This window comes from Planctopirus sp. SH287, from assembly GCF_056500625.1.
The window spans coordinates 2,692,501-2,807,843 of the sequence record NZ_CM151403.1 but is presented as its reverse complement, the minus strand read 5'-3'; the positions used below and the strand labels follow the sequence as shown (position 1 = coordinate 2,807,843).

At 53.2% G+C, this 115,343-nt stretch carries 75 protein-coding genes (1 of these 75 running past the window's edge); 32 read left to right on the top strand and 43 right to left on the bottom strand.

What is annotated here, in order from left to right; genetic code table 11:
* Positions 1–176: 176 nt before the first annotated feature.
* Entirely contained in the window at positions 177–416 is a 240-nt protein-coding gene (locus SH287x_RS10365; protein ID WP_479514235.1) for a hypothetical protein, read from the bottom strand.
* On the opposite strand from SH287x_RS10365, the gene SH287x_RS10360 reads away from it, so the two are divergent.
* The 3 genes from SH287x_RS10360 to SH287x_RS10350 all read left to right on the top strand — a co-directional run bounded on the left by SH287x_RS10360 (position 410) and on the right by SH287x_RS10350 (position 4,999).
* The gene (locus SH287x_RS10360; protein WP_479514234.1) at positions 410–880 is read left to right on the top strand and encodes a tRNA (cytidine(34)-2'-O)-methyltransferase; all 471 of its coding nucleotides are present in this window, start codon (positions 410–412) and stop codon (positions 878–880) included. The two genes, SH287x_RS10365 and SH287x_RS10360, sit on opposite strands and share 7 nt — an antisense overlap.
* A gap of 386 nt (positions 881–1,266) precedes the next feature.
* Positions 1,267–3,462 carry a protein kinase domain-containing protein gene (locus SH287x_RS10355; protein WP_479514233.1) on the top strand — a complete coding sequence of 732 codons (2,196 nt, stop codon included), beginning with the start codon at positions 1,267–1,269 and terminating at the stop codon, positions 3,460–3,462.
* 151 nt (positions 3,463–3,613) lie between these two features.
* Positions 3,614–4,999: a glycerate kinase type-2 family protein gene (locus SH287x_RS10350; RefSeq protein WP_479514232.1), complete on the top strand. Its 1,386-nt coding sequence runs from the start codon at positions 3,614–3,616 to the stop codon at positions 4,997–4,999.
* Between the two features lie 229 nt (positions 5,000–5,228).
* Here SH287x_RS10350 and SH287x_RS10345 read toward each other — a convergent pair whose 3' ends face one another.
* The 5 genes from SH287x_RS10345 to SH287x_RS10325 all read right to left on the bottom strand — a co-directional run bounded on the left by SH287x_RS10345 (position 5,229) and on the right by SH287x_RS10325 (position 10,557).
* Positions 5,229–5,720 (bottom strand): hypothetical protein, encoded by a 492-nt coding sequence (locus tag SH287x_RS10345; RefSeq protein WP_479514231.1) that lies wholly within the window; start codon positions 5,718–5,720, stop codon positions 5,229–5,231.
* Positions 5,714–6,712, bottom strand: a complete 999-nt coding sequence (locus tag SH287x_RS10340) for a DUF1559 domain-containing protein (RefSeq protein ID WP_479514230.1) — start codon at positions 6,710–6,712, stop codon at positions 5,714–5,716. Before SH287x_RS10340 ends, SH287x_RS10345 begins: the two co-directional genes overlap by 7 nt.
* A gap of 511 nt (positions 6,713–7,223) precedes the next feature.
* Positions 7,224–8,474 carry a hypothetical protein gene (locus SH287x_RS10335; protein WP_479514229.1) on the bottom strand — a complete coding sequence of 417 codons (1,251 nt, stop codon included), beginning with the start codon at positions 8,472–8,474 and terminating at the stop codon, positions 7,224–7,226.
* A 214-nt stretch (positions 8,475–8,688) separates the two neighbouring features.
* Positions 8,689–10,254 carry a tRNA (N6-isopentenyl adenosine(37)-C2)-methylthiotransferase MiaB gene (gene miaB, locus SH287x_RS10330; protein ID WP_479514228.1) on the bottom strand — a complete coding sequence of 522 codons (1,566 nt, stop codon included), beginning with the start codon at positions 10,252–10,254 and terminating at the stop codon, positions 8,689–8,691.
* 81 nt (positions 10,255–10,335) lie between these two features.
* Positions 10,336–10,557 carry a hypothetical protein gene (locus SH287x_RS10325; RefSeq protein WP_479514227.1) on the bottom strand — a complete coding sequence of 74 codons (222 nt, stop codon included), beginning with the start codon at positions 10,555–10,557 and terminating at the stop codon, positions 10,336–10,338.
* 345 nt (positions 10,558–10,902) lie between these two features.
* Between SH287x_RS10325 and SH287x_RS10320 the strand changes: the two genes are divergently transcribed.
* Entirely contained in the window at positions 10,903–11,694 is a 792-nt protein-coding gene (locus SH287x_RS10320; RefSeq protein ID WP_479514226.1) for an SDR family oxidoreductase, read from the top strand.
* Positions 11,695–11,837: 143 nt separating this feature from the next.
* Entirely contained in the window at positions 11,838–13,178 is a 1,341-nt protein-coding gene (locus SH287x_RS10315) for a hypothetical protein (RefSeq protein WP_479518648.1), read from the top strand.
* Positions 13,179–13,619: 441 nt separating this feature from the next.
* Here the strand turns inward: SH287x_RS10315 and smc are convergent, their stop codons facing one another.
* Entirely contained in the window at positions 13,620–17,387 is a 3,768-nt protein-coding gene (gene smc, locus SH287x_RS10310; RefSeq protein WP_479518647.1) for a chromosome segregation protein SMC, read from the bottom strand.
* A gap of 182 nt (positions 17,388–17,569) precedes the next feature.
* Complete coding sequence (locus SH287x_RS10305) at positions 17,570–19,690, bottom strand: flagellar basal body P-ring protein FlgI (RefSeq protein ID WP_479518646.1); 2,121 nt, start codon at positions 19,688–19,690, stop codon at positions 17,570–17,572.
* Between the two features lie 414 nt (positions 19,691–20,104).
* Between SH287x_RS10305 and SH287x_RS10300 the strand changes: the two genes are divergently transcribed.
* The 3 genes from SH287x_RS10300 to SH287x_RS10290 all read left to right on the top strand — a co-directional run bounded on the left by SH287x_RS10300 (position 20,105) and on the right by SH287x_RS10290 (position 24,346).
* A complete protein-coding gene (locus SH287x_RS10300; RefSeq protein WP_479518645.1) occupies positions 20,105–22,081 on the top strand; it encodes a hypothetical protein in 1,977 nt (658 codons plus the stop codon).
* 196 nt (positions 22,082–22,277) lie between these two features.
* Positions 22,278–23,999: a hypothetical protein gene (locus SH287x_RS10295; protein ID WP_479518644.1), complete on the top strand. Its 1,722-nt coding sequence runs from the start codon at positions 22,278–22,280 to the stop codon at positions 23,997–23,999.
* Between the two features lie 20 nt (positions 24,000–24,019).
* Positions 24,020–24,346: a (2Fe-2S)-binding protein gene (locus SH287x_RS10290; protein WP_479518643.1), complete on the top strand. Its 327-nt coding sequence runs from the start codon at positions 24,020–24,022 to the stop codon at positions 24,344–24,346.
* Between the two features lie 71 nt (positions 24,347–24,417).
* Here the strand turns inward: SH287x_RS10290 and SH287x_RS10285 are convergent, their stop codons facing one another.
* Both SH287x_RS10285 and SH287x_RS10280 read right to left on the bottom strand, forming a co-directional pair.
* Positions 24,418–24,834 (bottom strand): Hsp20/alpha crystallin family protein, encoded by a 417-nt coding sequence (locus SH287x_RS10285; RefSeq protein ID WP_479518641.1) that lies wholly within the window; start codon positions 24,832–24,834, stop codon positions 24,418–24,420.
* Positions 24,824–25,450 carry an Hsp20/alpha crystallin family protein gene (locus SH287x_RS10280; protein WP_479518640.1) on the bottom strand — a complete coding sequence of 209 codons (627 nt, stop codon included), beginning with the start codon at positions 25,448–25,450 and terminating at the stop codon, positions 24,824–24,826. The genes SH287x_RS10285 and SH287x_RS10280 overlap by 11 nt, the downstream gene beginning before the upstream one ends.
* Positions 25,451–25,777: 327 nt before the next feature.
* Here SH287x_RS10280 and coaD point away from each other — a divergent pair, with 327 nt between their 5' ends.
* Both coaD and SH287x_RS10270 read left to right on the top strand, forming a co-directional pair.
* The gene (coaD, locus tag SH287x_RS10275; RefSeq protein ID WP_479518639.1) at positions 25,778–26,305 is read left to right on the top strand and encodes a pantetheine-phosphate adenylyltransferase; all 528 of its coding nucleotides are present in this window, start codon (positions 25,778–25,780) and stop codon (positions 26,303–26,305) included.
* A 108-nt stretch (positions 26,306–26,413) separates the two neighbouring features.
* Positions 26,414–26,995 carry a thioredoxin family protein gene (locus tag SH287x_RS10270; RefSeq protein WP_479518638.1) on the top strand — a complete coding sequence of 194 codons (582 nt, stop codon included), beginning with the start codon at positions 26,414–26,416 and terminating at the stop codon, positions 26,993–26,995.
* 173 nt (positions 26,996–27,168) lie between these two features.
* Here SH287x_RS10270 and SH287x_RS10265 read toward each other — a convergent pair whose 3' ends face one another.
* Both SH287x_RS10265 and SH287x_RS10260 read right to left on the bottom strand, forming a co-directional pair.
* The gene (locus tag SH287x_RS10265; RefSeq protein ID WP_479518637.1) at positions 27,169–27,939 is read right to left on the bottom strand and encodes a hypothetical protein; all 771 of its coding nucleotides are present in this window, start codon (positions 27,937–27,939) and stop codon (positions 27,169–27,171) included.
* 684 nt (positions 27,940–28,623) lie between these two features.
* A complete protein-coding gene (locus SH287x_RS10260; protein ID WP_479518636.1) occupies positions 28,624–31,137 on the bottom strand; it encodes an ATP-dependent helicase in 2,514 nt (837 codons plus the stop codon).
* A gap of 593 nt (positions 31,138–31,730) precedes the next feature.
* On the opposite strand from SH287x_RS10260, the gene SH287x_RS10255 reads away from it, so the two are divergent.
* From SH287x_RS10255 to SH287x_RS10245, 3 genes are all read left to right on the top strand, one after another.
* Positions 31,731–33,923: a hypothetical protein gene (locus tag SH287x_RS10255; RefSeq protein WP_479518635.1), complete on the top strand. Its 2,193-nt coding sequence runs from the start codon at positions 31,731–31,733 to the stop codon at positions 33,921–33,923.
* A 327-nt stretch (positions 33,924–34,250) separates the two neighbouring features.
* Positions 34,251–35,279 carry a metal-dependent hydrolase gene (locus SH287x_RS10250; protein ID WP_479518634.1) on the top strand — a complete coding sequence of 343 codons (1,029 nt, stop codon included), beginning with the start codon at positions 34,251–34,253 and terminating at the stop codon, positions 35,277–35,279.
* 92 nt (positions 35,280–35,371) lie between these two features.
* Complete coding sequence (locus SH287x_RS10245) at positions 35,372–36,478, top strand: CvpA family protein (protein WP_479518633.1); 1,107 nt, start codon at positions 35,372–35,374, stop codon at positions 36,476–36,478.
* A gap of 13 nt (positions 36,479–36,491) precedes the next feature.
* Here the strand turns inward: SH287x_RS10245 and SH287x_RS10240 are convergent, their stop codons facing one another.
* The 6 genes from SH287x_RS10240 to SH287x_RS10215 form a co-directional block, all read right to left on the bottom strand.
* Entirely contained in the window at positions 36,492–38,393 is a 1,902-nt protein-coding gene (locus tag SH287x_RS10240; protein WP_479518632.1) for a hypothetical protein, read from the bottom strand.
* 369 nt (positions 38,394–38,762) lie between these two features.
* The gene (locus SH287x_RS10235) at positions 38,763–40,235 is read right to left on the bottom strand and encodes a hypothetical protein (RefSeq protein ID WP_479518631.1); all 1,473 of its coding nucleotides are present in this window, start codon (positions 40,233–40,235) and stop codon (positions 38,763–38,765) included.
* Entirely contained in the window at positions 40,232–41,320 is a 1,089-nt protein-coding gene (locus SH287x_RS10230) for a prenyltransferase/squalene oxidase repeat-containing protein (protein WP_479518630.1), read from the bottom strand. Before SH287x_RS10230 ends, SH287x_RS10235 begins: the two co-directional genes overlap by 4 nt.
* A gap of 220 nt (positions 41,321–41,540) precedes the next feature.
* A complete protein-coding gene (locus SH287x_RS10225) occupies positions 41,541–42,014 on the bottom strand; it encodes a hypothetical protein (RefSeq protein WP_479518628.1) in 474 nt (157 codons plus the stop codon).
* Between the two features lie 479 nt (positions 42,015–42,493).
* On the bottom strand, positions 42,494–42,715 hold the full coding sequence (locus SH287x_RS10220) for a hypothetical protein (RefSeq protein WP_479518627.1): 222 nt from the start codon (positions 42,713–42,715) through the stop codon (positions 42,494–42,496).
* Positions 42,716–43,378: 663 nt separating this feature from the next.
* The gene (locus tag SH287x_RS10215; RefSeq protein WP_479518695.1) at positions 43,379–43,906 is read right to left on the bottom strand and encodes an HU family DNA-binding protein; all 528 of its coding nucleotides are present in this window, start codon (positions 43,904–43,906) and stop codon (positions 43,379–43,381) included.
* Positions 43,907–44,334: 428 nt separating this feature from the next.
* On the opposite strand from SH287x_RS10215, the gene nadB reads away from it, so the two are divergent.
* A complete protein-coding gene (gene nadB / locus SH287x_RS10210) occupies positions 44,335–45,972 on the top strand; it encodes an L-aspartate oxidase (RefSeq protein ID WP_479518626.1) in 1,638 nt (545 codons plus the stop codon).
* Between the two features lie 106 nt (positions 45,973–46,078).
* Here the strand turns inward: nadB and SH287x_RS10205 are convergent, their stop codons facing one another.
* Positions 46,079–47,812, bottom strand: coding sequence for a sigma-70 family RNA polymerase sigma factor (locus tag SH287x_RS10205; RefSeq protein ID WP_479518624.1), 1,734 nt, complete (start codon positions 47,810–47,812; stop codon positions 46,079–46,081).
* Positions 47,813–48,467: 655 nt separating this feature from the next.
* Between SH287x_RS10205 and SH287x_RS10200 the strand changes: the two genes are divergently transcribed.
* From SH287x_RS10200 to plsY, 5 genes are all read left to right on the top strand, one after another.
* The gene (locus SH287x_RS10200) at positions 48,468–49,616 is read left to right on the top strand and encodes a citrate synthase (RefSeq protein WP_479518622.1); all 1,149 of its coding nucleotides are present in this window, start codon (positions 48,468–48,470) and stop codon (positions 49,614–49,616) included.
* A 192-nt stretch (positions 49,617–49,808) separates the two neighbouring features.
* Positions 49,809–50,906 (top strand): phosphotransferase enzyme family protein, encoded by a 1,098-nt coding sequence (locus SH287x_RS10195; protein WP_479518621.1) that lies wholly within the window; start codon positions 49,809–49,811, stop codon positions 50,904–50,906.
* Between the two features lie 228 nt (positions 50,907–51,134).
* Positions 51,135–52,709 (top strand): D-glycero-beta-D-manno-heptose 1-phosphate adenylyltransferase, encoded by a 1,575-nt coding sequence (gene rfaE2, locus SH287x_RS10190; RefSeq protein WP_479518620.1) that lies wholly within the window; start codon positions 51,135–51,137, stop codon positions 52,707–52,709.
* Entirely contained in the window at positions 52,706–53,773 is a 1,068-nt protein-coding gene (gene waaF / locus SH287x_RS10185; RefSeq protein ID WP_479518619.1) for a lipopolysaccharide heptosyltransferase II, read from the top strand. The genes rfaE2 and waaF overlap by 4 nt, the downstream gene beginning before the upstream one ends.
* 200 nt (positions 53,774–53,973) lie before the next feature.
* Positions 53,974–54,621: a glycerol-3-phosphate 1-O-acyltransferase PlsY gene (plsY, locus tag SH287x_RS10180; RefSeq protein WP_479518617.1), complete on the top strand. Its 648-nt coding sequence runs from the start codon at positions 53,974–53,976 to the stop codon at positions 54,619–54,621.
* A gap of 280 nt (positions 54,622–54,901) precedes the next feature.
* On the opposite strand, the gene SH287x_RS10175 is transcribed toward plsY, so the two are convergent.
* The 5 genes from SH287x_RS10175 to SH287x_RS10155 all read right to left on the bottom strand — a co-directional run bounded on the left by SH287x_RS10175 (position 54,902) and on the right by SH287x_RS10155 (position 62,023).
* Positions 54,902–55,399: a transthyretin-like family protein gene (locus SH287x_RS10175; RefSeq protein ID WP_479518615.1), complete on the bottom strand. Its 498-nt coding sequence runs from the start codon at positions 55,397–55,399 to the stop codon at positions 54,902–54,904.
* 539 nt (positions 55,400–55,938) lie between these two features.
* Entirely contained in the window at positions 55,939–57,030 is a 1,092-nt protein-coding gene (locus SH287x_RS10170; protein ID WP_479518614.1) for a DUF1559 domain-containing protein, read from the bottom strand.
* Positions 57,031–57,958: 928 nt separating this feature from the next.
* On the bottom strand, positions 57,959–59,800 hold the full coding sequence (locus SH287x_RS10165) for a COG1361 family protein (protein WP_479518613.1): 1,842 nt from the start codon (positions 59,798–59,800) through the stop codon (positions 57,959–57,961).
* A 348-nt stretch (positions 59,801–60,148) separates the two neighbouring features.
* The gene (locus SH287x_RS10160; protein ID WP_479518612.1) at positions 60,149–60,871 is read right to left on the bottom strand and encodes an OmpH/Skp family outer membrane protein; all 723 of its coding nucleotides are present in this window, start codon (positions 60,869–60,871) and stop codon (positions 60,149–60,151) included.
* 222 nt (positions 60,872–61,093) lie between these two features.
* Positions 61,094–62,023, bottom strand: coding sequence for a sugar phosphate isomerase/epimerase family protein (locus SH287x_RS10155; protein ID WP_479518611.1), 930 nt, complete (start codon positions 62,021–62,023; stop codon positions 61,094–61,096).
* Positions 62,024–62,186: 163 nt separating this feature from the next.
* Here SH287x_RS10155 and SH287x_RS10150 point away from each other — a divergent pair, with 163 nt between their 5' ends.
* The 4 genes from SH287x_RS10150 (at position 62,187) to SH287x_RS10135 (ending at position 73,241) form a co-directional block, all read left to right on the top strand.
* On the top strand, positions 62,187–63,560 hold the full coding sequence (locus tag SH287x_RS10150; RefSeq protein WP_479518610.1) for a Gfo/Idh/MocA family oxidoreductase: 1,374 nt from the start codon (positions 62,187–62,189) through the stop codon (positions 63,558–63,560).
* 587 nt (positions 63,561–64,147) lie between these two features.
* Entirely contained in the window at positions 64,148–65,620 is a 1,473-nt protein-coding gene (lysS, locus tag SH287x_RS10145) for a lysine--tRNA ligase (protein ID WP_479518608.1), read from the top strand.
* A gap of 174 nt (positions 65,621–65,794) precedes the next feature.
* Positions 65,795–68,227 carry a hypothetical protein gene (locus tag SH287x_RS10140; protein WP_479518607.1) on the top strand — a complete coding sequence of 811 codons (2,433 nt, stop codon included), beginning with the start codon at positions 65,795–65,797 and terminating at the stop codon, positions 68,225–68,227.
* Between the two features lie 169 nt (positions 68,228–68,396).
* Positions 68,397–73,241, top strand: a complete 4,845-nt coding sequence (locus SH287x_RS10135) for a hypothetical protein (protein WP_479518605.1) — start codon at positions 68,397–68,399, stop codon at positions 73,239–73,241.
* On the opposite strand, the gene truA is transcribed toward SH287x_RS10135, so the two are convergent.
* The 3 genes from truA to SH287x_RS10120 all read right to left on the bottom strand — a co-directional run bounded on the left by truA (position 73,142) and on the right by SH287x_RS10120 (position 76,808).
* The gene (gene truA, locus SH287x_RS10130; RefSeq protein ID WP_479518694.1) at positions 73,142–74,062 is read right to left on the bottom strand and encodes a tRNA pseudouridine(38-40) synthase TruA; all 921 of its coding nucleotides are present in this window, start codon (positions 74,060–74,062) and stop codon (positions 73,142–73,144) included. The two genes, SH287x_RS10135 and truA, sit on opposite strands and share 100 nt — an antisense overlap.
* Positions 74,055–75,353 carry a serine--tRNA ligase gene (serS, locus tag SH287x_RS10125; protein WP_479518604.1) on the bottom strand — a complete coding sequence of 433 codons (1,299 nt, stop codon included), beginning with the start codon at positions 75,351–75,353 and terminating at the stop codon, positions 74,055–74,057. Before serS ends, truA begins: the two co-directional genes overlap by 8 nt.
* 78 nt (positions 75,354–75,431) lie before the next feature.
* The gene (locus SH287x_RS10120) at positions 75,432–76,808 is read right to left on the bottom strand and encodes a dipeptidase (protein ID WP_479518602.1); all 1,377 of its coding nucleotides are present in this window, start codon (positions 76,806–76,808) and stop codon (positions 75,432–75,434) included.
* 388 nt (positions 76,809–77,196) lie between these two features.
* Here SH287x_RS10120 and SH287x_RS10115 point away from each other — a divergent pair, with 388 nt between their 5' ends.
* On the top strand, positions 77,197–78,219 hold the full coding sequence (locus SH287x_RS10115; protein WP_479518600.1) for a DUF1559 domain-containing protein: 1,023 nt from the start codon (positions 77,197–77,199) through the stop codon (positions 78,217–78,219).
* 1,492 nt (positions 78,220–79,711) lie between these two features.
* Here the strand turns inward: SH287x_RS10115 and SH287x_RS10110 are convergent.
* The 3 genes from SH287x_RS10110 to SH287x_RS10100 all read right to left on the bottom strand — a co-directional run bounded on the left by SH287x_RS10110 (position 79,712) and on the right by SH287x_RS10100 (position 83,216).
* Entirely contained in the window at positions 79,712–81,784 is a 2,073-nt protein-coding gene (locus tag SH287x_RS10110; RefSeq protein ID WP_479518599.1) for a redoxin domain-containing protein, read from the bottom strand.
* Between the two features lie 514 nt (positions 81,785–82,298).
* Positions 82,299–82,679, bottom strand: coding sequence for a DoxX family protein (locus SH287x_RS10105; RefSeq protein ID WP_479518598.1), 381 nt, complete (start codon positions 82,677–82,679; stop codon positions 82,299–82,301).
* A 105-nt stretch (positions 82,680–82,784) separates the two neighbouring features.
* On the bottom strand, positions 82,785–83,216 hold the full coding sequence (locus tag SH287x_RS10100; RefSeq protein WP_479518597.1) for a VOC family protein: 432 nt from the start codon (positions 83,214–83,216) through the stop codon (positions 82,785–82,787).
* Positions 83,217–83,622: 406 nt separating this feature from the next.
* Between SH287x_RS10100 and SH287x_RS10095 the strand changes: the two genes are divergently transcribed.
* The gene (locus tag SH287x_RS10095; RefSeq protein ID WP_479518595.1) at positions 83,623–84,597 is read left to right on the top strand and encodes an alpha/beta hydrolase; all 975 of its coding nucleotides are present in this window, start codon (positions 83,623–83,625) and stop codon (positions 84,595–84,597) included.
* On the top strand, positions 84,598–85,704 hold the full coding sequence (locus SH287x_RS10090; RefSeq protein ID WP_479518594.1) for a S1 family peptidase: 1,107 nt from the start codon (positions 84,598–84,600) through the stop codon (positions 85,702–85,704).
* A gap of 201 nt (positions 85,705–85,905) precedes the next feature.
* On the opposite strand, the gene SH287x_RS10085 is transcribed toward SH287x_RS10090, so the two are convergent.
* Both SH287x_RS10085 and SH287x_RS10080 read right to left on the bottom strand, forming a co-directional pair.
* Positions 85,906–89,148: a M56 family metallopeptidase gene (locus tag SH287x_RS10085; RefSeq protein WP_479518592.1), complete on the bottom strand. Its 3,243-nt coding sequence runs from the start codon at positions 89,146–89,148 to the stop codon at positions 85,906–85,908.
* Positions 89,141–89,527, bottom strand: coding sequence for a BlaI/MecI/CopY family transcriptional regulator (locus tag SH287x_RS10080; protein ID WP_479518591.1), 387 nt, complete (start codon positions 89,525–89,527; stop codon positions 89,141–89,143). The genes SH287x_RS10085 and SH287x_RS10080 overlap by 8 nt, the downstream gene beginning before the upstream one ends.
* A 427-nt stretch (positions 89,528–89,954) precedes the next feature.
* Here SH287x_RS10080 and SH287x_RS10075 point away from each other — a divergent pair, with 427 nt between their 5' ends.
* Together SH287x_RS10075 and SH287x_RS10070 are read left to right on the top strand one after the other, a co-directional pair.
* On the top strand, positions 89,955–90,899 hold the full coding sequence (locus SH287x_RS10075) for a DUF1559 domain-containing protein (protein ID WP_479518590.1): 945 nt from the start codon (positions 89,955–89,957) through the stop codon (positions 90,897–90,899).
* Complete coding sequence (locus SH287x_RS10070; RefSeq protein WP_479518589.1) at positions 90,899–91,294, top strand: hypothetical protein; 396 nt, start codon at positions 90,899–90,901, stop codon at positions 91,292–91,294. Before SH287x_RS10075 ends, SH287x_RS10070 begins: the two co-directional genes overlap by 1 nt.
* A gap of 215 nt (positions 91,295–91,509) precedes the next feature.
* Here the strand turns inward: SH287x_RS10070 and ftsH are convergent, their stop codons facing one another.
* On the bottom strand, positions 91,510–93,459 hold the full coding sequence (ftsH, locus tag SH287x_RS10065) for an ATP-dependent zinc metalloprotease FtsH (RefSeq protein WP_479518588.1): 1,950 nt from the start codon (positions 93,457–93,459) through the stop codon (positions 91,510–91,512).
* 354 nt (positions 93,460–93,813) lie between these two features.
* Positions 93,814–94,656, bottom strand: coding sequence for a glycosyltransferase family 2 protein (locus tag SH287x_RS10060; protein ID WP_479518586.1), 843 nt, complete (start codon positions 94,654–94,656; stop codon positions 93,814–93,816).
* 302 nt (positions 94,657–94,958) lie between these two features.
* Here SH287x_RS10060 and SH287x_RS10055 point away from each other — a divergent pair, with 302 nt between their 5' ends.
* Positions 94,959–96,149 carry an aldose 1-epimerase family protein gene (locus tag SH287x_RS10055; RefSeq protein WP_479518585.1) on the top strand — a complete coding sequence of 397 codons (1,191 nt, stop codon included), beginning with the start codon at positions 94,959–94,961 and terminating at the stop codon, positions 96,147–96,149.
* A 57-nt stretch (positions 96,150–96,206) separates the two neighbouring features.
* On the opposite strand, the gene SH287x_RS10050 is transcribed toward SH287x_RS10055, so the two are convergent.
* The 9 genes from SH287x_RS10050 to SH287x_RS10010 form a co-directional block, all read right to left on the bottom strand.
* On the bottom strand, positions 96,207–99,338 hold the full coding sequence (locus tag SH287x_RS10050) for an efflux RND transporter permease subunit (RefSeq protein ID WP_479518584.1): 3,132 nt from the start codon (positions 99,336–99,338) through the stop codon (positions 96,207–96,209).
* Between the two features lie 112 nt (positions 99,339–99,450).
* A complete protein-coding gene (locus SH287x_RS10045) occupies positions 99,451–100,980 on the bottom strand; it encodes an efflux RND transporter periplasmic adaptor subunit (protein ID WP_479518583.1) in 1,530 nt (509 codons plus the stop codon).
* Between the two features lie 463 nt (positions 100,981–101,443).
* A complete protein-coding gene (locus tag SH287x_RS10040; protein ID WP_479518581.1) occupies positions 101,444–101,836 on the bottom strand; it encodes a hypothetical protein in 393 nt (130 codons plus the stop codon).
* Positions 101,837–101,989: 153 nt separating this feature from the next.
* The gene (locus SH287x_RS10035) at positions 101,990–103,861 is read right to left on the bottom strand and encodes a glycosyltransferase family 39 protein (protein ID WP_479518580.1); all 1,872 of its coding nucleotides are present in this window, start codon (positions 103,859–103,861) and stop codon (positions 101,990–101,992) included.
* Between the two features lie 228 nt (positions 103,862–104,089).
* Positions 104,090–105,346, bottom strand: a complete 1,257-nt coding sequence (locus SH287x_RS10030; RefSeq protein ID WP_479518579.1) for an alpha/beta hydrolase family protein — start codon at positions 105,344–105,346, stop codon at positions 104,090–104,092.
* 328 nt (positions 105,347–105,674) lie between these two features.
* Positions 105,675–106,631: a DUF1559 domain-containing protein gene (locus tag SH287x_RS10025; protein ID WP_479518578.1), complete on the bottom strand. Its 957-nt coding sequence runs from the start codon at positions 106,629–106,631 to the stop codon at positions 105,675–105,677.
* A 106-nt stretch (positions 106,632–106,737) separates the two neighbouring features.
* A complete protein-coding gene (locus SH287x_RS10020) occupies positions 106,738–107,160 on the bottom strand; it encodes a hypothetical protein (RefSeq protein ID WP_479518577.1) in 423 nt (140 codons plus the stop codon).
* 334 nt (positions 107,161–107,494) lie between these two features.
* Positions 107,495–108,769, bottom strand: coding sequence for a diaminopimelate decarboxylase (lysA, locus tag SH287x_RS10015; protein ID WP_479518576.1), 1,275 nt, complete (start codon positions 108,767–108,769; stop codon positions 107,495–107,497).
* Between the two features lie 151 nt (positions 108,770–108,920).
* Positions 108,921–109,931 carry an aspartate-semialdehyde dehydrogenase gene (locus tag SH287x_RS10010; RefSeq protein WP_479518574.1) on the bottom strand — a complete coding sequence of 337 codons (1,011 nt, stop codon included), beginning with the start codon at positions 109,929–109,931 and terminating at the stop codon, positions 108,921–108,923.
* A 372-nt stretch (positions 109,932–110,303) separates the two neighbouring features.
* Here SH287x_RS10010 and purD point away from each other — a divergent pair, with 372 nt between their 5' ends.
* From purD to SH287x_RS09995, 3 genes are all read left to right on the top strand, one after another.
* The gene (gene purD / locus SH287x_RS10005) at positions 110,304–111,590 is read left to right on the top strand and encodes a phosphoribosylamine--glycine ligase (RefSeq protein ID WP_479518693.1); all 1,287 of its coding nucleotides are present in this window, start codon (positions 110,304–110,306) and stop codon (positions 111,588–111,590) included.
* Positions 111,591–112,672: 1,082 nt separating this feature from the next.
* The gene (locus SH287x_RS10000) at positions 112,673–114,220 is read left to right on the top strand and encodes a porin (RefSeq protein ID WP_479518573.1); all 1,548 of its coding nucleotides are present in this window, start codon (positions 112,673–112,675) and stop codon (positions 114,218–114,220) included.
* Positions 114,221–114,877: 657 nt separating this feature from the next.
* Positions 114,878–115,343, top strand: partial view of a hypothetical protein gene (locus SH287x_RS09995; protein ID WP_479518572.1) — the 5' portion only. 206 nt of this gene lie beyond the right edge of the window; 466 of the gene's 672 nt are visible here — the first part of the coding sequence; the start codon lies at positions 114,878–114,880; its stop codon lies beyond the right edge, outside the window.

The window sequence follows — 115,343 nt, the reverse complement described above, 5'->3', positions numbered from 1 at the left end:
CGACACTGCCCACACAGCGCCGGAGCCATGAATCTCATGGGAACACCCGGCGCCAGTCCACCCGTTGTCGCTGTCATTGGCAGGAGTGACCGCAACCAAAAAACAACTCAACGAGGGTAGCCCAAAGCGCAACGCCCCAGGCAGGCTTTCAATACAACCATGACCCTAACGTCAATTCAACGAAAATTCAAGAGGTTGTTGATGTGATAATTGTCTTCAAATGACCAACCGGACGTCCGTTTATTATGGATCTTCCGCACGGATATGACAGATTCGAGCCATTGGCAGCGAGGAAGCCCACGAGCCTGCGGATGAGTTTGATAACCCGCCAGGACAATCGGCTTCGGGCCTGCTACAAAGATCTGCCACGTTTCGGCTTTAATTTTTCCTTGGTGGGCGAGATTCACGCGTGTCATCGGCATTACTTCATGTTGTGCTCTATCAACCCGATATTCCCCAGAATACTGGCAATATCGGGCGAACTTGCGTCGCGGTCGGGGCCAAACTCTGGCTGATTCGTCCGCTGGGTTTCGTGCTGGATGCCAGGCATTTGCGCCGGGCGGGGATGGATTACTGGCAGCATCTGGATTACGCCGTCGTCGATTCTCTGGAAGAGATTCACCGGGAATTGCCCGACAGCACTTTCTGGTGCATCGAAAACCCGGCTCCACGGAATCTTTGGCAGGCGACATTTGAACCGGGATGTGTGCTGGTCTTTGGAAGTGAGTCTCGAGGGCTGCCCCCCGCTGTTGTTGAAGAATATCGCGGAACGACTGTCGATCTTCCCATGCGTCAGGAGGTTCGCAGCCTGAACCTGGCCAGCACTGTCAACACCGTTGTCTATGAAGCCGTTCGACAGTTCGGCGGCTTAATGACCTGAACATTGCCATTTGTCCTGCAATTTGACGCTCGTCATCACGATTCCAATTCATTGGAAAACCGTCAGGTAGTCGCCCACTACAATCCGTTTAATCCATAGGGTTAATATTCTCATAATAGCTGGTCGCCCCAGAGACCAGTTAATCAGGGAAACCGGAAGGAAATAAGACCTGAACATGAGGTGGCATCATCGGGCTTGCTGCCGCGATTTGGCCAGAATTCAAAGCGGCACGCCACCTCTCATGATTCCTCGCTTCTCACGCTCTGATCCCGCCACGCTTTCTCGGAATCTGGGCTAAGCTTGACGAAGATAGCGGACAGAGAACCTCAGTTTTTCGCCAGGGAAGAAGTCTTGTGAAACGGCTGATCTCATTTCATCATCACGTGATGAGTATGTTTCGGGGTGGAAAGCGGGGTTCGGGTGTCACCATGGCATCCAGCCATACATTCCAGCGAACAGGCTTATTTCTCAGCCAGCAACTCTGGATCTGGCCCGTCATGGCAATCATCCTGCTCATGGCGATGGGCTACACGGTACGGACTGCCGTCGAGTCGACCATGATGAGCAGTTTGAGGTCACAACTCGAAACGCTGCGCGATGTCGAAGCGGAGATGCTCTCTAACTGGCTGACAGCCCAGCACTCCATCTCCGTCACACTGGCCAACGATCCGCAGGTCAGGCAGATTATTTATGGGGTCATTAACGAGCAGAAAAAACAGGCCCAGGTCGAAAAAGAAGCCAATGAATCGCACTCGCTGGTTCATTCCCAGTTTCGTGATGAGCTCAAGCAAGAACTCCACCCCGCCATGTCGGCACAGCGATATACGATGTTCGCGGTGCTCAATGAATCTGGCAAGATCCTGCTTTCGACTCAGTCAGAACTGGAAGGGGCGGATGATCTGCTACCTGATCGAGAGACATTGCAGAAACTCTTCGACGGGAAAACGGTCGTTACGCCGCCGTTCCTCAGTCGTCTGTCGCTACGGGATGCCTCAGGCCAGCGGATTGCCAAACAGCCGACCATTCTGGTCTGTGCACCAATTCGGGATCAGAACTTTCTCGTCGTTGCGGCACTCGTCTTTCGAGTTGACCCCCGGGGAGAATTCACCCGCATTCTGCAATTAGGTCAGATGGGAAAAACGGGCGAGACCTACGCCTTTACTAAGGATGGCACGCTCGCATCAAACAGTCGCTTCGACGACAAGCTGATTCTGCTGGGACTGCTCCCTGACGAAAAAGATTCCCATTCGTTGCTCTATTTGCAAATGCGCAATCCGGGAGGTGACATGACCCGGGGATTCCGGCCTGCGGTACGACGTGCCGAGCTACCACTCACCTGGGCTGCACAGCAGGGAGTTGACGGTCATACCGTCTCGAATGTTGATGGTGTGCAAGACTACCGGGGTGTAAATACTGTCTGTGCGGTAAAATGGCTAGGCAATCATCAACTAGGTATCATGACAAAGATTGATACCGAAGAGGCTTATCGTCCATTACTCATATTAAGATGGACGGCCTGGACTCTCTACAGCCTGTTTGGCCTGTCTTCGATAGCGATCTTTATTTTCACTGTGATCGTCGCCAGATTGAACCGCAAGGCACGAGAAGCCGCCATGGATGCCAAACAGTTGGGGCAATATACATTACAGGAAAAACTCGGCTCTGGTGGCATGGGGACAGTCTATAAAGGACAGCACGCCCTGCTGCGCCGCCCTACAGCAATCAAGATGCTCAGTGTTGATAAAACCAATGACAATTCCATCGCCCGATTTGAACGTGAGGTTCAGATCACCTGTCAGTTGAACCACCCGAATACCGTTGCGATCTATGACTATGGCCGGACCCCTGAGGGGATCTTTTACTACGCCATGGAATATCTCGACGGTATTGATTTACAACATCTTGTTGAACGCTATGGGCCGCAACCGGAAGGCCGCGTGGTCTCTCTACTTAAACAGGCTTGTGGATCTCTCAGTGAAGCCCATTCTCAAGGACTGGTGCATCGAGATATTAAGCCGGCCAACCTGATGCTGAATCGGCGTGGCGGAGTGCCTGATCTATTGAAAGTGTTGGATTTCGGCCTCGTTAAAGCCATTGACGAACAACGTAAAGCCGGGCTGACGGCTTCTTCGGCTCTGACCGGAACACCACTCTATCTTTCGCCCGAAGCAATTCAAACGCCCAATATGGTCGATCACCGGACAGATATCTATGCGCTGGGGGCAGTCGGCTATTTCCTGCTAACGGGAAAGCCTGTGTTCACTGGCGAAAGCCTGGTTGATTTATGCCGGATGCACATCAGCGAACCACCGATTCCGCCCTCTGAACGATTAGGACAGCCTGTCGATCCTGCGCTGGAAGACTTGATCATGTCCTGTCTGGAAAAGTCGGCAGCCAAAAGACCTCAATCGGCCCGTGAAGTGAGCGATCGTCTCGAACAGGTCACCTCACCGGTCTGGACAATGGTGGAAGCCGAAACATGGTGGTCGCGCCACGTTCGTTTGACCTCGCGTGATAACGAAAAGCATACGACTCCCAGCGATGCACTGACATCTCCCTACGAACGAACCATCCTTTCGTGAGCCGGCAGCTACTGTTTATGAGAGAGTAACACGAGGGATCAAATCCCGTTAGACTGATGTGAACTCCCCTCACTTGTGGAATGCTGTGGAGTTGCGCTGCTCACGAATTATTTTGCCAACACGCAGATCTCTTTGTTTCACAGGGCGCCTCATGGATGCAGTCGCGATCGACAAATTGACTCAAGATGCCAAAGCCATCTGGTGGGCGGGAGTCAAAGCGGCTATTCCCGATGAGCTGATTCCACAATTTGTTCGCATTGAGGGCGAATCGATCCATCTCGGGACAGAATCGCGGTCGCTCTCGGACATTCGCCGGATTGTTGTTCTGGGCGCAGGGAAAGCCGGTGCTTCCATGAGCCTGGCACTGGAAGCGGCGCTGGGGCCGGAAGTCACTGATCGTCTGGTGGTTGGGCAGGTCAATGTTCCTGAAGATTGCCTGGTGGAAACACGCCAGATTCACCTCGTTGGTGCACGTCCTGCCGGACTCAATGAACCCACCTCAACCGGGGTGGCCTCAACCCGTGAGATCCTGAAGATCGCGGCAACAACCACCGAAGAAGATCTGGTACTCATTTTGATTTCTGGTGGCGGCAGCGCGCTCCTCCCCTTGCCTCGTCCGCCCATCACTCTGGAACAGAAGCAGCAGGTCATCCGGTTGCTGGCCAGTCGTGGTGCTTCGATTGAGCAGCTTAATCTTGTCAGACGCAACATCTCTGATGTTAAAGGGGGTGGGCTTGCACGGGCGCTGGGCGCTTGCCGTGCCCATGTCCTTGTGATCTCTGACGTGATTGGCAACCCTCTGGATCTGATTGCATCCGGCCCGCTTATGCCAACGCCCGATGAATGGGTCATGCCTCAAAGGCAAGCCGCCTTCGACACACTGGCCATGTTCGCGACTCATGAAGAAGTGGCTAAAGAAGTCTGGGATGTCCTTTCGGGAACGATTGAACATTCCGTATCTCCCGTGCGAGCGACGATCTCTCATCATCTGCTGGCAAGTAACCATCAGGCGGTCGAAGCAGCAGCTCGAGAGGCAAGACAACGTGGCTACACCATTCGAGTTGCGGCTAGCGATATTGGCCGCACCGCTGATGACGTGGGGAATGATCTGGCACACGCGGTCGCCGATGAAACTTGCCGCGAGCCGCTTTGCTGGATCTCGGGAGGGGAGCCAACCGTGGCACTCGTTCCTTACGACGGCCCGCGCAAAGGGGGCCGCAATCAGCAGGTGGCTTTATCGGCTCTTGGCGAATGGCAGCATTGGGATGAGGATCAGACCGACCGCATGATTCTTTTGAGCGGCGGAACCGATGGTGAAGACGGCCCCACCACGTGTGCCGGAGCGTTCGTCAATGGTGCCGTACTGAGAAGAAGCCGGGAGCTTGGCCTGGATCCACACGCCTTTCTGGAAATCCAAAACGCCTGGCATTTCTTTGAGCAGACCGGCGGCCTCCTGGCCACCGGCCCCACTCATACCAACGTCATGGATCTAAGAATCGCCCTCCGCCTCCCGGCAACCACCGCCCATCTTATGTAGAGGGCATGGAGATTGCAGAATTTATCAATCAAGTCATGGCAATTATGAGAGATTGAAGAAAGTGTATTGCGCTATCACTTTATGCCAATTCTCACAGACAAGAAAAGTAGGGTGCATGCCAATGCGCCAGTCAAATCGTGGCTTTCAGAGAACACGAAGATGGGGCATTTCGCTACCGCTTCATGCACCCTACTTATACGTTGTATATTATCAATACGCTATACATTGACTATCGTTTGGGGTCGGAGAACAGGCTGAAGTTTGCGACGTCAGTGCCGCCTTGTGGTACTTCAAAGGTTAGTGTTTCTCCGGCATGGTAACGGGCTGGCAGGTACTCGGGTTTGATGATCTTTTCGGGATTGGCTTCATCTCGAATTTCGCCAAGTATTGCTACCGCATGGGTTCCCACAATAGCTCCTTTCACGCCTGAAGGCGATGCAAGAGTGAATTTCCCTTGGTGATCGGTAACGCAGTAAGACAATTCACCACTGATGGCATTCTTCCCATCCCCTTTGGGGACAAAGATGACTTTAGCTTCATGGAGTGGCTCTCCATCCAGAGTCACGATGCCGGATACCGGGACAAATTCAAAACCCGTTCCGGAGCATCCTTCTAAGGGAATTAGAAACGGGAACAATAGCAACACCATTAACAATCGAGAAGTCGAATGGATGAAGCGATCAGCGGATTGAGGGCGGTGGGGGATTTCTGGATTTACCATTCGCCCACCACCATCGAGTCACCTCGTTTGGCGAGAAAGGACAGGGTTTGCCAATTGATGTTCTGACTCAAAAAACGAACTGACCCGTCGCACAGAGCGACATGAACACCGCCTGCATGTTGGCTACTCGCAACCAAACTTGAGTTTCCGGTGAGGATGGGTGTGCTTGCTATTGGTGGATTGATTCCATACGTCGTGCTTTCGGCAAGAGTATTTGGGAACCGAACATGCGTTTGCTGAATTGTATTGGCCGAATTCACAGCAGGCACACCAATCCAGATACCGCCACCAGCCGGATTAGTGGTTGTTGTCGAGCCATGTCGACGAACTGTATCACGTTCAGCGAAATAGATTGTATTCGTGGTGCCATCAATGATGTCACGAATACGAAGATTGCTATGGAAATGAGAAGTTCCCGAAACTGTCGAGGAGGCCGACGGGACGCCATTGTTAACAACTGTTGCTCCAACATTCGCCAGGTAATTGGACTTGGCCAGACGCTGGCTTTCTGTTGCTGCACCGTGAGCCAGGTTATTGGCGTCGCTGTAGAATGGGTTGATGCCGATCGAGTTATCTGAGGGACATACATAAGCGGAAAGGGGTGTGCGGCCTATATCAGCGGTCCACGGTACTTTGAAATCAATCATGTTGTAGAGTGCCCCCTGATCGATGTATGGCAAGAGGAAAGTACCCCAACCATAGCAATTGGTTGCAGGCCCATAGTACATTGTGGCGTACTGCGGATGAATGGCACCCGGAGGAAAGCGATCGTGGGTGTCGTGATAGTTATGCAGAGCCAAGCCCAGTTGTTTCAGATTATTGCGACACTGGGTTCTTCGGGCGGCTTCGCGGGCCTGCTGGACGGCGGGGAGCAGGAGTGCGATCAGGATGGCGATGATCGCGATCACGACAAGTAGTTCAATCAGCGTGAAGCCAGAGCGGTAAGCCCGGTTGGGGGTGATATTTCCCCGGTGAATTTTTCCCTGCAACATTTCGTACCTTCTACTCACAACAACAACGACAGGTCTTCCCGCCGGCGGCGTGCAGCGGTTAACCGAACTAAAATGACGGGGAATTGATGGTTGAAGGCGCTGGCGATCTGTCTCGGCAGCGTTTCTTCCATTGCTCGTAAAAACTGTTTTCAAAAGCGCATTGAGGCATAATCGCCCGTTTATTCAAGCAAAACGTGGTGAACTAAATTGGGGTACTTACATCCTGTGGCCAGGAAAAGACCCCTTGAACGAATGGCCCATGCCCCGAGACCGAGCAATCACGGTAGGGAAAATCTGTCGTATTGTCGGCGGAAGGGATCACTCATCGACGAAGGAGTAGAGACCTTCCGCAAAATCATTCCGCTGAGAGTCATCCCTCATGACTGTCGAAGCAGATGGTTGGCTGAATGCTAAAGCTCCATGCAATTGTTGATTCCAATGCCGGTGCATTTCGCTACCGCTTCATGCACCCTACTGTTTGATTAAAAACACTTGATTTCCTTGACTGAGGCTATTCCCAGCCGCCGGTTTCAACGAGTTCCCCAATGATCTCGCAGCCATAGAGCGGATAATCGACCTTCAACCGCCAGCAATCGTATTGATCCACATCACACTTCGCCTGAGTAGCCACTCCCCGTATCATCTGAGGGTAGCCCGGGCACTCGCGGATCAAACTTGGCCCCTTGCCGAGGTACTCCATCTGTATCTGTGTTGGCAGCGATCGTTCAATTCCCGGCGGGGCCGGTTGGTCACTGGAGGAACCGCCGACCAGCACTTGAACATTCGGCTGCCAATCAACCGCAAATCCAGGCTCAACAAAGAGATCCGCCACATAAGTTTTCACCGGCAGATCCATAATGCTGCGAGAGCCGACTTCGCCTTCCCGGCCTGTCGGGTCGGGAATATTTCGGTAGTGAACTCCAAAGAACAAAGAGGACTCGCCGGTCGCCCCGACTCTCCCGTTCAAGAGATTGCCGTAAATCCAGCCGGCATCACCCAAAACCATTTCAACTTCTGGATCTTCACTAGAACAGTAATCCCGCATCAGAAATCCATCGAGATCTTCTGTCCCTGACAGGTTTGTCCTACGGATTCCTTTGCGATAATTAGCCTCCTGGCGGTTCCCAACAGTTCTCGAGCGGAAGACGTTGACTCGCTCAATTTCCCAGAGAAGCCGGAGGTCAACCAACCCACCAATAAGAATCAGATTGACTGCTTCAGAGTTCTCAGTCGACCGCTGAACGATACCGCAACGAATGAGGGCCTGAGCCTGGACGCCCATCATATGGCTCATCCCACGGAAGACATTCCTGCGATGTTGCAATTCTGCGGTATGCCAGCCATCCCCGGCTCCCGCCGCTGAAACCATGGAGTTGAAGCAGACACGGTCGCCCGCATGCCGCTCAACCAGCGATTCAAACTCCGTATAGGCTGCCAGCAATCCTTCCAGCGTCTCATGAGCGACCCCCTGGGCCTTTGATCGTTCAATCAGTCGGCTGATCGAGACGCGAGACGGGACACTGGCTGCACATTCCAAAGGAACTTCAGTTTCGGCGATCTTCACCAACTGCCACGAAAGCGTTCGGTCAAGATTCATCAGGCGTTCAAGGTCACCAGCTTTCCGCACCCCTCCCAGTGAACGCAAAAGCGTCGCAACCTGCTCTTTGAGCCGCTCCATCACCACAGTGGCTTCTTCTGAAAAAGAAGCTCCCGCGACAGCTTTACCCGAGCCGCGAGATTTTCTTGATCGAAGTTCCACCATATTTGACACGATTCCTTACTCAAACATCGGTCAGCTGTTGCTTCACGACATCCATTTCAGGAAGTCGCCACAAGCATCGCAGCAGGATGATTTCCTCATTGCAGCCAGAATGTATCGTGGTTCGCGGTGATTTCAAAAACAATTTTCAAAATTTTCAAAAATCATTTCGCGACATTCTCTGCCTGTCGAAAACATGACACCTCTACCAAAAGAGTTATGCCAGAATGGGGAGCAGGGAGTGGCTGCCGTGTTGGATTTCCCGCGTGAGAATCGCCCCCATTAACGTGGTGGGAGTGACATCGTGGATCTCTACATGAGCGAGCGAACCTGCCAGTCGGGGATTGCCGTCGAAGACCACGATCCGGTCACAGCGCGTGCGGCCTGTCAGTTGTTCTTTGAGGGCTGGATCGTCCTTCTTGACCGCGTTTTTACTTGGCCCCTCGACAAGCACTTCCACCTGCCGCCCAATGAACCCGGCGTTGTCCTCTTCGCTGATCGCATTTTGCAGCTCCAGCAGCTCTTGATTGCGCCGCCGCTTGACATCATCGGGAATATCATCGGCAAAGAGCGTTTTCGCTTTCGTTCCCGGTCGTTCGCTGTACTTAAAAATGAAGCTGTTCTTGAATCGGTATTCGCGAATCGCTTCCAGACTCTTCTGGTGACTTTCTTCGGATTCACCGCAAAAGCCGACGATAAAGTCACTAGAGACTGCCGAATCAGGCAGATACGCTTTGATCCTCTGGTGCATGTCCCGGTATTGAGCGGTTGTATATCCCCGCTTCATTCGTGTCAGTACATCGTCACAGCCGTGCTGAAGTGGTACGTGGATATATTGACTACATTTTGGCAGATCGCGGAGAGCCACGAGCAAGTCGTCGGTCATATCGCGGGGATAGCTGGTCACAAACTTGAACCGGAGCATGCCGGGGATATCGTGCATGGCCGCCAGGAGATCAGCCAGTCGCCAGGTCTTGCCGTTCTCGACACATTTATAGCTATTGACGGTTTGCCCGAGGAGCGTCACTTCTTTAACGCCTTGCCCCGACAGATGATTGATTTCCGCAAGGATTTCAGAAGGGAGCCGGCTTTGTTCCGGGCCACGAGTCATGGGCACCACGCAATAGGTACAAAACTTATCGCAGCCGAACATGATCCGGACAAAGGCCTGATAGGGCGAGGGCCTCATTTCCGGTTCGCGGAGAGGATCATAGCTCTGGAAGCTCGCGCTGACTTCGCTGCGGGTGCCTCCTTTACGATCCAGACTCACTGCCAATGCCTGCTGGCGATCCTGTCGGGCATTCCGAATCAGACCGGGGATTTCGGCCATCTGGCCCGTTCCCACCACGATATCGACATGCGGCGCCTTCTGAAAAATCAGCCCCTGATCCTTCTGAGCCATACATCCCATCACGCCAATGACCTGATGGGGTCTTGACCGGCGCGCATGCTTCAACCTTCCCAGAGCGCTATAAATTTTGTGCTCGGCATGCTCGCGCACGCTGCAGGTATTGAAAAGAATGGTGTCGGCGTCGGCTGGCTCGCTGGTGAGTTGATACCCTTCCCGGCGCAAAGCGGCCACAACCAATTCGCTGTCGAGCATGTTCATCTGGCAGCCAACGGTTTCGATATATAGCTTGCCGTTATGCCCCAGTGCGCTTTCAGTCGTCCCATTCTCCTTGGTCTGACTTTCAAGACTGGTTGGCAGCGCGGGAATGGGCGATTCGCAGCATCCCGTCGGATGGTCTGAGGTGGGAAGCGAAACAATAGGAAGCGTCGACATGCAAACCACCGAAAAAATCTAAGGAACAAAGCAATTGTGAAATCAGTGGGCCATCTGGAGATGCCAAACCACAGGAGTTATTCAAGCTGCCCGACGTGAAAGTGGCGTCTTGGTTGCCTCCGCCGAAGATTTATCATTTCCAGCGTCTGTCGCAGCCTTGCTATTCTGTGCGGCCTGTATGGCTTTCTGTTCTTGTTTCAGTTTCTGGAGCGTCACCTGACGGTGCTGTTCAATCGCTGCTAACCAATACTTGATAGCGACCAATGAACATCCTGCGAGGATCATGATCGGAACGTATCCCATACGAACCTCCCACTATGACATTATTATATGACATTATTACTGAGATATACTTAACTGGATTCAGTTCTCAGTTCAGGGCACTCCCCCCGAATCCAACAATAATTCCAATGGAACGTTTGGCGAAGATGATCTGAAACGATACAAGCAACAAGCCCATTGAACATGAGGTTCAATGGCCCCGATATGATGCGGAATCTCTCCGAACGCTCCTTTGCAATGCCAATTCCCGAGAAGATTACCAGATTCAGGCAATTCTGGGAATCGTGACTGGTTTGCAAGAAGCGACGGCAACCTCCTTTCAAAAAACTGGCTTTCGATCGACAACAAATTCATCGGGAGGCTCTTTTGAGAATCGTACTGTTTGGCGGAACAGGTCATTTGGGGCAGGATTTTGTGCGGGTGGCTTTGGAGGCTGGCCATTCTTTACGAATTGTCAGCCGGAAAGATCGCTCGCACCAGGCGACTGGCCTTGCCGAGTGGTGCCAGGCTGATCTGGTCAGTGGCAGGGGACTTGATGAGTGTGTGCAAGGGGCGGAGGTGGTGATCTTTGCGGCTGGCGATGCCAAAAATCATGTGGCCGTCGAACAAGAAGGAATGCAGCGATTGATCGCGGCCTCACGAAAGGCAAGTATCAAGCATCTGCTCTATGTTTCCATCGTTGGCATTGAACAATTGCCCATCGCCTATTATCAGACCAAGTTGGCGACAGAGCAGATCTTGTTAGCCAGTGGGCTTCCCTGCTCCATTCTCCGTGCTACCCAGTTTCATTATTTCGTGGCGATTCTGCTTTCCGGCTTGAACCGGATCCCATTTGTCTTACCGGTTCCTCGTGGTTTTCAAGTACAACCAGTCTCAACCGGTGATGTTGCTTTACGACTCGAGAAAGCGTTGCAAGATGGGCCGCAAGGCTTGCTTCCTGATTTCTGCGGGCCTGAAATCTTCTCTTTGAACCACGCGGCTCAAACCTGGCAAGCGGCTTGCGGTCGAAAAAAAACCGTAATCTCCCTGCCTTTGTGGGGAAAAACCGCAGCGGCATTTCAAAAAGGATACAACACCAATCCTCAGGGAGAACTGGGGAGTTTTCGATGGATCGACTGGCTTCAACAGGAATATGGCCAAAGCGAACCGCTTTCCTGAGGCCGTTACACGGTCTTGCATGCACTTATGTGGATGTTCAGTTATGATCGCCAGGCGGCCGGGTGTTGAGAGAGACGTCAATGGATGATCTTTTTCCCTGCTGCCGAAAATTGCTGTCCGTTTTTTTGCTTGAGAACATCTTGATGCGAACCATTCAAACCTCTCTGTTTTTTGCTGTCATGCTCTTTGCGGTGATGATTTTTCCCGTGATGGACTGCTGCCAATATTCGAACAGCCTCATGGCAAAGGCGGATGATCAGAAGCCAGCGATTTCGCCGACAACGACGGAAAAAGTTGAAGCGGCTCATCAGGAGATCTGGCGACGGTTTGTCGATGACTATGGAATCCTGCTCGACTTCACTGATTTAGAGGGAAAAGTCAGCCTCCCCACGCCTGAAGAGTGTCGGGAAGGGAAACCTAATGCCCTGGGATGGTGGGCACCTGTTGAAAATGGAGCCATGTTTAATGGCCTCTATATGGATGCCGCGATTCTTCGCTGGAAGCATTCGCAATCGAATGAGGATGCCGCTAAAGCCCGTCGCCTGATGGAGGGGCTGCTGAAGCTCAATTCGATCAGCCCCGTCAAAGGTTTTGTAGGCCGGGGTGTCAGCACGGATGGAAAATCTCATTACCCGATGGGTTCAAACGACCAGACGCTCCCGTGGCTCGTGGGACTGTGGCGGTATTGGGAATCGGATTTAGCGACTCCAGAAGAAAAATCTCGCATTCAGAAACACTTGGTCGAGACCACGGAAGAAATCATCCGTCTGGGCTGGAAAATGCCTGCTGAAGCTCCCTTCGGCACACGAGGTTCATTTCAAGGATATCACTTCGATGATGCGGCTCGCATTTTGTTCACTTTGAAACTGATGAAGGCGCTGACGGGAGACGAAAAATGGGAAACCGCCTACCAGCAGGAACTCTTAGTTCGCGGCGGCGACAAACAGTTGACCAAGCGGGAAATCTGTGAAAAAGGGATGGTTTACTTCTATGCCCCCACTCACACCTGGACATCCTGCACCGCAGTCAGTGCCCTGCGTGGTCTTTGGGAAATGGAAACCGATTCTTCACTTAAGGCAGCCTATCAGCGAGGTCTGATTTCCAGCGCGCATCTGGCTGCTGAAAGTCTGCCGCTCGCTTTGAAATATGTTCCCAACAATAACAGTGCCTTTGATGTCGATTGGCGAAAAAGCATGCTTCCCCTCTGGAAGCCCCAGACGAATGAGCATGAATCCGTGGCTCTGGCTCAGGAACAATTGAAGGCTTTTATGAAGACGTCACCCCGTCGCCATCAAGAGACTGCGTTTGTCCGCGAACCCACCTCAGCCGCCTGGATTGTGACGCTCTGTCCTGATGCGAAAGTGCGACATCAGCACCAAGCCGCCATTGAGCAGGTTCTCTCTCGCTATGAATACAACAACCTCTATTACAGCACCTTCTTCTGGGTGGAAGGTGCCTGTTATCGACTGGCAGGGCAAGACTGATTAAATAAACCCTAACACCTACCCTGGAACGGTGAACTTCTGGTCGAGATCTATTTCAGACGCTATTTAATAAAAGCCAATGCCGTCATGTTTGGCGTTAATTAATGCAGATGCCAGGATTTATTACCAAGCTCTTGTGCTTGCCGAATCCGCCAGTTCGGTGCCTCAATCACTTAAAGAAGCGTTTCGTAGCCGTGTTACGGCTTTGTCTTGGGGTTGGTGTCGCTGCAACGTCTTCCTTTGTCGGACTTAACAACAAAAGAAACCTGGATTTTATACTTTGATCATGCACCGGAATTACGAAGTGCCTTACGAGCGATGAGGATGCAATCGGCCAATAATACGAATGCAACCTGAAATGGCGCGTTCATGACCTCAAAAAATTATCGCCCAAAGCTGCTGGCATGGCACGCAGAGCGCTCTTCCAAATTGAATTGCGTATCAGGCAGCGCCGGAGGTTGAGGTCGGGCGGAAATTGCCATCGTCTGAGACGTCCTCAAAGCGAACTGACATTCGCTTAGAAACTCCTGACTCTTCCATCGTCACGCCATACAGCACATCTGCCACGACCATCGATCGTTTATGATGGGTGATCATGATGAATTGAGTGCTCTCGCGGAATTCTGTGATGACGGTGGTGAATCGCTCGACGTTGGCTTCATCCAGAGCTGCATCGACTTCGTCAAGAATGCAGAAGGGGCTGGGCTTTGTCTTGAAAATCGCCATGATCAAGGCGATAGCTGTCATGGTGCGTTCGCCCCCGGAAAGGAGCGAAATACTACGAAGCTCCTTGCCTGGTGGCCGAGCCTTGATATCGATCCCGCATTCCAGAATCTGGTTGGGATCCTCCAGAATGATATCTCCTTCACCACCTCCAAAGACCTTACGGAACAGTTCCTGGAAGTGCGTCCGAACTGTGGCAAAAGTCTCAGAGAAGAGTTTGCGACTCTCCTGCTTAATACGACGAATGATGTCTTCTAATGACGCTTTCGATTCGACGAGATCCTGCAATTGGGCCGCTAACTGCTGATACCGTTGCTCAAGCTGCTCCAGATCGTTCAGGCTTTCCGTATTGACGCTTCCGAGCATTTTGAGCTTGCGGCGCAAACGCTGCACATGGGCGTCAACTTCCGGGCGAATGGCTTCAAATGTGAGGTCTTCCAGAGCCAGGTCATGGCTTGTGAAATGAGGCGATTCTTCTTCTGTTGTGGTCGTTTTTTCATGAGCAGACAGCCGCTGCCTTCGATAGATCCCTAAGGCACTATGGGACGATTCGACCAACTCATCGGGAGAAGGGAGACCTTCTTCCAGCAGCTTTTCCGCCAAAGATGCCAGAGAGTGTTCGAGGTCTCTTTGTCGCATGGCAATTGTCTGTCGATCGTCGCTCAGTTTGCGCCGCTGCTGCCGCAGTTTTAACTCTGACTGCATCGACGCACTGCGTCCTGAACGAAGCTCCCGTTTACGAAACGCCAGACGACCGGCATCCAAAGCCGCCGCTTCAATTTCAATCATGTGCTCATCAATAATCGCTGAGGCGTTGAGAATTTGCAGCGTCAATTCTGAACGAGTGGCCAAGGCCTCTTTCACGCGGCGTTCTGCTTCGTCTCGCTGAGCTTTTCGGCTTTGAATGTCATCCAGTAAACGTTGTTGTTGTTGCTGCCAGCCAGCCAGACGTTCGGTTTGTGTGGCCAGATTTAACTGCTCTCGCGAAAGTTCATCTGTCAGTAATTTCAGTGCGTATTGAGATTCTGCAAGCCGTGCTGATAATTTTGCCTGCTCACTGACACATGTTTCCAGAGCCACGCCCAGTTGGGTTTGTTCGTTGTTCAGATCTTTCTGCGATTGTTCTAACTGGTCGATTTGAAGCTGAATTTCTGCACGTAAGGCAAATGCGGCTTCGTGATCACGTTGCAGACGTTCTCTCGCCTGTTCGATCATGCTGGCCTGTGAACGGGCTTCCGCCAGGCGTTCGGCGGCATCATCGGCCACAGAAGCGGCTGCTTCCAATGTTTCATCTGCGACGGTGAGTTCGGTGAACATTTGGGAGACCGCAGACTCCTGCCGTTCGATTTCCCGCTCCAGGCGGACAATATCGAGCCTAAGCTGACGCAATTCGCTTTTGCGAGAGATGACAGCGGTGTCGCTACGCAAGGTTCCCAGGGCAACAACACCATTGGCTTCGAGCACTTCTCCCTGAAGGGTCACGAATCGGCAGCCTCTCCCTTCGGCAGCGGCAAGACGAACGGCCACAGACAAATCATGCACGATCCAGGTATCGCCCAGTACGGCAGAAGCCAACCCATGAATTCCATGCTCGCTACGGACAAGGCGGTCGGCCCGTGTGACGACCCCCGGTTGCCCGTCCAGTGAAACAAGTTGACGATGATCCAGCGGGAAGTGGATGAGCCGCGTTCCTTGCCAGGCTGGCTGCCGAAAATCAGAGCCTTCGGTTTCCGGGATCGCCAGGAATTGAACCCGTGTTGAAAGCTGAGCGAGGCCCCGGTTCAAATAATCCAGAAGTGGTTGGTATTCCCGGAGAACAATCACATGCGCGCGCGATCCCAGCGCCACTTCCACAAGAGCGGCGTCTGAGAGATCAACATCCAGAAGATCAGACAGGCTTCCTACCACTGAATCCCAAGGTGGCTGCCTGGTGGTTCGTGCGCGATGAAGAATGTCACGAATACCGATTCCGAGGCCTTCTTCTCGTGATTCCAGATCTTCCAGAACCGATTTGCGTGCCATGGCGGCACTGCGTTGTTCACGAAGTCCCCCCAGCTGCTGGCGCACAGCATCCTGTGTTCCCAGCAGCGTTTGCCGCTGGGACTGAATGGCCTTCAAATTTTCCAACGCCTGGGTTTGACCTGCTGTGGCATTGGCAAGCAGCGTATGGGCGTCGGCGACCTTTTGCTGAGCCACCATCAGTTTTTGAGAGAGTTCTTCAACCTGTTGATCGGTTGCCAGCAAGCTGCTGCGCTGGCTGTCGGCTTGAATGGTCAGTTGTGCAAACTGACTATCCAATTGCTGGCCCGTGCGTTCCATCTCTCGGACGCGCTGCTGCAATAGCTGCAATTGAGTGAGTTCGGCTTCCCGCTCTGTGCGCGATTGATCCAACAACAACTGACGCTGCTCTAACTCTTGAACACGTCGAGCATGCTCCGCTTGAATCTCAATGAATTTCGATTGTGACGATTTGGATTCTTGCCGTGAATCTTCATAGCGCCGTGCGAGCATCCACCTCTGTCGCAAGAGCCGCACTAATTCTTCATCCAGTTCCCGCATTCGCGATGACTGAAATTGAACAGTGGCCTGTTCTCCCGCGACTTCCTGCTTCAGCCGATGCAGATGATCTCCGTTGGTACGAATCTCTTCGTCGAGCGAGGAAATCTGATTTTCGGCTTCCTTTTCAATCGCTTCCAACCGGGATTGCTCTTCGGAAGTGGAGTTCAGCAGCAAATCCAACTCTGCCAGTTGCCGGGCACACTCTTTCATTTGCCCTTGAAGAACACGAGTGTCATCAGCGGCTAACCCTAGCCACCATTCATGAAGTTCTGCGTGGATTTCTCGATATTTGACCGCTTTGGCCGCCTGGCTTCGAGTGGAATTGAGCCGGCCTTCGACTTCATCGACGATATCGGTCAATCGCAGCAAATTCTGATCAACGCGTTCCAGCTTTCTTAAAGCCTCTTGTTCGCGCGAACGGAAGCGACTGATCCCGGCGGCTTCTTCAAAAACGGCTCGGCGTGTGGTGGGGTTTCCTTGAAGAATCTGATCGACACGGCCTTGTTCAATGATCGAATAGGCCGATGCTCCGGCCCCCGTACCCATGAACAGATCGCGCACATCTTTCAGGCGGGCGTTTTGCCGATTGATCAGATATTCAGCGTCGCCGTTTCTCCAGATACGACGACCGACCGTGACTTCCGGTGTTTCAATCGGAAGCAATCCCGTGGAATTGTCGAATGTGAGCGTGGCTTCAGCGAAGGCGCTCGGTTTTCGTCCTGCGGCACCATTGAAAATGACATCCGTCATTTCTTTGCCGCGGAGGCTCTTGGCACTTTGATCGCCAAGAATCCACTTCAACGCATCGACAACATTGCTTTTTCCACTGCCATTGGGGCCAACGACAGACGTGATCCCAGAGGCAAAGTCGAACCGTGTTCGATCCGCAAAGCTCTTGAAGCCGAATAATTCCAGCGCTTTGAGCATGGGAGGAACACTTGAATCAATGGGTAGTGCCGTGTCACGGCTTTGTCTTCGGGTTGATGTCGCCGCAACGTCCTCCGTTGTCGGACGTAACAACTGAAGAGACCCGAATTTTATACTTTGACAATGCAGTAGGCGATTCCAGAACCACACGTTCTGAAAGCAGATCATTTACTGTAAAGGGGCTACTTGACCGGAGAACGATGGAAAAGGGGGAACCAGCGCGATTCGATTTTGTCCGAGGAGGGTTCATCATTTTTGGATTGAGAATCAACCGAACCAACACCACCTGCCTTAGAACTTCCGGGTTCACTTTGCCGTGGAATCGAGCTGTCGCTCTCTGCTGATTTTGTGTTTCGTCCGTCATTGCGAGAAGCGGAACGATCGGTCGATAAGTCTTCTTTGCTGGCGGCTGTTTCTTTTTTGTCGTTGATAGTCTCGCTCTTGACGCTGGCAAGCGACTTGGAGTCTCCCTTGTTGTCCGAAGTGGATTTCAGAGCCAGTGGATCCAACGATTCCTGCAATTCTTTTTCTGGAGCTGCGGGGAAGAGGTTTGGTGACAGATTTTCGCGGCCAACGCGAGATTTCTTGCTGCCGGGTGGCCCGCCATCAGATGTTGGACGGGTGTAGAACCGGCCTGCCCGAGGAAGGGCATCCATCCCGAGTTCTCCCGGAAGATTCTTCTGTTTGTTGGCTTCAACCAGCATCTGGACGATGTCGGGATAGGTGGCTCCCATATCGGCTGCTGCCATAATGACGTCAGCGACTTGCAACGATGTTTCTTTACGTTCGTCCTTCCCGGAGATCGAGAATTTCGCGATGGAAACCGTCCGGCTTCCCGGAGCGATGGTGACCATGATATTGCGACCAGCGGTCACGTACATGGGCGCGGCGAATTCCTGCTTTGCTCCAAAGAGCACGACTTCTGGCCGGGTGTGCATGGTGATATGCGCCAAGGGGGTTCCCCCCGACTCCAGAACATGCAGGTTGTACTGCTTTTCCCGTAATGGAATTCCGCGAATAAATGGCTCGTCTTTTGAAGCTGTCCACATGGCGCGAAACGCTCCATAGCGAGTTTCAGCCGAGTCTTCGTTCATCAACTCACGGAGGCGAACATAGGACTCTGAGTCTTCAATGGTGGAAAGTGCCGAGAGAGCATAGACACGAAAAGCGGGTTCATTTCGGACACATTCTTCGAGGACATCCAACCCTGAAGCATCGTCAAGATAGGCCAGCGCCACGGCTGCATAGAATCGACATTCCAGCAGAGGCGCCGTCAATGCTCCCTTGAGAGGGGGAATTCCATCCCGCCCGATGGCTTCCAGTTGTAACGACGCACTTTCGACCAGTTCCGGCTCAAACATTTCTTTGGCCAGACGCTGGAGACGAACCCGTCTGGAGACGGCTGTCTCCCGGAAGGCAATGCTACGGACAACCTGTAAATACCTGGGGTAGTTGTCGCGGTAGCCGGGATGGACTTTCAACATAATTTTCTGGTCAGATTTGGCACTGGCCATTGATTCCTTGATGCCCGATTTGTCGTAATCATGAAAGCGGTTGCCAATCGCATCAGCCACGCGAGAGGAGTTACGAACGCTGCGGAAATCATTACGTAAAAAGATGGCCAGATCCCGCTCGCGTGAGACCGTCGCGCCACCCAGGATGCGTCCTCGCATTTGCAGACTGCGTACTTCTCCTTTGGCACCACCGAGAATGGAAGACGCCAGAATCGGGCCACGGGCACGGGCATAAGTATGACCTTCGAGCACTCCACGACCCGGAACGAAAGCATGCTCGCCAAGATCGCAATCCATCAGCCAGCCTCCTTCGAGACTGGTCGCCTGAGCGCTTTCCGGAATACGAACTTCCACGTCAATGGTGGAGCCTTTGGCTAACAATGGGGGTAAATAGGCTTTCACAACAACGAGAGTTGTATTTGGCGAAGCGAGAATCGTGTTGGGGTTGGGGATGTTGCGTCGCTTCATGTCTTCTAAAAGAAGCGTGCGAAACTGCGAGGGTGCCGGGTCTCCTCCCGTGCCATTGAGGCCGACGACTAATCCCACACCTTCCAGCACGACAGGTTCAAGCCCTGCAAAGCTGGTGTAAGTCCCGATCAGTGGCGTTTCGGCTTTGGTTGCAAAGGGGTCGGACGGATCGACTTCTTCATCGGCCTCTGCTTTCTTTTTCTCGGATTTCTTCTCGGATTTGCCGAAGCCAAAGGGGTTCATCGCCATGTTGGTGGCGCAAAAGCCCGCGACAAGCAGCAGCATCAGTCCGGTGAATAATCGAGTACGGAAGACAGGCATACGACCTCCAGGCAAGACCCGCACAGATCTGAAACACCATCTGGCGCCTTCACGCATTGAATGTGTGAAGACCTTCAGGAATTCAGAACGTGTGAAGAAAGAAGCAACTGGTGAATGGAGAGGGGCGAAGCAGGCAGGGAAATGACAGGTTGAGCAAGGCGCAGAACGGCCTCATCAAAATCAGCAGTAACCTTGAGACGTTAACTGAAGTTGGCAAACAGGGTCAAGATAAGTTCGGGAAGCGCCACTGGAGCTTGCTGTCTGGCACAAAATGAGAGTGAAAATAGGCCAACTGGCTTTAAAAGGCTCTGCCGGTGGTTTTGCAAATCGTGAAGAAAGTTGTTGGCAATCATCTCGGAGTCTGCTCACAAACCTGATAGAATCGGTGTGAGATTTTCTTTGAGAATTGTGAAATTGACTTTGACTGGTCAAGTCTCTGGATCGTTACCGGAAGTGTCCCTGATCACTCGTGCTGGTGGAGAGTCGGAAATGTCGGCAAGCCTGATGATCACCTGCCCTGCCTGTCAGCGCGAGCTTAAAATCAGTGATCGCCGTCTTCTGGGGCGAAAGGGGAAGTGCCCTAAGTGCCAGCATGTCTTTGTGATGGAAGAACCCCCAGAAGTTGAGCTGGAAGAGGTGACGCCTGACCCTGTGGTGAATCGTGATGTCCCTCTGAATGCGGCTTTCCCTGCATTGGATCTGGAGGCAACACCATTACTGGCAGCGCCCACAGCGTCGATGTTTCCTTCAGAGACTCTTCCCGGCGGTGAAACGACACCTTTGTCATCGCCCAAGAAACGGCGACGTCAAAAGAAATTATTCCAACAGTTGATTGTGCCTTTGCTGGTTCTTGTTGTGGCTGGTGGCGGTGGCATTGTGGCTTATGTCGCCATGGGTGAAGGAAGTGCAGGACGCTCTTCAGGGAAATCTGTCGTTCAAAAAAGGACAGATGCTCTTCAAACGGAAGTGGCTGGCGCGATGGACGGAGCTTCGACGGCCACGGCTTCGTCATCCAACGTCTCCATTGATTCGATTGAGTTCCAACCTCCCACGAAGCGTACTCCTCTGGTACTGAGATATGTTCCGTCAGGCACCCGAGTGGTGATTCATCTCCGGCCTGCGGAGCTTTGGAGTGGAGAGGTGCTGGCAGAAGAAGTGCGATACAGTCTGGGGCCACTGGCTGAATTTGCTGCCTCCCAGATCAAAGAAATGTCGGGAATGGAGCCAGCCAAGGTTCAAGAGGCGACGTTCTGTCTGATTCCCACGCAGCGAGGCATGGCTCCGCGTGTGGCAGCCGTGATGACCTTTGTTGAACCCATGAAGAAAAGCGACTTCCTGGAAAAGTATGGTGGTCAGCGCGATGAGACTAACGGTTATCCGATTTATCTCACAGATAAAGCCGGCTATCTGTTGACCAGCGACAGCCGCACGTTGGCGATCTCTCCTCTGGATATGGCCAGTGAGATGGCGCAGGCAGCAACTCACCCGAATCCCACGAGCAACGGGATTGAAGAGTTGCTTCCTCAACTTGATGCCAGCCGTCATTTAACGATTTTGTTTGAGCCAATGGCAGTGCGTCTGGATGCGGAATTTCTTGTTCCTGCCAATGCCCGGCCGCTTCTGGATCGGGTGCTTGATTGGCTGGGTGATGATGTGGAAGCGGCGGCCTGGAGCGTGCATCTGAGAAGTGAGGGGTTGTTTTCTCAGATGTGGCTGAGAAATTCTAACGTGATTCAGCCTTATCGTCTGGCTCGGTTGGTTGAGCAGAAACTGACGGAATTGCCTCAGGTGCTTTTAAGTTCGGTGCAATCCATGTCGCCTCGGGAAATGGGGAAGCGGCAGGTCATTGGACGATTTCCTGCGATGATTAAAGCCTTTGAACTCGCCAGTCGGACAAAAACGGCGGGACATCATGTCGAGGTGGTCACGCCTCTTCCGGAGCGGGCAGCTCCCAACCTGGCCTTGGCCTCGCTGCTGGCATGGGATGAATCGACCCGCACCGATTTTTCTCGCAAACCCGCTGCCGGCGCCATGGCCCAGAATGGGAATGCTCAAGCGGCCGGGCCAAAACTTCCAGAAGCTTTGGCAAAGCGAATCGATGTTGATTTCCGCCGCACTCCCTTGCAGGAAGCGTTTGCCTATGTGGCTGACGAACTGAAAATCACCATCGATATTGATGGGGATGCTCTGAAGCTCTCGGGTTATACAAAAAACATGCCTCAGGAGTTTCAGCTGAATCAGGCCAGCGCCAATCAAGCACTGGCAGAAATTCTGAAAAAGTACGACAAGATGTGTCTGGTGATCGACCAGAAGAACAATCGCGTCCTGGTCACAACTTATCCCGTTGCTGAAGTGCAAAAGCTGACACCTTATGTCTTCCCCAAGGAGTAAGGTTGTCTGTCTCGTCAATGACTGGTGGAACTCAGAGATTCTCGATTGATAAGGGGACTCTTTGTCGTCGTTTCCCGTTTGCCCACAATGCCAGATCTCGATCCGGGTTCGTGATCGTCGTTATCTTGGACAAGAGATTTCCTGTCCTGGCTGTGGCTGCGCGCTCGTTCCGGTTATTGATTCCAATGATACTTGGGTGGTCATCCCATTGAAGGAATATGCCCACCGGATGGGAGCCACAGACGCTTCAGGTTATGGTCAGGATCAACGTGAGCACGCCGACCAGTTGGCCGATCAACGGCTGGAAGCGGCCACCATCCCCGCCGTCGTCAGTGGTCTGGCTTCATCGGTCACTCGCCAGATGGGCCGCTCCCCTCTCATGCTGTGGTGGATTGGGGCCAGTCTGCTCACGCTGATCATTGTGGTCTCTATTATTCAGGCTTTTGAAAGAAATCGGTCGACAGGATCAGTAAACGGCCTGATTGGCGATCCCCAAGCCACTGATCCCCAAGCCACTGATCCTCAAGCCATTGGGCCTCAGGACAATCATCAAGAGACTTTACCGCCAGCGGCTAACGGCCTTGCGGGAAATTCTGAAGAACAGAACTCGCCCTCAAAGACGGACGCTTCAGCACGACCTGCGGCTCATGAAAAGCTGGCCACCTTGGGGCAATGGCTCGATGCGGAGTCTGTGCGGGCAGGAGCATTTCCCCAGGGACTTCAAGGTTCAAAAGAGGGGACGACGGAGACCCGCTGGAGTTGGCTGAGTGGGTATGTCGCACAGACACAGCCGCTTGTCGTTCAACCATCGGCTGAGACATCCTGGCGGGAGATCACGAATGATCGATTTGTTCGCCGGAAGATGAACCCTCTGTTGATGAATGAAGACGCGGGGCTAGTCGGTGAAGATGGTTATCCTGCGACTCAATTGGTGGGGGTTGCGGGTGTGGGACAAGATGGGCCGACACTTCCCGTGACGGCTCCGATGGCGGGGATCTTTGCCTATGATCGCACCACAAGGCGATCCGATATTCTGGACGGTCTCAGTCAGACGGCCATGGTGGCCAGTGTTAATCAACAGTTGGGTTCCTGGGCCGGTGGAGGAAGTCACACGCTTCGCCCTTTAACAGCCAGTCCCGTCATTAATGGCCCGGATGGTTTTGGAGTTGTTGGTTTTGATTCTCTGATGCTGTTAATGGCAGATGGCAGCGTTCGAGAAATGTCGCCTCAAACTGATGAACTGGTGATCCGCCGCATGTTTACGATGGCTGAAGGAGTCGACATCACGGCTCCCGACTCGCCTTTGTTCCTGGTATCAACGCCTTCGCCATCGAATCAAATGGCTTCTGATCAGAAAAAAAAGGCTCAAGGCGATCATGGCGATCAACCACCTTTAGCCACTCTATCAGCTGAAAAACTCGAAAGTCAGGGGGGGCGATCCGGTCATTCTCTTGACGATTCTTCAGATCGTCCGCTATCTCCAACTGAGCCGCTTGCGCCGAATCTTTCAAATTCCCCAAACACGGCGCCTCCAAAAACAGTATCTCCCTCCACGATGGCCCCTGTTTCAGGGGGGGAAATTCCAGGGACAGCAGGAAGTGGTCAGGTTTCCATGGGTCAGCCGAACCTTGGGCAGACATTATTGCGATTTCGCACCGGTGGCCCTCTTTCACGCAAGCAGGTGGCCAGAGCCGCAGCCAGCTTCCTGGGAGCTCAGCTTCGCCTTGTTGAAGACGAGCATTCTGAAGAACTGACGGCAGCAATCAACACCACGATTGAATTGGATTTAGCCAATCTGACGGTTCGTGAATTGTTAGAAGCGGCTTTCAAAGATTCTGGTTGTCGCTGGAAGCTCCACGGCACGACGCTCGTGATCCATTCCTTAAAAAGCCCTGAGACGACTGGTTTTGATAACTGAGTTTCAGTGAAGGAGCCAGTATGGAACTGGATGATACGGTCTGCTTCTGCTTTCATATTACGAAGCGAAAAGTGATGAACTTTATCCGGGTTCATCGTCCACGTGTTGCCAGCCAGATCAGCGAGTGCGGAGGGGCCGGTACGGGATGCGGGTGGTGCCGGAAGTATTTGAAACGCTACTTCCATGAATCTGCGGAAGCCCGTGGCAGTGTGCAGGCGGTTGCGTTGAAAGAATCGCAAGCCGAGGCGCCAGAGATTTCACTGGATGAATATGCGAAGTCGCGTGCGGACTACATTCGCTCAGGACAAGGGAAACCCGCTCCCGGTGCAATCCCGTTGACTGACTGAGAGCAGTTGTCGGTTGTCGGTTGTCAGGCTTTGCGACCTGTTCCAATCGGCTTTTGAAATGTGACGTACCCTCAGTCTGATTTGACATTGATTTTGCGAGGGGCTGCTTTGGCCGCGCGGGGAAGGAAAACTTCCAGCACCCCATGAGCCAGTTTCGCAGTAATGTGTTCGTGATCGACTTCATCATTCAGGATGAACGACCTGAGGAAATGTCCCACGGGATATTCCTGATGGAGCACTGCCACGCGATCCAGCCAATGGGGCTGAACATGCCCATAAATGGTGAGCCGATTATCCTGAACCTGAAGTTCCAATGTTTCGAGAGTCACTCCCGGGAGATCGGCAAGCAGTACCAAACCATCCGGCCGCTCAAAGATGTCGATGGGCGGAGTAAAGACAACTTGCTGTTCCTCGGGGCGAGTGATGGTTCCTTCAGGCACGGTCTGAGACGAGGAGTCTCGCGTGGCATCTTCGCGATCAGTTCGCATGTGAGGCTCCTTCTTCTGGCTGGGAATCCTGGCGGGTTAAAGGAGCCGGCGAGGGAGGAATCTCGGCGAGGGAGGACGCTTCCCCCTGAGAATGATCCGTTCTGGAAGCAGCAGAGTCAGCGACCAATCGCCGGGCGGGCGTGGCAATCATCTCGGTGTGAGGAACCCGGGGAGTCTCCCCCTCAGTCACAGTGGTTACTGTGATCTGCCGAACCGGTTTGGGCGGGTCTTTGGGAAGGCGTACCAGCAGCACTCCACTGATAAATTCCGCAGAGACTTCATCTTCCCGGATCCCTTCGGGAAGCTTGAGGATCCGTTGCCATTTTCCGCGAGGGCGTTCCTGGCGTCGGAACGCTTCATCAGGAAAGTCTTCCGGGCCAAGGTGCCGCCCTTTCAGGGTCAGCGTTCCTTCACTGACGGAGATATCCAGTTCCTCAAGACGGATTCCGGGAAGCTCGGCCGTTAAGAGTAAATGATCGGGAAGTTCATATAAATTGAGAGCAGGGTACTGCCGGGCTACCCGCAGCCCTTGCAGGACGCTGGCGAGAAGATGGTCGACTTCTCGTTCGAAATCGCCCACGGCTTGCCAGGCATTTCCCCATCGAAAAATCGCCATGCGGCCGCTCCTGAAAAGAAAATTTGCAGGAATTAAGACGCAACCGACATGCCACAAGTGGATAATTCGATAGCCAGATCGAAATAAATGCTGCAAAGTACTTCTAGATAATAACTTAAAAAAAGCCGCCAATTACATTTCCCGTTCCACTTTTGAAGCGAGAAGTCATTACCAGGAGAAAACTTCCCAAGAACTGCCACTCTGGCAGACTGCACCTGGGGACGTTGTCTGGTGATTGCTCGACAGTCGTGAAACGATGCTTCAGATCGTATGATCCAGTTGTGACGACGTATGGGCGTGTCTGTCAGTTGAGTTGGGAGAAGTGCCATGACTGGCAACGGATTACGGGTGATTTATGTTGGGAGCTTTGACCCACTCACGTTGGGGCATCTGGACATCATTCGTCGAGGTGCCGCGCTGTTTTCTCACCTGACGATCGGCATTGGCGTCAATCCGGACAAGCACCCGTTGTTTGGCACGGTTGAGCGTTTGGAATTGACCAAAACGGTGGTAGCCGACTTACCCAATGTCTCGGTGGAGTCATTTACCGGACTCACCATTGACTTCGCCAAAACCTGCGGCGCGCGTGCGATCCTTCGTGGCATCCGGTCACTTTCCGATATGGACGGCGAGTTCACGATGGGACTGGCCAACAAAGTTCTGGCTCCAGAACTGGAGACCGTTTTTTTTATGGCCGGGGAGAAATACGCTCATATCTCCAGTTCATTGATCAAACAGATTGCCTTGCTGGGCAATGCCGCTTCCTCCGATCGACTGCGAGAGTTTGTTCCCGATCAGGTTGTGCAGCCTCTGCTGGAAAAAGTGCGATTGGCAGCAGCCAGGCGACAATCGTGAACTCCTCGTCAGTCATTTGTTTTTATGATGCACGCTTCGTTGAAAGTCGGTGTTTAGAACAACATCGTCACCAGATAAATGACCTCGATCAATTAAGGATTACCCACGATGGCTCGCGTCCCCTCCACCATGCTGGCTTTGGGCACACCCGCTCCCGATTTTTCTCTGCCCAATGTTGATGGGAAGGTGATCAGCAAAGACGATTTCGCCAGTGGCTCGCCACTGTTGGTGATGTTTATCTGTAATCATTGTCCTTTTGTGAAGCACCTGAGAACCCCGCTGGCACAACTTGGCAAAGACTATCAGGGGACAGCCTTAAAGATTGTGGGAATCAGCTCGAATGACGTCGTGGCGTACCCACAGGACAACTTCGATGCCATGGTGACTGAAGCGGCAGACGCGGGTTACGTGTTCCCTTACCTGCTTGACGAATCTCAACAGGTGGCTCTGGCTTATCAGGCGGCCTGCACCCCTGATTTCTTTTTGTTTGATGCTTCGCACCAGCTGGTCTATCGGGGCCAGTTTGATGCGTCACGTCCGGGGAACGACATTCCGCCAACAGGCGTTGATTTGCGCTCCGCTATTGATGCTGTGCTGGCTGGCCAGCTTCCCGGCGAAGCGCAGACCCCTTCGATTGGCTGTAACATCAAGTGGAAGCCCGGCCATGCCCCGGCTTACTTTTCAGTTTAAGTGCCTGTCTGAGAACATGCCCTCTCCTGTTGGCGGGAGAGGGCCGAGGTGAGCGGTGTTAAAGATTCGTCCAAGGAACCGCAATCCGCAGCATCAGACCGGTGGTGTTCACCGTAAGTTGCCGCTGGCGATGGTTTGTTTCAGGACGCGATAATAGGGTCATTGTCAGGAGTTCAAGCCTGTCGTGTTTTGAACACGACAAAACCCACGACCCCCAATGCCAGGCCAATGAGGAGATAGCCGCCGAATCCTATGGATGAGGATGACGTCGTGATTGTCGAGGGCTGTGCTGCCTGATACCAGGTGCTGGCAGAAGGTGACGTTGTGTGAGATGGAGCGAATGCCGGAGCCATGGTCTGGCTTCCTTGAGTTGCTCCCTGAGATGAACTGGCGTTTGAAGCCGGTGATGAGGAGGCCATCTCCCCGTTGGTTGGCGTTGCCGGTGGCGCTGGCTGCCCTTGCTGGGGTGATGTGGAGTTCAGTCCAGATGCCAGGGGTGAGGGATTTTGTGGCCCCACTCCTGAATCGGCGAGAGCCGTGCCACTCAGATCGTTGCGAGAGGGGGAGGCGTTGGTCATCACCTCTGTCACAATGGGAGCCGTCGGAGTCGTCGCCGATGGTGAGGTTGGCAGCGGCATGGTTGCAAGTGGGAGAGAAGTTTGCGGAGGAAGGGGCGGTGTTGTGGGAGCATCAGCCATCTTGGCCACCACAGTGCCACCCGGGAGTTTGGCTGACCAATCCTGCAAAGTTTCGAGGAGATCATCGTCCTTGGGGGTAAAGATTAACCCATGTTCCGGCAGGCGTACCATGCGAACAGAGGAGATGGGGACATCAATTGGACGCCCGGTCAGAGGTTGAAATTGCAGCTTTTCGGTATCGAAAAAGATGAGCCGTCCCTGAAGGCTGCCACCGTTTTTCCGGTTGATCACGACATTTGTCGGCACGGAAAAATCCAGTCGGGTGATCGGCGCCGGGGACGCTGACGGGTTGGTTAACAAATCAGCGAGGGGAGGAATGGCTGGTGTTTCTTGTAAGAGCGGGGCAGCGAAGGCATTCTGGCCTAGCACTATTCCGATCATTAACATTAGCCAAGGCAATGAACAGGGCGTTTGCCACTGTCCTATGAGATTATGGAAAGATCGCAACATTTTGGCCCTAGCTGAAAAAAAAGAACAGATCACCTTAAAAGGAAATACTGTGAATTAGAACACAATCATGGTTGCCTGAGTTCCGACAGAATCTTCGATGCGGGCACATTGCTTTAAAATTTGATGACGCCATTGATCACAGAAAAAATAGAGTGAATCGTGATGATTTGCGACAGCAGCAGGATTGCAGTGAGACTGATTTCTCGCCCCGTGAATGTCATAGCCCCCAGCACGAAAGTTCATGGCGGCGCTACCGGTAATTTCGACCAGTAGTTGGCATTCAGGGTATCAGAAGTTACGGAAAATCAAATTCAGAGTTTCCAGAATTCACACAATATTTTTCGAGGTGAGATGGCGGCACATGCCGGCACTCGTATTTGAGTTTGCTGATGCATTGTCGCCGGGATTCTCTGAATAACGCTCAACGGTGACTTTCACGCTGACAGGTGTTTTGGCAGCAAAAGCAGACTGCGTGAGGGGTTACCGTAATGGCTGCAGAGGCGCCATGGAGGCGATGAAGTCTTTGGATTCGCCACTGGCTTCAAATTCCACAGAAACTGTTGGGCGATTGTTCGCGATGGAAAGCCCAATGACTCTTCCACGGCCATATTCGGGATGGCGAACCTGCATTCCCAGTTGAAACCGGTTGGCCATGTCATCCCGGGCCATGAGATCGGCACCCGTCATTAAACGAGATTTGAGTTGATGGATTCGTTCCGCTTCAGGGATTTGTTTCGATTTTTGATGACGGGAGAAACGTGAGCGAGTTGCCTTGGTCTTATTAACCTCTCCACGGTCAGCTTGAGAATCATCCACTGCGGAGGTCTTAGTGTGTGTGACTGGTGGCACCAACTGATCGATTAACGACGACGTCGTTTTCGGCTGGGCTTCCGGTGTCTTGCTGACTTCTTCTGCTTCTCCTTCTTCTTCAGATGACGGTATCTCCTGGGCACTCTTTCTGGCTGTTAACACCGCCAGTTGGGACAGGACAGAATCTCCTGAAGAACCACCCCGCAACTGGCCTGGTGACCAGTCACCAAAGCTCGTCTCGTCATCGTCTTCGGAATAATCTCGATGTTCGACCGTCAGTTCACTCAAAAACTGGCTGGCAATCGAACTTAACGAGCGGCCATGCGTGGTGCGCATCCGTGTCCAGGTCAGGCAGAGTTCTTCGCGAGCGCGAGTGATACCAACGAAAAGCAGGCGACGTTCTTCTTCAAGTTGTAAAGGGTCGCCATCGCGAAGTGCCCGGTCGTGGGGGAGCAATCCGTGCTCTACACCGATCAGATAGACGCAGGGAAATTCCAGGCCCTTGGCTGCATGCAAGGTCATCAGGTGAACTTCACCGGCACTGGAGTCGATGGCATCAGCTTCTTGCACCAGACTGCATGTTTCCAGAAAGTCACCCAGTGAGCCAGAAGAGTCGGCACCCGCATCGTGTTGTCTGGCCGAAGCGACTAATTCACCAATGTTACCAAGCCGACTGGCAGATTCTTCAGGCTCCAGGCCACGGAGGTTCAGCGCGTATCCTGTCCTCTCGACAATTACTTCGATCAACTCGGCCACAGAACCATGTGCCCGGTTGGCGAGTTCATCGAGCAGCGTGGCAAACTGTTTGAGGGCATATTCCGCTTTCTTGGGAAGGCCGGCTGAGCTATCCACCTGATGAACGGCCTCCCAAAGATTGATCCCTCGCCTCTGTGCCCAACGATCCAGCTTTTCCTGCGAGTTCTTTCCAATCCCGCGAATGGGGGTGTTGATGATCCGTCGAAATGCCGGGCGATCATCGGGGTTCTCGATGACCCGTAAATAAGAGATCAGATCTTTGACTTCCGTTCGCTCATAAAAAGCGACGCCACCTGTGATGGAAAACGGGACACGGGCGCGACTCAATGCCGTTTCGATGGAACGGGAGAGTGAATTGACGCGATAGAAAATGGCAAAGTCGGAAAAATTTCGTTCACCGCTGGCGACTCGCTCACGAATCTCGGCGGCAATCGCGTCGGCTTCATGCACACCATCCGCATAGCGGCGGATTTCCACCGGTGTGCCCGACGGGTTTGTTGTGATTAACTTTTTGGCTTTCCGCTGGGTGTTGTGCTGAATCAGTTCGTCGGCAGCCGCGAGAATTTCTGGCGTGCTGCGAAAATTGTCCTGCAATCGCACCAGCTTCATCTGGGGGTAATCTCGTTCAAACCGCAGGATGTTTTCGATTTGAGCACCACGCCAGCCATAGATCGACTGGTCGGGATCACCTGTGGCGCAGAGATTGGGTTCGTTTTGAGAGAGGGCGGCAATGATCTGATACTGGGCGCGGTTGGTATCCTGATACTCGTCGACCAGGATAAAACGAAACCGCTCATCCAGTGACTGCCGCAATTGAGGGTTTTCGTTCAGCAGAGTGACCACGTGCATCAGCAGGTCGTCGAAGTCGACGGCATTCGATGCGAGGAGGATCTGCTGATACCGTGCATAGGCTTTGGCCACGACGGCATCCAGATGAGTCCCGATCCTCTCAGCCGCTGTGGCTGCGAACATCAATGGCGTGATGCAATCATTTTTGAGCTGTCCGATCCGCCAGCCAATGCGACTGGGACTGTAATGGGTGGGATCGAAGCCTTCTTCTTTGACCGCTTCTTTGCAGGCGGCATCCTGATCTTTGACATCCAGGATGGAAAAGTTGGGCTTGAGACCAACAGCCTCCCCATATTGCCGGAGGAGTCTGGCACAGAACTTATGGAATGTGCTGACAGAAACCCTCACGCCGGGCATGAGGTGTTCCACACGCTCTGCCATCTCTTTGGAGGCTTTATTGGTGAACGTGATGGCCAGAATTTCCGAGGGATGAACTCTGCGTTCCACCAGACGGGCAATGCGCCGTGTGACGACCCGTGTCTTCCCGGAACCCGGCCCTGCGAGAACGAGCAAAGGCCCCTCGAAGTGTTCGACAGCGGCGGCTTGTGAAGCTGTGAGATCATCCAGAAGATGTGACACTTTGGGCGAGCACTCCTTTGCCGACAAGTTTAACAGTCTCTCTGATACAGCAGGAATTGACGAAATATGAGGCGTTTTCCGACAGGCACTAACGGTGCAGGTCAGGGATCGAGGCGAGCAGGCCAATGAGCCTGCGAAGGAGTTTAACAACCTGTCAGGAGAGAGTGGGCGTAACGCGAGTCAGTTTCTCTGTAAATCCTGAGCGTTTTTGTGGGGATAAAACTTCTCAAGGTGACTGATTTTCAGTGCAAACCCCTATGGAATGGCAAGTAATGGCTCTCTGAACGTGTGAGAAAACCGTTCAGAAACCCCAGGCGGTCATTGCTGGAGTGGTTTTAGCTGAGTAGCATGCGAAGGGTTGGCAAAGTTTGCCGACTAGTGAAGAAATACGGAACGTATCGTTCATGCCGGTCAAGTGTGTTGTTCGTGTCGTGAGGGCTTAGAAAGCAGCAGGGTCGACTACGGACGTCAATTTCTGCCGGACGATGATTCTGTGGCGGGTTGGCGGTCGATCGTAGAACCACCATCCCTCACGCCCTCTTCACACCTTGCCGGACATTCTGATGACTCGTCACACGGAGGCCTTGCATACAATGTCCCAAATTATGATTCGCCTGTCACGGCGAGAAAACCGAGTCTGGAGAGGTGTTCTTTCCGTCGGTGCCATGACCGGTCTTGCCATGGGAAGCTGGGCTTTCGGAAATCAGGAGGCCTCTCCCGAAGGTCTTCGGGGCATTCTTCCTCCCGACGTTCCTTCCCGATTGGGAAGTGATGTTCTGGCTGAACTCGGCCCTAACTGGGCAAGTTGGGGAGAAGGGACTTCGGCGATTGTCGAAAAGTTTTTCCAACTTAATGGAGATACCGCTGCCCAGAAGGAGGCTCTGGACACACTGAGAGCCCGTCTGGCGATTGTGGATAAATCACTCGCCGATCCCCGTTACCGGTCGATTTTTTGTCCGCTGGGAACGATCAAGGGGGCGTTGACCCGCACCATTGACTTGTCTGATGCGATTCTCAAGACGCTGGCTCTTGATCCTGTGAAGGTTCGTGAAGAAACCGTTGCTGCCAGGAAAGCCGAGTCGGTTAAGGCTCTGCAGGCACTGAAGGCTGCACTGGCCAAGGTGCCTGGTGGCGATGCCTGGCTTCCTTTCATTCAGGGAGAAGAACTGGGGAAAGCTCTCTCTGGTGATAATCAGGGCGCTGCCGTTTCCGCAGCCAAAGTGACGGTTGAACGACTGGCACGTGTGGCTTCTTTGGAAAATGCCGCCCAGAAGGCGTTCCTCAGCCGCCCCGAATTCACGGCTGTGCAAACAGCTCTTGAAGGGTATGTGGCAGCCGTCGGTGCTCCCGTCGATGACAATGCCAAAGAGAAGATTCGTGCCGCTATTGCCCAACTGGCAAGTGCATTGCAACTGGCTGAAGAAACACCCAGTACCGAATCAGCCACGGCATTGCGTGATGCGATCAAGACTGTGAAAGCAACGGTTCCTGGTGGCGGGGTTGATCTGCTCAACGTCGTCCAGCGGAATGCACTGAACTATAACCTGCGAATTGTGGCCAGCGAGACATTCCTTTCCAAGCTGATGTCTGACGCTCGCACCGAAGCGGGCGGCGTGCGAGATTTTATTCTGGGAGCCAACGTGGGTGGCTATCAGACCACCTCCACTGTGGTGGGTGTGAACCTCAAGCCATCGCCCAATTCCGCACGCTTCGACATCACTCTTAACGGGGTTGTGCAGTCGAACACCACTGGTGTGACCAGCGAAGCCACTGTGAATACCTCGGGGTACCACACCTTCTACGCGACGAAGGATGTGAACTTTGACGGTGAAAAGTTTACGACGGCGCCGGCTCTGATCGGTGTTCGTCCGAACAACACGACCACGGGAATTTCGACCCGCTACAGCGGTTCATTCCTCTTTGGAAGATATGCCGACCGCGTCGCTGCAGGTGAAGTGGCGGAACGCCGTCCCCAGGCCGAAGCGATTGCTGCCCAGCGCGTGCGTGAACGTGTGCTGCCTCGCTTCAATCAGGAAGTTGATTCAGCGATGTCTAACGCTGGTGTGAAGCTGGAAAACGAACTTTTCAGCGGTCTTAAGAAGGTGGGTCTCTTCCCGGATGCCAAGGTCTATCAGACCACCGAGAACGAGTTGCGATTGTCCACCCGGCTCATGGAAGCTGGCGAAATTGGTGGTAATACACCACCTGCCAATTTTCTGACCGCCACCACCGGAGCCACGATTCTTCTGCACGAATCTTTGCTGAATAACTCCATTGATCGGATGGGTTTTGCAGGGAAAACTTTAACTGAAGAAGAATTCCGCAAGGAAGTCGAGAAGTTCCTCAGTACGGCTCTTGGTCGCGCTGTGGCTCTTCAGCCAAAGGCCAAGGTTGAAGGGGAAGAAACAAAGAACAACTCGTTTGTCTTTGCCAAGGAAGATCCTGTTCGTTTCCGTGCTGCGTCCGGGGCACTGACGCTCATCCTGCGAACCGGTTTTAAGTCGAGTGATCGTGAAGATATTCCTGTTTCGGAAATCACAGTGCCACTCACCTTTGCGGTGGCTGGCCCTGAAATCACGGTTTCCCGCGGGACAATCTCTGTCGCTGATGTGGAAGGCGATCTGGGAATTGCGACCAAGGGTGTCATTCGTAAGAAGATCCAGGACGCGATGCCTGATCGAACCGTCGACAGCAAATTCAAAATCGACGGCCCCAAGAAGACCGTCTTTGCCAACGTCACCAAGGTGGCGGTGGTTGATGGCTGGGTGATTGTGGACGTCCAGTAATCAGTGTGGCTCATCGAGCCGCAGGGGATGGGTCGTTATAGGCTCGCCCCCTGGCTGATTCTGCTGTAATCATTACAAGAGCAGGGAGAGCGACCGCGGGTTGCCTCCCTGCTTTCGTTTTTTATGGGGGAGTAGCGGCAGAAATTGCCGTTGAACGACATAACCCCCTTCTGCGCATGAGACTTGCATTGACCCGTCTTGCCGTCGAGGAATATACCTTCTCTGTGGTTTCTTCCAAAATCGCGCACGTCGTGTGTTGAAAAATGCTCGTTGATCGTCTGTCACATTTCTCAAGGTGACAGGCTTGTTTACTCATGGGACGGCTCTATGGCCGGCTTTCAAACTCATATTGGTGTGGCAGCAGCCGTCGGGGCAGGATATGCCTACTGGGGGTACTACACGCTGCATTTTCCCGGCCCCACGGTTTTGCTGGCGGGGGGATTTGTCACAATTGCCGGGACAATGCCTGATCTTGATAGCGACAGCGGGATTCCGTCGCGCGAGACGATTAGTTTTGCGGCGGCTATTGTCCCGATGATTCTAATGAATCGCCTGCTCTCCTCGGGACTTTCCGCAGAACAACTGGTTCTGGTCGGAGTGCCGCTCTATCTGTTTATTCGATTTGCGATCGGGACACTGCTCAAGCGATTTACGATTCACCGGGGGATGTTTCATAGCATTCCCGCGATTCTTATTGCTGGCATGATCGCGTTTCTCCTGTGCGATTCCAGTTTTCACTCAGGACGAATTTACAAAACCATTGCGGTCATGATTGGCTACACCACACATCTGGTTCTGGATGAAATCTGGAGCGTGAACCTGAACGGTGCTGTTCCCCGGTTAAAAAAGTCGTTTGGAACGGCGTTAAAACTTTTCAGCAACGATCCCACGGCGACATCTGCCACTTACGGGCTATTGCTACTTCTCGGGTTGTTTGTGCTGCGTGAGTCGTCGCCGGCTGTTGAGCAACGGATGGCGGGGTTTATGCCGGATATCTCCCGGTTTGCGGTGAATCCGCCGTCTCGCACGCGCGATTCGTCGGGAAAAGTCGACTCATTTTCTCGCTCTTATCAGAAGACTGGCTCTACGGTATCTTCTGAGCCGGAAGAAAATTGGGGACGCACCAACAGAGATCAATCGCCATTCTCGCGAGCTGTTCCTGAACCAATTGCTATTCCAGAACAAACGCCCTACGGGTCGTCGGTTAATACCCAAACTCCCCGATCCTCCGTACCATCCTCGCAAGAATGGGTTCGTCCCCGCAGTACCGGAAATGAGCAAAGATCCGGTTCCTGGTCAGAAGCCAATCGTCCGGATGCGTTCGCTCCGGATCATTTCAGTAATGGTTGGCGCTAAAACTGCTCTGTCTCTGATTCCTGCCGTTGTCGACCTCTGCTGAAGTTGGCAGCGTGAACAAGGATGATTGGTTTTGTAAGAAGGCGAAAGTAATGACCACTTATGACATCGTAATGCTGCTGATTGTGGTCGGGATGGCCATTCAAGGGGCGTGGCGAGGTCTCGCCTGGCAGGTGGCTCCTGTGATCTCATTGATCCTTGGCTATATGGTTGCCGGGCCGGTTTCACCATCGCTGGCCCCACTCTTTGGCCAGCCACCCTTAGCCGATGTGCTGGCTTTGGTTGCCGTTTATGTGGCGGTTTCGCTGGCGGTCTATTTGATGATTCGTTCGGTGAAAGAATCGCTGGAAAAGTTGAAGTTAGCTGAATTTGACAAGCATCTGGGGTTTCTGCTGGGTGCCGTGAAGGGGATCATTCTGACGGTCGTGGTGACGATTGTTTTGATCACGGTTTCGCCAGCGGCGCGAGAAATGATTCTGCAAACGGAATCTCATTCGGTGGCCCGCCTGATCGTCGGTGAAGCTCTGCCTCTGATGCCTGAGACATTTCGCAAAACGTTGCTGCCTTATCTGAAAGAGTTTCAGATCGAGAACATTGCTTATCAGAATGATGGCAGTTATCCGGGAGATCGTGGCAATTCCCGGCCAGCAACCCGGCCTTCTCCCGCCCGTCCTCAGCAAGGGGGTTATCCCAACCGTGGGACGGAATATGGCTATGGCAGCCCTCCGACTGAGGCACAGCCTGTCTCTCAGCAAAGAACGAACAGTACGTTGAGCAATGTCTGGAACCGGATTTGGGGTGACTCTACACCGACAACCAACCAACAACCGGCCAATTATGTGCCTTCCGGTTATCGTCCTTCTGAACCGACCCCATCACAGCCTGTTAACGCGCCTCCTGATCGCTTCCGGAATTATGATCCTTATGCGACGTCGCGAGCTTCCTATGAGTCTCGTGATGCCTATCAACAAACGCCACTTTATGGAGACAATCAGAACGGAGGTGATGCTCCCTTGTTCGATGCCTCCAGCGTGACTCGCGATTTTATTCGTGACCACGTGGTCGCTCCTGCGGTCAATCAAGTGCGCAATGACTTTGACAGAAGCATCCGTGAAAGCTGGCCAGATTCTTTTGGTGGTTCGTCGGCGCCAACAACTCCCCCACAAACGACACCTTACCGTTCCACAGGCGGCTATTGAGTTTTGGCGTTAATCAGGGTGACAAGCCGGTTGCTACAGGCATGGGACGCTTCAAGGGTTTCAAGCGATAGATCGCGATCCCTGCCTGTGTGTCATTGAGACAGAGTTCAGTCTGTGCGGCAAACCCGGGATGCTGGCGAAGTTGATCAAGAGGCTTCTCGCCTGTACTGATCACAAGATATTGAGTTCCTGATCGTAAGAGTTGAGCTAACGACTCCTCTTCGGGGAATGTCTTCATCGCTTGCCATAAGTCGATGTAAGCATCAGGAAAGAAGCCCGAATAACCATTCACCATGGGACGATGATGCTGTGTTTGCCAATACATGGCCAGAGCCGTCGGTTCATAGGCATTCGCTGATCCCTGAACCGGAAAGGGGATCATGGCGATGGCAGCCTCTTTCTCAGTGTGCTGTCGCAGGTATTCTACCCAGGCTGGCTGCGGAGACATGGACGGAAGAGGAAATGTGATTTGAGGATTCGGCCAGACTTCATAACTCGCCAGAGCGGCCAGACTGATGGCAGGAATCCAAAGCATAAAGCGGCTCACTTTACCACGAAAGTCGGTGGTCTGAGAAAACTCCGGCAGCCATGCCCCCCAGCGTGAACACGGCCAATGTCCTGGTCGCCATTCTCTATGAGGCCAGCGTAAATGAGGCCAGCGTAAATGAGGCCAGCGTAAATGAGGCCAGCGTAAATGAGGCCAGCGTGTCGGCGAACAGAGTTCGAGTCCTTGAACAGCCAGCAGTGTCCATCCCAGTTGAGCATAGACCGCAAACCGAAACGGGCTGCGAAGGTGAGCAAATCCCGGGCAATAATCCCGCAACCAGAGTGAAGGTGACCACCCTCCGATTTGATAGTCCGGCCCCAGCGAGAGAATCATCGAGACCACGCAAAAGGTCATTGTGGCACAGGTCAGCAGACGCCGGTCATTCCACTTTAACCCCGCCACCAAGCCCATGATTCCCAGTAAAGACATTACGGCACCGCAGCCTAATGTCCAGGTTCTTTGCCGGGTGGGTTCAATCGCGGTGGGATAGCTTCCCAAGCGTGTTGTGACTGACCATGTATAGTCACCCACCCGTGCCGAAAGGTCATTGGTTAAGCTTAAGGGACGTTCATTCTGCCATTTCTGTTCTGATGAAGAGGCTTGTTGTACCAGGGCGATTGGTGCGATCATCCCTGCTGCAACCAGAGACCCTGCCATCAGCACGGCCCAGACCTGCCATCGATGCCAGGAAGGGAGCAGAGGCCAGCCAGCGATGGTGAGCAGTAACAGACTTCCGCTTAAGGAAATGAACAGCAATAGCCCATAGTAATTGCAGGCCCAATAGGTGAGTCCAAAGCTCACGCCTAACCCGAGTGCCGATGGCCAGCGAGGTTCCTGGCAACAGCGGAGCAGCCAGTATAAAGTCCAGATCGGCCATGCCAGTGTCTGGAGTTGTAGCGCTCCCATTTGCCAAAAGAGAAACGGCAACTTTTGAATGAGCAAGCCACCTGCGAGCGAGATGGCGTCTGGTGAGTTCAATCGCCGCAGCAGAAGCCAAGCGGTATATCCATTGAGAGTCATCATTCCCAGTAGATATAGATTATAGCACAGAGGTAATGAGCCTGTGATCCAATACACCGGTGCCAGTAAAAGCAGCGTGGGTTGAGGTTCAGACTGAGCGAACGACATGTCTGCCGGATAAAAAATCGGAGCCTGCCAATAGTTCTGAAAACCATGCTCCAGTCGATCTTTGTTCCACCAGATTGTCCATAAATTGAACAGGGGGACTGTGGCTTCGCTTTCCAAACCCAGAGGAACGGCCGACGTGATCACCATCACCAGTGGCCAGGTCAAAGCGACTGCTGTCAAAAGATAGAACAGTGCGACCCATGCTTCCCGTCCGGCCCGACGACAACTTACGGCAAACATTGGATTGTGGAACAGAAGGGATCTCACCGGAGGGTTACCTATTGGTCTATCAAGCATAGATAATGCGGTTGAACATGTTGTTTAGTCCGGCAACACTCCCTCGCCCGCTTGCGGGAGAGGGCCGGGGTGAGGGCCGATGAATGACAAGTGTTACCTCTGGCAACGTGCTTCCCTTTCATTGCTTGCAACGCGTTCCCCCCTCATCCGGCCTTCGGCCACCTTCTCCCTCAGGGAGAAGGATTTAATCGTTTTATTGACACTCGCTATGAACAACCAATGCGAAAGCATTCTCCATGCTGCGCCATCCAGTTCCTCCAAAGAAAGCGAGAATTCTCAGGTGTGGGGAATTCTCCAGAAGTGGGTATGAGGTCAGGGGGAGATCAACCGCACGTTACTCCAGACGAACTCGGCCCCCTGGTTTCCCGTGGGGCCGGCGGTGGCTTCAAGTGTCAATTGACTCGCGCTCTTCGCTGAGAGTTCCAGTCGAAACGTCTCTGATGGCTGATCTCGGGACAGGGAGCGACTCTTCCAAAGAGGCTCATTTCCCAGTGAGATCGTTCCGGTTAAATGCGTCGCATTGGTTGCCGCCTGAATCATCACAACCTGTCCAGCAAGCAGATAGTTTCCGGGAGGAAGCTCCCAGGTCGTGCGACTCCAGGGGCGTTGGAGATAAGCCCAGGGAAAAAACTGTTCCTGCGTTTCAATGAGTCTCAGTGTTTGTAATGGCCGGGGCGCGACGCTTTTTCCCGACGCTGTCGTATCACCGGAAATCCTGACGCTGAGCCACGGAAGATGTTCTTCCTGCTTCAGAACCAGTCCGGCCAATGTCTGGACTTCAGGGTTTTCATATTGCAGCGAAACAATGTCTCTCAAGGGAACTGTCAGGCGATTTCCCGTCACAAGTTGAAACTTTAATCGCTTGATCGAAGCTTGCTTTCCTTGAGAGGGAAGGTCGGCGGGGCGCAGTGATGTGGCCGAAAAAAATGACCCATCGGTGGTTGTGACACGCCACTTTGTGGTGGCCAGGGTCGGGACGATCAGTAATTCGCGATTGAAGATGACCGCGGCAATGCGAAACCTCGGGGCCGAGATCTTCTGGCCAGCACGGAGCATGTGGAGTTGTTCTGCATCCAGAGCTTGAAATTCGCCGGTTAATTCATCCCCATTATTGAGTAGCGCGGTATCCATTTTCAGGCTGCTGGATGTTTCGATTCGTTCGAGTCGCTGCCTCAATTGCTTCCGGGCAAATTGTCCTGACGGGGCATCCAGAACCGCCATGGAAACGGATTCCAGCGGAATTGGTGTGGCTTCCCAGTCCGTTTGTTCTCCCCAGCCGACGAGCAGTCGATCGTCGACAATCTCTTTGGCGTAGACTGCTAATCGGTCACCACTGGTCAGCCAGACTTCATGCCGTGGTCTGGCAGGGGGGAGAGGCTCGTGAGTTTCTTGTCGTGATTCAACGCGCAGGATTTCCTTCCACGGCCAATGATTTGGTGAAGAACCCGAAGTGGGAACTGTTTCCAGAGAAGGGATCGAAATTCCCTCCGTACTGATCTGTAAATCGGTAACAGTCTTCTCTTCGAGATTTCTCCATTGAACGCGGCTGAGACCATTTTTCCCGGAAGCCATGGGCAATATGGGGGCTGCGATATTTTCAGCTGTGATATTTTCAGCCGAGAGATCTTGCGCAGAGGCTGGGATTGCTGCGATGATGGCCACGAACAGAATGGCCATGACCCGTCTGGTTGTCACCATAATCGTCGCGATCAGCACTGGCACGATGGGTCGTGTCGTGGGGGGAAGGAAGCCGCGTGGATCAATCGGGCATGTGAGTTGGTTCATCGCTGGAAAATCGGGAGGTAGTTATTTGGCATCTGCAAGATCAGGCACGACATAGCCGTTCCATACTCTGTGCAGATCAGAGAATCAGGCCAGCTGCCATCGGGAGATTGTCGTTCAATCAGTTCATCACGAATGCCGGTATACCAGTCTTCCCAGCGCTGCCCCCCTGACTGCCACATCACCTGTACCGCGTAATATTGTCCATAGTAGAAATGGTTTTCATAGCGAAAGAGATCGGCACTGGGTGGGAATCTCCAGAGATAGCTTACGCCTCGCTCAATTTCCGGGCTGTTGTAGATACCGGCACTATAGAGAGCGACAATTGCCGCTGCCGAACGGGGAAACTGGCTTTGAGGGCGAGGTTCGAGCCGATATCGAAAGCCGCCATCAGTGTTCTGGCATTTTTTGACATATTCTGTGCAGCGATCAATCGTCTCACGGGGGACGGCAATACCCGCGTTTCGTGCGGCTCTTAAAGCCATGATCTGGCAGACGGTGACCGAAATATCCGCTTCTTTGCCATCAGGATCGTAGCGCCAGCCACCTTCGGGATTCTGTGATCCGACAATCAGGTTGACGGCATTACGCAAAGCGGTTCGTACGTTCTCACGTGGTGTCATGCCATAGACTTCTGCCAGATAGAGCGTGGCAAACCCATGCCCATACATGGGGCCATGAGATGGGCTTTCCTCGCAGAGAATGTAGCCAGAGGGTTTCGAGTTCTTAAGGATAAACTCGATCGATTGGTCGACGCTTTGCCCATGCTGGCTGCGGCCCGGTGTATGTCCTGCTGCCAGCATCGACATGCCGCAAAGCGCCGTGACGGCCACATTGCGACGGTAAATCGAGCCAGAGCCAAACGATCCATCCCCATGCTGACGTTTTGCCAGAAAAGCCAACCCTTTGGCAATACTGGCATCAGTCGTAGGTGTCATGAGCTTTTTGGCATCAACTTCAATCAGATCGCGGCGAGGGGCCATCTTCAAAACCGGCTCATTGGTCGCCGATTCTGCTCGCAGCCTGGGGGGAGTTTCCTGAGCCAACGCGGAGTGGATTGGAAAGATCATCCCGGCAATGACCATCATCACCCATCTCTGTGCCTGTCCGGGAAGACACGTTCTCCCGCTTGCGCGAGAGGGTTGGGGTTTGGGAATTGATGAATCACAAGTGTTGCCACTGGCAACCCGCGTCCCCCTCATCCGGCCTGTGGCCACCTTCTCCCTCAGGGAGAAGGATTGGAGAGTTTCCGGACAGGTTCTCAGGCTCAGCGTGTGATATCGCTGACCAGTTGCGATTGGCAATTGCTCAGAAGGGATCGAGTGTGGCTGTTGTGGCCGGTTGCGGAGTCGCCAGGAAGGCTGCCCGTGAACTTGGGAAACCGCCATCGGGTCGAGCGACCATGGCCGACATCCCCGCAGCAGGCGTCTGGCGCTGCTCATAAACAAGTTGAGCAGTGGCAGGAGGACGGTCATAGGGGACGGGTTGTTCGGCAAACGGTGAACCTGGGCGGGCCTGACCCACAGTGGCCTGGATCGATCGCAGATCGAACGACTGCCGTTCTTCGGTACGAGGGACGATAAACGCACGAGGGCGGTTGAAGGTGTCCGGAGCAATTCCGCTTTCAGGAAAAGGGTCATGGATTTCAGACGCCTTCCGTTCGGTTGCCACAGGTCGCGGCATGAGTGTCAGGTAACGCCCTTCACCCGCGCAGCCTGCAACCAGCAGCAACGCCCCGGCTTTGAGCAGCACAGCTGAGACGAAAAGTGGTTGGCTTGTCATTGTGGCAGCTCCTTCTGCACATCGCACTGCGCGATCGTAAAGCGTGCCTCCGCACGAACTCACAATGCCGACTATAGGCGAATTCTGCCGGTTTGCCTAGAACGTGTTTCGATGCGAGATTGGATTCTCATGGATTCTGAGGAGACAGGCAGACATTGGGTCGGGGCAGCCCGAAACGATCAAAGCCCATCCAGAATTTGTACTCTGGACGGGCTTTCATTGAATCGCAATTTGAAATGGCGTGTTGATGATCTCAAAGCTGCAAGCATGTCGCACAGAGCGCTATTTCAAATTGAAATGCGTATGAGCGCCATTTGGGATTGAACGCGGATGGCATTTCGCCACGCCATGCCTGGCACGGAAGTGCCGATATCTCGTGGCGCATCCCTTCTGATTTGACAGGTTAAGCCATGAACTTTGCCCAAGCCAAAAAGCTTGCGGGCCAGTTCAGTAACCAGTCAGGACAGAGTGGTTGTACCCTAAAATATGCCGCCGTGAGTCCGGTAGGGTGTTGCCAGATCAGGCATGTCAAGGCCCCAGATCCGATCCCAGATTTCTGGAATGTGCCGGTAGCCTTCTGAAACATAAATCAGTTGACGGGCCCGGACGTCTGGCGACGATGAATAGATGGGAATGATGCAGCCGACTTGAAAAGTGGCAGCAGCAAGCACAAGAAGTCCGGCAAACAATCGGGTCCGCATGTTCCCCTCCCTGGGAAATCGTCCGACACACCGCGTGTATCAGACAGCCTTTACGGCGGCTCCATACCGCCAATAGTGGCTCTCATCCTGCTGAAGTTATCGGCGCAACTTGGCGTCAACTTTGGAAAAGTCGGCCTATTCGCGCAATTCCTCAAGCTTTAGAGCGAGATTCCTGGAAAGCCCAGTTTCCTAAGCAATTTTTGCCTGTTCAGCCATTTTTCAGGAGGTTTGAAATTCAAAGAATCTGCCTGGAAACAGCGATTTGACTCTTCTGAGTCAGAGGGGGTTGGCACCGTAATCTCCAGGAGGTCAGCGTCTGATTGCCCAGGGCTTTTGAAGCACTAACAGTCGGCTGCCGGAGTCTGTGGCAAGATGTGCCACATCAGAGTTTTATTGGGACAGCGTTCTCGCAAACAAGGTTCAGACGCAACAGGTGCTTTGCCGGGGCACGGCTGGCAATAGGTGTGAGCGGACAGGCAGAGAGGCACTGATGATGTTTTCCGCCAGTGATGCCAACTCTCAGTTGTTTGCAAACGAAAAAAGCCACCCGCGAAGGTGGCCTTGTCCAACTTTGAATGAATTTAGGGAATCTGTGGGCTGTCTGGTCGCTACGTTGCTAATGGAGGAGAGATTAAGTCCTCAGGTAACAACCATTTGGCCAGTCTAACCCAACTGTGGTTCTGAACTGGTCGAAACGGGGCTATCGCCCGGGTGTTGGGAGGTCGGCAGACCCGCAGAATAACTCGACGGTGCTGGGCTTGGCGACGTAACTTGTGCTGGCGATGAGGGTTCATACGAAACTGGGGCTGGCGAAACAGCTGATGATGGATTGACTGGCGTGGAGCTTTCGGTCGCACGAACAGCGGCTTGTTCCTGTTCGTGGCGGGCCAGAGCCTCACGAGCAGCGGCTTCTTCAAGCTGCCGCACTTTTTCTTCCATCTCTTTACCGGGCTTGAATGTCACCACGAATTTTTCGGGGACAAACACCTTATCACCCGTCCGGGGATTGCGTGCTTTGCGGGCAGCCCGCTTTTTGACTTCAAAAACGCCAAAGTTGCGTAACTCAATACGTCCATCAGCGACCAGCGTTTCCACGATGGCATCGAACGTCTTTTGCACAATTTCTTTGGTTTTGAGCTGAGTCAGCCCAATTTCATCAGAGATTGCTTTGACGATTTCCTTCTTTGTCACGATCGAGGCCTCCGGCAGCTGAAAACGGCTCATGTGACAGTGTCGTCAATCCATGACACGCCTGAGCAAACTTTAGTTCGCAATCGGACGTAAAGTCAAGTGGTTCTTGCATCTGCCTCAGAACGGATTTTGACTTACGGCAAATAGCTCCATTCGGATCGACTCAAGACTCAAGCGAGAATTCCTTAAAATCAGCCTTGATCCTGCAGGTTTAACAGGCGGGCAAACGCAGCAAATTTGATGGAGACCTCTGATTTCTCACCTTCAGCAGTCAGTGGCAACAGGTAAAGTCGTTAAGATTTCTCAACGGTTCATCGATCGCAGCAAATTCTCAAGAGGATTTGTGATCTTGTGCCGCAACCAGAGGTATCTCGAAAATTGCATCTATCGAACCCTGCTGGGAAGAATTCAGTACGAACGGGAATGGAATGACGACCGAACAGCCCATTGAATTGGAAACCAAGCGCCGCTATCTGGTTCAATTTGACCCGAAACGCATTCCCCATTTGTTCACCGACGTCCTGATTATTGGTGCAGGGATTGCCGGCATGCGGGCGGCTTTAGCCATTGATCCTTCATTGCGGGTTGTCGTCGCCACGAAAGATCAGGTGTACAACTCGAATAGCGCCTGGGCACAGGGGGGCATTGCCGGCGTCTTCGATCCCTATGACGATATCGCCAACCATGCTGCCGACACGATCAGTGCGGGTAAGGGCCTCTGCGACCCACTCGTGGTAGAGACCGTTGTTCAGGAAGCTTCTGAGCGAATCCTGGAGCTTGTCCAGATGGGGGCGAGGTTCGATGAAGGGGTCGGCGGCAGAATCGCGCTGACTCAGGAAGGAGGGCATAGCCATCGCCGTGTGGTTCATGCGTTGGGAGACGCCACGGGAAAAGAAGTGATGCGTGCCCTTATTGATCGCGTACGTGCCTTAGAAAATGTCGACATCTGGGAAAAGACATTCACCATTGATCTCCTGACTCAGAATCGTGAATGCCGTGGGGCACTGGTCTGGAATCCCAATCATGGCAAGACCTTTGTCTGGGCCAAGCAGACGATTCTGGCCACGGGCGGGGCGGGACGACTCTTCCGCGAAACAACCAATCCTGATATCGCGACGGCTGATGGCCAGGCGATGGCCTTTCGTGCCGGGGCGGTGGTTCGAGACATGGAATTTATGCAGTTCCACCCGACGGTGCTGTATATTGCCGGGGGAACGCGGTATCTGGTCTCCGAAGCGGTTCGTGGAGAAGGGGCCTATCTGCGCGACTGTCACGGCGTGCGGTTTATGGCCGACTACGATCCAAAAATGGAACTGGCGCCGCGTGATATCGTCAGCCGGGCCATTACCCGCCAGATGGAAAAGACGCGGCATCACTGTGTTTATCTTGATCTCAGCCACTTGCCGGAATCATTGGTGAGGGAGCGGTTTCCCCATATTGGTCAGGTCTGTGCCGATTTCCGATTGGATCTTGCCAAAGATCAGATCCCAGTCCGTCCTGGCGCTCACTATATGATCGGTGGTGTGAAAACTGATCTGGAAGCCCGAACTACGCTCCCGCGACTTTACGCCGCTGGTGAAGTGACCAGTACCGGCCTGCATGGGGCGAACCGCCTGGCAAGTAATAGTCTGCTGGAAGGATTGGTTTTCGGCTTGCGAGCCGGCAGGAATGCGTCAGCAGCCGCCATGGGCGAGCAGGACGTCTTCACCGCTCGAACGATTGACTCTGCGCCGAAATTGTCGAATGACTCGGTGGAAGAGCCGTTAAGGCTTGACGACTTGCTCAATTCGCTTACCAGCGAAATGTGGCGCAATGTCGGGATTGAGAGAAACGCCAGTGACCTGGCGACGGCACTGCATCAGGTCGATTTTTGGGATCGATATGTGGGCAGCCGGGAGTTTTCTTCTGTTGCGGGCTGGGAGCTTCAGAACATGCTGCTGGTTTCCCGGCTGGTGATTCGCGCTGCGATGGAACGCCATGAAACGCGTGGCACCCACAGCCGCAGCGATTTCCCTGCAACTGAGCCAAATCAAGCCCGGCATATCGAGCTGGTTCGAGCATCCTGACAAGAGTGATAATGAAACAGGCCCTGGTTCCATGGAGGAACCAGGGCCTGAAGATGATGAGGGGTGAGTCAGTCGTGACTATCCTCTGTGAAGGTTGTGTTGTGCATCAGTTTGCAGCGGCCAATGTCATCGAGTCCTTACGACGACGGGTCGTGGCGGAGGCTTTAGGCTCATCCGACAGCATCGGTTCATCGTTGATCATGGAGCCTGGCTTAGCATTGTTTGGCAGGAGATCTTCCACAAAGCCTTGCAGGTGGTGAGCACGGGTGTGGTGCTGCAACTTCTTCAGGGCCTTCGATTCAATCTGACGAATACGCTCGCGAGTGACTTTGAAGATCCGGCCGGTTTCTTCAAGAGTGTAGCTATAGCCATCACCCAGGCCGTAACGCAGGCGGATGATTTCTCGTTCACGGTAAGTCAGGCTGCGAAGCACGATATCAATTTTATCCCGGAGCATTTCCCGCAAGGCATTGTCTGCGGGTGTTGACTCATGGCTGTCTTCAAGGAAGTCGCCAAAGCTGGAGTCTTCGCTTTCACCGATTGGCGTATCCAGGCTCATGGGATGTCGCCAGGTCTTCATAATCCGTTCGGTGTCTTCTACCGACATATCAACAGCCAGTGCGAGTTCTTCAATGGTTGGCTCGCGGCCGGTTTCCTGTCGAATCTGTTCACTCTTGTTCTTGAGCGTGGAAATGCTCTGGAACATGTGGACAGGAATCCGGATCGTGCGGGCATGATCTGCCACGGCACGGGTAATGGCTTGGCGAATCCACCATGTTGCGTAGGTCGAGAACTTGTAGCCACGACGGAATTCGTACTTTTCAACACCGCGCATCAGACCAGCATTCCCTTCCTGAATCAGATCAAGAAAGCTGAGTCCGCGGTTACGGTATTTTTTGGCGATGGAGACTACCAGACGAAGGTTGCCGCCGGAAAGCTGCTGCTTGGAGCGTGTCCAGCCTTCAAACTTTTGCAGAACTCGCTTAATACGAGTCTGGAAGTCACCGGGATGTTCCTGAACTTCCTGGATTAAAGTTTCCAGTTCAGTTTGGGCAGCAGCGATATCAGCGGCCGTCATGGGCATGCGGCGAATCTGGCGAGCCGCAATCTGCTTTTGCAGTTCCTGCATGCGGAGTGAGACTTGCTCCATCCGGCGCATGACTGGCTGGAGGCGCTGTGTCCGCACGCTGAGTTCTTCACAGAGTGTGGCCATCTTGCTGCGACGAATGGCCATCCGCTCGCGAATGACAGCTTCTTCTGGTGTCCCTGAAACGGTGCGAAGCAGGGCAAAGTCTTCTTTGTTCTCTTCCAGCATGCGTTCCATGGTGGGCAGATTGTGTGGCATCCGCGCCAGGATCTGCTCCTTCTGGACGCTTTCTGTGTCTGACGTTCGCAAAGTGCGTTCAAATGGCAGTTCGCCAGTTCGCACTTTGTGAATGGTTTCGACGACGATGCGAATGGCGAAATCGGACTCCAGCATCCGTCGGCGGAACCAGCGGCGTGTCATTTCAATCTGCTTGGCAAGATAAATTTCTTTCTCGCGCGTCAGCAGAGGAATGTGCCCCATCTGGCTCAGGTACATACGAATTGGGTCACGTGAGCTTGAAGGGGATTCAGGCTCCAGCATTTCCAATGGTGGCAACGACTGAAGTGGGTCGATCCCGCCGTCAGGTTCGATGGCATCCAGGCCAGCGGCTTCGATGGCCATGATGAGTTCATCCACCAGAGAAGGATCGCCACCTTCATCCGGGATATAACGATCAATATCGGCGTAGGTTAAAAAGCCGTGGGGCTCCCCTGTTTTCAGGAGATCACGAAGTGATTGTTGTAATTGATCCATGTGTCAAACCTCCTTGTCGAGACAGCTTCCGATCATAAGTCACAGGTCAAAGGCGGTAGGACTACCGCAGTTGCACTGGCATGGAGGCCACCCGACGAGCATATGAAAAAACTGCTCGTACCCCCGGGCCGGCGATCCATGTCGCGTTCGCACCACGAGGAGAAAACGAATCTGGCTGATCGTTGATCAGATGATACTAGGCATCATGCCGTTACACCTGATCCGTCGAAGCCAGCCTGGCTCAGCATTGTCGGGCAATCAGTTTTGAGCGAAGGCAAAGCCTGCTCTCTGTGGCGCCGACCGTTGCGTTGACAGAATCCATTCTCTCGCTGCGGACGATTGCTCACGGAATGCTAACGTCGCGGGAAAAAAACTTCTGCGAATTCTGCCGTTCATTACAAATTTTTTGAAAAATTTTCTTGCAGAGCCGGAATCCACTCACATCACCCCAGAATATACGCCCTGTTGTCTTTTTGCCCTCTCCCTTCCCATTGTGAATATCAGGAGGAGTTTCTCCCATTTCGGCCATGTGTGTTCGACGGATCCACAGTTTGGGCGTATCCGACATTGAATCGAGAAATTCGCTACTGCTATACTCTATTGTTCCGATTTTTCATGGCCATCACCCACCCGTCTACGAGAAAGCCCTGCCCCCATGACCGATGCCGCGCTCGAAAAAGACAAAATCGCCGCCAAAGGTCTTAAGGGGATTGTTGCTGCTGACTCACAAATCTGTGACGTCGATGGCGATCTCGGCAAGCTGATCTATCGTGGTTACAACATTCACGAATTGGCTGAGCTGAGCACATTTGAGGAAACCGCTTACCTTCTTCTGGAGGGAGAGCTTCCCAATGCCACTCAATTAAAGTCTTTCACCGACCTGTTGGTTCACCACCGGGAAGTCGAGACGCCGGTTATCGATTGTCTCAAGTCGTTGCCACGAGACACGCCGCCGATGGCAGCTCTCCGGACAGCGGTTTCTGTTTCAGGCTGTTATGACGATCTGGCAGAAGACAACTCGCCCAAGGCGAATTTTGAAAAGTCTGTTCGTCTGACGGCGGAATTGGCCACGATCACCGCGGCGATTCGTCGCCTAGGGGCCGGCCTGGAACCGATTGCTCCCCGTCATGATCTCAGTCATGCCGCCAACTTTATGTACATGCTCAATGGGACAGAGCCATCAGCGGATGCGGCTCGTGCCATGGATCTCATCCTGATTCTTCATGCCGAGCATGGATTGAATGCCAGTACCTTCGCAGCCCGTGTGATTGCGGCCACTTTGGCGGATCTTTACTCGGCAGTCACCGGAGCCATTGGTGCCCTCAAGGGGCCTTTGCATGGCGGTGCGAATACCGAGGTTCTCAAGGTGTTGATGGAGATTGGCAGCGTCGAAAATGTCGCCAGCTATGTCGAAACCACGCGGGCCAACAAAGGGAAGTTCATGGGCTTCGGCCACGCGGTTTATAAAGTGGAAGATCCTCGCGCCAAGCACCTCAAGACTTTGTCGGAGCGTCTGGGGAAAGAAACCGGCGAACCCAAGTGGTACGACATGTCTGTGGCCATGGAAGCCCGCGTGTTTGAGTCGATCAAACGCAACTGCAACGTCGACTTCTATTCGGCCAGTTTGCAGCACTACATGGGCATTCCTGGTGAGATGTTCACATGCGTCTTTGCAACCAGCCGCATTGTCGGTTGGTGTGCCCATGTCCTTGAACAACTGGCAGACAACAAAATCATTCGCCCGTCATCGAATTATATCGGGGTTCCCGACCGCCACTACGAAGCCATTTCCCAGCGTGATTAAACCCGTTTCCGGGTTAGGTGTGGCGGCGTATGGGCGTCATTTGTCCCGAAAAGTTTGGTTTTTTACGCCGCCAGAGCGATAGAGTTACTATGTAAAACGCATTAACAGGTGAGGCTGCCGTTTGTGTCTTCTTGCATGGGGACACAAACGGATTATCTGAGGTCGTTCCGGGATTGCTGACAGGAATGTTGCATGCCCCATGAACTGATCACTGAGGAACTCAATGCTCCTCTCATGCGCGAGCACTTGCTGGCTGTCTCGCTGAAAACGGTTTGCGCCAGGCAATACCCCTGGCTGGGATTGCCAGTCCATCTGATGATTCAACAGGTGCAAGGTCAAGGATTCAGTGGCGATCTGATTTTTCAGGTTGTTACAGAGAGCATGGGGCGATTTGCGCTGCGACGCTGGTCGGATCAGGCTCTTTCGCCAGATCGGCTGGCGGGGCTGCATGCTCTGTTGCGATACACGTGTGATGCGGGATTGCCGGTTGCCCCACCGTTGCCAGCGGCTTCCGGTGCGACGACGTTTTTCTGGGAAGGGGGCGCCTGGCAACTGGAACCCTGGCTTTCTGGTTCTCCCCTGTCTGGCATCTCTCCAGAGACACCAGCATGTGCCGCAGCGATGACCATGCTGGCCAAATGGCATGAAGCGGCGGCGACATTTCGCGCACCTGCCCGGTCAGCGCGATGGTTTCCGTCTCATTCGTCTGGGCAGTCCACTGCGTTGGCGGCTCGAGTGATGGAGATTCAAAAGTTTCTCAAATCTCAGGGCGATCTCAATCTGCCGGGGCCGCCAGAAATCGCTGCGCGCTTGAGAGCCATCGAATCTCATGTCCGGCAGCAGGTTCCTTGTCTGTTGCCTCAGCTCTTGAAGTGGCAACAGGCAAGCCTGTCGTTAACACCCTGTTGGGGTGATCTCTGGCATGGACATGTTCTCATGGAGGATGGCCGGGTGACGGGGATGATCGATGCTGCTGCTGCTCATGTGGATACGGTCGCCGTTGATCTCGCCCGGCTGTTGGGAAGTTTCACGGCACTCGCGCCCGGCACCTGGCGCGAGGCGATTGCAGCCTACCGGCAAGTCCGTCCCTTGTCTGATGAAACGCTCGTTTTGACACAGTTACTGGATCAGGCGGGGATTCTGGTGGCGAGCCTTCATTGGCTGAAGAAGGAACACTGGAACATCTCATTACGAAATCCGGGCGATAAAAACAGACTGGCTGCGATTGTTGGTCGACTTGACTGGATTGAGTCCCGCCTGAAAGAAACGGCCAGATTCTCGTTGATGTAAAAGGCTTTGACATAGCGCCTGGTTCTCCTTTTTTAGCGCAGCCTTACTTTGCTGGTCGATTAGCTGAGTTGACGGCCCCAAAGTGAAAGAAGCTGGGCTTCAGCATTTACCGGGATTGACGCATTCCGGGAATGTCGGGAAGATTCCAGATGGTCAGGAAGACTCGCTTGGCACGCCTTGCTGCGGGGCGAGGGTGTCGGGTCACACATGCGGCAGGGATTGCCTCGGATGTCTTATCATCTTATCGACTCGGTCGAGCGGCTTGGCCGTCCACGTCTCCTCGTTGTCGGCGATCTCATTGTGGATCGTTACGTCTGGGGTGATGCAGAGCGTATTTCTCAAGAAGCCCCCGTGATTCTGCTCCATGAGCAGCGTCAGGAAATTCGTCTGGGTGGCGCTGCAAACGTCGCTCAGATGGTTCGCGGCCTCGATGCTGAAGTGACGCTTCTCAGTGTCATTGGTGCGGATGAAGAGGGCCGGACGGCTTGCCGGGAACTGGAGCGGCTCGATATCGATTGTGGCTCGGTCTGCATTGATGAAGTCCGTCCCACCACGCTGAAAACCCGTTATATGGGAAGTGCCCAGTACCGCCATCCTCACCAGATGCTGCGGGTCGATCGTGAAGTCCGGACTCCTATTTCAAATACATTGGCAACGCGAATTCTGAATCAGGTTCTGCCGCACCTGAATGAGTTTCAGGCGATTCTGGTTTCTGATTATGGCAAAGGGTTCTGCACGACTGAACTTCTCACTCCTCTTATCAAAGCTGCTCGTAACGCCGGCATTCCTGTGGTTGTTGATCCTGCCAGTCATGGAAATTGTGATGCTTATCATGGTGCGACTTCGGTCACGCCCAACCGGTTGGAAACAACCCGCGCCACCGGTATTGAAGTGCGGACAGTCGCCGATGCGTTTCGAGCAGGTCAGGTTCTCTGCGAGAAAATGAATCTGGATTATGCCTTCGTGACCATGGATCGGGACGGTATTGCGCTGGTTCATCAGGATGGGCGCGGCGAACATTTGCCGACACGTCCACGAGAAGTCTGCGATATCACCGGAGCCGGTGACATGGTCATGGCGATGATTGGTGTGGGTCTGGGAGCAGGGCTTGAACCCGCTGATCTTGGTCGTCTGGCCAATATTGCTGGCGGTCTTGAGGTCGAGCAAATTGGTGTCGTCGCCATTTCCCGAGCCGAGATTCTCGCTGATCTGATGAAGGCTCATCGTCATCAGGATGGCAAGATTCTTTCGCTCTCCACATTGGAGAGGCAGATTGCGGCTCGTCAGAAAATTGGTCAGAAGATTGTTTTCACCAATGGGTGTTTTGATCTGCTTCACGCGGGGCATGTCAGCTATCTGGCGGAAGCGGCTCGCGAAGGGGAATGTCTGATTGTCGCGATTAACAGTGACGAGAGTGTTCGTCGACTGGGGAAAGCTCCTGATCGCCCGATCTTTGATCAAGACTACCGCTCCCGGATGCTGGCAGCACTGGAAGTTGTAGACTATGTGGTTGTTTTTAATGAAGACACACCGCATGCCCTGCTCAAGACCCTTAAGCCGGATGTTCTGGTGAAGGGTGGCACTTACTCGGTCGAGGAAATTGTCGGACGAGAAGTCGTGCTGGCTTATGGCGGGGTTGTGAAACCGATGGGGGCTGTGGACGGTCTGTCGACGACGGAAATTGTCCGCCGGCTGCGAAATCAGGACGCCAACGTCCTCTCGATTTCAACACACAGTTCAGCTGTGGCAAGCGAATCAGACGTTCCTGCTGCACGGACTGGGTTTGAACGGAAAGCGGCATGAAGCGGGCCATCTTTATGCCCAACTGGGTGGGTGATGCGCTCATGGCCACGCCAGCCTTGCGTGCTCTGCGTGCGTCGTTTCCCGATGACGAAGCTGTCGCGATTCTCCAGCCTTATGTGGCTGAAGTTCTGGAAGGGACAGGTCTTGTCGACCGCGTGATCACACGCCCTCCTGAAAAAAACTTGCGGAAACAACCTCTCCAAGCCATTCAGTCAGGCCTTGAATTCCTCCGCATCTTGCGGCATGAAGGATTCGACGAGGCCATACTGTTCCCCAATTCCTTTCAGTCGGCTTGGTCTGCCTGGGCTGGTGGTGCGAAACGGAGAATTGGCTTTGCACGGGATGGCCGGGGGTGGCTGCTGACTGATGGTCTGGCAGCTTCTCGAAGAAAGATTCCGCACCCTGCACTGGAAGATTATCTGGAGCTTGTTAAGGCCGCTGGAGCCAGCGTGCCTGATGCCCGGCATGCTCGGATGGAACTGGTTTGCACAGAACCAGGGTTAGCGCATTGGCAGCATTTTCTGGCAGCTCATCCTGCCATTGCCAATGCCTCCTCGCTGGTGGCGATTAACACGGGGGGGGCTTTTGGTGCGGCGAAAGACTGGCCCAGTGAGTCATTTGCGGCGTTGGCCCGGCGGATTGTTGATGAGACTGCATCCGCCGTTGTCATTCTTTGCGGGCCGAGCGAGCGAGAAAATAGCCTCAAAATTGAATCGATCCTTAACCATCCGCGGGTGAAATCCTTGGGAAGGGAACCGCTGTCGCTTTCGTTGACGAAAGCCGTCATTACGAAGTCGTCTTTTGTGGTGACGACTGATTCGGGGCCACGCCATTTTGCCGCAGCGGCGAATGTGCCGCATCTTGTGCTCTTTGGCCCAACGCATCAGGCATGGAGCGAGACCTGGTCGCCGGTTTCCACATCTATTCAATTAGCTCTAGCTTGTGGGCCTTGCCAGAAGCGTGTTTGTCCCTTGGGTCATCATGCCTGCATGCGAATGTTGGGGGTTGATCTGGTGTGGCGAGAACTGAAGCCTCAACTCCAGAGCCTGCGAGCTGTCGCCTGAGCGAATATTCCTGGTTGCCACATCCCGGCACGGTCGGCAGAATCTCCTCACAATCACACATCAGCAGCACAAAGGCACACCCAATACCATGGTTTGCTTGAAAAGTGCCCGGTCTGACAGACGTTCTTTCTGTAATATCTCCCCGTAATATTCCCACAGTATGTTCCCACTGTGCCGCTTGTTTTTCAGGATCGCTTTTCATGGCCTGGGTTGTTTTGATTGCCTTGAGTTATCTTGCGGGTTCCATTCCTTTCGGGCTGATTCTGGCACGCCTGATCAAAGGGATCGATATCCGAACTCAAGGGAGCGGCAATATCGGAGCCACCAACGTCAGCCGTTCGCTTGGGAAAAAGTGGGGGTTCGTCGTGCTGATTCTCGACGCTCTCAAGGGATATCTCCCGCCGCTTTTTTTGCCGGGGTTATTCGGGTTGGGCGGAGATGAATGGGCGCTCCCGATGTCGGCGATGACCACGGTCATCGGGCACATGTTTCCCATCTGGTTGGGTTTTCGTGGGGGGAAAGGGATTGCGACGTCTCTGGGAGCATTGGGAGCGGCGACGCCCTGGGGCCTGCTGGTTGCCACGCTGTTTTTCTTTGGAAGTTTCGCGATCAACAAGATTGTGTCGCTGAGTTCTCTGATTGCGTTGGTGGCTTATCTTGCGTTTGAAGTGGTCTGCTGGCAGGTGCCGTTTGCCTTTCGCAACGGAGAGGGAATTCAGGGAGCGACGACAGCACAAGCGGTGATGGCTGTGGTTCTGTCGGTGCTGATCATTTATCGCCACCAGGGGAATCTGGCCCGCCTCCGCGCAGGAACCGAACCCACCTTCTTCCAGAAAAAAACCGCCTGAGCAAAAAGACGCCTCCTTGTAGAAACGGCCTGCTGAGCCAATTGAAGATGGGCTTCGCCAGTTCAACAATCGTGGTACACCGCAGGCGGAAACGAACGGGGACATGATGAGCACAAGGCTCCTACCCCATCACGCCTTGTTGCGCGGAAACGGATCCTCGAATCGCACCGCCGCATCTGGATCCAAAGTCAGGCATGGTCAAATCAGGCCGCGGTCTCGGGAACAGATCCAGCGTTCTGCTGGATGCGGTCGTGCAAAGCCGCGCGGAGAGTAAGGCCAGTTAATCCAGCAGATTGAAGAGGAGGTGGTCTGTGCCGCCGAAGGGGACTTCTGCTGTCAGGCCGGAGAGTGCTGCGTTGCTGTACTTGATGGGGATCAGGGAGTTTGGCTGAGGAGGAGTGCCCGGCGTGCTTCCCTCTGCGTGCAGGTCTTCCTGAGAGATTTTCATGATGGCGACGCTGTAAGCGCCTGGGACTGCGCCCGATTCTGGCGGGAAGGCTTTCAGGTCGAACTTTCCATCTTTATCAGTGATTGCCGAAGCGGCGTATCCTCCCTGAACTTTGGATTGAAAGACCAACACTGCCTCGGAGACCGGTTCACCACGGTAAGTCACCACGCCCCGGGCAATTGCGGTGGCTGGTAGTTGATCGTGGAAGCTTCCCAACCCGCAGCCGGTCAGTGCGACCAGAAGTCCCCCAAATGTCATGCTTCGCAAAAGGGGACTGCAGATCTTTAACGGTTGCCATCGCATGAGCGGACACCAATTCTGATATGTCATGTTGCTAATTATTATCTCAGAGCGATCAAATCGTCAGGGAGTGATCGCTGACTCGCTGGAGCCTCCCTGATGATGATTGAAGTACCGGCAAATCTGTTGAGATTTTAGAGGCTATCTTCAAAAACTCACTCTCTCACTTGCGAGAGAGAGCCGGGGTGAGGGGACTTTAACCGTCCATGCTTCTGATCGATAACGCTTCGTCGATGTTCGCTTCATCAATGATAACGTGCCTTTCATCGAGAGCAACGCGTCGCCCCCTCATCCGGCCTGCGGCCACCTTCTCCCTCGAGGGAGAAGGATTTCAAAACTCTCTTGAGAGAGATGGATTCGATGGTTCTTGCAGCAAGTCTTAGAGGCTATCCGAAAGCGCTCATATCCTTCTTCGGTTAAGGGATCTCTATAAGTCTTTCTCCCTGAGGGAGAAAGAGCCGCTGGCAGGATGAGGGGATTGGTCTTGGCTTTGTAAACACGGCGGGTTCATCGGCCCTCACCCCGGCCCTCTCCCGCAAGCGGGAGAGGGAGCCATCACGGAGAAAGTCTTAGAAATTAGTATTCAATTCGCCGCCGGCCCGTGTTCCTAAAGCTCCCCAGACGCCATAGGGACTGGCCCCTGAAGCAGGTGTCAGCAGGGGAAGATGCCCGGCCTGGAATCCGCTGACAGGCAGGATGGCTCCCTGATCGCCAGTATCAATGTTGTCACTGATGAACCGAACCGAGCCATCGGCCATTAAGGTGTGGACGCCGCCTGTGTGTGAGCTGCCCGCATTGAAAACTCCATATCCACTATGGCTGGCTGAATTTCGTGTATAGCAACTGGAGGTATTGGGAGGGAGGGCTGTCGAGAATGTGGAAAATATCGCAGCGCCATCGCCCCAACGGTATCCACGGATACCGCCGCTCCCTGTATCGGCACCACTTGGCGGTAAGTAGGTTCTTGATGACGCATTCCAGAGGGCCTTGCAAGCGGCAGGGCTGATGTTGCCTGCTGGCAAATACATGGCCGCGACGAGGCCGGGGCCGTTGGTTGAAGTGGGTAACGTGATTTCCGACATGGCGATGGTGTTGCTGGTGCCATCGGTAATATCACGGAAACCGACGCATGAGAGGTAGGCAAACATCCCCCGGCTGGCGAGAGGTCGAAGTGGCTGTGTTGCGAAATCTTTGCCGGCTTCGGTGTCTCCGGCGCAGAAGACATAGTTCCTCTTACCGCGATTATCTGCGGGATTCAAAGCGGTCTGCCCTGCATCACTGGGGCATTCCATGAAGGAGAACCGTCGGTTCCAGGGAGAGATGTTAGTCCATGGGCGTTTGTTGTTGCCCGTGAGTCCTTCAATCTCCTGATAAACCGGTGTCTGATCAAGAAACGGCAGCAGCATGATGACGCCGGTTTTGGCAACACTTGCGGCAGTTGTATGTTCCCCCCCGGTAAAAGGAGGAAAGAGGTTGTGCACATCGTGATAGTTGTGGAGTGCCAGCCCGTATTGTTTCAGGTTGTTTTTGCACTGAGAACGGCGGGCGGCTTCACGTGCCTGCTGCACAGCCGGGAGTAACAAGGCGATCAGAATCGCGATAATGGCAATGACGACCAAAAGCTCAATCAACGTAAAACCAGAAAACTTGCGGGAGGGCATCTGCTGGAATTCCTTCCAAATTGAAACGGCACATTCGATTCAAGCCTTCGCATCGCCAGCGATTCAGTCCTGCTGAATTTCGCTGCGTACCAAGGCACTGTCGGGCTGAATGTCGCGTGAGTTTCAAATCTGTTACCACAAAAAACGCCCCTTCATTCAAACTTCATGAAGTCGTTGCTTTTGTGGAATCACGGGTGTGGCCAGGCAAACACTGAGCGATGTACACATTGTGCTTTTTAGAAGCGGAGCGATCAAAGTGCGGTGCGATTGTTAATTCCTGGCTCGTGATTCGTGAAGAGAAATTCATTGAGTCGTCGTGGGCTGAGCATGCTGAATGTCTGTTTGCTGTCGATGTTCCAACAGTTCACAGAGCTTGCTTGCCTCAGAGTCGCTGTCGTTTATACACAACTTTTTCGCCACCTGAACCGCACCACGAAATTGACATGGGTGGCCCAGGTTGCTTTGCAACCTGGACGGCAGAGCCGTGGGAGGTTGTCTCCAGGAGGCGTTAATGAAACAAAGGGGTTCTGGCTGGCCCGCGACGCACGACCGATGACCAGTTCGGTGGTCATTTCGTGCCATTTCCCTGCCTGCGGTAAGAAATGTTCATTCACCACTTCTGTCTACGCGAGGCAGATCATCTTTTGTTTGACCGGGTATGGTCTCGTCGGATTGACTCAAACTGCGACCTCTCACCGGCTTTGCCGGCCCAGGTTGCAAAGCAACCTGGGCTACCCTCGCTTGGCAAGCCTGCCAACAAATGCTCAAGAAAACTTGTGTATAAAAGACAGCTCAGAGCCGTGAGTATGGCACGAAAGCTGTTAGAGGCATGAAAACACCACCAGCCTGACACACAAAAAAGAAGAACCCCGCAGAAACCAATGTTCTGCGGGGTTCTTCTTTTGATGAATCTCAGAGTCGTTTTGCGTTATTGGCGAACATCCGAGTAGAACTTGGTCTGTTCTTCGATGATCAGCGGCTCTTCAATCGAATTGCTGGTGACGCGGGCACGGAAGCGGAGGTTGCCTTCCTGGGTGCTGCGGACATGCACCCGGAAGATGGCTTCTGTTCCAGGAGCCAGCGAGGCGAGAGGCTTGAAGCCGACGATCCGGCCATCGCTGATTCCTTCTGTGGCACCCCGAGCGTTGACCAGTTCAAGGCCAGCAGGGAGATCACAGGTCACGGTGACAGCAGAAGCGGCCTTTGTTCCTTCGTTCGAGACGCGAATCTCGTAGGCGGTTTCTCCACCGACTTCGACAGGGTCATCAAGGTCGATCACCTTCATCGAAAGGGCCGAAGAACCTTCCACAGCGGTTGTGGTTGAAGCCTGAACCATGGTGGTTGAGTCCGTCATGGCCTGGACATCCATTGTGAATGAACCCAGCGCATTGGCAGTCAATTCACAAGTCAGGTTCATCGACTGGTTTGGCTCAACGCGGCTGACAATCCAGGAAATCTGGCGGCGGCCGGCATCGAACTTTCCACCCTTGTCGGCAGAGATAAAATCAAAGCCTTCGGCAACGTTCTGTGTAACTCGCACATTGGTTGTCGGGACACTGCCATCATTCTTGAGAGTGACGACATACTTGGCGTTGCGGCCTTTGTAACGCAAGCCTGGGCCATCAAGAGCCACCTGTAATGTCGGAGCAAGCACATTGATGGTCGATGTGGCGGTGTGGCCGGCATCTGAGCTGCTTGTGGCAACTACAGAAACGGTCTGGCGACCACCCTTCGTGGCAGCGACCGGCAGTCGCACCGTCTGGGATTCGCCCGCATTGATTGAACCCACTTCCATCACAAACTGGCTGCCCTTGCTGCATTCCAGCCCGTCGCTGAGTGTCACATCGAGCTTGACATCATGAGCGACGCCACTACCAGGGTTGGCAACAACCACAGTCTGTGAAGCGGGGTCACCGACCATTACATCGCTAGGCCCTTTGAGCGAAACTTTCAGCAGTGGTTCTTCCACTCGGAACGCGGCAGACGCGGTGCCGGTCATACGCACGGTGGCGTTTGTGGCTAAATCACCCCGGCGGCTGGGGATCATCTTGATCGTGACTTTGTACTCGCCACCGGCAGGAATCGATTCGATATTCCAAGTCAGGTGATCGGTAATCGCAGCGGGCTTGGGGACAGCGCTGGTCAGGCGAACGGTTGAAGGGAAGTATCCGTCAACGGCCACCTTTGAAGCGGGAGTGTTCCCAGTGTTGCGAACCACGAGATCAACGGCACATTCCTGGCCAACGTTGATATCGGAACGGCGAATCCACTCGACACTCAGCGAGGGAATCTGCGGAGTGGCATCAGCACGAGTGGCGGGAGCGGCTTTCGGATTTGTGGCAGCAGATCGTTCTTCCGTATGACGAACAGGCTGAATGAAGCTGTTCGATCCTTCGGATTTCTTGAACGCTGCGGTTCCCAATGGGGCATTGTTATCGGTTTCGCTGCTCCAGGCGGCTGTGCGTTCGGCACCAATGCGACTGGCTGAAGAGCCAATCGTCGTTTTGGCTGAAGCCGGCGTTACGCTGGAGTCTTTCACCGGAGTGACTGCGGGAGCATCCCCGAAGAGTTCGCTGTAGCTGCTCTTACTGGCTGACTGCGTCGCAGGTGCGTTGGATGAACCACCGCGGGTGTACCTGGTTGGCACTTCAACCGAAGGAGTAGCAGCAATGCGCCCTCCGCGGGCTGAAGGTGTATCGGCAGCTGGGCACAAGCTTGGGGCGAGTGCAGCCGCTGCGGACATAGCGAGAATCCACACTCTGCTAGGCATTGAAAGACTCCTTCCTTGGGTCTGTCACGGGCATTTTTGCCGTTGATCACCTGTCTGGCCTGAATGGTGTGACTCCAGACCTGTTCATCATCTGCTATCGGCTGTGATCTAAGGGCTGGTTGACACGAATAAATCGGCTGTAGCGATTTTTCTCAAGGTTCTGCTTAAAACGGGGCCTGTTCCGGCACACAAGAACTGGCACACATGATCTGGCAAAAACAGGAGAGAGAAAGCAAGAACGCCGAAGGTGTCACTCTGAAATTTCAGAGGCAACTTCGGCGTTCAATGATGGGATTTTCGAGCGGTGAGCAGGTGGCCAACTCAAGGACGTGTTGGCCACCAATGGCTCTATTCTCTGGGGAAGCCAGGAGCCGCAGCGGTGTCGGTTGCAGCGGGGGCGGGTTCGTGATCTGCGGGCAGCGCTGGAGCGGCTGACACAGGCTCTTTCGCGGTGGCGGTGGCAGTGGTGGTGGTCAGCTTGATGGTTCCCCGTCCGACGGCGGTCGCAACCGATTCAGTGATTTCGGCACCGGGAGAAATCGCCAGAAGCAGGCCATCGTTTTTCGGGATTACAACGGAATAGCCTTTTTCCTGGGCCAGTTCCATGACGACCGGTTTGATCTGATCGCGGAATTGGGCCACGAGTTTCAGGCGTTCCTGATCCAGAAGTGTTTTGGCCTTGTTGCGGGCGGCTCCCAAGGCACGGTTGGCATTGGCTTCAAACTGCTGAAGTTTTTGCAGGTCTTCCTGAGATGGTTTTTCACCAGCAGCATTCTTGCGATTCACAAGTTCCTGGCGAAGCTGGGTTTGTGCGGAGAGCAATTCAGTGTTTAACGACTGCTCTTTGGCAGCCAGCTTTTCCTTGATCTGGGTGGTCACGCCGGTGAGTTCGGCAACCTTGTCGAGATCAACGACAGCCACTGCTGTTGATGATGTTTGTGTGTTGCAACCACTGGCACCAGCCATCATCAAGCCAGCTCCCAGCACAGGGGCGGCTAATGCTCGGCCGAAAGCTGAGAGCCGGTTGGAGAAAGCGATTGAAGCTAAAGGAGAGGCCTGCAATTTGGACATGGGATCGACTCTTGTGAAAAGAGAGGTGGGTTGACGCATGACGATGTTCCCTTGTGTCGTCCCTTTGAAAAATCTTGTCCAGAGGGAGTCGGAGTTGTTCCCCCAGATGAGGCCATAAAAAAACGGCGAAACCCGCCAGAAGGGGGTTTCGCCGCAGAAACTGCCGAAATTTGTGCCCGATAACCACTTTTTCCAGCGGGAAACGAACCACTCAGGAGTCGATCAGGCGTTCCACGTCGTGAAGATATTGTCCATGCGGGTTGAAATGTCTTTGAGGCGATCTTCGCCGCCTCCGCCGACTTCAGCGGTTGCCCAGCCAGAGTAGCCAATCTCTTTTAAGGCCGTGAGGACTGCTGGCCAATCGCATTCTCCTTCGCCAATCTGCACGCCAAAGCCGGCGTAACGCCCTTCTTTATCGGCTTTGGAACGGCTGAATTCCTTGATGTCCAGCTTGCCGATGCGGTGCCCCAGCGTGTGAATCCAGTGTTCAGGCCAGCCGTAGTTCACGATGTTGCCCACGTCGAAATAGCTGCCGACCAAAGGTGACTCGAATTCATCGATATAGCGGGCACATTCGAGCGGACTCAGCAGGAAGTTATTCCAGACGTTTTCAAAGAGAATTTTGATTCCCAGGTTCTGGGCCAATGGCAGAGCCTTGCGAATCTCGGTTTGTGAACGCTGATAGGCGTCCTGATAGGAGGTTTTCTTGTTCACGAGGGCTGGGACGAGCAGGACGCTATCACCGCCATACAGCTTGGCATCGTGCAATGATTCTTCAAGTGCAGCCAGTCCTTTGGCCCGAACCTCTGCGTCAGGACTGGAGAGTGGCAATTTCCAGTGATCGTAATCGACCACGCCGTGGACTTTGAGGCCGGTGGATTTGGCGGCTTCGACCACTTCATTTTTGTCGGCGACGCGGGCGTCCATGTCGATGCCATCAAATCCCGCGGCTTTAACTGCTGCGAATTTCTCAGCAATCGTTCCTTTGACGCCGACCATGCTGTATTTCACTGCTTTCCAAAGTGGCCCTTTGGCAGCGGGGACGGGAGTGACTGCGGGGGAATCGGCTGACCTGGCAACTTCTGACTGTGCCAACACGGCACTTGCAGTGACGGTCGTTGCAGCGGTCACGAGAAATGATCGACGGTTCATGCCTGGACTTTCTGTTGAGTTCGATATTCTTCAAACAGTTTTTACATTGCCTGACGTACGACGGGAGATCCCATTTTGTCTGAGTTTTCTGAGCAAAAAGGGTGTCTCCCAGTTTTTTAAAACAGGGTCTCGCGATTTGTGTAGACAATCTGGTACAGTATGCGTGGCGGAAAAGTCAATCCGCTTGGTTTCATCCACACCCGCCTTTTCTCATCCTGCCGAGGTTTTGATGACTGACACCGTCTCTCACATGTCTTCGTTGAATGCGAATCGCCGAGATTTTCTTAAGACGTCAACGGCCGTTGCTGGTGCGACGGTTTTAGCGTCACAAATTGCGACCCGAGCCTACGCGGCTGTAGATGACACTTTGCGTGTTGGTCTGGTGGGTTGCGGCGGTCGTGGGACCGGGGCAGCTGCTCAGGCGTTGTCGGCTGATAAGAACGTCAAGCTGGTCGGGATGGCGGATGCGTTTGGCGACAATATTGAAAACAGTTTGAAGAATCTCCAATCCAACGCAGATTTTGCGGATCGGATTACGGTTGATGACGCCCATAAATTCACGGGTTTTGAGGGCTGCAAAAACCTGCTGGCATCTGGTGTTGATGTCATTCTGCTTTGCTCGCCACCCCATTTTCGTCCTGAGCATATGAAGCTGGCGCTTGATGCTGGCGTGCATATGTTTGTTGAAAAGCCGATTGCGGTGGATGCTCCTGGCGTTCGCGCTGTCATGGAAATTTCCAAGCAGGCGGCTGATAAGAAGCTGGCTGTGGTGTCCGGGCTTTGCTGGCGTTATGACAACGGCATGCGGGCGACTTTCGATCAGATTCATCAAGGCACGATTGGCGATATCGTCTCGATGCAGTGTAGTTACGACACCCGCGGCTTGTGGCGCAAACCCCGCAAGCCCGAGTGGAGTGACATGGAATGGCAAGTGCGTAACTGGCTCTACTTCACGTGGCTCTCAGGAGATCACGGGAACGAACAGGCGATTCACAGCCTGGATAAAATGGCCTGGGCCATGAAGGATGAACCACCGGTTGTCTGTAGCGCCACCGGCGGCCGTCAGGTTCGCGTTGGGCCTGAGTTTGGCAATATTTATGACCACTTTGCCGCAACTTATGAGTATGCCAATGGCGTAAAGATGTTCTTCCGTTGCCGTCAGCAGGATGGAACGCAGGTTGACGTCAGTGATCATGTTCTCGGGACGACTGGCCGGGCGGATATCTTCAAGCATCGGATCTATGACCGTGATGGTAAGCAGATCTGGAAGTACGAAGGCCCCAAAAATAATATGTATCAAACCGAGCACGATGAGCTGTTTGCTTCAATCCGCAAGGGCGAACCTATTAATAATGGGCAGTATATGTGCTATAGTACTATGCTCGCTATTATGTCCCGGATGTCGGCATATACCGGCCAGAAAATCTCCTGGGAACAAGCGATGAACAGCCAGGAAGTGCTGGGGCCCAAGAGCTATGAATGGGGTTCACTTCCTGTGGAACCCGTTGGCATGCCGGGACTGACTCAGTTTGTGTGATTTTCCCCTGGTGATGTCGTCTTTTCTTCAGTGATCGCGAGAATTCACGGTGTGCTGAAGATTTTATCTTTGAAGATTGCGGGGGCATTCCGGTTTGATCGGAGTGCCCCTTTTTTTACGTGTGGAATTCGCTGGATTTTCGTGAAGAACTCACTCTTTTCAATCAGCACATCATCTCATACGAATCGCAACTTGAAATAGCGCGTTGATGATCTCAAAAACATGCTTATCCAAAGCTGCAAGCATGGCACGCAGAGCGCTATTTCAAATTGAAATGCGTATCAGTTGGTTAAAACCAGACGTCTTTGCGGCACAGATTGCTTAACAACTCTCCCGACAAAATCGGCCTCAGAGTGAATCGACCGGCGAATCACTCACGTCAGCAAATGGGTGCGATCCCGTTTGCTGCGAGCTGTGTCCTGTTGCGGAGGAGAGGGCGGTGAAGGGTTTGATGGTTCCTGGGCAGACTCTTCGTTTGTACGACTTCCCCAAGCCAACGAACAAACCCTCACTCTCACGTTTGCATTCTGACACGGGCTTCCCGATAGTTGGGGCCTTCATGTGAACTCTCAAGAAAAGAACTCGAAATGTCTGATACTCCAGATCATCTGCTTGCTGCCCGGTTGGAAAAGCTCGAACGTATGGAAGCCTTGGGGCATGACCCCTGGGGCCAGCGATTTGATGGCCATATGCACATTGATGCAGCCCGCGCCAAGTGTCCTTCAGAAAAGGGCGTCGAGGGGGAAGCCGTTCGTGTGGCCGGTCGTATTATTCGCTGGAGTGATTCAGGCAAGCTGCGCTTCGGCACGATTCAGGATTACACCGGGCGTATTCAGGTGATGATCTCGAAGAAGGATATTGCCGAAGAACAGTGGAACCTGATGGAATGCTTCCAGACAGGCGACCTGCTGGGGGTTGATGGGACGTTGCGTCTTTCGAATACGGGCGAAGTCACTGTTCTGGCGACGAAGCTGCATGTGCTGGGAAAGAGTCTTGCCCAGCCACCGGAAAAGTGGCACGGACTAAATGATATTGAAACCCTGCTGCGGCAGCGGTATCTCGATTTGATCTATAACGAAGGGGTGCTGCCCCGGATGCTGCAGCGGTTGCGAATCATTGATTCGATCCGCCAGACGCTGCGTGGTCAGGAGTTTTTTGAAGTCGAGACTCCGGTCCTGCATGCGGTTGCTGGTGGAGCTGCGGCGCGTCCCTTTGTGACGCACCACAACGCCCTTGATATCCCGCTTTATTTGCGAATTGCGCTGGAGTTGCATCTGAAGCGGTTGATGGTGGGCGGCATTGAACGCGTCTATGAAATTGGCCGTGTCTTCCGCAATGAAGGGGTGGATGCGACGCATAACCCTGAGTTCACCATGATCGAGTTGTATCAGGCTTATGCTGATTACAACATCATGATGGAACTGGCGGAAAAGCTCATTTCTGAGGCTTGCAAGGCGGCCAACGACGGCAAGACCGTTGTGGAATGGGGTGACAAGACGCTTGATTTCACACCGCCATTCCAGCGGGCGAAGTATGGCGACCTGTTCCTCAAGCATGCGGGGTGCGATATGCACGACGCTGTGGCTGTGGCGGATGTGGCCAGGAAGCTGCATATCCCCACCGAAGGTCGCCACCACGACGTGATTGTCAACGACGTGTTTGAAGCCACGGTGGAGGATCATCTGGAAGGGCCGGTCTTTGTGATTGACTATCCTTCCAGTATGTGCCCGCTCACCAAGCGCAAGCATGGCCAGCCGGAAATTGCCGAGCGATTCGAGTTATTTATCCATGGGCTGGAACTGGCGAATGCTTATACAGAATTAAACGATCCCCGGCTGCAGGAAGATCTTTTCAAGACGCAGCTTGATGGGTTGGCCGAAGAAGATTCGATGGCCAAGATGGATCATGATTTTGTACGGGCCTTGAAGGTGGGGATGCCATGCGCGGGCGGGATGGGGATCGGGATTGACCGCCTGGTCATGCTCCTGACCAACACCAAGACGATTCGCGATGTGATTTTCTTCCCACTGTTGAAGCCTGAAGTTGAAGCCGCGAACTGAGGCTTCGGCTGACGGATTCTGGCAGGACAGGGCCTATCGATGATCAGGCCCTTCAGGGTATGCTGGGGAGAAGTCTTCGATTTGCCTGATCACTTTCAGAGTGCTGCCAATGCTCTTGCGGCACTCTGAGTTTCAGTCAACCGCCGATCTGATCTTCCAGGAATGAGTTCTCGTATGGGACTGCCGCAATGGCTCATCGACGGCATCGCCTGGTACCTTGGTTCTTCGTTTCTCCATGACCCTGCATCGGCGTCCCGTGTTGGTTCAGAGCGTCAGTTAGAGGTGAATCTCACCACCCAAGGCCCCTTCCGCTGGCTGGTCGGAGATCACCTGCCGAGCTGGTTGCCCTGGCTGGCTCTTGGGGCTGTTCTGTTTTTACTGGCCCATGTTCTCTGGCGACAAAGTGCCACGCTTCCGGCTGCAAAGCGACTGATTCTGGTGATGCTCAGGCTCTCCAGCGTGTTGATCATTGTGGGCCTGCTTTCGCTTCCCGCGTTGGCTATCCGGGAAACGGGACTTCCGATCCTCCCCATTCTGATTGATACGTCAGCCAGTATGTCGATCGCGGATATTGATCCGAAGACACTTTCCGGTAAGACACCTTTGTCTCCCGCTTCGACAAGTGTTAAACCATCGACAGCGATTACACGATTGGATGCCGTAAAAAAGGCTCTTGGTCGAGGCTCGGATGAGTTTTTTCGCCGGGTGAAAAAAAACTATCAGGTCAGGCTGTATCAATTCTCAGCCAACGCCCAGCGGGTTGAGATCACCGACAAGCCGCATCTCGCTTTGGAATCGTTGTTGCCGCAAGGAGTGGAGTCACGGATTGGCCCCTCGCTGGCGGGAGTGATTGATGAATTGCGTGGGAGTCCTCTTGCGGCAGTGATGATTTTCACAGACGGAGTTCCCAACCCCACCAGCGGTGACCGCCTTTCTGCAAGTGTCGGTTTTTTGGTCACACGCGGAATCCCGCTTTACCCGATTTCTGTGGGAAATCCGGATGTGCCAATGGATCTGGAACTCGCCGAGTTTCTGGCAGATGACGTGGCTTTTGTGGGTGACCCTCTGATTGTCACGGGACGAATTCGAGCCAGTGGCCTGGCCCCAACGCCTGTCAATGTCCTGCTGAAAGATGAGTCCAGTGGCGCTGTCTTGGCGACAGAGAAAGGGACGACTGAATCAGGCAAGCCGGTCTCTGTTGAGTTGTCGTGGACGCCTGAGCAAGCCGGAGAGTATCGCCTGGTTATGGAAGTTGAAGGGCTTGCCCAGGAACAGAACCTCGATAACAACCGGCTGTCGCGCGTAGTCAAAGTTCGTGGGGACAAGTTACGAGTTCTGCTGGTGGAGTCGGCACCCCGCTATGAGTTCCGTTTTCTGAAACAGTTTCTCGAGCGTGATCAGTCCATCGAATTGCAGACGCTTTTGCAGGATGCCGATCTGGATTATGCCAAAGAAGATCGGACAGCCATTCGGAACTTTCCCGTACGTCAAGAAGACTTTGATACGCTGGATGTTGTGATTTTAGGGGACATTGATCCCACTTTGCTGAGTCCTTCCAGTCTCGAACTTCTGGATCGTTTTGTTCGTGATCAGGGGGGCGGACTGATTGTTATTGCGGGAGAACTGAACAACCCGTGGAAATGGGGCGGCACCTCGCTGGAACGATTGCTTCCCTTTCGAGTGACTGATGCCCAACGTCCAGGCGATGCGACAGAGCCTTTCCATCCTGCACTGACGATTGAAGGACGGCAGGGGACAAAGCTGTTTCGATTCGCCATGACTCCTGCAGAAAACCAGTTAATTTGGAATGATCTGGCCCCCTGGTTATGGTCGGTGCGTATTAACGCATTAAAGCCGGCAGCCGTCGTGTTTGCCGAGCGTCTGGGGTCAGGAGGTCAGCCCAACGAACCGCTGATCATTCTGCAACGTGTGGGGAGCGGAAAAGTTCTTTACCAGGCGACGGATGAAACGTGGCGGTGGCGGTTTCGCATCGGCGACAGTCTGTTTGGCAAATACTGGATCCAGGCCATCCGCTTCATGAGTCGCCATCGCAGCGGTGACGATCAACAACCGTTGCGGTTTACTGCTGATCGTTCAACGTATGAAGTTGGTGAGACGATCCATTTACTACTGGAGATTCTTGACGAACGAATCCTCTCTTCAGATCTCGCCAGCGTGAAGGTTGAAGTGGAGGCGGCTAATGGTCAACGTCAACTCATTGAGTTACGGCGGACAGGGCGGGCGGAACTCTATTTTTCTGCCGAGCTGACCGGGCTGAAAGAGGGAGAGTCATTGATTCGATTAGCAGACCCTCAGTTGATGGCCAGCCTGAAGCCACTCAAGGTGACAGTCACGGCACCACAACGGGAACTCCTGGCGAAGTCAGCGAATGTGGCGGATCTGGAACTGGCCGCCCAATTGACGCAGGGGGTTTCACTTCCTCTGGAAAAGCTCGATGAAATTGTGGGCCAACTGCCACAAACACGAGCCGTTCCTGTGGAAGCCGAACGGATGATCCGCCTGTGGAACCGCTGGGAGGTGCTCGTTGTCCTCACGGGGACAATTTGTCTGGAATGGGGGCTTCGGAGGAGGTGGCGGCTGGTATGATAGGACGATGATAGAAGCAGGGTCTTTCTGTGACCTGTTGGTTTCAGCGTAGCATCGTACGGTCTGCCGGGTTGGAGTTTTCATGTCTTCAGAGTGACAGCCGGCAGTGACAGATCAGTAGTGACAGGCCAGCCAGTGATTGAGGGAAACAACCATCGAGGGATGGGGTATGGAGAGTGTCAGAAACGATGAAGGAACGTCCTTTCCTGACACTTGGGAACGGGCGAGCCATGCCATTGATCGGCGTTCACATGGTGCGTGGCGCATAGCGGGTGCGCGCCTGCAAGCCGCTCTTTCTGACCTGAAACGTACGGTGTTGTGGCATCATTCCCTGCAAACCCTCGCCTCTCTCATCCTGTGTGTGGGGGTGATGACAGCGGTCGCGATGATCTTTGATAGCTGGTGGCGGCCCAGCGATTTGCTGTCTCGATGGTTTCCTTTCACCGTGATTCTCGCGAGCGTCATCTGGTGGTTAAAGAGGCTCTGGCAGCCGTTTCGTTCATCGCGTATGGACTCTATTCTTCTTGGGCAGAGACTCGAGGCGGGGCATCCTCAATGGTCGGATCGTCTGGCAAGCGGAGCCGCGTTCTCGGCTGAAGGCTTTTCAGAAGCCACTGGTTCCGTTGAGTTGCAGCAGATGGCGGTGGAGCAAGCCTCCTCACGACTTCCCCGTCGCCTGGCGGGCATCGTAATCAATGAGCAACGCACCTTATGGTTAGTCAACAGTGCTGTCTTTGTCATTGTTTGCTACGGCTTGTTCATCGTCTGCTTTCCCCAGTGGAGCCAGACAGGTTTAGTACGGGTTTACAATCCGTTGACGAGCGTGGTGTGGCCACAGCGGGTGAAGCTCCGTCTGTTTGTCGCTCCCGATGAGGCACACCGTGTGGTTCCAGGGACCGAGCAGAGACAAGCCGTCTGGCAGCGCATGACGGCTGAGCAGCGAGCAAGTGAAGTTCGTGCGGAGAAATTCCCGAAGTTTCAACTTTTGGGAAGCACTCTCAACATCTTTGCTACCAATGTTCGTGGGGAACTTCCTGATGATATCCGGCTGGAAGTGGCGAATCTTCCTGACACATTTTCAAAAGAGGGGCGTGTGATTGCCCATCTCCCTGGGGACATTCCTGTGGAGCGGGTGCTTCCCCGGCAGATTTCTGCCTGGAAAGTTCCAGAATCATCGGGAAAAACAACTGTCGATGTGGCCTCTTTTCCTTTAGTCATTCATTCCCCACATCTCGCCTTTCGGGTTGTTGGTGGTGACGATGATTCGATGCCCTGGAGAGTGATTGCCGGGATGGAAGCCGTGCGGTTGGAGTCGTTCAAATTACGGCTGGAGCCGCCCGCGTACCTCAAGCAGCCCGCGTTAGAACTTCCTGAGAATGTGGGGAGTTTTGAAGCGGCTGTCGGGACGCGTGTTTCGCTCTCTGGCTGGGCTTCTCGACCAGTGACCGAAGGTCGGATTCTGTTTGGCGACGGGAAGTCTCTCAAGCTTGCTATTGCCGGGGATCGTCAGAGCCTCACCGGGGTCTTTCCTGTCATGCAACCGGGGTCGGGAACATGGGCGGTTGAACTGGTGGATTCCACTGGCATTCACGCGAAGGAACTGACGCGTCATCCTTTTCGTGTGGTGGCCGATCAGGTTCCTGTCGTGCAATGGGAAGCTCCTACGGTTGATTTGACTGTGACGGCTCGTGCCAAAGTCGGTCTTGAAGCGGTGGCACGTGATGACCGGGGCCTGACGGAAGTGGGGTTTGCATACCGGTTTGAAGGAACCCCGCGATGGGAGATTCACGAAAGCTGGAAGACAACGGGTGGGGATCAGGAAAAGCCGGGTGAAGCCGCTGAGCCGGTTGTTCAGCAGCGTGTTCATTCGGTCCTTGATCTGTCCCAGATCATGCTCCCGGCCAGCGATGAGACCGGAGAAACCCGGCAGGGGATACGTCTGTCGGTCGTGGCTTTTGCTCGTGACGCTTATCAATTGTCTGGTTCGCCTTCTGTGAATGGGATTGGGGAATCGGCCCATGAAGGCCGCAGTATCATCCGGTGGATTACCATTCTTTCCCCTCAGCAAAAACAGCAGGAACTTGCCGACCGGACGATGGCGCAGGTCGAAGAATTGAGAAAACTGAGAAGCCGGATACAGCAGGGGCAAACTCAAGCTGCTGAGTGGGAAGCTGCGGCAAATAGAGCGAGGACTTCAAATAGCACTCCGTCGTTGGAGAAAACTCCCACTTCTCATGTGGGAGAGAGCCGGGGTGAAGGGGGGGATGGATCATCGGTGCTTCCCAAGCCAACACAAAGCCCCTCATCCGGCCTGCGGCCACCTTCTCCCTTAGAGGGAGAAGGAGTTGAGAGTTCTCGGTCAGCCTCTTCGTCGTTGGAAGCGGGACATCTTCGAGACGAACAGTGGCGCCAACTGGCTCGAACCCATCAGCAGGCGATCAAGCATGTCGCAGAGCAGATCCGTCCGGAATTCGAGCGACTCTGGCAGGAAAGCCTGCAAAATGAACTGTCGGATTCTTCACAAGTCACCCAATGGAAGCAGGTCGAGCAGTCATTGGAAGAACTGGCAAATGGCCCGTTGGCCAAGGCCAGCGATTTGACCTCGGTATCTGTTCCCCAAGACGCGTCATCGCCTGATCAACTGCGTGAATTGTCACAGGCCATTCGCCATGAGCAGCAGCGGGCCATTGATCAGGCCAGTGAGATGATTTCCGGATTGGCGAGATGGGAAGGTGAGCGTGGACTTCAGCGGGATCTGGAATCTTTGAAAAGTACGCAGGAGGAGTTGAGTCGAGCCACGACGGAACTGGAAGCCGAGACCATTGCTCGTGGCGAGATGGAACTGAACGCTCAACAGAAAAGCCAGCTTTCTTCGCTGCGTGACCGGCAACGGGTGATCGCAGGGAGGATTGACCAATGGCGAAAAGGGCTGAAACAGCTTCAGGATCAAGCCGCTGCTTCTGAAACAGAGGGACTGTCGCCACTGGATGCTGCTGCCAGTGAGTTTGACGAGTCTGGAATCAGTGAACTGGCGCGAGAGGCTGCCGAGCGATTGGGCATGAATCAGTTGGGCAAAGCTGTAGAGCATCAGCGGGAAGTGGGAGCGGCATTGGAGCGATTGCAGCAGCAATGGAACGAGACCCCGCCTGAAGCGAATGAGGAACTTCTCAAGCAGATCAAGGATTTGGAAACGGACGTCCGCGAAGAGTTGTTCAAAACCCGCAGCCGGGAGGAGCTTTCCTCAGCAGAACAAGTCGAGCAGAGCGAACAGAGTCAACGAGATCAGAGTGAACGTGATCAGGAGTTGGTCAAGCGCACGCAGCAACTGGGATTAAAGAGGCCAGCCGAAACTTTGCGCCAAGCGGCAGAGCGATCGAAACAATTGGCTCAATTGTCCAAAAAAAATAGTGATCGTTCTTCGACTTCCGAAGACCGCCAGGCTGCCCATGACGAACTGAAGCGGTTGGAAAAGGAACGTACTGAACGAATCGAGCAAGCCACTCGTGAGATGGCTCGTGAACGCAAGATGCTTGAAGAAAAACTTCTTTCGGAAAAGATGATTCAACTCCGCGATCAGTTAAATTTCTTTTATGAGCGGCAAACAGCACTCCATGCCGAGTTGCTCCGACTGGCTGAATTGGGAGGGACTGCGGGGCAATTCAGTCGATCACAGTTAAAAACGATTCTCGGGTTGGCTGATGCCGAGGAGGCCTTACAAGCCGATGTTGCCCGGCTGGCTGAATCTTTGAAAGCGGCTGAAGTTTTTTCGTGGGCGCTCCGGCAGATTGCAGGGCAGCTCACGGAGGTCAGTCAGGATCTACGAAAACGGGAATTGGAGCCAACCGCACGAACTCACAGTGATCAGGTTTTGAAACGGATGGCGGCGCTTCAGCACGTCATGGAGGAAATTCGGGCGGCTGAGCAGGCGACGAATGAGGGGAAAGCGGGTGATACCCCTCAAGCGAAAACCGAAGGGAACAATGAAGGGACTGGGCCGTTGCAGGAATTGCTGCCCAAAGCCGCCGAACTGCGATTGCTGAAGGATTTGCAGAGCGATCTTCTGGGGCGAACTCAACTGCTGGAAGCGGGAGAGACGGCGGGCGATCCTGTCCTGATTCGGAAGCAACTGGTGCGTGAGCAGGCGGAGTTAAGAGACTTGCTGATGAATCTGTTGGCCGCTTTCACGACGTCTGACCCTATTCGCGCAGGAGAAGGAGCGAATCAGAGGGCCGCCACTTTGCCCGATCAATCCCCATCCCCGCAGGCTGCTTCCGAAGAGAAACAACCTGTTAAAACGATGAGTCCTGAGACTCCAGCGGCCAAATTCTCCCAAGATCCTGCCCAACTGGCACAGCAACTGATCAGCGAAGTGACTCAGTCTGAGCAGGCCCTTGTGAACCAGGGAAAAGCCGCTCGCCATCAGATCGCGGCGCTGGAACTCATGGAGCAACTGCTCAAAGAACTGGATCGCCAACAGGCACAGTCGTCTTCTCAACCTTCTGAGCAGACCTCGTCGTCGCAGGACTCACAAAAGTCAGAATCTTCGTCGACCAAAGCGGGAGGAAATCGAAACCGTCCGCAAGAGGCATCTGATCCCCAGGATGACGCTGATAACTCGAAGTCGCGGAATCAGAAAAAGACCGCCAACGGCTCCGAAAACGAGAATGCCAGCGATTCTGAAGCCGGCCATCGTGAACGGGAACGTGCTCAGCGAGAGGCCGAACGGAAGCGAAAGCTGGCGGTTGAAGTCTGGGGACATCTGCCAGAGTCTGTGCGAGGAGAGTTACTCAATTCATTCGATGACCGTGCTTTACCTGCCTATGAACGGCTTGTCCGGAAGTATTACGAAGCATTGGCCGAGGAGTCATCACAGGAAAGAAGTCGCCCTCTCTCCAAGCAATCAAGTGCGACACCTCAATCAAAGACGTCGTCTGGACAGGGAACATCCCCCGCATCACCTGCGCCTGCCTCTACATCATCGACAACAGAAGGAGTCCGCAACGTCGTGCCATAGTCCACATTCCAGAGATACAGCCCGTGAGCCGGGGCCGTTTCTCCTGCTTTGCGGCGGTCTTGAAGATCCACGATCTCTTTGAGGGCGTTGGCTGTCCATTTTCCTCGGCCAATATGGATCAGCGTGCCGGCGATGGTTCGCACCATGTTGTACAGAAAGCCGTTGGCGGAAATTTCCATACAAAGGAACTCTCCCGCAGGATCAGGCTCCACCGATTGCGGCACAGTGCTCTGGCACCCCAACACGTCCCGGCATCCCAACAAGTTCCACTGGTTTGTGCGTGTGACTGAAGCCGCTAAAACTGTGCGAATGCTGGTCTTTCGATTCGGCCATTGAGTTTCAAGACTGCGAAAATCGAATGTCCCGACGATTTGGCGTATCGCCTGATCCATGACATGCTCATCGAGTCGCGTCCGATGCCAGAGTGCAAATCGTTTGTAAAACGGCGACCATGTCGGAGCGTTGTGAAACAGGTAGCGATAAGTCTTTTGCCGGGCATGGAACTGGGCATGAAAACCTGTGGCAACGTCTTCAGCCGATCGAATGACAATGTCATCAGGTAAACAGGTCTGGAGGGCGGGCCGAAAGTTGGCTGCCGGAACCGGCGACGATGTTGTGAAGCTGACCACCTGCCCGACAGCATGGACGCCCGCATCTGTTCGCCCCGCTGCATAGAGCACCGGTTTCTTCCCTGTAAAGCGGAAGATGGCGTCGGTCAGCGTGGATTGGATGCTGGGGCCGTTGGGCTGGGTTTGCCAACCGCAATAGTCCGTGCCGTCGTAGGCAATAGTCAGTTTCAATGTTCGCGAAAGATCATTCACAGGCAACCACGGGCTTTCGAGGCTCGATGCTTGCTTTGCCAACCCAGGGGCGAAGGGCTTCAGGGATCTCAACCCCGCCGTCGGCTCGTTGATAATTTTCCAGCACGGCAATCAATGCCCGGCTGATCGCCACGCAGGTTCCATTGAGGGTGTGGACGTGTTGCGTTCCCTTTTTATCCGCCACACGGCAGCGGATTCCCAACCGACGCGACTGGAAATCGGTGCAGTTTGATGCCGAGGTCACTTCGCCATACTCATTACGGCCAGGCATCCAGGCTTCCAGATCAAACTTTCGATAAGCCGGTGCCCCCAGGTCGCCACTGGCGGTATCGAGAACCCGATAAGGAATCCCTAACTGCTGGAAGAGTTCTTCTTCAATGGCCACGATTTCTTCGTGCATCGCATTGGAAGCTGCCAGATCAGGAGCCGTAAAAGCAAACATTTCCACTTTGGTAAACTGATGAACCCGGTAAATCCCGCGGCTGGCGCGACCATGTGCCCCCGCTTCGGTACGGAAGCAGTGCGATAACCCGGCCATACGAATTGGCAGCCGCTCGATGTCGAGAATTTCGTCCTTGAGCGAGCCACCCAGGGGGATTTCTGCTGTGGCAACCAGGCTCAAATCTGTCCCGGTAACCGAGTAAATCTGAGTTTCGTTGCCGCGTGGGTTATAGCCTGTCCCTTCGAGCACTTCCTGACGTGCCAGATCGGGGGTGATATAAGGAGTGAACCCCTTTGAGACCAGCTTATGAATCGCGAACTGGACAAGCGCCAGTTCCAGCAGAACCGCTTCATTCTTGAGAAAATAGAAACCATGCCCGGCGACCTTCGTCCCCGCATGGAAGTCGATGAGGTCACAGATTTCCGAGAGTTCCACATGGTCGCGAACTTTGAAGTCAAATTTCTTCGGTTCGCCCCATGTCCGAATCGTTAAGCTGGATGATTCATCCGCACCGACGGGTGCATCGGGGTGGGTCAGGTTGGGAACCTGCGCCTGGATCTGCCGCAGCGATTCTTCCACTGCCTGCTGCTCGACTTCAAACGCCGCAATTTTCTCGCGAAGCGACCTTCCTTCGGCGACGAGTTTCTGCTTCTCGGCAGGATCGGTCACCTTGGGAATCGCGGCGGAAAGCTCCTTTTGTGCATGCCGGGCCTGATCCGCCGACTGAATCAACGTGATTCTTTGATCCCGCAAAGTCAGAAGCTGTGACAGGTCGACCTGCACATTGCGATCAGCACAATTCTTTGTGATCAGATCAAGGTTATCGCAGATAAACTGAAGATCCAGCATGATGACTTTCGCGAGGGGAGGCTCGAAATTGCTTAGATGAAGACTGCGTCAATAATGACGATGGTGTTGAGGCAAGGTCTACAGTTTGGCCAGTTCGTCCCAAAGCAGAGCACTGGCCAATGTTCCCCGATGGAAATCTTCCAGCGAGAAATGTTCGTCAGGACTGTGCAGGTTGTCGGTATTCTGGCCCCAACCCAGCAGGAGTGTATCGAGTCCGAGAAGTCGCTTGAAGGTCGCCACGACGGGAATCGAGCCTCCTTCACGAATCAAAACTGGCGTTTTCCCGAAACTTGCCTCCACCGCCCGGCTGGCAGCTTCCAGATAAGGACTGGAACGATCCATCAGAAAGGCCGGGCAGCCGTGATCGCCGGTGAACTCTAATTGACAGGCGGGATGAAGTTGGGTTCGCAGAAATGTTTCCAGCGACTTCATCAGTTGATCCGGGTTTTGATTGGCCACCAGCCGGCAGGTGATTTTGGCGCTGGCTGAAGCGGGAACAATGGTTTTGGGGCCGGGGCCGGTGTAGCCACCGAAAATTCCATTAAATTCGCAAGTGGGACGTGCCCAGCGTTGTTCAAGAGGAGTGAATCCTGCCTCGCCATGCAGGCCCGCTGCCCCGGTTTCTTTCAGAAATGCGGCTTCTTCAAAAGGGAGTTCGGCAAAGCCTGCCCGATCTTCCGGCGTCAGGGGGATGACGTCATCGTAAAAGCCGGGAATCTGAACCTGGTTCTGGTCGTTGTGAAGAAGTGAAAGGAGGCGGGCGAGTTCACGGATGGGATTAGGAATTGCGCCGCCGAAAACACCGCTGTGGAGGTCTTTCTTCGGGCCAGTGACTTTAATTTCGCAGGCAAAAATCCCACGCAATCCTGTGGTGATGGCGGGCCAGCCGGGAGCGTATTGGCTGGTGTCGCTGATGATGGCGACGTCACCTTGGAGATCTTCCGCATGTTTCTCAAGGAAGCGTTCCAGGTTTTCGGAGCCGACCTCTTCTTCCCCTTCGATGATGTAATCGAGATCGATTGGCAGGCGTCCTTCAACTTGCATCCAGGCCAGGGCTGAGAGGATGTGGGTGAGCATCTGCCCTTTATCGTCAGTGGCTCCTCTGGCGTAGATTTTTCCCTCGCGAATTGTGGGTTCAAAAGGGGGCGTTGTCCATAAATTTAAGGGATCGGCGGGTTGGACATCGTAATGACCATAAACGATTGCCCGGCGTGTGTTGCCGGGGGATCGGTAGCGTGCCCAAACAATAGGGTGGCCAGCCGTTTGAATGATCTCCGTGATCCAGCCTGTGCCCGCAGAATCAAACAAATCGCGCAAAGTTGCAGCAGCGAGTTGAAGTGATTCAGCACATTGAGGATCTGCACTGACGGAGGGGATGGCGAGAAGTTGTTTGAGAAGTTCAACAGATTCATCCTGACGCAAATTTAAGGCATCAATGAGTAGGGATATCTGCATTTGATCAAGTGTCTTTCAATAGAGGGGTCAGTGAATGCCGTTGCGCATTTTTTTGCTTCATTTCAAGCAGATGGTACACAAAATTGTCTTTGACTGAAGCGCCTTGAAGTGAGGTGTTTGTAAATGCAACAGCAGGTGGAAATACCATCCTTTAAGAATCTCTGAAAATGATCTTTTGACGAGGTATTTTATCGAACCTTCGGGGTATGATCATGGTTAGAGTCGTGGGATCAGGTCAATGGCCTGATCTGTATGCTCCGCCGGTTGTTCTTGAGATTGGCGCGGGATATGCACTCTGTTCGGCGTTAACGAGTCACCCTGTGGTGCTTCTGTGTTGGAAGCCTCGGTGGTTGATGACCGGTTCGTTCTCTCTTAGGTGGAAACTTTCATGAAGATGGGTTCTCGCAAGTCTGGCTTCACTTTGATCGAGCTGCTGGTGGTCATCGCCATCATCGCCATCCTGATTGCCCTGCTCCTTCCTGCCGTTCAACAAGCACGCGAAGCAGCCCGCCGCACACAATGCCGTAACAACCTGAAGCAGCTGGGCCTCGCCCTGCACAACTACCACGACAACGCTCTGGTTTTCCCTCCTGGCTACATTGGTGTGAATGCTGCAGGAGCTTATAGCGGATGGGGCTGGGGAGCCTTTATTCTGCCGTTTGTTGATCAGGCTCCACTTTACAACAACATCAACTTCTCTCGTGACATTTATGACAGCACAGGTACTGCCCCAGCAATTAACCGCACTGTTGTCTCATCAACTCCGCCTGCCCTTCGCTGTCCTTCTGACGTTGGTGACGCCAAAGTTCTTAACGTCAGTGTGTTGACGGGTTCTCCAGCCGCTGCGGTTGCTGCAACTGCCAGTACTTTTGGCCGATCCAACTACCCTGGTGTCGCTGGTATTCGTTATAGCAGTACAGGCACACCTCCCGTTTACACTTTTGGCGGGTTCTGGGTTTTTGATAATGGCACTCCAGCAGCGATTACAGGAACCACCGTGACTCCTGTTTCATCCAAGGATTATCGTGGTATTTTCGGCGAAAACAGTCGCGTTGGTATCCGCGATATGACCGATGGAACCTCCAACAGTGTTGTGGTCGGTGAACGCTGGACGGTTCGTAATACTGCTACGACAGACACTGGGCATGCCATTTGGGCAGGTGCTGCTGATCGTAATGGGACAGGAACCGCCACCGGCTTGGGTGATGCATTCTATCGTATTAACGCTGATACTGACTCTTCCACTGCTACCGTACGTGATAACACAAACGGTTTTGCCAGCTTCCACACCGGTGGTGCTCACTTCCTCTTGGGTGATGGTACTGTGCGATTCATCAGCGAAAACGTTGACCTGACTCTCTATCGTCAGCTTTCCACAATCAACGACGGTAACGTCATTGGCGAGTTCTAATTTCTTCTCTTGGGATTGCTGCCACTCACACTGTTTCTGCCAGTGGCTGTGATTCTGATCTGATGAGATTTCTATCAAGAGGCCCGGTGATGTTCATCACCGGGCCTCTTGCCATTCCCACCCCCGCTTTTTTTTGAAGAGGGTGGCGTGTGGTGCCAGGTGAGTGGCTTTTCGGTGGACGTTCTCAATAAATAGACATGCCAGAGTGACTATCGGCGATCAAATCACTTGGGGTACCTAAAGCTGGTGCGTTTCACGCACCCTACGAATACTTAATTGCTCCTCTCCCATTCCGATGGGAGAGGCTGGGTGAGGCGAGCCAAAGATTAAATAGCGATTCGTAGATACTCCAAATCAATAGGCATCCCAGGCACGTTTCTCGTATTGAGAATGCCCATTGGAAAATCCCTCACCCGGCCCCTGTCGGGGTTTGTGGCGGCGTTTGGGGGTCGGTTGTTTGTTGGCGTTTGGGGCTTACGCCGCCAGCCCCTTGCGGGGTTTGGAGCGGCGTATGAGGGGCGGTTGTTTGTTCACGAATGGGTCTTGCGCCGCCAGCCCCTTGCGGGGTTTGGGGCGGCGTATGGGGGTCGGTTGTTTGTTCACGTTTGGGGCTTACGCCGCCAGGGCGCCGGAATGAGATGGGAAAGAAGGGTGCGATTTCGCGCAACAAGGGGTGATGGGGTAGAGAGGCTTCGTTTTGGGTGCACCTCGCAGGTTGAGGTCTTTTTCGCCTGTGATTCCGGACAGAAGTCTCTCCATCGGCTCGGTCAGGGCCACCCTTTGCCAATGGGGAATCATTCCTATTGGCGGAAGCGCCGATTGTGGACGCTTCCCTCGAATTCGAGACTGACAAACAGTTCATCAAAGGTGAGTTGCTCACGCAAAACACTTCTGATGCCCGACTGAATGTTTTTTATTGGCACTTATTCATTCGCCACTTCTTGTGACGAGGGGATGCCAACACAATCACGTTTGATTCAGCAAAACTGAATCGGACAGGCCGACGGCATCATGCCTGCGAGGGTGACTTCGTGGAGTGATGTTTCGTGGTGGCCCTGATCGATGCTGGAATTTCACGGCCCCCGATTGCTCGCAAGAGTGGTCGGGGGCCACTTTCGTCCCCTCGCGGGGTTTGGGGCGGCGTATGAAGTCGATTGTTAAATCACGAATGGGTCTTACGCCGCCAGAGTGTTAGTGTTTTTTGCGGGGGCGGATCGTGGTTGGTAGATGTTTTTTAGTAAGGCTGGTGGGTTGCGCAGAGCCTTAACCCACCCTACTGATTAATGACAGTTTATAGCTACTTGTAACGAGTCGTTCAGAGTTGGTGCATTGCGCTGCGCTTCATGCACCCTACGTAGTAAATGCTTGGCGATAGTAGGCGTTTTTTATGTAGTGAATATCTATTGAAAACAGCCCTCACCCCGGCCCTCTCCCATCGGAATGGGCGAGGGGGGTAAATGCTTCTGTCGGGAGGGGGGGGGATTGATCGGGGCTATTTTTTTGTTGAGATTGGGCGGAGGGGGTGGCCGTGTGTGGCTCGGTTTTTCAGGTCATTGGCGAGGTTATCCAAAGCCAGCGGCACCAGCTTTTGAGGTTCTTCAGCCGCTACGAGATAGAATCCATAGACCATTTCATCCGTGGTCTGCTCGCCCCAGGTGACTCGCTGGGGTGGTGATAAAGGATTGAGGGGATTGTCGCTGGAGTTATCCCACGTGGCTGTCATTTTTAGTATTGTCTTTGCGGGAAGCGACAAGGGTTTCGCCAGATGAAATTCGTCCTGCCAGGTGTATCGCCAGTGAGAAATCTCAATAATGGGGAGAATGGTGCCATCTGGAAGGTGAGCTTCCGCTTTGAAGGACTTCCCTAACAGGTGCATGTGAGGCACGACACTTAAAAGCTGAACGGGCTGAGGCAACTGATAGCTGGATTGTCGTTGATAGTGTTTTTCGCCGGCGGGGATGTTGATGTCGTAGCTGGCTGTCCAAACGGCAGCCGCAATGTTCTTGGGGGATTTCGTGAAGTAGATCCCGATACGTGACTGATCATGAGCCACTTTTCCCGACGAATGATAGTGGATCTGCAACACGAGGTCAGACCCCTTCTTCACATAGCGACCCATCTGGCCGCTGAGCCGGCGAGGGGTATTTCCCGGTGACCAGCCGCCTATCGAACCGGAGGGAAGAAAGCCTGGGCTGCCGAAACTGCTGTAGCCCATTTCTGGAGTCTGGGCATCCAGCTTTCTGGCAGCACCCCGGGAATCCAGAAAGCAGAGTGCATGATGCACCACGCTGGCTTCGCCGGGTTTGAACTCAATCGCGCTGACGACCTTGTCTGTTTCCAGGTGGAGTGGAATGACAAAGTTCTGAAATTGATCTGGCCCGTCAGCCGCGACGGTGAACTTTCCGGGCATCTCGACGATGAGATCCGGAGGCCCCAGTTCCCATTCTGTTTGAGTTTCAACGAGGGCCGGGGCTTCATCCAGACTCCCGGCGGGCGTCCCACGTTCCACCCAGGTGGTCAGGGCGCGTCGTTCCAGTTCAGAGAGTCCGCGCTGTCCGATGAATTCGCCACAGATCGCATCGGGCATCCAGGGGGGCATTCGGCGTGATTGAATTTCTTCCATCACCTGCAATTTATTGCGAACCACATCGTCGTAGTGAGTCAGAGAAAAGTTACCAACCCCGCCTTTCTGATGGCAGTGGCCGCAATTTGCCAGAACGATGGACGAGGTGACCTGTGCCCACGTGAGATGCGATTCCGTATTTTTTGTGGCGGGAGCCAGCAATTCCTCGGCTGGAATCACATCCATGAGGCACCCCACGGGGGGCGTTGAAGCCAATTCAGCGGCAGGGTTGAGTCGCAGCCGTTCGACAGCAGATTCCAGATCACGTATTTTTACCACGGTGCGTTTAATGCCCGGGGAAGCCCAGCGCTCATCGATCCTTCCGCGGTAAACGATCTTCCCTGTCCGATCGAGAATAAAAGCTTCAGGGACATGAGTGGGAACCAGGGCGCGGGCGAGTTGAGCCAAGGGGTCAAAGATGATGGGAAACCTGACCTCGTATTCCTTCGCATATTTCCGCAACTCCGCATGGGATTGAGTGGGAACTGACCAGATCGCATGAAAGGTGAGGGTGTCTGATCCGTCGTTCCACTTTTGATAGAGTCGATTCAATTCCGGAAGATAGCTGCGCGCAATGGGGCAATCTCCATTGATAAACACGACCACGCGCCACTCGGCGGCTGACTTTTCACGGAAGGAATGAACCTGAGAATTCTGGTCAAGAAGCTGGCAATTCCAGAGGGGTTGGTGTTGAGGTGGCTTTGCCGCATCAGTCTCTGCAGCAGTCTTTGCTGTGGCTGTGGCCGTTTCAGGAGTTGAGGCCGAGCGGGATGGTGGCTGTGTTGTGGAAGAGTTTTGGGCTTGATCAGTGGGCGACATGCCCAGCAATTGGGTGGGCCATATGCCCAGCATGGCGCCAGCCAGAAGGAATCCGGCCAACAGATTGGCGACCGTCCTGTTTGCCAATGGATTGCACTGCTTTACGGAGAGTCGTTGTCGCACGTCAAACTTCCTGAGAATTCAATACGGTCTAAGAATTCAATACGGTGTTTTGAGGGGATTCCTCCCTGACAAGCACTGATCTTCGATTGAAAAATGAGTGCCCCATCAGAACTGATTTCCCCCAGGCCAGGCAGGCTCAGAAAGACTGCCCAATGAACGCATTCTTCCCAGTTCTTGCATCCATTACCGACTTGTTGTCCCTGAGGTTTCAATTTGAGAGAAGAACGGCAGATAAAAAGCTCTGGCATGCGGAGTGACGCTATTTTGATAGGGGGGATTACCCGGGAGAATTTTGCGACATCAAAACATGCTTATCTCATGCTGCTGTGTTTTATCCACAACTTTTTCCCGATCAATTTGACCGTATGGATTGGGGTGCCGTCGCTCCACCATCGTTTGAGTGGGCACGCTTGCTCAAAGCCGCAAGCAGGGGACGAAGCAGGATTTATCAGCGTGTATTTATTTGATGGTTGATGGTCATCTCAAACTGATTGGGGGACTGTTGGTGATCAAATTAAGAGAGCCGCTTTCCCAGTGATAAAGAGAAAATTTCGGGACGACGCAATCCCAGAGCCGTCCAGACAAGCACACCAATGATGATTGGCATCAGGATGGGTTCGTCGGCTCGCAAGTGGGTCACCACCGCACCGCCCAGATAAGCGGTCAATAAGATGGCACCGATAAAAGCTGATTGCGGGATCAGGAACAGGATCGTAAAGACCACTTCAAAAATGCCGATTTGAAACAGATGATTGGAAGTGAATCCCATCTTCCCGATCGCTTCGGCTTTTCCTTCCCATTCCGTGAATTTTCCGACCGCGCTGACCCCGATGAGCAAAGTGGCAAGAAGACCACTCAGCACCCAGCCAGCGATTGACCATTTGGATAATTTCATGCGTGCCTTTGCTCAATGGATTGAGTTCGTTTTTCTGAAGTGTGGGCGTTTCTCTGTGTTATCCGGTGCTGCTCTGTGTCATGCGGTGCGGACAGTGTGAAAAGCTCACACGGGAGAGAATTCGGGGTTTTCAACGTTGATCATCCAGTTCAAGCCGAATCGATCTGTCAGCATTCCGAAGCAGGGCGACCAGAAGGTTTTGGTCAAGGGCATTTCGATGGAACCGCCTTTAGCAAGTGCTGTGAAAAGGCTGTTGGCTTCGTCTTCATTGGCTGCTGAAAGAGAGAGCCGGAAGCCTGAGAACGACGACTTGTCGTCACAACCATCTGAAGCCATCAAATGCGTATGGCCAATGGTAAAAGCGGCGTGCATGACCTTCTTTTCAAACCCGGGCTGCAACATGTCGGGAGGTGTGGGGTCGGGGCTTTCCTCAAACCGCATGATCATCTCAATGGTGGCGCCCAGAGCCTCCTGATAGAAGTTGAGTGCCTCTTCACATCGTCCGGAAAAAAAGAGATAAGGCGTGACGGTCAGCATGGCGGCATCTCCCTGTTAAAATAGAATTGAGAAGTCAGGCTTGAGAAGTCTTTGGTGAACTCACGGGGTGATGACAATCGGCCCCGGAGTATACCGGCTTCTGATGTTATGAGAGCCATGGCGCGATGGTTTTGTCCAGAGGAGCCGCTGAGAGTCTGGTTGGTAAAAATCTCTTTGTGAAGCCATGGCGGTTTGCCGAAATGATGGGAGACAATCCCACCTGCTTACAGCCGGCGGAATAATCCTTGAGATCCGCGCTGTCAAATCGTCGGTTTTGAAGGATTGGCCCAGGCAAGTAATTGACCCTCCCCTGTAGGCGCCATAAACTCATATCAGCAAGGGATTACGTGTTGTTCTTCAGTGATTGGGTCGGCTCATGACGTCTGCAGCATCAAGATTGTCTTCTATGAACAGTTTCAAACCCTCGACGTATTCGTTGCTTGTTATGGTCATGGGTCTGGCGATTTTCCCGTTGGTTCTACAGCCTCAAGCCATGGGGCAGGCCGTGGGAGCAAAGGCTCAGGCTGGTGGCAAGGGGGCTGTCACGGCTCCCCGTTTTGAAGATAAGACGCTGGTCACCAAGGATGGTATCCCCGTTCGGATCTCTTATTTCGCAGGCAAGAAAGGGAAAGATACCCCCGTTGTCATTTTGCTGCATGGTAAGAAGGGGTCTCGGCAGAACTTCAATACGACGTTGGCCCCTTTGTTAAATGATGCGGGTTACGCAGTGGTCACTGTCGATTTGCGAGGCCATGGTGAGACCCCGCTGACCCCAGGTGGGGCTGCGGCACCGGGTTCAAAGAAGGTTGAGTCCGCAACGCTCAGAGCTAAAGACTATGGTGCGATGGCGTTCGGTGATCTCGAAGCGGTTAAAAAATTTCTCTATGAAGAGAATCAGGCCGAACGATTGAATATGAGCAAGTTGGCAATCCTTGGAGCCGACATTTCGTCGGCAGTCGCACTGGTTTACACCGAACTCGATTGGTCGAAAACACCTTACGATGATGGCCCGTCATTGATCACTCGCACGCCCCGTGGTCAGGATGTCCGGGCACTGATTCTGCTTTCGCCTGAAGGAACGATTGGCGGTCTTAATACCATTCAAGCGACAAATGCGGTGCGGACTGTGGGACTGCCTGTGATGATTGGTGTGGGTAGCAAGGATACCAGTGATCGTGGTTCCGCCAAAAAACTTTTAGAGCAGCTTAGTGGCGATAAAAAAGAGTACGTCTATCTGGAAACCTATGAAGGCGGACTTCGCGGGACAGCGCTCCTGGGTCGCAAGCTCAAGACGGAAGATCACATTCTGGCATTTCTCGATAAACATCTGGCAAAGCTGCCCATTGAATGGCGGGATCGTCGTTCACGCCTGGAGCGATAAATGGCTGCTGTGAGACGGTTATTGTCAGCGTTGCTCATCTCTCTGGCTATCGCGTCAGGGGGAGCCGTTGTCTGGTTACTTCCTTTCACGACTGCTAAACCGTTACTCACACGATTGGAGAAGTCGCTTATTGGGGCGACTTCTCCAGTCGCAATGGCTGCGACCGGTTTCATCGCAGTCGCAGAAGCCGGGCAAATGGAGACGCCACCCTCGCCAGCAGGTTCGTCGTCATCGATTTCGACGATTCCCGATCCTTCAAAAACAGTGGCAACTCCGGTGGTGAAACTGGAGGACGAAGAACCTGTTTATATCGACGACGAAGAACTTTCCCGTCTGTTTGAACGGAAGGCGACAGCGCTGGCCCGTGCGGGGAAATGCCTGCAAACGCGGGATGTCATTCGCCAACTCGAACGCCGTAGCTGCTCATTGGAACTGCCGCCCCCCCGCATCGAAGCGCTGGCGCCAGAGGCTGTTTATCGTTTAGCCGCCAAGTCCACGTTGCTGATTGGTTCTGTGCAGCAGACACGGACTCAGCCATCCCGCTTCAACTACTCGAGCAATGCAACGGCCTGGGTTTTGACGGAAGACGGGGTCATCGTTACCAACTATCATGTTTTTGAAGAGAGTGATTCTGAAAACTACGCCGTCATGACGATGGGTGGAGATGTTTTTCCCGTCACTGAAATTATTGCCGCCGATCGCCGTGCAGATATTGCGATCGCCCGCATTGATGCGAAAGGTCTCACGCCGATCCCGTTGGCGAAATATGCTCCTGTGGGATCATGGGTGGGAGCGTTAACGCATCCGGGAACGGCTCATTTTATGTTCACCCAAGGAACTGTTACCCGCTATCTGAAGTTTTCCCCCGGCAAGAATGAGCGGACAGAAAAATGGATGGCAATCAGCGCCGATTACGCTGTCGGTTCCAGTGGTGGCCCGATACTGGATCGGTATGGCAATCTGGTGGGAATGGCATCAATGACCGAACCCGTCGAGTTCGGCGACGGAAATGCACGCGATGAAGGCTCCACGCTGCAGATGGTCATTAAGCTGACAGTCCCCGCAGCCGAAATTCGCCGACTCATTAAAGAGTTGCCCAAGAATTGATACGCCTACCAAAATCAACTTCGTTCTAATGTGCCATGCCCGCAGCCTCTCGCGTCAGATCAAAAGCAGACAGGCATGCGTTGCGCATCTCGCTCGCTATGGATTCTTGTGAAGCGTATAGTCGATTAAATATCGGATAAATACCATCGCTAAGTATTTATCATACCAGATGAAGGATTTATCGTGTTCCAGCGTGATCAATCACTGAGTTCCTCTGTCGATAGTTATTATTTGTTTCTCAGGAATAGACAGGCGTTCCTCGGTCTCGTGCTTTTCAAGAACTGTACTGGTGACTTGCAATATCACGCGAGCGCCGTCTTTAAGGCGCGGGGCGGAGGTGGGCAATGTCTCCGTGACATCCAGTAACCAGCTTTCACCATCGTTGACAGTGACCGCCAAAGGTTGGAACAGGGACGGCGTTTTAGCCGGAAGAAACGTTAGCGCAATTGTCCGACGATCTTCAGAGATTACTGGCATAAGGACGACCAGAGGCGACTCTGGAGAAGTGGATCCACTCATCAAGGTAATCTGCTGAGCATTGAAAGCTGTCATAACATAGCCAACTGATTCGCCAGGTTGTTTGTCCATTCTCACAAATCGATCGTGAGTTCCTTTCCGGAGTTGTTGCCACTTTTCTGCGGAAAGAATGATCTCCTTAAATTGAAAACGGGCCTCAATACCCATGGATCGGCGTAATTGAGCGAGCACGTCGATAATTTGCTCATGACGCTGCTGAGTCTGCCGTATCACGAGACTGATCGTCCCATCAAAAAACTTGACATCGCCGTTGCCTCCGACACTGGCCCAACTGTCTGGAGCCACCGTCGACGTGAGCAGTTCCATAAGTTGTATGCTTCGCAGATGAATCGACGAATGAGCCGCCCAAACTTCGCCAACAGTTTTCTCGCCAGTGATCGAGACTGGCATAAGAATGATCAAATCAGCAATAGGATATGTAACCACGATATAAGGGGAGACCCGTTCCGGACTGGTGAGAACGTAGCAATCCCCTTCTTCTCTTAATCCGAGTCCCACAGTATTGCAGAGAATCCTCAATGCCGAACGAAGCGAGACTTGGCTGAGAACCAGATTCACGGAAGCGTCATCTTTAATCCCCGCTTCCATGAGTCCGTTGGGTTCTACAACGATATTGACACGGGTCTGCTTAGCCAGATCCATGACCGCATCTTTCAATGGACGGTCATTCCAGCTAATATCGATCGTTTGCGCAAGAGGATCCGCGAGTGGAGGCTTGGATAGCAAGAAAGGATGCCGAGTGGGAGCGGACGCAATGTGGGTGGGTGCAAAGTGAGCAGACGCAAAGTAGGTGGGTGCATAGGAATGCCGTCCCGAGGCTTTCCATGAAGAGACCGGAGAAAGCTCAATATGAATCTGTACAGTGGAGTCGGCTTCATTGCGAACGATGGCCATGTCCACTGACATTGAGGGATTGGCTTGACGAATTTTCGCCACTGTACGTGTGACCGCGTCACGATCAAAGAAATCTCCTTGACGTAATTCCTGGTGTCCAATGGCCTCTATGCTGGCACCTTGAATCGATGCGGGGGAAGTCACCGTGATGCCGCCGATACGGAATCGAGGCCCCGTAACCCAATCGATTGCATAAATAGCAGGAGTCTGTGTATGAGAATCTCCAGGTCGGACACAGCGATAACTGTCAAGGCGATTCCATGCAAAGAACCCTTCACGATAGTCATGATGTAGCATGGCTCGATTTAGGTGATCGTGCCCGAAACAAGGATGAAGTTCGCCGCGAAGTTGCCCACGTTTTCCTGCCACAGGGTTACCAGGCTCAACATCTTCCCATGTTTTCTCCAGAATTTTTGGCCCTTCATTGATATAGACGACCGCCACCCATTGAGGCGAATTCTTGCTCACAATATCGAGTTCAAAGTGAACTTCAATAATCGCAAACAGATACCCGAGAGAGCCATATTCTTCTCGCAACATCTGAGGGAGCTTTTGAAACACTTGGTCGAACGTATTGAAAGCAGATGCCTGCCGAGCCAGAAATTCTTTTGCGATTGTTGAACGGAGACCACTGAGTCGAATTTTGACCGGTGTATCAGGAGCCAAACCAGGAACAGATGGCAGGCGCCAGGCAAAAAGATTTCTCGGCTCGATACGCTGGTAGGGAATTTCCGGCTGCGCGATCGGAGGAATGCCCCCAGGAGATGCCGTTTTCGAGGAATTTGGCGGCAATTCCTTGTTGATCGGGGAGCTATCTGCTCCTTGCGGCGGGCTGGGCTTGGTGACGACTTCCGTGGTCGCCCTGTCTTCATTGGCTGTTGAACGCTGTGTCGCGCCAGGCAGGGTCAGGATTAATCCCACTCCAAGCAAACCCCAGCCCCACCAAGGTGTTCGGCTCCGACATCCGTGTTGTCGCCGCATGATTCTCTCCATTCGTTCGGAAGTGAGTTCCACGGGCCGGACACCCGGCGCCATAGAGACAGGACGCAATTGCTGTTTCAATTCCAGCGCAGCCAGCAGACTGCGGGCATACCGCGACGGCTCGCAGTTCATCTCGGCAAGGACATCATCATCACAGCATCGTTCGAGCAGTCGGCTCAATGAACGGTTGCCCCACCAGACCAGCGGATGGAACCACCACACGCACTGCACCAGAGCCTGCCACCACCCCAACCACAAATCACCGCGACGAATATGTAATAACTCGTGCGCCAGAATCGGCTCCAGCTCTGCCTGAGAGAACTGGCTCACCAGTTTCTCCGGCAGCAGCAGTATCGGCCTGAACACACCAAAAACGGCTGGCCCACGGTTTGACGGCGTGATCCACACACGCACCGTCTGCCTAATGCCGAGTTGCTGGCACAATCGAACGACTTGATCCTCGACAGCTGGCCGTACCAATTGTCCGTGATATCGCAAGCTGATCCAAAGCCTCAGCAAATGCCCTACAATGAGCAGGGCCGTCGTAGCGATTCCTGTAAGCCAGATTCCAAGAAGCAGTGCCGACCAGAAGCTCACAGGTGCTTTGATAGATCTTGATCGAGTCAATAAAGGATCTTGGGCAAAAGTCTCAACAGGAATGACTGCCGATGGTTTGGAATTGATTGAAGACTCTTGCGAAAGAGGAAAGAGCAATCCAGGCGAAGCCTCTATCATTTGAGGGGAATTGACGAAACGAATAGGCGAGTCCCCTGAATTCTCAACAGAAGAGGGGGCATCAATAACAACTGCCTGCAGGTTTCCCCATGGCGGTAGAAGATCATAGGAAAAGAGGCTGACCGGGCTGCTCCAGAGCGGAGGAGTGACGGCTTTTATCAGAACCAGCAACCACAAAGTCGCTGCCAACTGCGGCCGAGACCGACCAAGCCCACGCACAATGGTCGCAACAATCACGATTACCAACGTCAGTTGCCATGTTTGGGAACCAAGCAGACGGAGCCCGTGATCAGTCATGGCGGTTCTCCTCAAGGCGATCAATCAGCTGCTTCAGTTGTTCCAGGTCGTTGCTGCTGATGCCACGGTCTTCGATCAGATGCCGAACCAGCGGCAAGGCTTCTCCGCCAAACAGCCGATCGACCAGATCGTTGATTGTCTCACGAATCACTGTTCGTGGTTGAACACGTGGCGAGTAGATCCTCGCCCGGCCTTCCATGCGACCTTTCAGATATCCTTTGAATTCCAGCCGCCGTAAATATGTCTGCACTGTGGCGAAATCGATTTCACGTTCAATAAGCAGCGTCTCATGCACTTGGCGAACGGACGCTGCCTTCAACTCCCAGACAAGGCGAACAATTTCCAGTTCCCCTTTAGAAATCCCTGGTCGCTCTCCCATCGTCTGCCCCTAGCGCTGATTACTTCACGCACAAATGTACGCGAATTATCTTCAATGACATTTGTACGTGAGTCAAGCCGAATTTCCACCACCCATAAAAAATCAGGAGGTTCAAAAATGGAGTTCGACCCGCTGGCACGCCTGGGGGCACACGGTCTGTCACTGGCTGAGTCAAATAAGCGATGGCCAAGTCAAAACAACATTTAAATCAATAAAACAGTTGAGTTGTTAGTAATATCGTCCACTAAACAGACGATTTGCCACAAGATTTATTGATTAACATACATTGATATGTTGTTGCGGCTCATGTAATCTTCACATTTGCCATCTGGACTATTCGACGGTAAACGACGAGCCATCCTGATGTCAGGTTCATTCTTCTGCCCTGTTTTGTTGCCCGTTCTTATCTTCTCATTCGAGGACGTTCATGATGTTTTCCACACGCTACTATCGCCGAAATGCCTTCACTTTAATTGAGTTGCTGGTTGTCATTGCGATTATTGCCATTCTGATTGCTCTGCTTCTGCCTGCCGTCCAGCAGGCGCGCGAGGCGGCTCGGCGGACACAATGCAAAAACAATCTGAAACAACTTGGCCTGGCGCTTCACAATTACCACGATACTCATGGAACGTTCCCGCCCGGCGGGGTCAGTAACCTGCGCCCCACAATTCCAACCACAACATCCAGCACGACCTGCTGGTCATCGGGGTCTAATAACGGATTCGCGCCCTGGACGGTCATGATCCTGCCATTTCTTGATGACTCTCCCCGGTACCAGACGTTCAATTTCAGCGAACGTTTTACCAGTGGTGATACCGACGCCAACGGCTCGTCAGGGAATCATGCCGCCTGGCAGAAAGGGAACTCCAAGTTCCTATGCCCCTCAGATCCTTTGTCACTACCTAGCACGAATCGTACTAACTATTTAGGCGTGCAGGGTGCCGGGCCGGTGAACTGCAATTGCACCAGCGACTCCAACAACCGCTTTTATCTGTTTAACGGCATTCTGCATCACAATTCCAATGTCACCATTGCCGCGATTACCGATGGCACGACAAACACCTTTCTGATGGGTGAGTCAGTTTATCAGGATATCGGCACCAAACGTTACGGCTGGGCATCTTCCGATTATCAGCAGAACACCTGGGGTAGCCCAGGAACCTATTCAGCCGCCCAGACGGCGATTAACGCGTTGGGAATGAACACGGGACATAGCCGGCAAAGCCGTGGATTCTCGAGTCAGCACACGGGTGGAGCACATTTCGCCATGGCAGACGGTTCGGTGCAGTTCCTCAGCCAGAACATGAACTTTGATCTCTACCAGCAATTGGCAATCCGGAATGATGGCTTGCCCATTGGAGGTGTCCAATAATGTTCATACGCACGCTTTGCGCGATGGTTTTGTGCTGGTCGATTTCAGGATGCGGTGGAGGCGCCGGCGACGGTGTCAATCGTCTGGTTGTCAGCGGAAAAGTCCAGTTTGAAGGAAAAGCGGTTCCCAAAGGGGAAGTCCAATTTATCCCCAGATTACCGGCAGATACGCCAGGCCCTGCCGCGACTCTCGTCATTGAAAATGGGTCTTACCGAAGCGACCGCACTAATGGGCCAGTTGCCGGAAAACATCAGGTTATTATCTCCGGGAAGAACGGTATCCCTCACGAAAATGATCCTCAGGGTGTTTCACTCTTTCCGGCCTACACAACTGAGGTGACGATTGAACCGGGGAAGACATATGACTTCGATGTTCCGGCTCCGGGCAAAAAATAATGGTCACCACTTTCACATCAGTGCATCGTGAAGATTGAGTTGGTGATATCAAGTTGAAGCGTTGAAACTCATACCCGTAATAAGAGCCGCCCGCCCCGGGATATTCTTCCAGGGCGGGCGGCATTCTTTAGTGGCGGTGTCATTTCTCAGCAGTCAGGAACACTGGCAGCATTTGCGATAAAGGCATTGCCAATGAACTCTTTATTAGAGAAATCTCAAGGGGCTGCTTCCGCTGGGGGATGCTCTGTTCTTGGTGAGGGTTCACCAATAATGGCCACCATTTGTTCATAGTCCAGCGATTCGGCCTTGACCAACTCATGGGTGAGTTTTTCGAGAGCATCACGATGCTCGCTAAGAAGTTGTTTGGCCTTTTCAGCAGCCTCAACCAGAATCCGCTGCACTTCCTGATCGATGAGATGTGCAGTGGCCTCACTATGTTCGCGTGGTTCTGACATTTCCTTACCGAGGAACGGATGCTCTTCGCCACTGCGAAACGCGACCGGGCCGATGACTTCACTCATCCCCCAATGTGAGACCATACGTCGTGTCAGCTGCGTGGCACGCTTGAGATCATCCTCGGCACCAGCTGAGTATTCGTCGAAGATCAGTTTCTCAGCGGCCCTTCCGCCCAACATAAAGACGAGTTGTGCGTGGATCCGTTTTTCGCCAATGTTATAGCGTTCTTCGTTGGGAAGAAGCTGCGTCACGCCCAAAGCCCGACCACGGGGTATCACTGTGACTTTATGAACGGGATCAAGCTCAGGCTGGAACCAGGCCAATAAAGCATGCCCGGCTTCATGATAAGCCGTCATTTCCCGCTCATGTGGTGACAGAATTTCTTCCCGCTTGGCGCCCATCAGCACGCGATCCCGGGCCAGATCAAAGTCAACTTTGGTGACCTGATCACGATTTTCCCGGGCGGCTGTCAGTGCCGCTTCGTTGACAAGATTTTTCAGCTCAGCACCAGAGAAGCCAATGGTTGATGTTGCAATGGCCGTCAGATCCACATTGTCTGCCAAGGGAACTTTACGGCAATGCACCTTGAGTATTGCCTCGCGGCCAGCCCGATTAGAACGATCGACCGACACATGCCGATCAAAGCGCCCGGGACGAAGAAGTGCTGGATCAAGAACATCAGGGCGGTTCGTAGCCGCAATGACAATCACGGCTTCCGTCTGATTGAAGCCATCCATCTCGCTGAGGATCTGGTTCAGTGTTTGTTCCCGTTCGTCATGTCCGCCACCCAGACCGGCACCGCGAACACGTCCGACAGCATCAATTTCATCGATGAACATGATGCAGGGGCTGTTTTCTTTTGCGTTTCGGAAGAGATCCCTCACGCGACTGGCACCCACCCCCACAAACATCTGAATGAACTCGGAGCCGTTAATGGAAAAGAACGGCACCCCCGCCTCACCCGCTGTTGCGCGGGCCAGCAGCGTTTTTCCCGTTCCAGGCGGCCCCATCAGAAGGACACCTTTAGGAATCTGCGCACCCAGTTTCTGGAACTTCTGGGGCGATTTGAGAAACTCGACAATTTCCTGCAACTCGCCCTTGGCCTGCTCCATGGCAGCCACATCGGCGAAGGTTGTCATTTGTTCGCTGGACTTAAACTTCTTGGCAGGACTGCGGATGAAATTCCCCATCATGCCGCCGCCCATCGGATCGCTGTTACGGCGCATCATGAAGTAGAAAAAGCCAATAAACAGCAACGGGGCCAGCAGATAAAGCATCAGCGTGAAGCCTAAGCCGGGATCTTGCGATTCCGCCGAGATTTTCACCCCTTTTTCACGAAGCAACTTCAGCAGTTCGTCATCCTGCTTCATGGGGAGAACGGTATTAAAGTTCTCAGGAAGGATCTTTCCGGGATTCTCCGGATTGACCATATCCTTCTTTTTCCACTTGCCCGTCAGAAGTTCACCATGGAACGTGACTTTCTCCACGTTTCCTGATTCGATCTGTCGCCAGACGAACATGTAGTCGACGCGGCTGCCCTGATTAGAAGGGGCCGTTTGCCACATCCACAGAAAACCGATGGAGAGAATCACGAGAACGATCAACCACGTCGCCGAGAACTGCGGCCGTTTCGGTTCATCATCGTTATCACCGTTGGCAGGGCGACGTGGAGTGGGCTTGGAGGGGGAATCCTTCGGCAGCGGTGCCATGAGGCCTCTTCGTACCAGAGCAAGGAACTGTTGTTATCACACGGAATGAACCTGAGGCACTGGTGGAAAGAATCAATCCCCTCGTGACATCAGGAACTGGGCAAGCATAATGTGGCAAGACCACGTTGAGCAATCGAGTCAGGTCTTCCGGCTTCGACTAACGCAGTATGAGGTTTTTCCCAAAGCGTTATAGCAGCTGTAAGGATTGACGCCATTGGTGATTACGCCAACCCAGGCACAAGTCCGGGCGCAATTTCAGAAATCAGGTTGAATCTTGCCCCGAACAGCGAAAAAAGGCCGAAAAATCAGCAGAAGTCAGCGTTCTTTCTCACGTCGCGCCCAAGCAAATCAATCTCAATCACCCCACCAATACCGGATGATGCAGTAGATCGCCTGAACGCCGTCTTTCCAGCCGATTTTTTTTCCCTGATCGTAAGTGCGACCTGAATAACTGATCGACATTTCATAGATCCGCAGTCGTCTGCGAGCCACTTTGGCCGTAATTTCCGGCTCAATTCCAAAGCGGTTTTGTTTGAGAGTCGGCCAGATCGGGTCGAGAGCCGCCTTCGTAAAGACCTTGTAGCAGGTCTCCATGTCGGTCAGGTTCAAGTTCGTAAAGCAGTTCGACATCGTGGTCAGAACGGAATTGCCTAGAAAGTGCCAATAGTACAGGACGCGGTGCTCCTGATCGCCCAGAAATCGGCTGCCAAACACCACATCCGCTTTTCCTTCAATGATCGGACGAAGCAGGCGGGGGTATTCCGTTGGATCATATTCCAGATCGGCATCCTGAATAATGATCACGTCACCCGTGGTTTTAGAGAACCCGGTTTTCACCGCAGCCCCTTTTCCCATGTTCTTTTCGTGATAGACAAACACCAGCCGGTTCAACGGATCTACGGGAGCCTGGGCAAGACTTGCCTCCAGTTCCTTCAACTGATCCCGTGTTCCGTCCCGGCTGCAATCGTCGATCAGCACAATCTCTTTACGAAGTGGGACAGCTCTCACACGATCCAGCAAAACTTTGAACGAGTCTTTCTCGTTGTAGATGGGGATCACCACGCTGAGAACGAAATCTTCAGGGATCGCATAGAGGCCAAGCTGGCGACAGACCACATCCCCAAGCTGGGATCGCACTCCATCGAACCATGCCGGGCTATATGGTCGTTTCTCGACTTCAAGTTCCGTCAGATTCATTCCGAATCTATCCTCTTGTACAGACCAGTTCTCTCGATTCACAATCTTGCAGGCAAGGTCTCATCCCTATCATGGGGACAATGATCCCTTTTACGCCAGTGACATCATATTCTGTGGGCTTCAGTCGGTGGTTTCTTAAAGAGAGAAATCGGGAGATCATACCGCATACCAACGTGGGGGTGACGCAAGCGTTACAACCCCACCTCGGGAGTCAGTGTCATTGTCGTCACCTGGCTCACTGATTGTTCCTCGGCCCCCAAGTTGGCAACATGTTGGCTTCAACAGCCAAGGAGCGCCCAGCCATGACTCAAAAACGTTTTGTATTGATTGATGAAACCACAAACCACCATGCGGCACCATTGCAGGTGGCTTCACAGGATCAAAGGGACGGGCTTGATCTGGGAGAAGACTGGTCGCTCCATTTTTTGACGTTAAAAACGGGACTGTCAGCCGGAGTCGATGTGCTTCGACTGCAATTGGGTTCCGTCGAATTTCACATCCTTCCGTCGCGTGGCATGGGATTGTGGAAAGGATCCGTGGGAGGGATTCCACTGGAATGGAAGTCCCCCGTCTCTCGGCCGGTTCATCCCGCCTTTGTGAATCTCCATGATCGAGGTGGTCTTGGCTGGTTGAATGGATTCAACGAACTGCTGTGCCGTTGTGGGTTGGGCTTTAATGGCCCTCCAGGCAAAGATAACGGTCAAGTGGTGACACTCCACGGACGAATTGCCAATCTTCCCGCTCACAGTTTGATAGTCGATATTTCTGCAGCCGAAGGAACTATCACAGTCGTGGGCATCGTCGATGAAGCGTCCATGTTCGGTGACTGCTACCGCCTGCAAACGACATATACTTTCCGCAAAGGAGTCGGCGGTGTCGAAATTCACGACCGGATCACCAATCTGAGTGGCCACGACGTACCACTTTCACTCTTGTACCACTTGAATATCGGACGCCCGTTCCTGGCTGAAGGAGCACAGGTTCATGTCCCGTTTCATACCATGGCTCCTCGTGACAAGACCGCAGCAGAAGGCATCACTACGTGGCAGACCTATCAGGGGCCGACAATCGGGTATGCGGAAGAAGCCTATTTCTTTGATCCCATCGCTGATGAGAATGGCCAGTCACTGGCATTGCTGGTGCCGCCAACAGCCAACAATGATGGCCCGCTGGCTTTGAAAGTGCAGTTTGAACGCACCTCACTCCCCTGGTTTACCGTTTGGAAAAACACGTGTGATGAAACCACGGGATACGTGACCGGCTTGGAACCTGCCGTCAATCTTCCCAACTTCCGCAGCTTTGAACGATCCCAGGGCCGCCTTCCGATGATCGCTCCCGGTGATAGCTACGACACCCGATTTTCGATAGAAGTGCTGTCACAGCCAGAAAAAATTGATGAAGCTAGATCCCGCATCGCCACATTGCAGGAAAAATTCCCCCAAGTCATCGACAGCGCTCCCAGGGCCGGCTGGTCTCCCACTACCAACACATAAATACCGCCAACTCATCAATAGGGTTTGAATCCCTGGGCCGTTACTCAAGAGCCTTCGTTAGTGCGCAAGGCTTTCTCCTGAAGCATGAACAGCATCGATGGTTGGCGAAGGCTCGTGGTCAAACCATTTATAGATCGCGGGAAGCACCAGCAGTGTCAGGGCCGTGCAGGTCACCAGACCACCAATCACCACGGTCGCTAAAGGTCTTTGAACTTCGGCCCCGGCACTTCCAGAAACGGCCATGGGGATGAATCCCAGTGCGCCACACATCGCCGTCATAAAGACGGGTCTGAGGCGATCCATTGCACCGGTCGTGACGGCCGAATAACGGTCGTGGTCATGTTCTCGCAAGTGACGAATATGCTCAATGAGCACCACACCGTTCATCACCGCAATTCCAAAGAGAGCAATGAAACCCACACCAGCAGAAATGGAAAAAGGCATATCACGCAACCACAGTGCAAAAATTCCCCCGGTGGCAGCAATAGGGACGTTGAGATAAATCAACAGGGTCAGCTTGACCGAACTGAAGGTCACATACAGCAGTGAGAAAATGAGAAATAGAGCGACAGGAACGGCAATCATCAGACGCTGACTGGCCTGTTGCAGGTTTTCAAACTGACCGCCCCATTCCAGGGAATAACCCACCGGAAGTTTGACTTGTTCGTCAACCATCCTCTGGGCATGAGCCACGAAGCTTCCCAGATCACGGCCACGGACATTGCACTGAATCAAGAGTCGGCGGCGGATCGCGTCACGACTAATTTCCGATGGCCCGTCCTCCATGCGGATCTCAGCGAGTTGAGAAATAGGGATTTGCCGACCTTGTGGATCAGAGATTTTCAGATCCTTCAATTGGTCAGTATCGACCCGCCATTCGGGAGCAAGTCGAACCTGCATCGGAAAACGCCGCTGGCCTTCAAACACTTCACCCGCAGGAACACCTCCAATCGTACTGATGGCAGCAAGCACATCACTGGAGTTGATTCCATATCGTGAGATCGCGTCACGGCGAATAATGACACGCAAGTAAGGTAATCCCGCAACTTGTTGTACCTGGACATCTGCGGCACCAGGAACGTTGCTGAGCACGCGGAAAATCTTGTCGCCTTCCGTTTTAAGTGTCTCCAGATCATCCCCAAACAGGCTCAGGCCAATATCCGAACGCACCCCTGCCACAAGTTCCTGAACACGCAGTTCGATCGGCTGCGTGAAGCTGAATGAATTACTGGGTACGGCTTGCTCCAGTGCGGCTTGCATCGCCTCAATCAATTCCACTTTGGGAAGATGTTCCGGCCAGTCATGTTCAGGTTTCATGCGGATAAGGATGTCGGTCTGATGGACTCCCATCGGATCATTGGCAATTTCCGGGCGACCACTTTTGGAAATCACCGATTCCACTTGTGGAAACTTGAGTAATGTCCGCTCCATGGCCTTGGTCATCTCGATTGATGTTTCGAGCGAGACACTGGGAAGGCGAACCGCCTGGATGGCCAGATCGCCTTCATCCAATTTTGGCACAAATTCAACTCCAAATTGAGATGCTGCGAGCAGGCTCGATGCAAAGAGCAGGCAGGAACCACCCAACATGAGAACCGGACGTTTCATTGAAAAAGTCAACAGCGGCTCATAGGCACTTTTCAGCCAGCGAACCAGGAATGTTTCACTGGCACTCACTCTTCGCGCCAGGAACAGTGATGCCATCACCGGCATGACCGTCACTGATAGAACAAGGGCTCCCGTCAGTGCCGACATGAACGTGAAAGCCATCGGACGGAACATTTTTCCTTCCACACCTTCCAGGCTGAGGATGGGCAGAAAGACAATGATCACGATCAGTCCTGCAAATAAAATGGGAGTTCCGACCTCCTTCGCGGATTCTTTGAAAACCGACTTGGGGACTTGCTGGGCACCCGTCGTTCGTAGATATCGACTTGAGGATCGGACGGCGTTTTCGATCATGACCACCGCCCCATCGACGATCACACCGAAGTCAACAGCCCCCAGACTCATTAAATTGGCCGAAACACCCGCTAAATACATCGCAATGAGCGCACACATAGCAGAGAGGGGAATGGCCGCAGCGACAATTAGCCCTGCACGCACATCCCCCAATAGTAGAAATAGCATGATAATGACCAGGGTAACGCCCACACCAATATTTTCGGCGATGGTATGAATCGTCTTTTCAACCAGTTCCGTACGGTCGTAAAAAGTATCGATATAGACCCCTTGAGGCAGGGATTTTTCTATTGCTGCGATTTTCTCTCGAACGCTGGCCACCACCTGCCGGGAGTTTCCGCCCATGAGCATCATCACCATGCCGGTAACAGCTTCACGATCACCATCTCGAGTAACAGCACCTTGCCTGAGCATGGGAGCAAATTGAACATCGGCAACATCGGAAATCCGAATCGCCGTGCCATCACTGCGGTTTTCAAGCACAATATGCCGAATGTCTTCCAGCGACGAAACCAGTCCTTCTCCGCGGATCAGGCGCTGTTCGGATCCATGAGTGATATATCCTCCGCCCGCATTGGCATTATTCTCTTTGAGCGAATCGAAGATCGTATTGAGACTGATGCCAAAGTTGAGCAGCTTGTTGGGATGGATCTGAATCTCATAGGTTTTGAGCTCACCGCCAAAGGTATTGACTTCGATCACTCCCGGCACGCTTCGTAACTGGAATGCAATTTGCCAGTCAAGGATTGTCCGGAGATCCATCAGGCTGTAGTTAAATCCCCGCTTGGCCCGGACTTCAAATTGATAGATTTCACTCATCCCGGTGGCGATAGGCCCCATCTGCGGATCACCCATTCCGGGAGGGATGTTTTCACGTGCCTGCTGCAAACGTTCGTTAATCAGATTGCGAGCCCAGTAAATATCCGTTCCATCTTCAAAAGCAACGGTGACCGCTGACAGACCAATGCGGCTGATCGAACGGATTTCCTTGACTCGTGGCAGTCCACTCATCGCGTTCTCAATTGGGAAAGTAATGAATTGCTCGACTTCAACAGGGCCAAGAGCAGGTGACACGGTCAGGATTTGCACCTGCACATTGGTCAGATCGGGAACAGCATCCAGCGGCAATCGCGACGCGGAAATAACGCCTGTGCCCAATAGGACGACCGATAAGAGGAGAACAATAAATCGATTCTCTAGTGACCACTCAATGATATGATTAACCATCAGGAGTATTCCTCAATGTCGCGATCAAGCGTGGGGATTCGTATGATTCGTGATAAATCGATAGATATGAAATTGCAGCCATGAAGCGTATAGACGACGGGACGAACCGTGACTAATCTGCCAGCAGATTTTCAAGCATGCGGGATTTCAATGCGAAGCCGCCTTTTGTCGCGATACGATCCCCCGCTTTGACCCCTGAAATCACCTCGGCACTGAGGCGATTGCGACGCCCGAATACAACTTCCTGACGACGAAAACGCTCGTCATCTACCTGAATGAAAACAAACGAATGCCCTTCAAAATCCTGAATGGCTGTGAGCGGAACCTGTAGAACATTAGACGAATTGAGGTTTGGAAGGTCGATCGTCATAAACATACCGGGCTTAAGAAGCCCGTTTGCGTTGTCAGCGACAGCACGCAAAGAGAGTGTGCGTGTGGACTCCTGCACAATGTCTCCCGTATAGAAAATGGTGGCCTCAAATTCCCGACCGGGCCAGGCATCGCAACGCAAACGAATCGTCTGGTTTGTTAATTGAGACAGTATTGGCAAGTGTGCCTCATAAATATCTGCCGTGACCCAGACCGTTGAGAGGTCAGCGATTGTGAGAATCTGGCGATCTGGGCTGATCCGTTCAAAAAGTACGACATCTTTAGAGATGACAGTTCCGTCAAAAGGAGCTGTGACCGGGTAGTGAGCAAGTTGCTCACCTTGCTGAGCCGGATCGATTTCCTGAAGATCTTTTGGTTGAAAACCCAGAATTTTGAGATTGGTCTCAGAGACCGCGATCTTTGTCTGGAGTTCTTTGACTGCTTGTGCGGAAAGCCGTATCGCCTGGAGAGCATCCTGAGAAATCTGCTCCAGCAACGACTGAAGGCTAGCCCGCGTCGCATTGACATCGGATTCCGCTTCAAGAAATTGTCTTGCAGGGACAGCCCCGTTTTTTGACAAAGGCGACAATCTCTCGAGATTGGCTTGCGCTTTAAGGTAAGCCACATAAGCATTCATCAGCCGCTCACGGTATTCACCCACCGTATGATTTTTGAGGGCCGCCTCGATGGCATCTATCGATGAGTTCGCTCGTATCATTTCGATCATCGTCAGCGTATTTTTTCCGATATCCTGTATCCATTGATCCTTACTTTCGATGAACTCCAGATTGAGCCGCTCCTGGAAAAGTTGCAGCATTCCCTGCCCAACTTCCTGGCTTTGGACAACCACCAGCAACTCTCCCTGCTTCACGTGTTGCCCAAAACGAACTTTGACTTCATCGGCACGTCCATTGACCAAGGGAAACACGTGGGCCAGCTTGTCCTCATTTAAAGTGACCTTACCACTCAGTGAAATTGATTCCGGCAATGGCGCAACTACGATTGGTTCAATATGAAGGCCCGCGGCTGCCCATAAGTTGCGGGGAAAGTCAATGACTGCAAGATCTGGCGAATCAGCCTCATGATCGCTAACCGAATCGTTCTTCAATATCTCAGAGCGTGGCTTCTCAGAACCGTGATTCGATCGATGCGAAGTAGCCACTTGTAGGTGGCGGATTTCTGAACTAAATAAATAGAAAACTCCCCCGATGCCCCCCAGGGCCACCACGACGAGTAAAGCAAACTTTCTGGCACGACTAGAGAAGAATTTCATGGGAAACTCCAGTGATATCTAACGAAAAAGCAAGATGATCGAGTGAGCCGCCCCCTCAGTGTTGAAATGCGTCTGGTCACGCGTATGGCTAAAAAAACCAGACACATTTGACTGACGAAAACTGCCATGCAGCTGGTGATGGGAGCCGAGAAATCTCAGCGCGGGCGTGTGCGTCCGAGAAACGGCCAAGACCCATCAACGGAGTAACAGATGGTGAGGTTGGCTTTACCACTGAGTCAGAACTACTCATCAAAGACAAGGAGTGCATTGTCAGAGGATAAAATTCGGGTCTCTTCTGTCGTTAAGTCCGACAACGGAGGACGTTGCGGCGACATCAACCCAAAGACAAAGCCGTGACACGGCAGTAGTTGTCAGTGAGAGCCATCCTTCGATGCCAGTCACCCCATCCCGGAAATCTTGGGGGATGCACAAGCAGGACTGGTCACAATCCGGTTGATCGTTTTCAGCAAACTAGCCGGCAGACGAGGAGATGGGCTGGTATAACTTGTCCGCCCGGCGAGCTAAAGCCTTCCATCCCAAGCCACCAAGGGGCTGCACTCTTAAACTGGTAATGCTGTGTCCTCAGCAGATCCGCTTCAATCCCACAGCCGTTGGCATGGTGTTCGCCCTGTAAGGAAGGGGTGCTGATCACGGCCAGTCGCGGAAGAACCTGTTGCGACGACTCCTGCCTGGCAGGCAGATCACCGGGAGCACCAGGTATGGTCAGATGCCAGTGCCAGCCAAGTTTCCAGGCGTCGCATTGACCAGAATGATAGTGCGCAATATGTGCCGCAATGTCGGCAGAGTGACCTGAATGCTGATGTCCCCAGGCAAACGAGGCCTGCAATGACAACACCGCCAGCAATCCCCTCAGCAGGGAATCCCATGAACAGCGGCGTATTGGCAATTTGCAGAACACAGCAGAGACCCTCAGAAGTTCAACAATGCCTATCGTATGGCTTCACTCCCTGCAACGTCAAATGCTCAAGCAGCAGGCTCAAGTAAAAGATCAGGAACCCAGAGGCTGGTTTAACGACTGATTCACACCTTGAATTCCTTGAACACAGGTCGAATGACTGGGATTAGTCTCTAGTCCTTTTTGATATGCTTGCAAGGCTTGATTCAGATACTCGGTTCGTTGAGTTTTTGAAAGTGTGCCGCGTAATGCCTGGTGAAAGCGGCAATTCCCCAGATTCGCCCAGAGGTCAGCATTTGTCGGTTGAATCTCTAGCGCCTGAAGTAGCAAAACTTCCGCAGCGGCATAGTCCCCTTTTTCTCCCAGAAGAACAGCCAGTTGCATCATCGCATCGACCTGCCGTGGTTCTAGTCGCAACACCTCCCGGTAGTGTGACTCGGCCAAGTCAGTCAGTTTGGCAACGTCATAGAGTTCAGCCAGTTTCAATTGACTTTCGGGCGTATTGACTTTTGCAACATGGGCGAGTTGTTTTTCCGCTTGGCGAATACGTTTTACTCGATCAGTCAGATACTGCTGGTAGCCGTCCGCGATGAGAGGATACCTTGCTTCGACATACCCTGGTGGCGGGAGAAATGAGGCCAGACTGAGTAGCCCTCCCGTGATCAGCCAGGCAAACGACTTCCACTGGCGGCGGCGATCTGTCGATCTCAGCCCTTCGACGATCGAGACCAGGGCGAACGATCCCATCAGGATCCATAACGGCGCCATTCCGATCCGGAATCGTGAAAAGTTATAGGTCAACACGATGCCTGACAAGATCACCAGGATAATAGAAATAACGATCAGACGCCGACGATCTTTAATACAGGCAAACCAGAATCCTAATAGTCCCCATCCCGAAATCCAGCCAAAAGTGGGAAGCAGTAATAGGAGAGAAATCCAATTACGCGCGACATCAAAATATTCGCTGTCAGGAACTTCAAAATCATTGAAGGAAATGACCAGTTTTCGGACGATTAGCACAAGAGACTGGACGGGATGACGCGCAGCTTGTAGCAGCGCTTCTCGCGTCCAGTAGGCGGATGATTGACCATAGCTGACGGGTTGTCCCAACCTCCGGGCAGCTTCCAGGCGAAAGTCCTCATGCTCAAAAACAGGGTCGGGGCGGATGAACGGAGCCGGTTTATAATAACCCGTCGCTTCTGGCCCCCAAGCCATGTAAAAAACTTCACCACCGCCAGACGTGATCCAGACAGGTTCCCCGGAGACCGAAAAATTATGGAGAGTCGCCGGTATCGTCATCCCGGCAACGACGACGATTGATAGCAAGGCCGCAAGAACTCGGCTTCTCCATGTTTCACCACTGGTCATCACGATCCCAAGCACCGGGATCATTAACAGGAGATAATTTTCACGCACAAGGCATAACGCACCGACCGTTCCACTACTGATCACCATCCAGAGCCAGCGACGATGAGGGGGCGTGCTCTCCATTTTGAGCAGCGCGTAAGCCAGGAATGTACAACCCAGCGGTTCCAGGAAGGTCTTCATGACCATTCCTTCAAAAAACACGAGTGGCCCATAGAGAGCGACGACGATAGCCGCAAGCCGCGCCGTCGGTTCGTTAAATGCCATCTGGCCAATGCGCCACACCAGCCAGACCAGCACTAGTCCGCTGGCCGACTGAATGCTTATGAGGAGAAGGTCATTTATTCCGAAAACGGCATAAAAGAGTCCCAGCAGATAGGCATAGAGCGGGCCTTGCTCGAAGACGTGTCCATCGGAAAGCGTGCCTCCCGCAATTCGTTGACCCCATTCGCGGTAAAACTGATGATCCGCCCGATAGAGCTGAGCAAGCGGGCTTTCCCAGAGCTGGAATAAATAGATAATGCGAACGATCGCTGCGAGCAGCAGCGCCAATGGCAGCCAATGACCCGTTGGAGTTGGTGAAGGCTTTCTCGACATCTCTCGCCATTTTTATACAGTCGAGTGAAGTGCAGCATATCAAGGCAGAGCCTGTTCAAAGAAGAATCAGGCCGCTGGTCACGAAAACACTCAAATCCTTCCCCCTCGAGGGAGAAGGTGGCCGCAGGCCGGATGAGGGGGTGTATTAGCTTTGGAAACACTGAGGATTCATCGGCCCCCTCACCCCAAACTTCCACGAGGGGAGAAGGAGCCTTTCCGGACAAACTTTTAGTCTTTATCTCGAAACTGGACTTCACTGCTCACCGTCAGACCGCGTGCGTCAGTGATCGTCACGAACCACGCCGTGGCTTCCTTGGGAGGTGGTGGAAATCGAAGTGTCTTGCTATCAGCCCGGCTATCTAAAAAAGCCCACTTTCGCTTATTGATCGGGCCGGTTTCTATAGTGTAAGCCAGGCGGGCTTGGGACTGGCCGTCAGTGGGAGTGGTTTCGACGAAGAGATCTTCCTCATCAAGCCGGATGTTTGTCACTTTCGGAAGAGGATCCGTATTGAGAAGTTTTTGATCAATAAAAGCGCCAATTTCCTGAGGTGCCCATCCCGCTTCATGCCCGTGCGGCATATTAACCGTCACCCGCAGATTCTTTTCACCAGGAACGAGTTGATACGACTTCATATAGCTATCCAGTGGATAGGCGAAGTCGTTTGTCCCGTTGATAAACAAGATCGGAACGCGGCATTTTCCTAAATAGCTGGAAGGATCGTAAAGTGAGACCCAGCGCTCGCGATGGGCCTTTGACATCTTCTCAAAATGCGGGGCAAGCCAAACGCTGTTCTCATGAAGAAATCCGCAGCCATAAACAGGCACTGCAGCTTTGAAGCGGTCATCTACCGATGCCACCAGACAGGTCAGATAGCCCCCCCAGGAAATTCCCGTGACAGCGGTTTTATCAGCATCAACTTCTGGAAAACTTCTTAACAAGGAATGTGCTCGAATGACGTTGGCCACCGCGTGATAAGGCCAATTTTCTGTCACAGGCTCGTCAAGATGGCCGAATTTGGTGTCATCCGACTGATTCGGCCCTCCATCCGTTAGTCTCTGCCGCGATTTTTTTTCTTCAATCGGACGATGGCCGGCTAAATCCATCGCAATGGCCGCATATCCTCGCTTGGCCCATAATTCAGCCCATTGGGGGAAAGCCGTTCCTCCACCGCCATGAACCAGCACCACTCCCGGATATTTTTGGGCTGGATCGGTTGTGTTGATCACTTGGCCCTTCAAAGTCGCAGGTGAGGCGTAATAGGCGAAGACCCGTGTGTCGTGTCCCTGGTATTTCTCGCCGGCATAGAACAGCGATTTGACCGGGCCTTCCCCCGGTTCCCACGTCATTTCCGGCACTGAAAACTGCGTTGCCAGATCCCATGGCCCCACGGACTGGTCTTCAGCCTGTAAGAGAGGAGCCAGCAGCAGCCAGAAAAAACAGGTCAGTGTCCAACCAGTAGCCAGTGCGGAAAAGCGACATCTCATGGAATAGTCTCTCAAGGCAGTATCATGGCAGAGATTTGCACATTCTGCCCGACAGAGCTTGCACGATCCAGCATGAACTGGCTTCGGCTTCTCAAATCACAGCCCCCAGGAATCCATCGGACAGAAACCATCGGACAGGATTGGCCAGGTGAAGAGATTGAGAATAGCCAATGGTTAATCATCTTCGAGTGGCTTGAAATAACAAAAGGGGGATCAACTCTTGTGATGAGCCGATCCCCCTGAAAATGATGTCTCAATGTTTATTCAGCCAAGGCTGCGTCAGAAATTGAGGCTTATTAAAATTAAGATAGAGCTGGCCGCCGTAAGGTTAATACTCACCCACGACTTCGCCATCGCTGCGTCCACCAAGTCGCTGATAAGTCCCCGTTGTTCCGGTTGATGAGCTGATGTTTTCACTAATGAACCTCACGGCTCCATCCCCCATCAGGAAATGGGCACCCCCGGTGTGATAACTCCCAAAGCCATCACGGGAACCATCTGCGACGGCACTTGACCCATTCATTCGTGAAAGGGGATCAGTTGTGCGCGTCACCATATCATTCTGCTTGTTTTGCATCAGCCCGACCCAGGAACCGGCACCGGGATTTCTCAGGATAATACCATACTGGCGTGTGGAGCATTCGCCGGCCAACAGAGTGTTGGACGTCCCGTCAGTGATGTCTCTGATACCGATTTTGCTGTTTCCAAAGAAAATTCCAGAAGACGTCTGCAGAAATTCGTGCCCGCCAGGATTTAAATGTCCATAGTTCCCAAGGTAGTTAGAAATAGCCCAGCCCTTACCATTGGCGGTCGACACACTGGGGCCGGGATCTGATGGGCAACGGAATGCGGGAAGAGTTCTCGCAAAATCCGGATTGGTTGTCCCACTTGGTACGTCATCTACCGTGGCAAAATTAATTGTGTTGTAGAGCGGTGCTTGATCCATGTAAGGGAGAATCATGAATGACCACCCGAAACGACCACCACTTCCCGTACCTGAAAAACGGTTGTCGTTGTAAGGAATTGAGGGATTGATCCTCGTGACCCAGCCCGGAGGGAAGGTCAGGAAATTGTCGTGATAGTTATGAAGTGCCAGGCCAATTTGCTTGAGATTGTTTTTACACTGGCTGCGGCGGGCAGCTTCACGCGCCTGCTGGACGGCGGGCAAGAGCAGCGCGATCAGAATGGCGATGATGGCAATCACCACCAGCAATTCGATCAATGTAAAAGCCTTTCGCCCATTTTTTGGCAGCGGTTGATTCGATGGAATGACCTGCGAAGACATGGCAAAATTCCTCTAAAAACAAGAACTAAAGAAGATAGTCAGTTGAATAACCGGACAAAGACAGACGGGATAAAGACAAGCAATCGGCGAACAGTTCGATTTGAAGTTACTTCTTTTTAGGAACGTCGACGTCAAAAACATGAGCCTTGGCAGGCATCGTCAGATCCGTCTGATATGACTTAAAAAGTGGCTTGGGGAACTCTTCATTGGGAACAGGCGGGCCAAAGCCATCGACTTGAACAATCAATTCGCCGGCAATAGGGGATGCCCCTCCTTCCAGACGCGTGTCGTACTTCCCGTCAACAATTTTCGCTGAACCGGTGGGGCCTTCTGTCCCTTTCGCCACGTTGGGAAAAAAGCTGATCGTCCCCCGGGGAATGGGCTGCCCGTCATATTTGACGGTTCCAGTCACCTGGAATCGGGCCGGGCCATCGGCACCCCCGCCACATCCCATGGCCAGAAATCCCAGGCAAAAGGACGAGATCAGAAGGCAAGAAATTCGTTTTGTCAGGAGAGAAAAAGACTTCATTGGCTGAAAATGACCTGTTGAGATGAAACGAAAAGAGGAAATCGGAACAAGAAAAAATGGATTGCACGCAGTAATACGCTGATCCGATGATTTTCATCGGCTAAAAAATCAAGACATCTACACATTAAAGAATACTGTGGTTCCTATCAATCGCCAATGGGACTGCGGAAGCTCTTTGGCAGATTTACTGAGAGCTGCAAGAGGGATCTCTTACTAAACGAGCAGTGGACAAAAAGTTGTCGATTCATAAAAAAACGCACACATCAGACGCTCTCTGCGTCTGGTGTGTGCGGTGAAAAAAGTCAATTGTTTAGAGAAAACCCGGCAGCGTCTCCTACTGACAATCCACCTCGGCGGCAATCAGATCTGCGTAAGTTTCCCGCCGGCGGATGACCTGAACGTGGCCGCCATCAACCAGAAGCTCGACAGCGCGGGGCCGTGAATTGTAGTTACTGCTCATCGAGGTGCCATAAGCCCCGGCACTGAAAATCGAGATCAGATCGCCACGTTGTACCGGCGGTAAAGAGCGGCCCTTGGCGAAGTAATCTCCCGATTCACAGACCGGCCCGACCACATCGCAGGGTTCGCAACCCGCGATCTCGCCTTCGTAGTTGGCAGGCTCACCAGACGACTTGACCGGCCAGATTTTGTGGAACGAATCATACATGGCAGGCCGCATCAGGTCGTTCATGGCGGCGTCCTGAATCACAAACAGCTTGCCACCTTCCCGCTTGGTGTAAACCACTTCACTGACAAGAATGCCCGAGTTCCCGGTAATGAACCGGCCAGGTTCCAATGCGAGTTGAACCCCCATTTCCTGAACGGCGGGAACAATCACCTTGGCATAGTCACTGGCGGGCAAGCCTTCGTTGCCGCGATAGCTGATGCCAAAACCGCCCCCAAGATTCACCCAGCCAATTTCGTGGCCGCGTGCCCGAAGGTCTCGCGTCACTTCAACCGCCTTCTTCGCCGCCAGTTCGTAAGGCTCTGTGGTGAGAATCGGCGAACCCAGGTGCATGTGAATGCCGACCAACTTCAAGCGTTTGTTGTTCAACACTTTATCGGCGAGTTCAAAGACTCGTTCGATATCCATGCCAAACTTATTCCCCTTTTTGCCAGTCGTGGTCTTGGCATGCGTCTTGGCGTCGATATCAGGATTCAAACGCAAGGCGACCGGAGCCACCACGTCCATTTTTTCAGCAACAGCGGCAATCGCATCGAGTTCCGGCTCGCTCTCGACATCGAACATGAGAATCTGATTTTCCAGCGCAAACTGGATCTCGGCGTCTGTCTTGCCAACACCGGCAAAGACAACCTTGGCAGTCTCGGCTCCCGCTTCTTTAACGCGGTAAAGTTCACCACCAGAGACCACGTCAAAGCTGCTCCCCGCATCGCGCATCACCTTGAGGATGCCCAGATTGGAATTGGCTTTCACCGAGTAGCAGATCACAGGATTGACGGCTGCAAAAGCCTGCTGCACCTGCTGGAGTTGCTGCAATAGCATGGCTTTCGAGTAAATCCAGCAAGGCGTGCCGAACTCGCGGGCAATCCGAGCCACTGGCACGTCTTCGCAGTAAAGCTCACCATCATGATAGTTAAAAGGAGTCATACAGAAATCGCTTCAATAGAAAGAGGGATATATTTAGATAAATTAATTAGTAAGTAGGGTGCATGAAGTTCCGACTGAATGCACCAATTAATATTGCTAGCGGCATGCCTGGAATACTGGTGCCTTGGCATGCACTCGACAGGATACAGGCTCACGCCTTCATGTGCTGAGCAAGAAGTTCGGCAATCTGAATGGCATTGGTCGCGGCCCCTTTTCGCAGGTTGTCGCTCACACACCAGAATGCCAGGCCGTTATCACAAGTTAAATCCTTGCGAATACGACCAATAAAGACCTGATCGCTGCCGGTGCAATTATGCGGCATCGGATAGCCACCATGCTCGGGAGAATCAACGACGGTGATCCCCGGGAAGTTGCTGAAGAGTTCCTTCGCCTTTTCGACAGAGATCGGTTTTTCCGTTTCCACAAGAATGGTTTCACTATGGCAGTTCGCCACGGGAATACGAATACAGGTCGGGCAGACCTGTATTGATTCATCGCCCATGATCTTGCGGGTTTCATAGACCATCTTGAGCTCTTCGCTCGTGTAGCCGTTGTCTTTGAAGCCACCAATCTGGGGGATCGCGTTAAAAGCAATGGGCGACTTAAAAGCCTTTTGCTCATACTTGCTATGTTCGAGCGTTGCTCGGGTCGCACCGATCAGATCATCAATCCCCTGGACTCCCGCGCCGCTGACCGCTTGATAGGTACTGACGATCACGCGTTTGACCTTGCCATAGTCATGGAGAGGTTTGAGCGCTACAACCATCTGAGTCGTGGAACAATTCGGGCTGGCGATCATTCCCTTGGCATTGAGAGCCGCTTCCGGGTTCACTTCCGGGATGACCAGTGCCACGTCAGGATTCATCCGGAAATATCCCGACTCATCAATCACCTTGCAGCCAGCCGCCAGAGCCGCGGGAAGATATTCGGCTGCGATTTCATCAGGAGTCGTCGCGATGACCAGATCCACACCTTGAAAGGCGGCTGGTTCCAGCAGTTCAATAGCGTAGTCGTTCCCTTTGAAGGAAATTTTTGTGCCCACACTGCGGGCTGATGCCAGAAACTTATAGTTTTTGGCCAGATGAGGACGCTCCTCCAGGAGCTGAATCATGATCCGACCAACCGCCCCTGTGGCGCCAACCAATGCAAGAGTGCCAAACACAACAATGTCCTTCGGCCATAAGACCATAAACGGGGGTGACCCAACGGCAACCACCCTTCAAATAACGATGTCTCCAACCACTGGAACTATAACCAGTTGCCAATGGATTGCCGAGTGCGGCAAAAGGTTCAGTCGCCAGTCAGCGCTTTCAGGTGAACTGAAGTGCCGTGCTTAACGGTGTCCTCACTCTGGAAAAACAGGTCTCTCCTCGTGGCAACTTTCTGACCGAAAAATAATTGCTGGTCGTAACCATATTCCCGGAAAGAAGTTCTGTTTAACTCTCTGACGGTCGCGATGATGGCCCTCTCTCGTCTATGATGCGGATATTAAGTGAAAAGTCGACCGTTTTCTGCTTCAGAACGAGAGATCGCAATGCGAGTGCTGGTGATTGGTCAAGGTGGGCGGGAACATGCACTGGTTTATCAGCTCAAACGTTCTCCCTCAGTGACTGAGGTTTTTTGTGCGCCAGGTAATCCCGGAACGGGAGTCGATGCCACAAACGTCGTCATTCAGGCCACTGATACGGCAAAACTCGTTGAATTTGCGATCAAGAATAAAATTGATCTCACCGTTGTTGGCCCGGAGATTCCGTTGGTCAACGGCTTGGTCGACGAGTTCCTGAAGAATGGTCTGAAGATTTTTGGCCCTACCAAAAAAGCGGCTGAGCTGGAGGGGAGCAAGAAGTTTGCCAAGGAACTGATGAAGAAGGCCAACGTTCCGACTGCCGACTTCAGAGTTTTCACAAACACTGCCGAAGCCATCTCTTACATCGATGAACGCTCCGATGAACGCTGCGTCGTCAAGGCCGATGGTTTAGCGGCTGGCAAAGGCGTGGTCGTCTGTTCTTCCAAGCAGGAAGCCCGCGAAGCCGTTAAGAAAATGCTGCTTCAGAAGCAATTTGGAGCCGCCAGCCAGCAGATCGTGATTGAGGATTGTCTGATTGGTGAGGAAGCCAGCATCCTGGCTCTTGTCGATGGATCGACCATTGTCCCTCTGGAATCCGCACAGGATCACAAGGCGGCTCACGATGGCGATACTGGCCCCAACACCGGAGGCATGGGGGCCTATTCTCCGGCTCCCCTCGTCACGTCAGAGATGACGGACATTGTCGTGGAAAAAGTGCTGGTGCCGATCGTCCATGAGATGAAGCGCGAAGGGCGGCCATTTCGTGGCTGCCTCTATGCCGGCATCATGGTGACGGCTCAAGGCCCTCGCGTTCTCGAGTTTAATGTCCGTTTTGGTGATCCGGAAACTCAGGCCGTCTTGATGCGTCTCAAAAGTGACCTTGGGCTGGTACTTATGGCGTGCGCTGAAGGCAAGCTCGACGAATTGGAGCCTCTGGAATGGGATCCAAGGCCATCGGTCTGTGTCGTGATGGCTTCCGAAGGATATCCGGGTGATTATACGAAAAACAAAGTGATTCGTGGTCTGGATGAAGCGGGCGCCCTCAATGATGTGAAGGTTTTCCATGCCGGGACAAAAATCAGCAACGAGCAGGTTCTGACCGACGGCGGCCGCGTGCTGGGCGTTACCGCTTTGGGAGACGACCTGCCACAGGCCAAACTGCATGCCTATCAAGCCGTCAAATGTATCCGCTGGGAAGGTGCCTGGTGCCGCAAGGATATTTCCGACAAGGCCAACCGCAAGGCCGGAAAATAGATCGCAAACTTACTGGTCGCGTTTATCGTGAAATGATCGACAGTACTTGGGGCGCTGCATGTCAAATCAACCTCATTTGAGGCTTGGCCGCATCGCCCCACATAATCCATATATCCTCATCATGATTATGGTTTTCATGGTGCTTTGGGGAGTTATTTGGACGATAAATATCGTCTTCAACAAGCCTCCTGTTCCACAGGCACAGATCAACCGAGCGGAACTCTTCCGCAAGGGTTCACTGATTTTTCGTAGCTGGAATGGTAAGAAAGTTGGTTCAGACATTGACACCTTTCTTTACCTTCATTCGGACGGGCGAGCCGAATGCGAGTACTGCAGCGATAGTTTAGAATCGACGTCTGGCACTTACTCGCTGACTGGTGATCTGGTGACAATTCAGGGTGACTTTTCTCTCCTTTCAAGCCTCCCCGGAAATGATGACTGGCCAATTCTTCGCTTGAGCCATGATGGCCATGATTGGCTGTTGAATCCGGCCCAAAGAACGAGTGCATTGATATATGACAGCCCTCATTGGATCTGGTGGCTGGCAATCCCGAAGAGTGAGTCCGCCTGGCCCCTCAGACAAATCCGGCCAACGAGGATCCCTTAATCGATAAAGCAAAATATTACCAACATTGTCATCTGGTAAAGTGTCCAGTGTGACTACACAGGACAATCGTTGAGAAGTCCAGATCGATTGCAAGCGATGGCATTGCATGTGAGGCCAACCTCTTCGGAAGTCTGGCCTCTTCCAATCTTCCCTCACCATAAAAATCCTTTCCATAGTGAGGAAGGGGAGTTGGTCGCGCGATCAGGCTGGTCAGGGACAAACCTCAAGTTCCGAGACATCCCGCTCTGCCTTGCTCTCTGGAATTAGCAAGCTGGATTGGCAGGCTGTGCTTCTTGAGCACAAACTAGGCATGGGAAAATGCCGCGATGACTAGTAATTTTCAGGTTTTTAGTAAAGTCTCGTTCAAACTTGAGAGCCATTTCTTCACGGCCGAAAAATCATACAGAAACTTTAACGCATTTGACGATGATCCCGAATGTGAGGCTTATATTGGCTGGCAGTCGGGGGATTGTGCGTGCGTTGTTCTGGTTGGTTCATTTTTACCGCAGCAGCATTGGTTTCTACTTGCGTTACAGTGGCAGAAAGTGCCGCTGCGGAAGAGTCATCGGCAATCCTTGAAGCAGATAGCCCCTATACCGTTGCCCTGACACAGCCGAACACCACTCCGATGTTGTCCCCTGACGTGGCTCCGTTGGTTTCCAATGAAGAATTGCTACGCCGGCTGGAACAAACCGAATCGGAAATCGCCCGGCTCAATGCTGAGTTGCACAACAATAAAGTGAACGACCAGAGCCTGATGCAGACAGTTCAGGATCGATGGAGTCAGGTGCGCGATCCCTCAATTACGACCGTCGATCAGCAGACGTATTCCGCTGGGGGAAAAGCAAGCAAACAGTGGTATGACCGGTTAAGTATTCGAGGTTATGCGCAATTCCGCTACAATCTCATCACAGATGAAGATCCGAATGGCGCTCCTGCCCATCATGTGGGTGACCGCTCGATTGGAGATGGCCAGGGATTTCTGATTCGACGCGCGCGAGTCATTTTTTCGGGCGATGTTTCCGAGCACATGTATGTCTATTTACAGACAGATTTTGCGTCATCGGTGCCAGGCAGCCCTGACGCCAATCAGTTTGCCCAGATCCGCGATTGGTACGGCGATCTCTACATCGATAAAGAAAAAGTGCATCGGGTTCGTATCGGACAATCGAAGGTTCCCTATGGATGGGAGAATCTTCAATCCAGTTCAAACCGCATTCCCCTTGATCGTAATGATGGGCTTAATAGTTCTGTCCGGAATGAACGTGATTTAGGCTTATTCTATTATTGGACGCCCGAAGAAGCCCAGAATCTGTTCAAAGAAGTGCTGGATGAGGGACTCAAAGGCTCCGGAAATTACGGCGTCTTCGGCTTTGGTGTCTATAACGGACAAGGCGGCTCATTCGTAGAACAGAATGACAACCTCCATCTGGTGACTCGTCTTGCAGTGCCAATGAAGTTGTCCTCTGGTCAGATCATGGAACTGGGCGTACAAGCTTACACAGGGAAATACACCGTCCTTTCCTCGCCAATTTCCCCTCGCGGCATAGGCACCGCCGCCCGGCCTCTGGGCACGTTGGAACAGGGCAACGAGGAAGGAATCACCGATCAACGCATCGCTGGAACTTTTGTCTGGTATCCGCAACCCTGGGGCTTTCAGGCGGAATGGAACGTGGGGAATGGCCCCGGGCTAAATAACGCGCAGACGGAAGTCGTCGAGAGATCGCTGACCGGCGGCTATGCCATGATCAACTATAAGTATGACACGAACACTTGCGGCACGATGTTCCCTTTTGCCCGCTATAATCATTATCGCGGCGGCTATAAAGCAGAACGCAACGCTCCCTATAGCCATATCAACGAATGGGAATTCGGTCTGGAGTGGCAGTTCAATCCCCAGATGGAACTGGTGACTCAGTACACCATCACAGACCGCACAAACACGACGGCTTTCTCGTCGGGCGAGTCTTACCGCCAGTTCAACGGGCAAATCCTGCGCACCCAATTTCAGATCAATTATTGAAAAAGGACGGGGGCAGAGAGAGCGGGAATTCGGCGTGAAATATTTTCCGTGCCACCCCTGCGATCACCTCCCCAGGCTCTTTGGTTTGGCCATGGCCTCACGTTTCACCTGTCAATCAGGTTCGATACGCATTCAATTTGAAAGAGCGCTCTGTGTGCCATGCGGCTTTGAGCAAGCATGCTCTTTGGAGCGAGTGAAGATCGGTGTCAAATGAACATCCGGCATGCTCGCTCAGAGCCGCGAGAATGGCACGAAGAACCTTGAATTCCCCACACGGCACCCCGCCCACGCTCAAATTGATCTGCAAAAAGTTGTGGATAAAAGACAGCAGCTTTGGGCAAGCATGTTTTTGAGATTATCAACGCGCTATTTCAAATTGCGATTCGTACAAGAGACGCAAAAAGCACTAATAGAAGTGCAAAGAGCACGCTTTGCAGCCGCTAATACAGATTCCAGGATTTCACTGCGGCATAGTGTGTCATGCTTGGTTTTCCGCTTTCCTGTCACTTGGCGGCAATCGGATTTTTCCTGTAAGTCGTCGTTGAGAGGGATATTATTCCCGATGGAATGCTCTTCGTCACATGTTTCGGAGGTGAGATCGCCGATTTGTGACGGCGGGTGACGTCGGGAAAATCCATTAAGCTGGGACTAATCAGCATGTTACAGGTTACCAAATCTCTGTCGACTGGGTTCATGCTGTCACTGGCCGTGATCGGCGGGACTTTTGAAGAGGCGTGGGCACAGAGCCAACTCATTGTGGGAACCAATGGCCAGCCTGCTCAGGCGGTAAGTCAAGTGGCTGGTCAGAGCCAGCCTTCACGCAATCCCCAGGCAAGAGGCCAAAACAGAGCCGAAAACAAAGGCCAACAGAGGGGGGCCGTTCAATCACGCCCTCGATACACAGGCGGGCCATACCAATACGCTCCCGATCTGGTGGGAATTGCACCCGGAAAAAGCAGTAACCCCGTGTGGAATCGAATGTCCGCCGACCAGAGATTCGTCTATTCAGGCGGTTGGGGTCTTCAGAATCCTTCCGGTGGCGTCTCGAGCGTCGCTGATTGGGGGCAGGACGATCGCTTTGGCCCAGGTGGACAAGTTGCAACGGGAGTGCAGAGATTCAATC

Bases quoted from the DNA above. Each gene is read 5' to 3' on its own strand.
- SH287x_RS10365 (WP_479514235.1), bottom strand. From the start codon at position 416: ATGACACGCGTGAATCTCGCCCACCAAGGAAAAATTAAAGCCGAAACG.
- SH287x_RS10355 (WP_479514233.1), top strand. From the start codon at position 1,267: ATGAGTATGTTTCGGGGTGGAAAGCGGGGTTCGGGTGTCACCATGGCA.
- SH287x_RS10350 (WP_479514232.1), top strand. From the start codon at position 3,614: ATGGATGCAGTCGCGATCGACAAATTGACTCAAGATGCCAAAGCCATC.
- SH287x_RS10345 (WP_479514231.1), bottom strand. From the start codon at position 5,720: ATGGTAAATCCAGAAATCCCCCACCGCCCTCAATCCGCTGATCGCTTC.
- SH287x_RS10340 (WP_479514230.1), bottom strand. From the start codon at position 6,712: ATGTTGCAGGGAAAAATTCACCGGGGAAATATCACCCCCAACCGGGCT.
- SH287x_RS10335 (WP_479514229.1), bottom strand. From the start codon at position 8,474: ATGGTGGAACTTCGATCAAGAAAATCTCGCGGCTCGGGTAAAGCTGTC.
- miaB (WP_479514228.1), bottom strand. From the start codon at position 10,254: ATGTCGACGCTTCCTATTGTTTCGCTTCCCACCTCAGACCATCCGACG.
- SH287x_RS10325 (WP_479514227.1), bottom strand. From the start codon at position 10,557: ATGGGATACGTTCCGATCATGATCCTCGCAGGATGTTCATTGGTCGCT.
- SH287x_RS10315 (WP_479518648.1), top strand. From the start codon at position 11,838: ATGCGAACCATTCAAACCTCTCTGTTTTTTGCTGTCATGCTCTTTGCG.
- smc (WP_479518647.1), bottom strand. From the start codon at position 17,387: ATGCTCAAAGCGCTGGAATTATTCGGCTTCAAGAGCTTTGCGGATCGA.
- SH287x_RS10305 (WP_479518646.1), bottom strand. From the start codon at position 19,690: ATGCCTGTCTTCCGTACTCGATTATTCACCGGACTGATGCTGCTGCTT.
- SH287x_RS10290 (WP_479518643.1), top strand. From the start codon at position 24,020: ATGGAACTGGATGATACGGTCTGCTTCTGCTTTCATATTACGAAGCGA.
- SH287x_RS10285 (WP_479518641.1), bottom strand. From the start codon at position 24,834: ATGCGAACTGATCGCGAAGATGCCACGCGAGACTCCTCGTCTCAGACC.
- SH287x_RS10280 (WP_479518640.1), bottom strand. From the start codon at position 25,450: ATGGCGATTTTTCGATGGGGAAATGCCTGGCAAGCCGTGGGCGATTTC.
- coaD (WP_479518639.1), top strand. From the start codon at position 25,778: ATGACTGGCAACGGATTACGGGTGATTTATGTTGGGAGCTTTGACCCA.
- SH287x_RS10270 (WP_479518638.1), top strand. From the start codon at position 26,414: ATGGCTCGCGTCCCCTCCACCATGCTGGCTTTGGGCACACCCGCTCCC.
- SH287x_RS10255 (WP_479518635.1), top strand. From the start codon at position 31,731: ATGTCCCAAATTATGATTCGCCTGTCACGGCGAGAAAACCGAGTCTGG.
- SH287x_RS10250 (WP_479518634.1), top strand. From the start codon at position 34,251: ATGGCCGGCTTTCAAACTCATATTGGTGTGGCAGCAGCCGTCGGGGCA.
- SH287x_RS10245 (WP_479518633.1), top strand. From the start codon at position 35,372: ATGACCACTTATGACATCGTAATGCTGCTGATTGTGGTCGGGATGGCC.
- SH287x_RS10240 (WP_479518632.1), bottom strand. From the start codon at position 38,393: ATGTTTGCCGTAAGTTGTCGTCGGGCCGGACGGGAAGCATGGGTCGCA.
- SH287x_RS10235 (WP_479518631.1), bottom strand. From the start codon at position 40,235: ATGAACCAACTCACATGCCCGATTGATCCACGCGGCTTCCTTCCCCCC.
- SH287x_RS10230 (WP_479518630.1), bottom strand. From the start codon at position 41,320: ATGATGGTCATTGCCGGGATGATCTTTCCAATCCACTCCGCGTTGGCT.
- SH287x_RS10225 (WP_479518628.1), bottom strand. From the start codon at position 42,014: ATGACAAGCCAACCACTTTTCGTCTCAGCTGTGCTGCTCAAAGCCGGG.
- SH287x_RS10220 (WP_479518627.1), bottom strand. From the start codon at position 42,715: ATGCGGACCCGATTGTTTGCCGGACTTCTTGTGCTTGCTGCTGCCACT.
- nadB (WP_479518626.1), top strand. From the start codon at position 44,335: ATGACGACCGAACAGCCCATTGAATTGGAAACCAAGCGCCGCTATCTG.
- SH287x_RS10205 (WP_479518624.1), bottom strand. From the start codon at position 47,812: ATGGATCAATTACAACAATCACTTCGTGATCTCCTGAAAACAGGGGAG.
- SH287x_RS10200 (WP_479518622.1), top strand. From the start codon at position 48,468: ATGACCGATGCCGCGCTCGAAAAAGACAAAATCGCCGCCAAAGGTCTT.
- SH287x_RS10195 (WP_479518621.1), top strand. From the start codon at position 49,809: ATGCCCCATGAACTGATCACTGAGGAACTCAATGCTCCTCTCATGCGC.
- rfaE2 (WP_479518620.1), top strand. From the start codon at position 51,135: ATGTCTTATCATCTTATCGACTCGGTCGAGCGGCTTGGCCGTCCACGT.
- waaF (WP_479518619.1), top strand. From the start codon at position 52,706: ATGAAGCGGGCCATCTTTATGCCCAACTGGGTGGGTGATGCGCTCATG.
- plsY (WP_479518617.1), top strand. From the start codon at position 53,974: ATGGCCTGGGTTGTTTTGATTGCCTTGAGTTATCTTGCGGGTTCCATT.
- SH287x_RS10175 (WP_479518615.1), bottom strand. From the start codon at position 55,399: ATGACATATCAGAATTGGTGTCCGCTCATGCGATGGCAACCGTTAAAG.
- SH287x_RS10170 (WP_479518614.1), bottom strand. From the start codon at position 57,030: ATGCCCTCCCGCAAGTTTTCTGGTTTTACGTTGATTGAGCTTTTGGTC.
- SH287x_RS10165 (WP_479518613.1), bottom strand. From the start codon at position 59,800: ATGCCTAGCAGAGTGTGGATTCTCGCTATGTCCGCAGCGGCTGCACTC.
- SH287x_RS10160 (WP_479518612.1), bottom strand. From the start codon at position 60,871: ATGTCCAAATTGCAGGCCTCTCCTTTAGCTTCAATCGCTTTCTCCAAC.
- SH287x_RS10155 (WP_479518611.1), bottom strand. From the start codon at position 62,023: ATGAACCGTCGATCATTTCTCGTGACCGCTGCAACGACCGTCACTGCA.
- lysS (WP_479518608.1), top strand. From the start codon at position 64,148: ATGTCTGATACTCCAGATCATCTGCTTGCTGCCCGGTTGGAAAAGCTC.
- SH287x_RS10140 (WP_479518607.1), top strand. From the start codon at position 65,795: ATGGGACTGCCGCAATGGCTCATCGACGGCATCGCCTGGTACCTTGGT.
- SH287x_RS10135 (WP_479518605.1), top strand. From the start codon at position 68,397: ATGGAGAGTGTCAGAAACGATGAAGGAACGTCCTTTCCTGACACTTGG.
- serS (WP_479518604.1), bottom strand. From the start codon at position 75,353: ATGCTGGATCTTCAGTTTATCTGCGATAACCTTGATCTGATCACAAAG.
- SH287x_RS10120 (WP_479518602.1), bottom strand. From the start codon at position 76,808: ATGCAGATATCCCTACTCATTGATGCCTTAAATTTGCGTCAGGATGAA.
- SH287x_RS10115 (WP_479518600.1), top strand. From the start codon at position 77,197: ATGAAGATGGGTTCTCGCAAGTCTGGCTTCACTTTGATCGAGCTGCTG.
- SH287x_RS10105 (WP_479518598.1), bottom strand. From the start codon at position 82,679: ATGAAATTATCCAAATGGTCAATCGCTGGCTGGGTGCTGAGTGGTCTT.
- SH287x_RS10100 (WP_479518597.1), bottom strand. From the start codon at position 83,216: ATGCTGACCGTCACGCCTTATCTCTTTTTTTCCGGACGATGTGAAGAG.
- SH287x_RS10095 (WP_479518595.1), top strand. From the start codon at position 83,623: ATGAACAGTTTCAAACCCTCGACGTATTCGTTGCTTGTTATGGTCATG.
- SH287x_RS10090 (WP_479518594.1), top strand. From the start codon at position 84,598: ATGGCTGCTGTGAGACGGTTATTGTCAGCGTTGCTCATCTCTCTGGCT.
- SH287x_RS10085 (WP_479518592.1), bottom strand. From the start codon at position 89,148: ATGACTGATCACGGGCTCCGTCTGCTTGGTTCCCAAACATGGCAACTG.
- SH287x_RS10080 (WP_479518591.1), bottom strand. From the start codon at position 89,527: ATGGGAGAGCGACCAGGGATTTCTAAAGGGGAACTGGAAATTGTTCGC.
- SH287x_RS10075 (WP_479518590.1), top strand. From the start codon at position 89,955: ATGATGTTTTCCACACGCTACTATCGCCGAAATGCCTTCACTTTAATT.
- SH287x_RS10070 (WP_479518589.1), top strand. From the start codon at position 90,899: ATGTTCATACGCACGCTTTGCGCGATGGTTTTGTGCTGGTCGATTTCA.
- ftsH (WP_479518588.1), bottom strand. From the start codon at position 93,459: ATGGCACCGCTGCCGAAGGATTCCCCCTCCAAGCCCACTCCACGTCGC.
- SH287x_RS10060 (WP_479518586.1), bottom strand. From the start codon at position 94,656: ATGAATCTGACGGAACTTGAAGTCGAGAAACGACCATATAGCCCGGCA.
- SH287x_RS10055 (WP_479518585.1), top strand. From the start codon at position 94,959: ATGACTCAAAAACGTTTTGTATTGATTGATGAAACCACAAACCACCAT.
- SH287x_RS10050 (WP_479518584.1), bottom strand. From the start codon at position 99,338: ATGGTTAATCATATCATTGAGTGGTCACTAGAGAATCGATTTATTGTT.
- SH287x_RS10045 (WP_479518583.1), bottom strand. From the start codon at position 100,980: ATGAAATTCTTCTCTAGTCGTGCCAGAAAGTTTGCTTTACTCGTCGTG.
- SH287x_RS10035 (WP_479518580.1), bottom strand. From the start codon at position 103,861: ATGTCGAGAAAGCCTTCACCAACTCCAACGGGTCATTGGCTGCCATTG.
- SH287x_RS10030 (WP_479518579.1), bottom strand. From the start codon at position 105,346: ATGAGATGTCGCTTTTCCGCACTGGCTACTGGTTGGACACTGACCTGT.
- SH287x_RS10025 (WP_479518578.1), bottom strand. From the start codon at position 106,631: ATGTCTTCGCAGGTCATTCCATCGAATCAACCGCTGCCAAAAAATGGG.
- SH287x_RS10020 (WP_479518577.1), bottom strand. From the start codon at position 107,160: ATGAAGTCTTTTTCTCTCCTGACAAAACGAATTTCTTGCCTTCTGATC.
- lysA (WP_479518576.1), bottom strand. From the start codon at position 108,769: ATGACTCCTTTTAACTATCATGATGGTGAGCTTTACTGCGAAGACGTG.
- purD (WP_479518693.1), top strand. From the start codon at position 110,304: ATGCGAGTGCTGGTGATTGGTCAAGGTGGGCGGGAACATGCACTGGTT.